The 115,343-nt window shown below is 39.8% G+C and carries 88 protein-coding genes, 1 pseudogene and 1 riboswitch; of the genes and pseudogenes, 51 read left to right on the top strand and 38 right to left on the bottom strand.

The window, feature by feature from the left end; genetic code table 11:
* The first annotated feature begins 436 nt into the window (after positions 1-436).
* The gene (locus HJP15_RS06470) at positions 437-1,867 is read left to right on the top strand and encodes a sensor domain-containing diguanylate cyclase (RefSeq protein ID WP_170173292.1); all 1,431 of its coding nucleotides are present in this window, start codon (positions 437-439) and stop codon (positions 1,865-1,867) included.
* Between the two features lie 14 nt (positions 1,868-1,881).
* Here HJP15_RS06470 and ylqF read toward each other — a convergent pair whose 3' ends face one another.
* Complete coding sequence (gene ylqF, locus HJP15_RS06465; RefSeq protein ID WP_170173291.1) at positions 1,882-2,826, bottom strand: ribosome biogenesis GTPase YlqF; 945 nt, start codon at positions 2,824-2,826, stop codon at positions 1,882-1,884.
* 90 nt (positions 2,827-2,916) lie between these two features.
* Between ylqF and HJP15_RS06460 the strand changes: the two genes are divergently transcribed.
* Positions 2,917-3,453, top strand: coding sequence for a YaeQ family protein (locus HJP15_RS06460; RefSeq protein WP_054205869.1), 537 nt, complete (start codon positions 2,917-2,919; stop codon positions 3,451-3,453).
* A gap of 22 nt (positions 3,454-3,475) precedes the next feature.
* The gene (locus HJP15_RS06455; protein ID WP_054454354.1) at positions 3,476-4,072 is read left to right on the top strand and encodes an alpha/beta fold hydrolase; all 597 of its coding nucleotides are present in this window, start codon (positions 3,476-3,478) and stop codon (positions 4,070-4,072) included.
* Here the strand turns inward: HJP15_RS06455 and HJP15_RS06450 are convergent.
* The gene (locus HJP15_RS06450) at positions 4,069-4,278 is read right to left on the bottom strand and encodes a hypothetical protein (RefSeq protein WP_054205867.1); all 210 of its coding nucleotides are present in this window, start codon (positions 4,276-4,278) and stop codon (positions 4,069-4,071) included. The two genes, HJP15_RS06455 and HJP15_RS06450, sit on opposite strands and share 4 nt — an antisense overlap.
* A 357-nt stretch (positions 4,279-4,635) precedes the next feature.
* Between HJP15_RS06450 and HJP15_RS06445 the strand changes: the two genes are divergently transcribed.
* On the top strand, positions 4,636-5,109 hold the full coding sequence (locus tag HJP15_RS06445; RefSeq protein ID WP_054454351.1) for a Dps family protein: 474 nt from the start codon (positions 4,636-4,638) through the stop codon (positions 5,107-5,109).
* Positions 5,110-5,334: 225 nt separating this feature from the next.
* Here the strand turns inward: HJP15_RS06445 and HJP15_RS06440 are convergent, their stop codons facing one another.
* Positions 5,335-8,274, bottom strand: coding sequence for a TonB-dependent receptor domain-containing protein (locus tag HJP15_RS06440; RefSeq protein WP_170173290.1), 2,940 nt, complete (start codon positions 8,272-8,274; stop codon positions 5,335-5,337).
* A gap of 241 nt (positions 8,275-8,515) precedes the next feature.
* Between HJP15_RS06440 and HJP15_RS06435 the strand changes: the two genes are divergently transcribed.
* On the top strand, positions 8,516-9,262 hold the full coding sequence (locus HJP15_RS06435) for a LytR/AlgR family response regulator transcription factor (protein ID WP_170173289.1): 747 nt from the start codon (positions 8,516-8,518) through the stop codon (positions 9,260-9,262).
* Here the strand turns inward: HJP15_RS06435 and HJP15_RS06430 are convergent, their stop codons facing one another.
* The 5 genes from HJP15_RS06430 to HJP15_RS06410 form a co-directional block, all read right to left on the bottom strand.
* Positions 9,263-9,661 (bottom strand): hypothetical protein, encoded by a 399-nt coding sequence (locus HJP15_RS06430; RefSeq protein WP_170173288.1) that lies wholly within the window; start codon positions 9,659-9,661, stop codon positions 9,263-9,265. It abuts the gene before it with no gap.
* Positions 9,662-9,681: 20 nt separating this feature from the next.
* A complete protein-coding gene (locus HJP15_RS06425) occupies positions 9,682-11,760 on the bottom strand; it encodes a prolyl oligopeptidase family serine peptidase (protein ID WP_170173287.1) in 2,079 nt (692 codons plus the stop codon).
* A gap of 102 nt (positions 11,761-11,862) precedes the next feature.
* Positions 11,863-12,429, bottom strand: a complete 567-nt coding sequence (locus HJP15_RS06420; protein ID WP_054205862.1) for a hypothetical protein — start codon at positions 12,427-12,429, stop codon at positions 11,863-11,865.
* Between the two features lie 118 nt (positions 12,430-12,547).
* A riboswitch (cyclic di-GMP riboswitch) is annotated at positions 12,548-12,640 on the bottom strand.
* A gap of 185 nt (positions 12,641-12,825) precedes the next feature.
* A complete protein-coding gene (locus HJP15_RS06415) occupies positions 12,826-15,999 on the bottom strand; it encodes an efflux RND transporter permease subunit (RefSeq protein ID WP_054205861.1) in 3,174 nt (1,057 codons plus the stop codon).
* A gap of 15 nt (positions 16,000-16,014) precedes the next feature.
* Positions 16,015-17,193, bottom strand: coding sequence for an efflux RND transporter periplasmic adaptor subunit (locus tag HJP15_RS06410; protein ID WP_170173286.1), 1,179 nt, complete (start codon positions 17,191-17,193; stop codon positions 16,015-16,017).
* Between the two features lie 291 nt (positions 17,194-17,484).
* Here HJP15_RS06410 and HJP15_RS06405 point away from each other — a divergent pair, with 291 nt between their 5' ends.
* From HJP15_RS06405 to HJP15_RS06375, 7 genes are all read left to right on the top strand, one after another.
* Positions 17,485-20,001 (top strand): zinc-dependent metalloprotease, encoded by a 2,517-nt coding sequence (locus HJP15_RS06405; RefSeq protein WP_170173285.1) that lies wholly within the window; start codon positions 17,485-17,487, stop codon positions 19,999-20,001.
* A gap of 148 nt (positions 20,002-20,149) precedes the next feature.
* The gene (locus HJP15_RS06400) at positions 20,150-22,426 is read left to right on the top strand and encodes a DUF5916 domain-containing protein (protein WP_170173284.1); all 2,277 of its coding nucleotides are present in this window, start codon (positions 20,150-20,152) and stop codon (positions 22,424-22,426) included.
* A 218-nt stretch (positions 22,427-22,644) separates the two neighbouring features.
* The gene (locus HJP15_RS06395; protein WP_054205857.1) at positions 22,645-23,901 is read left to right on the top strand and encodes an HlyD family secretion protein; all 1,257 of its coding nucleotides are present in this window, start codon (positions 22,645-22,647) and stop codon (positions 23,899-23,901) included.
* Positions 23,902-23,911: 10 nt separating this feature from the next.
* A complete protein-coding gene (locus HJP15_RS06390) occupies positions 23,912-24,604 on the top strand; it encodes an ABC transporter ATP-binding protein (RefSeq protein WP_054205856.1) in 693 nt (230 codons plus the stop codon).
* Positions 24,601-27,105 (top strand): ABC transporter permease, encoded by a 2,505-nt coding sequence (locus HJP15_RS06385; RefSeq protein ID WP_170173283.1) that lies wholly within the window; start codon positions 24,601-24,603, stop codon positions 27,103-27,105. Before HJP15_RS06390 ends, HJP15_RS06385 begins: the two co-directional genes overlap by 4 nt.
* Positions 27,106-27,117: 12 nt before the next feature.
* Positions 27,118-28,467, top strand: coding sequence for a sigma-54-dependent transcriptional regulator (locus tag HJP15_RS06380; RefSeq protein ID WP_249365804.1), 1,350 nt, complete (start codon positions 27,118-27,120; stop codon positions 28,465-28,467).
* Complete coding sequence (locus HJP15_RS06375; RefSeq protein ID WP_170173282.1) at positions 28,460-29,704, top strand: sensor histidine kinase; 1,245 nt, start codon at positions 28,460-28,462, stop codon at positions 29,702-29,704. The genes HJP15_RS06380 and HJP15_RS06375 overlap by 8 nt, the downstream gene beginning before the upstream one ends.
* A 16-nt stretch (positions 29,705-29,720) precedes the next feature.
* On the opposite strand, the gene HJP15_RS06370 is transcribed toward HJP15_RS06375, so the two are convergent.
* From HJP15_RS06370 to HJP15_RS06355, 4 genes are all read right to left on the bottom strand, one after another.
* Positions 29,721-30,509 (bottom strand): PhzF family phenazine biosynthesis protein, encoded by a 789-nt coding sequence (locus HJP15_RS06370; RefSeq protein ID WP_054205853.1) that lies wholly within the window; start codon positions 30,507-30,509, stop codon positions 29,721-29,723.
* Between the two features lie 24 nt (positions 30,510-30,533).
* Positions 30,534-31,019 (bottom strand): pilin, encoded by a 486-nt coding sequence (locus tag HJP15_RS06365; RefSeq protein ID WP_054205852.1) that lies wholly within the window; start codon positions 31,017-31,019, stop codon positions 30,534-30,536.
* On the bottom strand, positions 31,016-31,843 hold the full coding sequence (locus tag HJP15_RS06360) for a hypothetical protein (RefSeq protein WP_054454332.1): 828 nt from the start codon (positions 31,841-31,843) through the stop codon (positions 31,016-31,018). Before HJP15_RS06360 ends, HJP15_RS06365 begins: the two co-directional genes overlap by 4 nt.
* A gap of 85 nt (positions 31,844-31,928) precedes the next feature.
* Positions 31,929-32,543, bottom strand: coding sequence for a PQ-loop domain-containing transporter (locus HJP15_RS06355; RefSeq protein WP_054205850.1), 615 nt, complete (start codon positions 32,541-32,543; stop codon positions 31,929-31,931).
* A gap of 299 nt (positions 32,544-32,842) precedes the next feature.
* On the opposite strand from HJP15_RS06355, the gene HJP15_RS06350 reads away from it, so the two are divergent.
* Positions 32,843-33,979, top strand: a complete 1,137-nt coding sequence (locus HJP15_RS06350) for a PepSY-associated TM helix domain-containing protein (RefSeq protein ID WP_054454328.1) — start codon at positions 32,843-32,845, stop codon at positions 33,977-33,979.
* A 44-nt stretch (positions 33,980-34,023) separates the two neighbouring features.
* On the opposite strand, the gene HJP15_RS06345 is transcribed toward HJP15_RS06350, so the two are convergent.
* The 5 genes from HJP15_RS06345 to HJP15_RS06325 all read right to left on the bottom strand — a co-directional run bounded on the left by HJP15_RS06345 (position 34,024) and on the right by HJP15_RS06325 (position 40,321).
* Positions 34,024-36,867: a TolB family protein gene (locus HJP15_RS06345; protein ID WP_170173352.1), complete on the bottom strand. Its 2,844-nt coding sequence runs from the start codon at positions 36,865-36,867 to the stop codon at positions 34,024-34,026.
* A gap of 95 nt (positions 36,868-36,962) precedes the next feature.
* Positions 36,963-37,208 (bottom strand): hypothetical protein, encoded by a 246-nt coding sequence (locus tag HJP15_RS06340; protein ID WP_157601505.1) that lies wholly within the window; start codon positions 37,206-37,208, stop codon positions 36,963-36,965.
* 95 nt (positions 37,209-37,303) lie between these two features.
* Positions 37,304-38,839: a PH domain-containing protein gene (locus tag HJP15_RS06335; RefSeq protein WP_082355665.1), complete on the bottom strand. Its 1,536-nt coding sequence runs from the start codon at positions 38,837-38,839 to the stop codon at positions 37,304-37,306.
* Positions 38,832-39,404 carry a PH domain-containing protein gene (locus tag HJP15_RS06330; protein ID WP_170173281.1) on the bottom strand — a complete coding sequence of 191 codons (573 nt, stop codon included), beginning with the start codon at positions 39,402-39,404 and terminating at the stop codon, positions 38,832-38,834. The genes HJP15_RS06335 and HJP15_RS06330 overlap by 8 nt, the downstream gene beginning before the upstream one ends.
* Positions 39,405-39,469: 65 nt before the next feature.
* On the bottom strand, positions 39,470-40,321 hold the full coding sequence (locus HJP15_RS06325; protein ID WP_170173280.1) for a D-hexose-6-phosphate mutarotase: 852 nt from the start codon (positions 40,319-40,321) through the stop codon (positions 39,470-39,472).
* A gap of 336 nt (positions 40,322-40,657) precedes the next feature.
* Between HJP15_RS06325 and HJP15_RS06320 the strand changes: the two genes are divergently transcribed.
* The 7 genes and pseudogenes from HJP15_RS06320 to HJP15_RS06290 all read left to right on the top strand — a co-directional run.
* On the top strand, positions 40,658-41,161 hold the full coding sequence (locus HJP15_RS06320) for a MarR family winged helix-turn-helix transcriptional regulator (RefSeq protein ID WP_054205843.1): 504 nt from the start codon (positions 40,658-40,660) through the stop codon (positions 41,159-41,161).
* Between the two features lie 97 nt (positions 41,162-41,258).
* Positions 41,259-42,557 carry a porin family protein gene (locus tag HJP15_RS06315; protein ID WP_170173279.1) on the top strand — a complete coding sequence of 433 codons (1,299 nt, stop codon included), beginning with the start codon at positions 41,259-41,261 and terminating at the stop codon, positions 42,555-42,557.
* A gap of 195 nt (positions 42,558-42,752) precedes the next feature.
* Positions 42,753-43,220 (top strand): RNA polymerase sigma factor, encoded by a 468-nt coding sequence (locus tag HJP15_RS06310; RefSeq protein ID WP_054205841.1) that lies wholly within the window; start codon positions 42,753-42,755, stop codon positions 43,218-43,220.
* 11 nt (positions 43,221-43,231) lie between these two features.
* Positions 43,232-44,182, top strand: a complete 951-nt coding sequence (locus HJP15_RS06305) for a FecR family protein (protein WP_231659060.1) — start codon at positions 43,232-43,234, stop codon at positions 44,180-44,182.
* A gap of 91 nt (positions 44,183-44,273) precedes the next feature.
* Positions 44,274-46,901, top strand: coding sequence for a TonB-dependent receptor (locus HJP15_RS06300; protein WP_170173278.1), 2,628 nt, complete (start codon positions 44,274-44,276; stop codon positions 46,899-46,901).
* Between the two features lie 91 nt (positions 46,902-46,992).
* A complete protein-coding gene (locus HJP15_RS06295; RefSeq protein ID WP_054205839.1) occupies positions 46,993-47,580 on the top strand; it encodes a biliverdin-producing heme oxygenase in 588 nt (195 codons plus the stop codon).
* Positions 47,577-47,960, top strand: a pseudogene (locus HJP15_RS06290) (YbaN family protein); the annotation flags it as partial. The gene HJP15_RS06295 and the pseudogene HJP15_RS06290, both read left to right, overlap by 4 nt.
* A gap of 181 nt (positions 47,961-48,141) precedes the next feature.
* Here the strand turns inward: HJP15_RS06290 and HJP15_RS06285 are convergent.
* Complete coding sequence (locus tag HJP15_RS06285) at positions 48,142-48,900, bottom strand: transporter substrate-binding domain-containing protein (RefSeq protein WP_170173276.1); 759 nt, start codon at positions 48,898-48,900, stop codon at positions 48,142-48,144.
* 182 nt (positions 48,901-49,082) lie between these two features.
* Here HJP15_RS06285 and HJP15_RS06280 point away from each other — a divergent pair, with 182 nt between their 5' ends.
* The 8 genes from HJP15_RS06280 to HJP15_RS06245 all read left to right on the top strand — a co-directional run bounded on the left by HJP15_RS06280 (position 49,083) and on the right by HJP15_RS06245 (position 57,687).
* Positions 49,083-49,715: a PepSY-associated TM helix domain-containing protein gene (locus HJP15_RS06280; RefSeq protein WP_170173275.1), complete on the top strand. Its 633-nt coding sequence runs from the start codon at positions 49,083-49,085 to the stop codon at positions 49,713-49,715.
* A complete protein-coding gene (locus tag HJP15_RS06275) occupies positions 49,715-50,224 on the top strand; it encodes a DUF2271 domain-containing protein (RefSeq protein ID WP_054205836.1) in 510 nt (169 codons plus the stop codon). Before HJP15_RS06280 ends, HJP15_RS06275 begins: the two co-directional genes overlap by 1 nt.
* Before the next feature lie 43 nt (positions 50,225-50,267).
* Positions 50,268-51,110 carry a DUF4198 domain-containing protein gene (locus tag HJP15_RS06270; protein ID WP_054454313.1) on the top strand — a complete coding sequence of 281 codons (843 nt, stop codon included), beginning with the start codon at positions 50,268-50,270 and terminating at the stop codon, positions 51,108-51,110.
* A 441-nt stretch (positions 51,111-51,551) separates the two neighbouring features.
* Complete coding sequence (locus HJP15_RS06265) at positions 51,552-53,957, top strand: PKD domain-containing protein (protein WP_170173274.1); 2,406 nt, start codon at positions 51,552-51,554, stop codon at positions 53,955-53,957.
* 229 nt (positions 53,958-54,186) lie between these two features.
* Positions 54,187-55,077 carry a DUF4097 family beta strand repeat-containing protein gene (locus HJP15_RS06260; protein WP_170173273.1) on the top strand — a complete coding sequence of 297 codons (891 nt, stop codon included), beginning with the start codon at positions 54,187-54,189 and terminating at the stop codon, positions 55,075-55,077.
* A gap of 434 nt (positions 55,078-55,511) precedes the next feature.
* Positions 55,512-56,630, top strand: coding sequence for a serine hydrolase domain-containing protein (locus HJP15_RS06255; RefSeq protein ID WP_170173272.1), 1,119 nt, complete (start codon positions 55,512-55,514; stop codon positions 56,628-56,630).
* A gap of 251 nt (positions 56,631-56,881) precedes the next feature.
* A complete protein-coding gene (gene nudB, locus HJP15_RS06250; RefSeq protein ID WP_054454306.1) occupies positions 56,882-57,325 on the top strand; it encodes a dihydroneopterin triphosphate diphosphatase in 444 nt (147 codons plus the stop codon).
* Positions 57,326-57,441: 116 nt separating this feature from the next.
* On the top strand, positions 57,442-57,687 hold the full coding sequence (locus HJP15_RS06245; protein ID WP_054205830.1) for a DUF3297 family protein: 246 nt from the start codon (positions 57,442-57,444) through the stop codon (positions 57,685-57,687).
* Between the two features lie 77 nt (positions 57,688-57,764).
* Here HJP15_RS06245 and HJP15_RS06240 read toward each other — a convergent pair whose 3' ends face one another.
* A complete protein-coding gene (locus tag HJP15_RS06240) occupies positions 57,765-58,199 on the bottom strand; it encodes a fatty acid desaturase (RefSeq protein ID WP_349304612.1) in 435 nt (144 codons plus the stop codon).
* Between the two features lie 248 nt (positions 58,200-58,447).
* Between HJP15_RS06240 and HJP15_RS06235 the strand changes: the two genes are divergently transcribed.
* On the top strand, positions 58,448-59,245 hold the full coding sequence (locus HJP15_RS06235; RefSeq protein ID WP_054205829.1) for a response regulator: 798 nt from the start codon (positions 58,448-58,450) through the stop codon (positions 59,243-59,245).
* Between the two features lie 108 nt (positions 59,246-59,353).
* Here the strand turns inward: HJP15_RS06235 and folE2 are convergent, their stop codons facing one another.
* The 4 genes from folE2 to HJP15_RS06215 are packed head-to-tail and all read right to left on the bottom strand — an operon-like array spanning position 59,354 to position 62,529.
* The gene (folE2, locus tag HJP15_RS06230; protein WP_054205828.1) at positions 59,354-60,268 is read right to left on the bottom strand and encodes a GTP cyclohydrolase FolE2; all 915 of its coding nucleotides are present in this window, start codon (positions 60,266-60,268) and stop codon (positions 59,354-59,356) included.
* A 20-nt stretch (positions 60,269-60,288) separates the two neighbouring features.
* Positions 60,289-61,617: a dihydroorotase gene (locus tag HJP15_RS06225; RefSeq protein WP_054205827.1), complete on the bottom strand. Its 1,329-nt coding sequence runs from the start codon at positions 61,615-61,617 to the stop codon at positions 60,289-60,291.
* Entirely contained in the window at positions 61,614-62,042 is a 429-nt protein-coding gene (locus HJP15_RS06220; RefSeq protein ID WP_054205826.1) for a MerC domain-containing protein, read from the bottom strand. Before HJP15_RS06220 ends, HJP15_RS06225 begins: the two co-directional genes overlap by 4 nt.
* Before the next feature lie 10 nt (positions 62,043-62,052).
* A complete protein-coding gene (locus HJP15_RS06215; RefSeq protein ID WP_054205896.1) occupies positions 62,053-62,529 on the bottom strand; it encodes a Fur family transcriptional regulator in 477 nt (158 codons plus the stop codon).
* A gap of 178 nt (positions 62,530-62,707) precedes the next feature.
* On the opposite strand from HJP15_RS06215, the gene HJP15_RS06210 reads away from it, so the two are divergent.
* From HJP15_RS06210 to HJP15_RS06195, 4 genes are all read left to right on the top strand, one after another.
* On the top strand, positions 62,708-65,122 hold the full coding sequence (locus tag HJP15_RS06210; RefSeq protein ID WP_170173271.1) for a TonB-dependent receptor: 2,415 nt from the start codon (positions 62,708-62,710) through the stop codon (positions 65,120-65,122).
* Between the two features lie 32 nt (positions 65,123-65,154).
* Complete coding sequence (locus HJP15_RS06205; RefSeq protein ID WP_170173270.1) at positions 65,155-66,552, top strand: 5-methyltetrahydrofolate--homocysteine methyltransferase; 1,398 nt, start codon at positions 65,155-65,157, stop codon at positions 66,550-66,552.
* Between the two features lie 203 nt (positions 66,553-66,755).
* The gene (locus tag HJP15_RS06200) at positions 66,756-67,778 is read left to right on the top strand and encodes an AraC family transcriptional regulator (protein WP_170173269.1); all 1,023 of its coding nucleotides are present in this window, start codon (positions 66,756-66,758) and stop codon (positions 67,776-67,778) included.
* Positions 67,779-67,865: 87 nt separating this feature from the next.
* Positions 67,866-68,999, top strand: a complete 1,134-nt coding sequence (locus HJP15_RS06195; protein ID WP_170173268.1) for a nuclear transport factor 2 family protein — start codon at positions 67,866-67,868, stop codon at positions 68,997-68,999.
* Positions 69,000-69,066: 67 nt separating this feature from the next.
* Here the strand turns inward: HJP15_RS06195 and HJP15_RS06190 are convergent, their stop codons facing one another.
* Entirely contained in the window at positions 69,067-70,371 is a 1,305-nt protein-coding gene (locus tag HJP15_RS06190; RefSeq protein WP_170173267.1) for a DEAD/DEAH box helicase, read from the bottom strand.
* A 158-nt stretch (positions 70,372-70,529) separates the two neighbouring features.
* Positions 70,530-71,234: a hypothetical protein gene (locus tag HJP15_RS06185; protein WP_249365803.1), complete on the bottom strand. Its 705-nt coding sequence runs from the start codon at positions 71,232-71,234 to the stop codon at positions 70,530-70,532.
* A gap of 104 nt (positions 71,235-71,338) precedes the next feature.
* Between HJP15_RS06185 and HJP15_RS06180 the strand changes: the two genes are divergently transcribed.
* The gene (locus HJP15_RS06180) at positions 71,339-71,851 is read left to right on the top strand and encodes a hypothetical protein (protein WP_169326684.1); all 513 of its coding nucleotides are present in this window, start codon (positions 71,339-71,341) and stop codon (positions 71,849-71,851) included.
* Positions 71,852-72,112: 261 nt separating this feature from the next.
* Here HJP15_RS06180 and HJP15_RS06175 read toward each other — a convergent pair whose 3' ends face one another.
* The 8 genes from HJP15_RS06175 to HJP15_RS06140 all read right to left on the bottom strand — a co-directional run bounded on the left by HJP15_RS06175 (position 72,113) and on the right by HJP15_RS06140 (position 86,502).
* On the bottom strand, positions 72,113-73,147 hold the full coding sequence (locus tag HJP15_RS06175; protein WP_212760641.1) for a virulence RhuM family protein: 1,035 nt from the start codon (positions 73,145-73,147) through the stop codon (positions 72,113-72,115).
* Positions 73,148-73,180: 33 nt separating this feature from the next.
* The gene (locus HJP15_RS06170; protein WP_170173266.1) at positions 73,181-76,852 is read right to left on the bottom strand and encodes a DEAD/DEAH box helicase family protein; all 3,672 of its coding nucleotides are present in this window, start codon (positions 76,850-76,852) and stop codon (positions 73,181-73,183) included.
* Positions 76,853-76,900: 48 nt separating this feature from the next.
* Positions 76,901-78,106 (bottom strand): restriction endonuclease subunit S, encoded by a 1,206-nt coding sequence (locus HJP15_RS22295; protein WP_170173265.1) that lies wholly within the window; start codon positions 78,104-78,106, stop codon positions 76,901-76,903.
* Positions 78,103-79,878: a type I restriction-modification system subunit M gene (locus HJP15_RS06160; RefSeq protein WP_170173264.1), complete on the bottom strand. Its 1,776-nt coding sequence runs from the start codon at positions 79,876-79,878 to the stop codon at positions 78,103-78,105. The genes HJP15_RS22295 and HJP15_RS06160 overlap by 4 nt, the downstream gene beginning before the upstream one ends.
* A 754-nt stretch (positions 79,879-80,632) precedes the next feature.
* The gene (gene glmS, locus HJP15_RS06155) at positions 80,633-82,453 is read right to left on the bottom strand and encodes a glutamine--fructose-6-phosphate transaminase (isomerizing) (protein WP_170173263.1); all 1,821 of its coding nucleotides are present in this window, start codon (positions 82,451-82,453) and stop codon (positions 80,633-80,635) included.
* Positions 82,454-82,576: 123 nt separating this feature from the next.
* A complete protein-coding gene (locus tag HJP15_RS06150; protein WP_054205815.1) occupies positions 82,577-83,347 on the bottom strand; it encodes a DeoR/GlpR family DNA-binding transcription regulator in 771 nt (256 codons plus the stop codon).
* A gap of 116 nt (positions 83,348-83,463) precedes the next feature.
* On the bottom strand, positions 83,464-84,105 hold the full coding sequence (locus tag HJP15_RS06145) for a helix-turn-helix domain-containing protein (protein WP_212760640.1): 642 nt from the start codon (positions 84,103-84,105) through the stop codon (positions 83,464-83,466).
* A gap of 339 nt (positions 84,106-84,444) precedes the next feature.
* Positions 84,445-86,502 carry a winged helix-turn-helix domain-containing protein gene (locus HJP15_RS06140; RefSeq protein WP_170173261.1) on the bottom strand — a complete coding sequence of 686 codons (2,058 nt, stop codon included), beginning with the start codon at positions 86,500-86,502 and terminating at the stop codon, positions 84,445-84,447.
* 211 nt (positions 86,503-86,713) lie between these two features.
* Here HJP15_RS06140 and HJP15_RS06135 point away from each other — a divergent pair, with 211 nt between their 5' ends.
* The 11 genes from HJP15_RS06135 to HJP15_RS06085 all read left to right on the top strand — a co-directional run bounded on the left by HJP15_RS06135 (position 86,714) and on the right by HJP15_RS06085 (position 99,476).
* Positions 86,714-86,908, top strand: coding sequence for a hypothetical protein (locus HJP15_RS06135; protein WP_170173260.1), 195 nt, complete (start codon positions 86,714-86,716; stop codon positions 86,906-86,908).
* The gene (locus HJP15_RS06130) at positions 86,908-88,029 is read left to right on the top strand and encodes a hypothetical protein (protein ID WP_170173259.1); all 1,122 of its coding nucleotides are present in this window, start codon (positions 86,908-86,910) and stop codon (positions 88,027-88,029) included. The genes HJP15_RS06135 and HJP15_RS06130 overlap by 1 nt, the downstream gene beginning before the upstream one ends.
* An 83-nt stretch (positions 88,030-88,112) precedes the next feature.
* On the top strand, positions 88,113-88,301 hold the full coding sequence (locus tag HJP15_RS06125) for a hypothetical protein (protein ID WP_170173258.1): 189 nt from the start codon (positions 88,113-88,115) through the stop codon (positions 88,299-88,301).
* 59 nt (positions 88,302-88,360) lie between these two features.
* The gene (locus tag HJP15_RS06120; RefSeq protein WP_170173257.1) at positions 88,361-89,395 is read left to right on the top strand and encodes a radical SAM protein; all 1,035 of its coding nucleotides are present in this window, start codon (positions 88,361-88,363) and stop codon (positions 89,393-89,395) included.
* Positions 89,396-89,398: 3 nt separating this feature from the next.
* Positions 89,399-90,094 carry a hypothetical protein gene (locus tag HJP15_RS06115; RefSeq protein ID WP_170173256.1) on the top strand — a complete coding sequence of 232 codons (696 nt, stop codon included), beginning with the start codon at positions 89,399-89,401 and terminating at the stop codon, positions 90,092-90,094.
* Between the two features lie 10 nt (positions 90,095-90,104).
* Complete coding sequence (locus tag HJP15_RS06110) at positions 90,105-92,219, top strand: peptidase domain-containing ABC transporter (RefSeq protein ID WP_170173255.1); 2,115 nt, start codon at positions 90,105-90,107, stop codon at positions 92,217-92,219.
* A 36-nt stretch (positions 92,220-92,255) separates the two neighbouring features.
* Positions 92,256-93,482, top strand: a complete 1,227-nt coding sequence (locus HJP15_RS06105; protein ID WP_170173254.1) for an efflux RND transporter periplasmic adaptor subunit — start codon at positions 92,256-92,258, stop codon at positions 93,480-93,482.
* A gap of 8 nt (positions 93,483-93,490) precedes the next feature.
* A complete protein-coding gene (locus tag HJP15_RS06100; protein WP_054454281.1) occupies positions 93,491-94,195 on the top strand; it encodes an ABC transporter ATP-binding protein in 705 nt (234 codons plus the stop codon).
* A complete protein-coding gene (locus tag HJP15_RS06095; protein WP_170173253.1) occupies positions 94,189-96,582 on the top strand; it encodes an ABC transporter permease in 2,394 nt (797 codons plus the stop codon). The genes HJP15_RS06100 and HJP15_RS06095 overlap by 7 nt, the downstream gene beginning before the upstream one ends.
* Positions 96,575-98,944 carry a S9 family peptidase gene (locus HJP15_RS06090; RefSeq protein ID WP_170173252.1) on the top strand — a complete coding sequence of 790 codons (2,370 nt, stop codon included), beginning with the start codon at positions 96,575-96,577 and terminating at the stop codon, positions 98,942-98,944. Before HJP15_RS06095 ends, HJP15_RS06090 begins: the two co-directional genes overlap by 8 nt.
* Position 98,945: 1 nt before the next feature.
* Positions 98,946-99,476: a sugar O-acetyltransferase gene (locus HJP15_RS06085; protein WP_170173251.1), complete on the top strand. Its 531-nt coding sequence runs from the start codon at positions 98,946-98,948 to the stop codon at positions 99,474-99,476.
* A gap of 325 nt (positions 99,477-99,801) precedes the next feature.
* Here HJP15_RS06085 and HJP15_RS06080 read toward each other — a convergent pair whose 3' ends face one another.
* The 5 genes from HJP15_RS06080 to HJP15_RS06060 form a co-directional block, all read right to left on the bottom strand.
* Positions 99,802-100,146, bottom strand: coding sequence for an ABC transporter permease (locus HJP15_RS06080; RefSeq protein ID WP_349304611.1), 345 nt, complete (start codon positions 100,144-100,146; stop codon positions 99,802-99,804).
* Positions 100,073-102,199, bottom strand: coding sequence for an ABC transporter permease (locus tag HJP15_RS06075; RefSeq protein ID WP_170173249.1), 2,127 nt, complete (start codon positions 102,197-102,199; stop codon positions 100,073-100,075). The genes HJP15_RS06080 and HJP15_RS06075 overlap by 74 nt, the downstream gene beginning before the upstream one ends.
* A 93-nt stretch (positions 102,200-102,292) precedes the next feature.
* Entirely contained in the window at positions 102,293-104,689 is a 2,397-nt protein-coding gene (locus tag HJP15_RS06070) for an ABC transporter permease (RefSeq protein ID WP_170173248.1), read from the bottom strand.
* A 1-nt stretch (position 104,690) separates the two neighbouring features.
* Positions 104,691-105,395 (bottom strand): ABC transporter ATP-binding protein, encoded by a 705-nt coding sequence (locus HJP15_RS06065; protein ID WP_170173247.1) that lies wholly within the window; start codon positions 105,393-105,395, stop codon positions 104,691-104,693.
* Positions 105,396-105,406: 11 nt separating this feature from the next.
* On the bottom strand, positions 105,407-106,660 hold the full coding sequence (locus HJP15_RS06060) for an efflux RND transporter periplasmic adaptor subunit (protein WP_170173246.1): 1,254 nt from the start codon (positions 106,658-106,660) through the stop codon (positions 105,407-105,409).
* A gap of 227 nt (positions 106,661-106,887) precedes the next feature.
* Here HJP15_RS06060 and HJP15_RS06055 point away from each other — a divergent pair, with 227 nt between their 5' ends.
* From HJP15_RS06055 to HJP15_RS06030, 6 genes are all read left to right on the top strand, one after another.
* A complete protein-coding gene (locus HJP15_RS06055; protein ID WP_170173245.1) occupies positions 106,888-108,294 on the top strand; it encodes a sigma-54-dependent transcriptional regulator in 1,407 nt (468 codons plus the stop codon).
* Positions 108,295-108,296: 2 nt separating this feature from the next.
* The gene (locus tag HJP15_RS06050; protein WP_170173244.1) at positions 108,297-109,616 is read left to right on the top strand and encodes a sensor histidine kinase; all 1,320 of its coding nucleotides are present in this window, start codon (positions 108,297-108,299) and stop codon (positions 109,614-109,616) included.
* Positions 109,617-109,882: 266 nt separating this feature from the next.
* Positions 109,883-112,243 carry a TonB-dependent receptor gene (locus tag HJP15_RS06045; protein WP_170173243.1) on the top strand — a complete coding sequence of 787 codons (2,361 nt, stop codon included), beginning with the start codon at positions 109,883-109,885 and terminating at the stop codon, positions 112,241-112,243.
* 773 nt (positions 112,244-113,016) lie between these two features.
* Positions 113,017-113,286 carry a hypothetical protein gene (locus tag HJP15_RS06040; RefSeq protein WP_170173242.1) on the top strand — a complete coding sequence of 90 codons (270 nt, stop codon included), beginning with the start codon at positions 113,017-113,019 and terminating at the stop codon, positions 113,284-113,286.
* A complete protein-coding gene (locus tag HJP15_RS06035; RefSeq protein WP_170173241.1) occupies positions 113,283-114,860 on the top strand; it encodes a PepSY-associated TM helix domain-containing protein in 1,578 nt (525 codons plus the stop codon). Before HJP15_RS06040 ends, HJP15_RS06035 begins: the two co-directional genes overlap by 4 nt.
* Before the next feature lie 140 nt (positions 114,861-115,000).
* The gene (locus HJP15_RS06030) at positions 115,001-115,147 is read left to right on the top strand and encodes a hypothetical protein (protein ID WP_170173240.1); all 147 of its coding nucleotides are present in this window, start codon (positions 115,001-115,003) and stop codon (positions 115,145-115,147) included.
* Positions 115,148-115,343 lie beyond the last annotated feature (196 nt).

Genomic DNA, 115,343 nt, shown 5'->3' with positions numbered 1-115,343 from the left:
GAATAAACTGATTTGTTTCTCGACCCTGAAACACGTGTGGCGCACGTAAACAGCTAAGGTTATCTGTCACTAACCGCAACGCCCCTTGATGTTGGTAACAGATAACCGCCCTACTATTTTACTTGCTACATTGCTCATATCGGTGACGGTAGATATGATACTAAAAAAGCCCTAACGGGCTTTTTTTATGCCTGTTAATTAATAGCTTATTATCACAAAAGGTCGACACGCCCTAATAGCTTATTCAGCTTTGAATAATAAAATAAGCAAAATTATTTCTCGTTCTTCACTCCAATACTAAAATGGAGTAAACTCTGCCGCTATTGTTATTCATGGCGCTTATTACATTGAATAAATGAATTATTTAATTCGCTAAAATAGTCATATTCTAAATAGAATTAGTATGATTATCGACTCTAAGGTATGGATGCTTTTTATGTTACTGATGCGCAAAAAATACAATACCATCTTGCTCGGCTTCCTACTTTGCGGCTTTATACTTACCAGTTGGTTAAGTTTTAACCTCGCCCATAACTCAATTAGTAAAGAGACAGTCAACCCACTCTCCCTGACTCAAGATACTGTCTACTCTGAAATACAAGAAGATTTAATGCAGCCCATTTACGCTGCTAAAAATATGGCTAACAATACTTTTTTAAGGCGCTGGGCAGTCCAAGGGGAATCTAAACCTGAACTCTTAATTGAATACCTTAAGTACATAAAACAAGATATAAATATCGACATCAGCTTTTTTGCATCAAGCCAATCTGGGGTTTTTTATCATGATGGTGATGGTGTTATCAGTGGCTCTGAAAATTTCACTCAGCAACAATGGTTTATTGCCGCCATTAACTCCCCCCATGATTACGTTATTAACATTGATCAACATCATTTCACTCCCTCAAAATATACTTTGTTTATAAATTACAAAGTGGTTGATGCACACGAAAATATAATTGGTATTGCAGGCGTTGGGATCACACTTTCAAAACTAAAAAAAATCATTACCCAGTATCAGCGTCACTATCATCGTAAAATCTATTTTATTGATGAGCAAGGCTCTATTACACTCCAAGCGAGCTCTGAGCCGACAAAACTCAACAACATACATCAAAATGATGAGTTATTACCTTATCTAGATAATATATTTTTAAAGCAACAAACTGCATTTGAATTTGAATACAATTCACAGCCAGCCATTTTACATAGCCGCTGGGTGGAGCAATTAGGATGGTATTTAATTATAGAGCACCATGACAAAGGTACGTCGTCATTGGTAAGCCAAGAGATACTCTCCAGCTTATTACTAAGTGGGTCCCTCATTTTACTCGTGCTATGTTACGCCCATCGCACATTTGATAAGTATCAGCGACAAATAGAAGCGATAGCATCCTTTGACAAGCTTTCTAACGCACTAAATCGCCAAGCTTTTGATCCATTATTGACTCAACACGTCATACAAGCCCAACAAAAACAACAACGCCTAAGTTTAATACTGCTAGATATTGACCACTTTAAACATATTAATGATAGTTACGGACATTTAGCAGGAGATAAAATAATTCAGCAAGTTGCCCTTACTTGTCAACAAGTAGCGCAAGGTAATGATGTGGTTTGTCGGTGGGGTGGTGAAGAGTTTATTGTACTCCTACCGCACAGTGATCTCGCTAAAGCACAGCACACAGCTGAGCAAATAAAACACCAGCTAAAAAACATGGTTCAAGTACAAGAAATTGCAGTGACAGCCAGCTTTGGTGTAGCGCAATATCAAATAAAGGAATCTGACGAGTCTTTTATTTCTCGTGCTGATAACGCCCTACTCCAAGCTAAAAGACTAGGGCGAAACCGTATTACGTTAGCAAGCTAACGCTTAACAACTAGTTAACGGCGATTTTTACGCGCACGCGCTCGACGTTGTTTTTTCTCTTCTTCTTTAGCCGCTTTTTTAGCTTCAGCTGCTGCACGCAAGCCTGCAACCATTATTTCTTCTTCTTCACGCATGGCTGGCGTTTCCATAGTGATACGACCAATAATGCCATCTCGTAATTCATTAATTAGAATTTCAGACATCTTATAAGTATCTATTTGATTACCACCACGAATACAACCACGCTTTTTGCCAGCCATTTCAACAAATTCCCAATCACTCTCTGGTAATTCATCAATTTTATAGCGTGCTTTTAAAAGTGCCGGGTAAGCACGTAACAAGTACTCAGCCGTATAACTTGCCACTTCTTCATACTCAATCGCGGTATCACGAATAGCGCCAGTTGCGCCCAAACGGTAGCCCGAGTTTTCGTTTTCTACTTTTGGCCACAGCATACCGGGTGTGTCGTAAAGCATAATGCCATCTTCAAGCTTAATACGTTGCTGGGCTTTAGTAACCGCAGGCTCGTTACCTGTTTTTGCTACAACTCGACCTGCTAACACATTGATCAAGGTAGACTTACCAACGTTAGGTATACCCATAATCATGGCTTTAATTTGCTTATCAGCACCCACTTTATGCGGTACTAACTTTTTACACAGCTCGTTAATACGATGAACTTCAGCCGCTTTATCGTTACCAAACGCAATAGCCTTTACGCCATTTTCCTGCTCAAAATAATCCTTCCAAATTTGCGTCATTTTAGGATCTGCTAAATCGGCTTTGTTCAATATTTTGATAACCGGCTTGCCTTCACGCAACGTCGCCACCATCGGGTTTTCACTGCTGTAAGGAATGCGCGCATCAAGCACTTCAATGATCACATCCATTTGTGGCATTATTTCTTTAATTTCATTACGGGCTTTATTCATATGCCCAGGGAACCACTGGATAGCCATTTTAAACTCCTACAGATAATTTAGTGCTATTTTAACTGGCTCGGCGAGTAATTGCGCTATACTGGCGCAAATTTTTTCAAATAAACTGTTATGGCTCTTAAATCTACGATTATTAAAGCGCAATTATCGCTTAGCGATATGGACCGCCACCTTTACCAAGATTTTAATTTAACCTTGGCGCAACACCCTTCTGAAAACGATCAACGCTTGATGGTTCGCTTGCTTGCGTACGCACTTAATGCGTGTGATGGCCTTGAATTTACCAAGGGGCTATCGGCTGACGATGAGCCAGAAGTGTGGCATAAAAACTACAGTGACGAGATTGAGCTGTGGATTGAGCTCGGTTTACCTGATGAAAAACGCCTTAAAAAAGCCTGTAATAAAGCTAAAAAAGTGGTGCTGTATACATATGGTGAAAATAACCAAGCAATTTGGTGGCAAAAACACCAACCTAAGTTGTATGATTTTAAAAATTTAAGTATTTTTAGTTTAGATTTTACTGCCACGCAGGCGCTTGCAGCATTAGTTGATCGTAATATTTCGCTGACAATGACTGTTCAAGATGGCGAAGTATGGGTAAGTACCGATAATACAAATATCGAGATAAAACCACAGCAATTAATGTAAGCATTATTAAATAAGGGCGTATATGGCAATTCAACAAGTTGTAGTATTACATGGTTTGTACATGTCAGGCTTTGTAATGCGCCCGCTGTGCTCTCGTTTAAAAAAGTCAGGCCTAGATATTCTTAACCTGTCTTATAATACGCTCAGCCCTGATCGCGATGCTATTTTTGCTCAAATTGATACTTTTATAGATAATAAAAATACGGCACTGGTGTGCCATTCAATGGGTGGGTTAGTGGCGCGCGCTTATCTTGAAGCAAATTCGCACCAAAGCCAAAATGTGAAGAAGGTAATTACGCTGGGAACCCCGCATAAAGGCAGCCATATTGCAGAGCAAATGCAGCAAAAAGGGTTTGAAGCATTTTTAAAAAACAGCGTTGAGTTTTTACTCTCTAAAAATGGTGATTGGCCGTTTAATGCTAAACTTTATAGTATTGCTGGCGATCTGCCTATTGGGTTAATGCCGCTTATTGCTAAGGGCAGCCAATCAGATGGTACTGTATTGCTTGATGAAACTAAGCTCAATGGCATGGCAGAACATAAGGTGTTTCACTTAAGTCACACCGGTATGATCTACTCACGCCAAGTAATGAAATACATTGTTGGGTTGCTCATTTAATCTTCTGCACTCGCTGCTACTTTGTAAGCAACAAATGCGATAATCCCTAAAATCAACGGTGTTGGTGCTGCGATATAACCAAATGTATCAAAATTAGCAAAGCTAGCACCCGCTAAGTGGCCTACCACCCCGACAACAAATGCCAGTAAAGCGATACCTACAACAACCAGTTCCATTTTGCTTTCTTTTTGTGTTTTAGCCTGCATGTGAAATCTCCTAGTAATTAATCTAGTTTGATTATGCGCCGACTGTAAATGCCGATTTTGACCTAAATCAAACTATTTACCTGCCTTATTACTCAGCAATATAAAGCTTGTTCTAGATCATCTTTTTGAGTTTATTTTAACCAATAAACGACTATTTAACTCCTGGGGTAGTTTTTCTTAAATAAGCCCCCAGTTCATTAATTAGGGTCGCTTTTATTGAATTTTCAATCAGCGCCACATTAATAGGTAAAAACTATCAACATTATCGATTTTAACCATTTTACAGATTACAAAAAATGGCTGATACTCTTTATCAACAGCTCGAAAGTATCTTATTAATTTGTTCAGGAGAAAAATATGTCACAGGTAAATGCTATTGGCCTTAACAGTGCAAAAAGTGAAGATATCGTAACGTCACTTAATACACTGCTAAGTAGTTACCAAATTCAGTATATGAATGCGCGTGGTTTTCACTGGAATATTAAAGGTCGTAATTTCTTTGAACTACATGTGAAATTTGAAGAAATTTATAATCTATTACTTTTAAAAGTAGACGAAATTGCAGAGCGTATTTTAACGCTTGATGGCGCACCACTTCATGCGTTTTCTGACTACCTTAAAATTAGTGAAATTAAAGAAGCTAAAAACATCAGTGATGGAGTAGCCGCGGTAGAAAACCTGCTAGCAGGTTACAGCACACTGATTAAAATGCAGCGCGATATATTAATCCAAGCTGGTGATGCTGGCGATGAAGGGACAGCGTCACTAATGGGCGATTACATTACCGAGCAAGAGAAACTTGTTTGGATGTTAAAAGCTTACTTAAATTAAGCCTTTTGCGGATAGATAAAAGCCCTCGTTAGAGGGCTCAAGTAGGGATAAATCGTTAAATAATAAGCGATTCAATTTGTATACTACCCTTTAACTAAATAACAACAACGCCACTGTTACCAGTGGCGTTTTTTTAGGTTTAAACGGCAAGCGTGTACGTAACCACTTATTCATAAATAACAAAAAGCCTCACAATAGTGAGGCTCAGATTGATTATAAAGCTAACTAAAACTTACTTCTAAAACCAATATAGTAGGTTTGTCCTATTGGATCATATGTCCCTGCACTGGTTTCAGTTCCGGTGCTTGAACCACTTACACCAGAAATAATACGCGGCGGCTCTTTATCAAATAAATTGTTTGCCCCCATATATAATTCTAGGGAATCATTTATATGATAGCTTGCTTGTATATCATGATATGTAACCGAGCCAACACCCACTGATCCTGCTGGGATATTATCGAAGCCATTTAAAAATTGGTCGTCAAAATCAGCAGCTCCGGTATAAGTCATGCTCCAGTTAAAATCAAAATCATTAATTTTATAACCCAAATTCCAGTTTGCTTTATGCTCTGATGCGCCAACTTCACCAGCAAACGTATCTTTATCAGCGCCTGGTAATGGGATTGAATAGCCATCGATTAAATATGTATACGCTAATCGAGTACGGAACGAGCCAGGCCCAATATCAGTCGCGTAAGTTAGTGTTAAATCAACACCTTCAGTACCTAAACCACCACTATTTGATACGCCACTATCAATAAACTCTAATGAACCAGCACTGTTATTACCCGCCGCAGAACTACGACGTGTAATAAAGTTACAGAAACTTTCATCGCCGCCATAGCATTGTGAAAGAATAAACTGACGTGGTGTAGCTACTATTGCATCATCGATTTCGATATCAAAATAGTCAATAGTAATATCCAGACCAGAAATTAAGTCCTCAGGAGTAAACACAACACCCACTGTAACAGAATTACCAACCTCTTCTTTTAATTCTGGATTACCACGGTTAAAGCCACTAATACCTTGAAGGTCAGATTGGTTAAGTGTAAATACCCCATTTTGCGCTATATTATTTGCTACACCTGCATCAGCTCGACATGCGGCTTCGGCAGCACCACCACCGCTCCCCCCAACTCCTACACATGGATCAGTTAAACCACTAGGAAATGTTTGTGAAGGCGGCGAAAACAATTCATTAATGTTTGGAGCCCGTGTTGAACGAGCTCGTGTGGCACGTACACGAAGACCATCAATAACAGCCCAATCAAGTCCCACGTTCCAACTTTCTGTATTACCGACAGTTGAATAGTCAGAAAGTCGAATAGCTGCATTCATGGTTACTGTTTCAAGTAATGGTATATTTGCTTCCAGGTAATACTCTGTAACATCAAATGCTCCTTCTGTAGCTGGAATTGCATTGCCCGCATTTAACCCAGCCTGCTGAAGCGCATCAAACTCACTACGTGAAAATTCTTCGCGGTATTCAAAACCCGCTGCAATTCCTACCATGCCTGCTGGTAATTCATATAAATCACCAGTGATATTTCCCCCTATAATTTCTTGTTCGACTGAAGTTGATAGCATGCTTGGTGCGCGTACAAAATCAATCGCGCTTTGCGACAATGAATTAAAACCAAAAATATTTACCGGGGCGCAATTAAAGCCCCGCGCAGTGGCATCGATACAAATTGCCTCATTGGTAATACCATCTCCATCCAAATCAAAACGATCATTAACCGCCTCTAAACCTCGGCGAAAACTTTGCACATTAACTAAGCCACTTGATACTTGCGACTCTTTTGTTTTTCCGTAAACATAATAGGTATCGTAAAACCAGCTATCGTTAATTTCACCTTCAAAACCGATTGCTAACCTAAATGTATCTCGCTCAGCTTTTGCCCCACGATTGCCAATATCACTTAGGCGCTTAGCAAAGAAAATATCTTTAAAGCCATCACCGTCGGTGTCTGTTGCTGCGTTATAAATATCATCTGGCACATAGGCATTGCGTAATACTTCATCTTGAACTAAAAATTCAATAGGCACTCTACCATTGGCATAAATATCATCTGAAGCAAATGGGAATGGTTCTAGCTCTGAGTTAGTTGTGCTTGACGCATAAGTTCCTTCAAAAAAGAAGCTATGCTTATCTGATAACTCATAGCTGCCATTGGAGGCAAATAAATAACGCTCTGTAGGAATTGCGATGGTACGTACGCCATTTCGGTTAAAACCATCAGGTCCTATGGTGTCGTTACCATTCGTGCTAAAGCCATTTTGTAAATTATTACTCGGGTCATAAGTAAAACGAGAATCTCCAGCATCAAAACGACCTTGCGGCGGGAATGATGAGAAGAACGGACGAACAGCTTCAAAAATATCACTCGCTTGGCCTGTTTCTCTATTCTCAAAGGCAATTTGAGCAATCTGATCCACGGATGAACGCTCACGATCTCGAGAAAAAACAGCACCTTGATCTGAGTAGCCTAAATGAAACATAGCATTGCCTCTACCATCATTGCTACTTAAGCCCGAAGTAAATGAAAATTGCCGAGACTGATCATCCCCCTCTTTTGACTCACCAAATTGACCTTCAAACTCAATGCCTTCAAAATCATCTTTTAGTACAAAATTAACAACACCGGCTACTGCATCAGAGCCATAAACAGATGATGCACCACCGGTCATGATTTCGACTCGTTCGATAAATTGGCTCGGAATGCTGTTTAAATCAACCGCAGAGCTTCCTGGAACACCAGACACATAGCGTCGACCATTGACTAAAACTAAGGTTCGTTCTGATCCTAAATTTCGTAAATCAACCGTCGCCACGCCTGCACTTGATGTATTAAAATTTGAATTTGTGCGACTTATTGCCGGAGAACCGAAAGCTGGGTTTTCAAGTAGTAAGTCTTGAATGTTTAATGAGCCTGAAGAGTCAATCGCAGCACTATCAACAACTTGAATAGGCGCTGAAGACATCGCTTCAGCAGAACGAATACGTGAACCAGTCACCTGGATACGCTCAACAGATTTAACATCATCTTCAGCTGCTGCAAGGTTTAAAGACAATCCTGCTAATAGCGAACCACTAAGCGCTAAGCTTAATGCTGAAAACGTAAATGTTCGATTTTGCATCTTTCTTTTTTTGTTCATATTAATTCCCCTGAATTATCGTTTTTCTAAGTAACGAAAATGTTACTAAGCGATAACACTAAGGAAATAAAAAAATTCACTCTATCGTTATTACGTCAATCGCATAGTTGGTGGTGCAACAGGCGGGTTTGATGTGATCGAGCAATAAAACACATACAACAAAATTAACATTTTAAATTTAATATGAATGAAATTAGGATAATTCAGGTCTTCTTTGTTAAATATATAATGAGAATATCAAATGTTTACTGCTTACTTTAATGCCTTAACACTCGTTAACGATGAAGAATTCAATGCTCTGCTTGATATACAGCTTGATGGCAATAGGCATTTTTATTCCCATACATCAACAACCTTAGAGCAATTAGAGAAACTTGATACAAGCCAATTTAATGTCATATTGCTGCAACTATCCGAGGCACCACAACCGACCCTACTGATCCAACTTGTTGACCTGAGTAAAAACGCTAAATTAGTTATTATTGCTGACGATCCAAAGCTCGCGACTTTAGCTTTTGAGATAGGTGCCGTCGATTTTATTACTACACATAGCACTATTTCACGGCTAAATAAGTGTTTTGAAAAACTTATCCATCTATGCCCTTTAGCAAGTGCGATGGAGCAAGCACATCAACTTACAAAACCATTACTAAATTCACACCTAATAGTTAAAGATGTTGGGAAAGTGAGACTCATTGAAATAGACGACATTATTTGGATTAATGGCGCAGGAAATTATGTCGAGCTGCATTTTTGGCAACAAGATGCCGCTGTATTACACCGTGAAACGATGAAAAATATTGAGCAACAGCTCGCCCCTGCGGGGTTTATCAGAGTTCATCGTTCAACACTGGTAAAGCAAGCTGTTATTTCTGAGCTGACAGCTACCGATAGTGGTGACTATAAGCTAAAACTAAAAAATGGCGTGCAACTCAATCTCTCAAGACGTTATAAAAATAGCTTAGCGACGATATTACAAACCGCTTAATTAAAGCCAGTTTTTTACATAAATATGCTCTGGATATTGCTGCGTATATTGTTGCAAGCTAGCGTGATACCGTACATCCATACCACTTTCACGCCAAATGTTCTCAAGCAGGCTTTGAGCTATTAAGTTTGGTTGAATATAATCAACTTGCTTATAGCCTCGCGCTTTTACACCATGAAAATACGCCTGGGCGACCTCCAAGCTATCGGCCGTTACTAATTCAAAGTCTGCTAAATTAATGACGGCATGCTCTATTGAATTAAGTGGTAACTTGGCTAGGTCATCAAACACTTCTTTAGTGAACGCAATCACACCTTCACGATTAAAGCATCCACTGATTTTAATATAAATCATTGGAGGTTCAATGGAGTATTGCCAATTACCATGCGCGCCAAACATTTTAGTACCTCATATGGTAGTTAAATTTTAGCTAAGCTAATAAAAAATGCCATTTCCAGCGCTTTTTCTTCTAAGCTTTTAAAGCGTCCAGATGCACCACCATGGCCTGCATCCATATCCGTTTTAAATACTAAAATATTATCATCTGTTTTGTATTCTCGCATTTTAGCCACCCACTTCATTGGCTCCCAGTATTGAACCTGAGAATCATGCAATCCTGTCGTGACCAATATGTTTGGGTATGCTTGTGCCTTTATATTGTCATACGGTGAGTATTTATCAATCACATTATAATAGTCAAGGTCATTTGGATTTCCCCATTCATCGTATTCGTTGGTGGTCAAAGGGATTGATTCGTCAAGCATAGTTGTCAGCACATCTAAAAATGGCACGTGGCAACCAACCCCTAAGTAAAGCTCTGGTGCTTGATTAACGACGGCTCCCATTAATAAACCACCTGCACTACCACCTGAGGCAAAAACCTTATCTTGTGCTCCATAACCTTGAGCTACCAATGCGTTAGTTGCATCAACAAAGTCATTAAAACTATTTTGCTTATGCTCTTTTTTACCTTGTTCATACCAATCTCGCCCCAGCATTTCGCTGCCACGCACATGGGCTATTGCATATACAAATCCACGATCTAGCAAACTAAGTGAAGTGCTCGAAAAGCTAGGATCTATGGTGTAACCATACGCACCATAACCATATTGAAAAAGTGGATTGGTTCCATCTTTATTAAATGTGTCTTTACGATACGCTAGAGATATGGGTACTTTTACGCCATCACGTGCTGTTATCATTAATCGTTCTGAGGCGTAATTTTCAGGATCGAAGTCACCTAAAACTTGCTGTTGTTTTAATAAGGCCTTTTTACCGTTATTTAAATCGACTTCATACAGCGAACCCGGTGTTGTCAGGCTTGAATAATAAATACGTGCCACGTGCGAATCATGCTCTGGGTTCATTGCTATAGCGGCATAGTAACAAGGGTCATCAAATTCTAACGTCATTCGTTGCTGTTGTTTATTAATAACAATAAAACGCGTTTGTCCTTGCTCGCGCTCAGTCAGCACTAAAAAATCGTTAAATATTTCAACACCTTCTAAAAGTACCTCTGCACGATGGGGCGTGTGCTCAAGCCACTGCATCTTATCCGCAATAGTGGTGGCGGTTGCCGTCATTAAACGAAAGTTTTTTGCCTGCCAATTAGTAACAATATAAAATGTGTCATCAAGTTTATCGATATCAAATTCATGACTTTCTTCACGCGGCATCAACTGAGCAAATTCGCCCCAAGGCTGATTAGCATCTAACACCCACATATCATTAGTTTCAGTGGTCGCTAAATCAATAATAATTAAGCTTTCATCGCGGCTTTTACCTAACCCCATAAAAAAGCTGCGATCTTGTTCTTCATACACTAATACGTCGTCAGATTGTGGTGTACCTAATACATGGCGATAAACCTGATACCCCAACAGGGTTTTAAGATCTTTTTTAACATAAAAAACAGTTTTATTGTCGTTCGCCCAAACAACTTGGCCTTCGGTGTTTTCTAATACATCCTCAAGCAAACCATCGCTATCAATTTTTTTAAATTTAACCACATAAATACGACGACCATCGGTATCTTCAGAGTAAGCAAGTAGTTGTTCATTTGGGCTAATCGCCACCTCGCCTAACTCGTAAAATTCAAAACCTTCAGCAAGTAGGTTTACATCTAATAGCAATTGTTTATCTGCCGTAGTCATTGAACGACTACGGTAATGGCGAGAGTATTCGTCATCGCCACGTACTTCACTGTGGTACCAATACTCGCCATCTTTTACCGGGTAGGTATTGTCATCTTTAACAATTCGCCCTTTTAGCTCCTCAAACAATTGTGTTTGAAAAGGCTTAATTTTTGCGAGTTGCTGATCGCAATAATTATTTTCGGCTTCTAAATGTTTAAGTATCGCAGGCTCAGAGCGATCATCATCACGCATCCAATAGTAATCATCAATTCGTGTTTTTTGATGTGTTGTTAAAGTATGCGGCTGCTTATGTGCAACCGGCGCATTTGAAAGTACAGACAACGATAAGTTTGATTGAGCCACAGAAAAACCAATAAAAAATTTTGAGAATCTGAGTCTACCATAATTTTTAAATGCGCATAAAAAAGCCCACTCAATGAGTGGGCCAAAAAATGCCAAATAGCATTAGGGGGAAACTTGCTGCCAAGCTAAATTCCAACTTTGGCCAACACCAGGCTCATAAAGTGGGTTATTTTCTTCTTTAACTTTGCAAAATTGACTGAAAGGCCAAGGCTTACATTTATAAATTAAACCTGTTTTTGGCTGTAATACTTTAACGCCGGCATTATAGTCATTACTTTTTTCTGGGTAAACATAATCATATGCTGGTTTGTCTGTTTTTATGTCATCGCACTTTGCAATGCAATGAAACGTTATTTCAGCACGTTCAATTCCACACCCCTCAAGGGCGTAAATTTGATTTGACCGATAGGCAACGATTAGCCCTTGTTCGGTCATTTTACCTGCTTCAACTAGCGGTATATGTGTATTAATGTATTCGGCAATAAAACGCGGCCAACTGTGTGGCTCACCCTGCTCAGCGCTGGTGATTTGGTAGTTAAATGATAAACCGACTAGCTCTCCTTGCATGTCAAAAAAGGTTACCGTCACCCTATCACCCACAAATAATTGGGTATGGTGATTTAAGCAACCAATTGGCATCCATTTTCCGCAAGCCAATGACGTATGCATAAACAAAGCAACACCTTAAGAATCACTAATAGGTACTATCCATCATTTGACGGATAAAATAAATACTTTTTTATTACTTTTAGGACAAATGGCACACAGTGAGGGTGTAATAACGCCGTGCGACGGCCCCGCTATCTTAGTTTTAGCACGCTAAAACCTTAGACCGGAAACTTTGCGTCCTAACCTTTCGATTAGTTTGCCAATACAGGTGGATTATAAAGTGAGCTGCAGCACAAATCAAACAAAAGAATGTAATCGAAATAAAAAACCAACCCTTAACACCTACAAAAATTAAAAACCGACTGTTAAAGGTGGTCTGAGTATCGATTTAAAAAGCAAAAAGCCAGTGCGTAATGCACTGGCTTTTATAACTCATTAGATTTGAGTTGTTTTTCTTTAGGCAAGTTGTTTCCTACGTGAAAATAGGCCTTTTATTTTTCTAAATAGGCCTCTAAATACGCCACCTACGTCACTCATTATAATGTACAAACACGGTACTAATAAGAGTGTAATCAGGGTTGCAAACATAACAGCAAAACCAAGAGCAACCGCCATTGGTATTACGAATTTAGCCTGTAAACTGGTTTCAAACATAATCGGTAATACACCAGCAAACGTAGTAATTGAAGTAAGTAAAATAGGCCTAAAGCGCGCACAACCCGCTTCAATTACAGCATCTTTAATACTCACTCCAGCACGACGCGCTTGGTTTACAAAGTCAGTCATAACCAATGAATCATTGATCACAACACCTGCGGCAGCAATTAAGCCAAAACCTGACATTAAGCTAATATCTAAACCAAACCAGTAATGACCCCAAATTGCTCCCGTTAAACTAAACGGAATAACCGACATTACGATAAGAGGCTGTGCGTAACTTTTTAGTGGAACCGCTAACAAAATATAAACTAAAAACATGCCTCCAATAAAGAACATGATCTGCTCATTAGCTTGTGCTTGTTGTTCTTCTATGGCACCACCTAGCTCAGACTTAACACTTGGGTATTCTTCTTTAAGCTGCGGTAGTAGGTTTTCTTTCACTTGCTTAACCACTTCGTTTGGCTCTATCACTTCTTCGTCGATGCTGCCATATATGTATACTGTACGGTAACCACCTTCTCGGCGAATATAGCTGATACCTGGCTTTTCTGTAAGCTCAACCACATCACCAAGTAATACTTCTCGGCCTTGCGGAGTTGTGATCACTGCATGCTTAAGCGATGAAAAAGCTTCACGAGTGAGTTTTGGGTAACGCACCATTACACGTACTTCTTCACCACCGCGAATAACACGCTGCGCTTCACCACCATAAAAACTCGCCCCAACTTGATTAGCAATCGATGCTAAATCCAAGCCTAAATCATAGGCAACTGGCTTTAAGCTCATTTGCACTTCTTTGCTCGCAGGGTCAATGGTTGAGCTGATATCAAACAATCCCTCTTGTTGTTGCAATAATTGAATAAAGCGACGCCCAGCTTCATTAAGAGTGTTGATATCAGAACCAAATAATAGATAACCAAACTCACCATCACCACCGCCACCATTAACGTCATCTTGGATTGTGAGTGATTTTACACCGGCAATATTTGGCATAGCATCACGCCAGCGACGTGAAAGCTCAAACGCATTGTATGGGCGTAAATCTTCTTCAACCAACGGTGCAAGTAACTGGGCTTCAGTACGACCTTGATTAAATACTAATACGTCACGAACAATCTTTTGGCCAAACTCACGCTCAGTTTGTTTATCAACTTCAAGTACCATGGCTTCGATTTCACGAATAGCAGTAATCGTTTGAATATCAGAAGCGTTATCGTTCATCTCTAGGTTAATTTGTGGAAAATCGTGCGGTACTTTTGGTGTAGGAACCATGCGTACTTGGTTTGATGAAATTAATCCAAAGGTAAAAATTAACATCCCGATAAAACCAAACAGTACCACCCAACGCCACTCAACACAGCGCACAACAAAGCGCTTATAAGGGCCATTTACAAAACCAAAAAAGCGATTATTAAAACGCGCTCGCCAACCATTCGGATCGATAGGCGGAAAGTTCGTGTGTGCAATATGCGCTGGCAATATTAGCTTTGATTCGATCAAACTAAATATTAAACATAAAATCACAATGACGGCGATACCATAAAAGAAAGCACTCTCAGGACCACTTGATAACGTAAACGGGGCAAATACTGCAATGGTTGTTAAAACGCCAAAAGTTGCAGGGGTCGCCACACGTTTTGCGCCGTTGACTACATTAACTACACCACCACCTTTTTTCTCTATTTCAGTGTAGGCACTTTCACCGATGACAATGGCGTCGTCCACCACAATCCCTAGCACCATTATAAAGGCAAAGAGTGAAATAATATTTATGGTCACACCAAATAATGGCATCATCATCATCGCGCCAAGGAAGCAAACTGGCAAACCAATCATTACCCATAACGCCAATTTAAAGCGCAAAAATATTGATAACATAATCGCGACCAATACCGCTCCTTGCAATAAATTGGATAGCATCATGTCTAGGCGGGCATTTAGGTAGTAGGTCATATCCATTAACGGTTCTAGTCGAACACCTAATGGAAGATTTTTATTTTTTTGATCAATATACGCTTTTACAGACTCTGCAACTGGGATCATATTTTGATCTTCGGTTGCCTTTACTGATAAGTAAACTGCATTTTCACCGTTAAACTTAAAGTAACGTTCGCCTTCAGTAAATTGGTCTTTTATTACTGCAATATCTTGCAGTAATACTTTAGCACCATTTTCACCTATTTTAACGGGGATCTGACGGAACTCTTCACCTGAATAAAATTGGTTTTCAACTCGTACTGAAATAACACCCGAGTCTGTTTTTAACTGCCCAGCTGAAAAATTAGCTGAATAACGACGTATCGCACCTGCGACGTCAGTTAACGTTAAATTATACTGGCGCAATGTGTCAGGTTCGATTTCAATCGCAATTTCATCAAGCGGTACATCATTAACAACCAACGACACATTTGATAACTGCAGTAATTCGCTTTCAATACGATTGGCAATCGGCTTAAGCTCGCTCAATGGTAAGTCAGCAACTAAAGTCATACCAATCACATCTTGGCGGAATTCTATTTGACTTATGGTGACCGGTTCCATTCCTGCAGGAAAAGTTGCAATACCATCTACGCGCAACTTAACTTTATCAAGCACTTCACTTAATTCAGCATCAGTATTTATTTCTAATTGCGCGCTACCGCCATTACGAAATGAGCGATAGACACCTTTTTTGATTTCGGTAATATCCTTTAAAGACTCTTCAATCTTAATTAAGATACTTTCTTCCATTTCCTGAGGTGACGCCCCCGGGTAATTAGCATTAATAGAAATATAATTGATTTCAACGTTTGGGAACATCTGGCGTTGCATCGTAAAAAAGCTTATAACACCCATCAAAATGATAAAAAACATCATTAAATTTGCGGCAACGGAGTTATTCGCAAAGTAGGCAATTATACCTGTTTGCTTCTCTTTGCTTACAGGATCAACACTTGGTTGATCTGAGCTGGGTAATTCAGTGTTATTCATAACGCAGTCACCCTTTTATAATTTTTCTGTGGCTGCACTATCTAGCGCATCACTTTTTTTAACGTCTGGAACACCCGCAACTTTTACTGCCATACCCTTTTGTGGGTACTCAGGTAAAGTAACAACAAGTTGATCATCCGCTTCTAATCCATCGCTGATATAAAAGTATTCACCCTCTTCGCGAATTACTTTCACTGTACGTGACTCTAATTGCTGCTCTTCATTTACAATCCATACAGTTTGATTATTAACCAGCTCTTGCGGTAAACGATAAATATTCTGCAACATCGTCCCTGCAAAATTTACTTGTACATAACTGCCAAATTTAATTGCTGGTTGTTTATTTGTAAGGCCATATGGGTCATCAATACGCACCACTAAACTACTCATACGCGTTGCGTTATCAATCACACCAAGATCTCGATCTATTACTGCTTGGCGAGTAAAACCATGTAAACCTGTTTTAATCACTGTTGCTGTAATACCTTTTACGCGCTCAGGTAAAAATACATTATCAAAACCAGCGATAGGAATGATGATTTCTGCTTGTTCGATATTATTTAATTCTCCAATTTGAGAACCCATATTAATATATTGACCAACACCAATATCACGGCTAACAATAAGTGCGTCATAAGGGGCTGTTACATCACAATTATCTAAATCACGTTCCGCTCGCTTTAAACGAGCTTGAGCTGATTTAACAGATGCTTGGGCACTTAATACTTGTGGTTCACGTAAAAATAATGCGGTACGCACTTTACCAGGGAAACGCTTTGCTTCATCGCCAGCAACCTGAGCTTGCGCCTGCTCTTCAATTAGTTTCGATTGCGCTTGGGCCAGCTCTGCTTCAGCCTGTAATAAGGCTGCTTCGTAGTTATCTTTTTCGATACTAAACAATGTTTCACCGCGGGCAACTATGCCACCTGCAACAAAGTTTGGATGCCAACTCACCACTTCACCCGACACTTGTGCAGAAAGGCGTGTGCTTTCAAGTGGCTTAACTTCGCCATAGCTATTAATAACCACTTGGTGATTGTTAGCCGAGACAGGCTCAACTTTTACAGTGGGTCGTGTATCTACGATTTCTTTCTTATCTGGCTCTTGTGCGATTGCATTTATTCCCACAAAGCCGACAATACCTATGCCTAGTGCGACAAAAGGAAGTATCCATTTCAATATACCTGTACGCATTATTATTATTCCCCTTAAAATTTCACTGACAGTATAATAACAGAGCTAAATGAAACATTAACGTGACATTTGTAAGCAACTGTTACAATTTATGTACCAAAACAGGAACGCTTATATTTTACTCTGTTTATCTTTTAGAAATCATTTTTTGAACATTTTGTTACAATAAAATAAACATTAAAATCAACACATTACATTGAACGCAACAGCATTCATCGCGGTTCTCTTTTTTCATTAATTTTATTCGGTACTATTACCTAAATTTTTTACAAGCTGTAATGAAATATAAAAATGAAATTAACTACACTCACATTAGCACTGAGCTTAGCATTAGCAACCAGCGGCCACACATTAGCTGCCGATAAAAAAGATGACAAAAAAAGTAAAACTATTGCTGAATTAATTAAAAACAAAACTGAATTCGCTGGTATTTTTAGCTTATACCAAGACGAAAAAACTGGCGATCACTTAATGGTGATTAACGAGTCGCAACTTGATACGCCATTTGTGTATTTCGCACATACTGTTGATGGCGTGACTGATGCTGGACATTTTCGCGGCGCATACCGTGAAACCAAGCTAATTGAATTTAGAAAGTACTTTGACCGTATTGATATTATTAGTAAAACACCGCGCTACCAGTTTGATGAAAACAGCGCAATTGCAAAAGCAGCCGATGCCAATATCAGTGAAGCGGTACTCGCTAGTATTAAAATTGAAAAACAAGAAGAAGGCAAAATCGCTTTTAATGTAGATAAGCTTTTTCTAAGCGAAGCGCTACATAAAGTATCGCCATGGCCAAACCCAAACGACAAAAACGCTAAAAAACGTTTTAAAGTCGGCAAATTAAGTGATAAAAAATCGCGCATTATAAAACAACGCCCTTATGCTAATAACTTAGATGTTGTTGTAGATTATGTATTTGAAAATGCTAACCCAAGTGTTCGTGGCTCAAGCGCCGTTAGCGACCCTCGCAATGTATCTGTAAAAGTACAACATTCATTTGTAGCTTTACCTGACAATAACTATCAACCGCGTATTGATGATGCTCGCATTGGTTACTTTACTAACCAATTTGATCAAATGACTTCGCCAGATTGGGCACCGTATAAAGATGTGATAAAACGCTGGGATTTACAGAAAAAAGATCCAAGCGCCGCATTATCAGAGCCAGTAAAACCGATCACATGGTGGATTGAAAATACCACACCAGTTGAATGGCGTGACACCATTGCAAAGGCAACGCTTGCATGGAATACATCGTTTGAAAAAGCGGGAATTAAAAATGCCATCGTAGTAAAAATACAACCAGATGATGCTGATTGGGATGCGGGCGATATAAATTATAACGTACTACGTTGGACTTCATCACCTAAGCCTCCATTTGGTGGTTACGGCCCTGCACTTGCAAACCCGTTAACCGGCGAAATCCTCGGCTCAGACATCATGCTTGAGTTTGTGTTTATGAAAAACCGCTGGATTTACGACACGCTCTTTACTCAAGGCACTATGAACCACAGTAATGAACATGCAAATACCGGTGAACTAAACTGCTCTCTTGGTCATGAAATTCAACAAAATATGATGCTTGCAAATAGCCTATCAACAGGTGCCAGCATTGAAGATAAAGAAATTTTGCGCCAGGGTCTTACACAGTTAGTTTTACATGAAGTCGGCCACACACTGGGCCTTAACCACAACATGAAGTCATCTATATTGTGGAATGAAAAAGACGTACATGACAAAACAAAAACGCAAGGGATCGTGACGGGTTCTGTTATGGATTATGCCCCAGCTAATATCGCACCAATTGGCATGACACAAGGTGACATTTTCCAAACTAAGCCTGGTCCTTACGATGATTGGGCCATAGAATTTGGTTACAGCCAAGCTAAACCAGACAATACTGCTGAACAACAACGTCTAGAAGCCATCTTAGCCCGCTCAACAGAACACAAACTTGCCTTTGGTAATGATGCTGATGATATGCGTGCGCCAGGTCGCCATATTGACCCACGCGTTATGATTGGTGATATGTCGTCTAATCCTGCAGCATATGGCGCAGACAGAATGGCACTAATCAATAAGCTGTTTACTGAACTTAAAGATAAAGCCCGTATTGAAGGTGAATCGCATCAACAACTGCTAATCTCGGCAAACAGCTTGTTTGGTCAATACAGAACACAAGCTAATGTGATTTCTCGTCAAATTGGTGGTGTGTATGTAGAGCGTGCTGTAGTAGGTGGGAATGAGGCGGTTGCACCTTATACACCAGTGCCACTTGAACGCCAACAGCAAGCGATGCAAATTTTAGCTAAAAACGTATTTGCACCGGACGTGCTAACTAGCATGAAGCCACTTTATAGCTACATGCAACAGCAGCGTCGTGGTTTTAATCATTACGGTAAAAATGAAGATCCTAAACCGCATAAAATGATTTTAGGCATGCAAAAATCAGTGTTATCGCAGCTGCTACACCCTGCTGTAATGCAGCGTATTTCAGACACCGCACTTTATGGTAACCAATACAGCCTTAGTCAATTTATGGAAGAGTTATCAGCCAGCATTTTTGTCGATAGTAAACGAGCGAACTCAATCAGCCACAATTTACAAATTGAATATGTAAATCAGCTAATTGCTATTGCCGGACTGGGCAAGACAAGCAAGCACGATAACCTAGCTAAAACAGCCGCACTTTATCAACTAACCCAAATTGCTGATCTCAGCACTGCGTGGGGAGCAGATACGGCAACTAAAGCACATAAAAAGTATATAGACCGCTTAATTAGTAAAGCACTAGAAGCATAAGTCGTTAGACCGTACTTTTATTATATGATCGTCTTGATCAATATAATAAAGTACGGTCTTTTTATAACACCAAATTATTGATATTTATGCGTAAATTAACCTAACAACATTACTTTCACTTACGCGCCAGTAAATACTCGGTAATTAAATGACAGGAATAGTTATGACTGGTTTGTCTCGGTTCCCCCAAACTTGGTTGCAAAAAAATAAAATTCATTTTAGCCTCGCCCCCTTAGCACTCGCCTGCTCTATTAGCCTTTTTTCTCAACACACTAGCGCAATGGAAGTTGACGGCCAATTAAATGAAGTGCAGTGGCAAACAGCGCACACATTAGTATTAGATAAAACAATTAGACCTTTTAGTCTTGCGGCTGCGCCAGTTGCCTCTGAAGTGAAATACTTTACGAGTGAAGAAGGCATTCACGTTGCAGTCATTGCTCAGCAACCTAAAACACAGCAAACAGCCATGCGTACAGCCCGCGATAGCAATCTTGAAAGTGACTATATTGAACTCATCATTGATTTTGACAACAGTAAAAATACCGCTTATGGCTTTATTCTTGGCAACGGCGGCTCAATGCGTGATGGCATTTGGCAAAACAATAATAGCTTTAAAAGCGACTGGGACGGTACGTGGTTTGGTAAAACCACACAAACTGATAACAGCTGGACTGCTGAATATTTAATCCCTTGGTCAGTTGCCCCCATGGCACAAGCAAGCAGCGCACAACGTCAGCTTGGCCTTTTTGTCCGTCGTCACGACGTCAAATCTGACAGTAGCTACAGCCAAGTGCCTACATCTCGTGAGCAACCTGATTTTATCCGCGAGTTTGGTACTGTTAGCGTTGATAATTTTGCCAGTTCATCACTGGAAATATTCGGCTCCGCAATGTATCAACGAGATATGTTGAACAGCAAAAATAGCAGCAATCTGAGTCTTGATATATTTTGGCGACCAGATGCGAGCCAGCAATTAAGCGTGGCGCTAAACCCTGATTTTGGCCAAGTTGAATCTGATAACCTCGTCGTTAACTTTTCACCATTTGAAACATTCTTTGCCGAACGTCGCTCTTTCTTCACTGAAAACCAGTCACTGTTCGACTTGCAAGGTAATGCAGGGTTGCGATTAGTGCATACACGGCGCATTGGTGTTGATGGCGATATTGATGCTGCAGTAAAATACACCCGCAATGGTCAAAACATAGATTTTGGCGCCATGATGGTTATCGAAGACGATACTCACAGCGGTTTAGACGCAAGTCGTTTTGCTACAGCCAGAGGTCAATATAAGTTCACAAAAGCACAAGTTGGTTATTTAGCCACTTACGCAGATAGAGCCAGCGAAGGGCGAGAAGCGCAAGTACATACTATTGATTTTAGAACAGATGTCAGTGACAGCATACAAATACAGGGTCAGTTCAGCGGCAGTTTTATTGATAATAAACACACACAAGAGCCTGACACACAAGGCCAAGGCGCATGGTTTAATGTGGTGCATAAATTTAATGATAACTGGCAGCAACGACTTAATTTAACGCGCTACACTGATGATTATGACGTTAACGATCTAGGCTTTTTATCGCGCAATGATTTACAGCGTATTTACTACTCTAATGAGCGTTATTTTACAGACTTTAGTGCCGATGATTCATTAAAGCAGCGCCGTGTTGAACTTGCTGCGCGAGTTGATTACAACAGCCAAGGCGATCATCTAAAAAGCTTTATATTTCTCAGCGGTAATGAAGAATACAAAGATACCTCATTTTTGTTTTGGCGCGCTGAATATATCACCTCAGGTAAAGATGACCGTACTAGTCGTGGCAATGGTATATTCAATACCGAGTCAGGTTACGAATTTTTTACTGAATATAACTTTGGTAATCAAAACAAGTTTCGCCACCATATTGGTTTAGGGTATGAAGACACTTTTTCTGACGGCCAAGCCACCAGCTTACATTACCATCCCAGTTATTACTTCACTGATAATTATCGTATATCGTGGAGCTTGTGGGCTGAACAGGAAAAAGACAGTTTACTGTGGATAGATAATCAACTGGCTCGCTATAACTTTAAAGAGCTTAATAACAGCATTGATTTTGATGCCACTATTGATGATAAACAAGAACTAAGAGTACGCTTTCAGTGGATCAGTGCCACAGGTACAGATGGCCAAGCACAGCGTATTAATAGTAACGGCGACTTATACGCTAGCAATGCGGTAGCCAATGACTTCTCGCGCTCTACCACTCGCCTGCAAATTCGCTATCGTTATGAACTGTCGCCACTATCAAATATATTTTTAGTCTACAGCCGAGGCGGACGTTCGGTGAATGACTTAAATCAGGCTAACTTGGAGTTATTTAGTGAAGGTTGGGGAGAGCGCACTGGCGATAATTTTGTCGCAAAAATCCGCTACCGCTTTTAAGCCTACTTAACTGACACTCTGATTACTCACCCCAAGCCTGTTAACTAAGCCTGGGGTGAGTAACGCGTATTCAAAACCGAACACAGCCGTGTTCGATATCGAACACACATCTACTAAAAAACACCACAAAAACAACCAAGCCATTGAAATATAAATAAATTTAATTTTGGCATCAAACTTTCATTAACTACAGTATCAACCAAGATGATGAGTAGATCATGAATATCAATATTGACCAAAAAACAAAACCGAACACATTAAAAGTTGTGCTAATTATTGCAGCGCTTGTGGCTGTCACATGTATCGGTTATTTCACTATTAAACCGACCACACCACAGCTTAGCGCTAACACGCTCAATGTAGTTACTGTACAGCAAGGCGATATTGATATTATGACGCCAGTGTATGGTCAATACGCATCGCGCTATGAGCGCCTGATCAGCGCACCAGCAACAGGGCAAGTGGGTGAGATTTATTTACGAGCAGGTGCTGATGTAGAAGCAACAACTATTATCGCGAAGTTAGTTAATCCTGATTTACAACAGCAATTGTTTGAATCACAGGCCAAACTTGAGCGTATGCATTCTGAATTTGCCTCATTTAAATTTCAAAAACAAAACGAGCAATTAACCTTCCAAGCCGAATTGGCTGATATTGATAGTCAGATACAAGGGGCTAAGTTAGATGTTGACGTAAACCAGCGCCTATCGGATCAAGGTATTGCTGCCAAAATTGATTTAGAGCGTGCCATTCTTAAACACAATCAACTTAAGAAACGCCTAGAATTTGCAAATTACCGCTTTGAAAAACAAAAAGAAATGCACAAGTTAGAACTTGAGCAACAGAAAATTCTATTAACACAGCAACAAAAACAAGTCGATTTAGTCAGCAACAAAGTTGCGGCATTAACTATCACCGCAGGGATTGCAGGCACCCTACAACGTTTAGATATTGAACTTGGAGAGCGGGTAAACCAAGGGCAAGCAATGGCGCGCGTTGGTTCAAAAACACAATTAATGGCAAGACTGAATATCCCACAACGTATTGCTGAGCGTATCCAACTTGGTGCTACGGTTGAATTAAAGCATCCCAATGGCACGCTAAAAGGCACAGTTAAACAGCTGGCATCTGTAGTCGAAAATGGCTTTATTGTAGCCGAAGTACATCTGAGCGAACCATTACCTTCAAACCTACGCCCAGCACAACCAGTCAATGCATTGGTATTCGTTGAGCGCAAAGAGAATGCATTATATGTGAGCCAGCAACCCGGTTTAAAACCACTTGGCGCACAACGACTATACAAACAAATTCCCAACCAACCACAACTACAACAACAGCAAATCACCTTTGGCGAATTAACAGGCTCTGAGCTGTTAATTACCACCGGGGCTATTGCGGGTGAAAAAATTATCACAAATGATTTAAGCCAATGGCATACTTACACCCACTTGGCCCTAGACACTTCAAAACTTTAAGGAAAACCTCATGACAGCACTCGTAACAATTAACAATATCAATAAAGTGTACAGTAAAGGCCAAGTAAAAACACATGCCCTACAAGATGTATCTTTAACTATCAATAAAGGTGAATTCATCGCTATCTCAGGGGCTTCAGGTTGTGGAAAGTCAACCTTGCTCAGTATTTTAGGCCTGCTAGATACGCCAACTGATGGCCATTATCAATTAGCCAATATTGATACACATAGCCTTAAAGTTGATCAACGCTCTAGCGTACGTAACAAGCATATTGGCTATGTATTTCAGTCATTCAATTTAATTGATAGCCTAACTGTATTTGAAAACGTGGCATTGCCATTGGAGCACCGCGGCACATCTAGCAAAGAAATAAAAACCGCAGTGGAGAAACAGCTAGCGGCGGTAAACATGAGTGCACGCTTAGATCATAAACCAAACCAGTTATCTGGCGGACAACAGCAGCGCGTTGCAATCGCTCGCGCATTAGTAGGCAACCCTGACTTACTGCTAGTAGATGAACCAACCGGTAACTTAGATAGCCAAAACGGCGATGCTGTAATGCAACTGTTACTTGATTTAAACAAGCAAGGTGCCACCGTTGTTATGGTGACGCATGATGAACGTTACAGCCAAATGGCACAGCGTCAAATCCGTTTATTTGATGGTAAAGTATTGGTTGAACATCAGGAGGCCGTTGCATGAGTTTTTATCTACGCGCATTACGTCACGGTGTTTTACGGCTATTTACATTGCCACGCTTGTCACTGCCAATTCTACTTACGTTAAGTTTAACGTTGGCAGCGGTGCTTGCTGTTGTCGCCATGAGTAGCCATCTTATTTTTAAACCTTTACCTGATATAAAAGACGAAAACAGCCTGTATGTCATTAACCGTACCATGGCGGTTTCACAAGACATGCGTGTTTCTATGTTTACTGCTAAGCGCTTGGCACTATTAGCTGAGCAATACAAAGGATACGGCCAGTTTGCTGCATACCAAGCTGACGAAAGTGCGGTAAAAGTGCATGAAACGAATTACCCAGTGTCACGTTTTGATGCCAGTAATAACTTTATGACCATGGTCGGAGGAACCCTGCTACTAGGTGAACAACCAAACAAAGTAAATACTCAAAACTCTGTGTGGATCTCTGAGAGTTTATGGCAAAGCGCATTTCAAAAAAACGTAAATGCAATAGGTCAAACATTACAAATAGACGCCACATCGGTGCAAATTCGCGGAGTGGTCAGTGACTTTTCATCGTTTAATTCCGATAACGATGAAAAATATACTCAACAAGTTTGGCGTTATTATGATTTAGCCGAAAAAGCAGCAATGCCTACACAAATGACGATAGATGGCAGCCTGCAGCCCCTATTTCGCCAAACCGAACGTGCATTTACGGCCGATGACATGGAGAGTTTTTGGCAGCAGTATTATCTTGACCAAGGTGAACAGCTTGGCCCTATGAAACAAATGTTTGAGAGCATGGCTCCAGAAAGCACGGCAACCTTATATCGCGATAACCTGATGGAAGATCAGCAAACCATGCTGTTGTTTTTATTAGCAACTGTGGTCATCTTACTCGTAATGGCAAGCCTCAACCTACTAAACCTATTTATTGCCCATTACCAACAACGCGAACAAGAATTTGCCACACAGTTATGTATGGGCGCATCACGCAACAAATTATTAGTAATGAGCTTTTTAGAAAACCTGAGCACCTTTTTACTCGCCGCAGTATTAGGTTTGTTAGGTGCCGCTTGGCTGATTAGGCTATTACCTATCATCAGCGGTGGTAATATCGCGATGCTTGAACTAGTGCAAATTGATGCAATAACTATTGCTGTTGCGGTTGCAATTGTGCTGACGATAAATTTATTTTTTGCATTTTTATCAACCCGTCAGTTTGATCAAACACAACTAATTAGCAACCTTAATAACGGTAATAAGGGTGTCAATGCAGGTAAAGTGACCCGTCTTAGTCAAGTGTTATTTATTGCACAGTTAAGCTCCGCTGCGGTTATTTTAACGGGCACCGCTATGCTGGCAAATACCGCCTACGATAAGCTAAATATTCACTTAGGTTTTGAGCCAGGAAATACACTAATAGCCAATGTACGTCTACAAAGTAACGATGATCCGATTTTAGACAGTGCTGAAATTGAGGAAAAAGTAGCGCAAGTCGCACAAGATCCTGAGGCCGCAGAGCAAAAAACTAAGCAACGCTATCAGGGGGCGCTCGAAATAAAAAATCAACTTGAGCAAGCAATCCTCCAAGTGCAGCCAAATATCACCCCACTACAAAGCCAAGGCGAACCCTTTAGTTTTAATACCGTCATAAATATGACTGAGGATGAGCAAACACAAGAGCGCTTTACCTATATGACGATTAATATTGCGTCTGATTATTTACAGACCTATAAGCTCAATTTGCTAGCAGGGCAGAATATGACTCAAACGCAGTATCTAAATTTAGAGCCTGTGGCATTGATCAACGAAACCTTTGCCAAGCAATTGTCCACAGATGGCACGATTGAATCGGTAATAGGTAAAAAAGTTTCTAATCGTCAAGTTATTGGAGTAATCGCAGACAATTACACCATGATGGCAAAAGATCAGGGCTATCCAACTATGCTTTACAGTTATTCGCACGATAATGCTAATTTTGGGATCAATATTGCTATGCAGCTACCACCAGGGCAGAGCTTTGACAAACATGCCATTATGCAAGCGATTCAATATGCTCACCCACAAGTGATTGAAGTAGATGCACGCACACTTGATGAGCGCTGGGCAGAACAAACAATGCCGCAGCGCGTACAGTTTTATTTTATCAGTGCGTTATCTCTATTAACTTTGCTACTTGCAGCCGTAGGTAGTAATGGTATGGCGATGAGCTTTACAGAATTAAAACGCTTTGAACTTGCAATACGCATGGCAACCGGCGCAAGCCGTATTAACCTAATGAAGCGAACATTAAAAAGCTTTAATGGCTTACTACTGAGTGCGCTAGCTATTGCTATTACCCTCGCCTGCGGTCTTTATTTAGCGCTACAAAAAGCAATTCCTATGTTGCCAGCATTTTCTTGGCAAGCACTAACAATATTCACTAGTTTATTGATTGCTATCGTCTTTATTGCCATTGTTTTGGTAGTATGGCGTATTATTAATGCTGACCCTATGCGCGCGCTTAGGGAGCAGTAAACTTTTAAGGAGATGGCAGCATACGCTGCCATTACAACCACAATGACCCCACACACTATTTTAGTTGTTGATGACGACGATGACATTCGCTTTGCCCTATCACTACTTTTAGAGCAGGCAGGCTATCGTGTGGTTGAAGCTGATGGACCAAGCCAATGCATGCAATTGCTCTGTCGGTTAACGCCTGCGCTGGTGTTACTGGACATGAACTTCACCCGTGATACTACTTCAGGAAAGGAAGGTCTTGCACTACTAGAGCAAATCACGCCATTGGATATTCCCGTTATGCTAATGACTGCATGGGCAAATATTGAACTTGCAGTAACCGGGTTACAAACTGGCGCTAAAGATTTTATTGAAAAACCATGGCGAAAAGAAAAATTACTCAGCCAAATAGCTAATCACATTAAGCCTATTACTACGCAGCCGACACAAAGTGATTGGATAGCATACTCCAGCGCGATGCAATCGCTCAATACCCTAATAACACAGCTTGCACCAACCGATGCTAACTTATTAATTTTAGGAGAAAACGGCACGGGTAAATCACAACTAGCCAAGCGTATCCACCAATTAAGCGCACGCAGTGAAGCCCCCTTTGTGAGCCTAAATATGGGTGCTGTTGCAGAGTCTTTATTTGAAAGTGAGCTATTCGGTCATCATAAAGGCGCGTTTACCGACGCTAAGCAAGACCGCACTGGTGCGTTTAGCCGCGCCAAAAATGGCACCTTATTTATGGATGAAATAGGCACTTTACCGTTTCATTTACAGCCTAAATTATTGCAAGTACTCGAAACCGGTGAATTTACACCGCTGGGCGCAAACAACAGTGAGCAGGTTAACGTACGCCTAATTGCAGCAACCAATCAAGACTTAGCCAGCGCGATTACAAACGGGCAATTTCGCCAAGATTTATATTATCGCTTAAACACCTTTGTGATCACGCTCCCAGCTCTGCGTGAACGAATAGACGATATATTGCCACTCGCCGCACATTTTATTAATCAGTTTGCTGGTAAATATAACAAGTCGCCTTGCACATTATCCCAAAGCGTTGAAGAGCTGCTATGCAACCATAGCTGGCCCGGTAATATTCGTGAGCTAAGCCATGTAATAGAACGCGCTATGTTGATTTGCACGCAGAGTGTCATCGAATTAGCCCATATAATGCTGGATAGCCAAACAAGTAAAAGCCAATTAATTCCACAACTCACACTTGAAGAGCTTGAAAAACAAAGAATCACTGACGTACTACAACAGCATAACCAACAAATAACTGCGGCGGCAAAAAGTTTAGGTATTTCACGTAATGCGCTGTACCGACGGATGGAAAAATACCAACTGGAGGGGTTTGATGAGTAACTTTAAAGTGAGCCATAAAGCCAAGGTAATTAGCACGTTCACTGGTATTTTTTGCGCTATTATTGTGCCAAGTACAGGCTGGATTTACCAATTCAGCCAAGACGTACTGCTAACTACCACTTTGGCTATTTGCCTTAGTTATCTGCTTATTATGTGTATCTACAGGCTATTTAACGCTTATTTTTCGCCTGTTGCTCAGCTGCAAGCCTACATTGATGCAAAACAGCAAGGGCAAAGTAACCTTAGCTTAGGTTACAAAGATCCAAGCTCACCATGGACGGCTCTCGGTGCACAAATTGAAACGCTATTTAACAAGCCTGCACCACAATCAACGCATTTGATCGACGGGCTATTTCAACACTGGCCCCACCCAGTAGCCCTATTTAACGAGCAAGAGCAGCTTATTTTCTTCAATCATCCGATGTATCAGCAACTTAAAACGCCGCTACTACGGGGTATGAGTATGGCTGAATGCGGTTTTACAGTTAAAGATAAACAATGTAGTCATGCTAAATTAAATCAAAATTGGCAAGTGCAACGTATTGCGCTCAATGATACAAAACAAACACTTATTACCGCCAGTTATATTGGTAATCAACTGCAAGATGCAAAACGTCAATCCCAAGCTGATTTAATTCGTATTTTATCGCATGAGTTAAATAACTCGCTGACCCCCATGGCATCTATGACAGATACACTACTAAGCACAGAAACACTAAATGAAAAACAAACAAGACAAGTATTAACGCGAGTAAAATCACGCAGTGAATCACTGCTGCAGTTTATAAAAGCCTACTCAGAATTAAGCCGCTTGCCTGCAGCAAAGCCACACTACTTTGATTTAAAAGCCTTAGCCACACTCAACGCAGCCGAGCAAAATATCCAACTTAATTTTGCGGGCGAGTCGCAATGCTTTGCTGATAAGCTACTTATTGAGCAACTGTTAATTAATGTATTTAAAAATACATTTGAGGCCACTCACAGTCCTGCATGTATAACCTTACGTTGCTTTCACCAAGCCGGTATACAAATACTGCAACTGACCGACAACGGCCCAGGCTTTGCTAATCTAGAGCACGCAATCCAGCCTTTATACACCACTAAAAAAACCGGCAACGGGCTTGGACTCGCGCTATGTAACGACATAATACAAAAGCACAACGGCCAGCTACAGTTAGCAAATACCGAACATGGCGCGCAAATCACCATTAAACTTCCACAAGGCAGCACCAAATAGCAGTTATAAATAGCAGTTATAAATAAATCGTGCCTTGCATATAGCGTACAGCCCGCCCTGTTAAAGTCACTGTATGATCACCTACATCACATTGCATATGTCCACCCCGGCTTGAAGCTTGATACGCGCTGAGTGACTTTTTACCTAATTGCTGCGCCCAGTAAGGCGCAAGACCCGTATGAATTGAGCCAGTTACAAAGTCTTCATCGCCACCACTTGCAGGCCAAAAATAACGTGAGATAAAATCATATTCTGAACTTTTAGCCGTCGCAACTACATCTAACGGATATAAGGTTTTGAGCAAACTAGAGTCTGTTTTAAGGTGAACGACATCTTCCTCATTTTCATAAATAACAAAGTAAGCCTGCTGATTTTTCAACACCTTAATTGGTTGTATAGACAAGCCATCAAACAACTCTGAAGGTATATTCTCAGCCTCACTCGGTGCTTGCTTCGGGAAGGTCATAGCAAAGCTAGCATCATCATTTTTATTGATAATTAGCTCACCTACCGCAGGTGCATGAAACGTTACTTGCTTTACATCATGCTGTTCACACAACACAAAAGCGGCGGCAAGTGTGGCATGGCCGCAAAAATCAATTTCCATTAATGGTGAAAACCAACGTATTGCAAAGCTTCCATCGGCTTGTTTGCACGTAAACGCGGTTTCAGACACATTATTCTCAGCGCCTATTTGTAGCATAAGCTCATCACTGAGCCACGCTTCAACATCGATTACCGCAGCATAGTTACCTTTAAATAATTCACTGGTGAATGCATCAATTTGATGAATCGTTAATTGCATCTGCTTTCCTAATTAATGAGGTATTTATAACTTAATGTTTAAACACGAAGAGGGCAAAATATCTTTAGGGACTGTGGTTTTATTCTCCCCTATCGCTTGCATACCAGTAACAGGTTTATCAAACCCACACAGCCAAGCAATCGGGCTTGTTGGGCTCCCCATCACAACCGCAGGACGAAATGTAAGTACCGTATTTTGTAAAGGCGCAGAAGCTTTGTTACCTAAGCTAATATGAATGGCGCCGCCATCTACGCTGATCCCAGTAACGCGATTACCAATTAAAAATTCACTCGCGGGTACGCCTGCCTGTTCATTATTTGCAGGAAATCGCCCTTGCTCTAAATAAAAAGCAGTGACGTCTTCGCGAATTGCAGCCGCCATTGCCAAGGGGTCAACCAATTCACTGCGTTGTAAGTATTTACTATATTGCGGCAATGCAATAGACGCCAAAATACCTATAATAGCCACAACGACCATTAACTCAATGAGTGTAAATCCTTTATGCCTCATACTATTTCTCCAATAATAAAAATAGGTTTGTACGCTTGTTGTAAAAACAAATAAATAACTAAAACCAAAATGGCGCTAAATAGGTAAATAAGTTTGTTGATCTGTTTTTTTGCTGCATCATTTAATAACCGTAATTTTTGCTCAACTAAATATGCAAACTCGTCGCCCAGAGCAAGGCCATGTAACTGGCAGCTTTGTAGGTGCATTATTTCAGGTAAGGTCGCCTTGTTTTTCGAGTCTTGCTCAAAAAAGCCAAAAATTGCCATCAGTATGGCGTATTGCTGCTTGATCTGCTTTGGTATGATGACACCAAACATCCCTGTAAATGGCTCTGTAGACGCTAAGTTGCAGGCATCGCGAAGTTTAAGAATAGTGATACACACAATGGTAAATAACATAGCCAACAACACAATAGCAACATACCAATACTGCGCGTATTGATTTAAAGAATGTGGCAAATTGATATTATGAGTGCCGAGTATTTCTATAAACGCGGGGATCACAAACACTTGATAAATAGCGCTAATAACAATGAAAATACCGAATAAAACCGCTAAATAGCCGAGTTTATTTTTATAATCAAATGAAGGCGATGTAATGATGCTCGGCAGCTTTGCATAGCACGTTGAAAGTTGTTTTTGCTGACTCGGATTTGGATTATCGACCAGCTGCTTAGCCAACTTTGTTGCAAGCTGGCTTTGCGGTTGACCCTGTTTATAAATATTTAAGTGCGTCGCGGAGCGTAATTGATTTTGCTCCGAGTCACTAATTTCATTTGCAGATGAATATATTCGGCATAAATAACCGAGCTGATCCCAATTCATTCTCTATCCTTGTTTCATTGAAGATAGGATAATTTGCCATACAATCAGCTGGTTTGGAATTAATTGTTGACTATTCAAACACATTTTAGATTATTGCAGGGCGCATTTTATAGTATTGAATACAGCCCAGTTGTGCGGCATTAGTAAGTAGTATCATCACAAATGTTAAGATATGCGAAGTGCTTGGTACAACCATCGCCAATTCTGCAAATAAACCACACACACCCGCTAAAAATTGCAGGCTAAAGTAACGCGCACTTAAGTTACTTATATCGCCACTGCGTAGTGTTTTATAAGTTTGTGGCATTACCCTTACCGAACTCATAATTAGCCCTACAAACGTTAACCACGTCAGCACTTTTGCAATCTCAAGCTCAGGGTTTAGTAAGAGTAAAAATGGTAAAAGTGAGAAGCCAAGCATCGCAGCTAATTGAATTCGCTCCTCTCGCTTTGCGTTATAGCGGGCAAAATAGTACAAAATCAAGCCGCTTAAACCACCAGTCACTACAAACGGTAACACCATGTAATACCGCTCAAAGTATAAATTAAAAGTAATAAAGTAGACACTTTGCGCAACACCAAATGTCATCATCAATAACGATAACCCTGACACACTGCGATTTTTACGTATTTTATTAAGTAACGGTAAAAAACTAAATACTAGAATAAATGATGATAATATCGGCAGATAATGCGCCAAAATAAACCTCGCTCGTTATTAATTGGTTAATAAGTTATCAGACTTTAAACAAAACAAATTAAAATTGTAAATCACTGTTTTTATTTGTTTTATGTAAGGCGCGGCATTGTAATGATCTTCCTCAAACAAGCAACCATTGAACAAAATAAACTCACTCGTCAACTGGCAAGTTACCATTACAGTTCCTGTTATCTCCCGCTGGTTTACTGCTGTAAATGTTAAAAAACAATAACAGCAATTGAAATAACATTGCGAATTGTTATCATGCGTCATTATTTATTGTTGTGATTACTGGGTTTATGAGAAAAACACTGTTTAAAGTTCATAGTTGGTTTGCTCTTTGTGCATTGATCCCACTGATTGTGATCAGCATTACTGGCAGCATATTAGTATTTAAAAGTGAAATAGACGGTTTGCTCATGCCTGACAGCCACTTTGTTGTGCCGTCGTCCTCTGAGCGAAAGCCAATCGATAGCTTAATTACCATTACCGAAAATGCATTCCCACGATTCGTGATCGGGAGCTGGGAAATATTTAGTGATGATACTGCTGATCGGGTTTATTTAGTTGAACGCGGAACGGGGATTTGGCATAAATTTCATTTAAATCAATATACAGGTGACATTCTCTCTCAACCGGTAGGCACTAGTCACTATTTCACTGATTGGTTTTTAGAACTACATTACACTTTTTTACTCAACGACATAAAAGCACTGCCAGGGCAAACGGGCACTGTTTTAGGATTTTTCTTCGCATTGTTTTTACTTGTACTAGGTATTACAGGGTTAATTATTTATCGTAAATTTTGGCAGCGTTTATTCTCAGTGCGCTGGCGTGCAACGTTACAAATAGTGCTGAGTGACATTCACAAAATGACAGGTGTGCTTGGCTCGCCGATTATTTTAATTTTAGCGATCACGGGGGGTTATTTTAACTGGGCTGTGTGGTATCACGAGGTGATTGAACATGCAGAAGAAGAACACTTTGTACTGACCAAAAACCTGCACAGCGATGCCATTAATTTTCAAGCTATTCTTGATGATAGTAAAAAGCAAATGCCAACGTTTAATACCACTTTTTTAGTTATGCCATTAGAGCCTGATGAAAATATTACCTTATTTGGTGAAGTTGATAGCAACAACCCATTAGCCAGTGAATACGCAAATACTGTTACTTACAACAAGTTAACCGGAAAACACATGGCTAACTGGGATATTCGCGAAGTAGCCGTAGGCTGGAAAGTTATTGATAGTTTTAGAAAATTACACTTTGGCTACTTTGCAGGGTTAATCAGTAAAATTCTATGGTGCGTGATTGGTTTAAGCCCTGTATGGCTTGCAGGTACTGGCTTTTACCTATGGTTTAGCCGCAGAAAACGTAAAAAACAATCGCAAAAAAACCGACAGCAAAAGCAACAACACCCATTAAACACATAACGAATAGATAAGCTGAAAGAGGCCTTTAAAAGCCTCTTTCACTATTAAAGAGAATAATAAAACCCTAACCAACCTCTAAGCTCATCTTCAAAGCTGTCACCTTCAACCCTGACTAAACCAAAATCAAAATTAAGATCACTTAGGCCCGCAGGGCCTAAGCCAAAATCGAAAGGGCCTTGCCACTTCAATCCATAGCTTTGTGCGTATACTTGGCTATCCACCTGGTGCTGTTTATAGTAAAGCCATGGCATTCCCTCTTCCAAGCTAATACCGCCGCCATACCCCTGATAACGTTGACCTACAGTGCTATAAAAGGGAAGCTCGGGTGAAAATACAATGTCACTGTGCGTTTTAGCTGAAATCAGCGATGAACTAAAGCCACCTATTACAAGGTGTGTATCATCACGATATTGCTGCTGATAACTAACGTACATTGGTACATCATAGGCTTGTCCAAACACCTTCGCAGCTAAATCATAACCTTGCCAACTCTTTGCTTGTGCTTTGCCAGTGTACCATCGGGCATTAACCTCCTGGCCAATAGCAAATACTTGCTGATCATAATGCCATGATTGCTTCACACCTGCTCGTAACCATTGGCTAGCATTATCTTTAAGGGATTTATCTGCATACTCATAATCGGTGTAGTTATATGCCAACTCCGGCTCTAGCTTAAATTCGCCAAAGCGTAGTGGCAGATTTGCAGACAGATAACCCCCAGTTGCAACATAATGCGCACTTAAGGCTGTTTGATACTGCTTTTCGGCATTAAGGTCATACGAAAATAACTCGGCATTAATTTTAACGGGGAGGGCACTGTATCGCACTTGCCCAAACGCCCCTTTAAGTGCAGAGTCATGTAGATCAATACTGTATCCTGCTTGCCAATCTAACTGCTTAAGTAAGTCACTGCCTTTTACACTTAGACTAAATAACGATGCTGACGCTGAGTTATATTGCTCCCCCAGTGCTAAAGTGGCTTTTTGTTGCCAAATATCATAATTAGTTTGCTCACCTATCGGCTGCATATAAACTTTAGCATCAGGCAAAGTATGCTCATCAACAACCAACTTTGGGGCTATACTATTTGGCGCAAAATCAGTGACCAGCTCTGCATTATCACCGACTCTTAGTTGCATCACATCGGGGCCATCGCTGCCAATAGAAAAATACAGCACTGAGTCATCCAGCATAGCAAGTGGGTTAGCAACAGCCTGCTGCCCTTGAGTTAATTTGTGTAAGCTTTCATCGGCTAAATTGTAGCGATAAATATCTGTAGCACCATTTAATCCAGCAACAAAAAGTACCGAAGTTCCATCACTGCTCCAACTCGGCTGAGAAAGATATTGATAACCTACGGGCATGGGCACCGCGACCGTTTTAGCACCATGCAAATCTTGTATATACAACTGCCAATTATGATTAAACTCGGTTTTTATAAACGCTAACTGCTGCTGATCTGGACTAAGGACTGGATAGTCATAAACAACTGCTAAATCTTTCTCAAATAATGCGTGACTTACACCTGTTTGGACATCAAATCGAACTAATTCAGAATAGCCACCACGCACTTGCTCTGCATAGAGTGTTTGGCCATTATCAGTAATACTAAAACGTCTAATACCTGCCAAGTTAGTCAGTTTCTCAATGTCACCGGTTTGCGTATTCCAGCTAAAAATATCTGCAACTCGGTTGTTAGCGCCCTCCTCCTCAGTACTAAAAGCGCCAAAATAAATTACCTCATCATTTAACCATTGTGGATTTTGAATACCCGCATGATTAATCTGGTTAAGAATGTGCTTTTGCTTACGCTTAAATACACTTGGCGCAGTATCTATAATATCGTTTGGATCGTCAGCTAATAGCGCTTGCTGCTGCTTATTAAACCTCTTTGATGCCTCTTCGTTATCTTGCGTGCTATAAACTTTAAGTTGAGTTTTACCATCACGGTCGCGTTCAACCACAGCTAACTGTTGATTGTTTGGTGATAATGCAGGGTTACTCGCGTATAAATCTAGTTCAAGCCACAGCTTACTTGTAAGCGCCTGTTCTTCTTGCTCTTTGCTCATAGCTTGAAAAGTATATTCAGCAACAAAACGTCGATAAAGTTTGCTCGGTGAATCACCAAAAACGCCCGTAAACGCCTCTTCAAATTCACGGTTTTTAACGCCTTGCATCCGCGTCCATACTGCATCGAGCGTTTGCTGCGAATAATTAATCTCGAGCCAATTCAAATAGCGCACACCCATTAAATACGCCATTGAGCCAGCCATAAAGCCACCTTCAGTGCTACTTAACTGTCCATAAGTTGGTAATGCGCCTTGCTGTGCAAACTCAATCAGGATTGCTTCGCTATAATTATCAAAGAGCCGCCCGCGCCCGGTCATTTTAGATTCAAGCAAAGTTGCATACCCTTCAGCTGCCCAACGCGGTATTTCGCTATGCGCGATATCATATACATCCCATATATCGCGCAATTCTTGGCGCCAATGACTTCGCGTTGGCTGCGCTAAATGAACTAAATGAATATATTCATGCAAAACAAGAAGCTGTTGCCAACCACTGCTATTTGAAATAACGGTATCTGACTGCGGGGGGGTGGTAAAAAGCGCCATCAATGGTTTATTAGATACTGGTAATGCAAAACCATTGGCGGCATTAAGAGGATCAAACACCACCACATCGACGGTTTCGTCAAGCGCCCGGTTTTGTTGTTTGAGTACTTTACTACGAACAATTTCGAGTTCATTGGCTGCTGAGCGAGCCCAATCAGCACTTTCGGGGCTAAAGTGAACATTAAAATGCTCAGTATGAATAGTTTGCCATTGCACAGCGGCCTGTGCGTTAGTAGCAACTAATAGCGCTGCGGCAAGTAAGGTCTTTTTCATCATGATCCCTGAATCTTTATATTGGCGTTATTATGGCCATAACCAAGATAAAAAGAGAGCATTAAAATGTAAGAAAGCGTGTGCTACTTTTACAACTAATCAAGCTCCAGCGGTCGCACTAAACTGACCAGCATACTGACGATAAAAATTGAGATAACAAACACAAATACGGTACGTAATACCCCTAATCCTGCGCTATACATGGCTAAAGTGATCAAGCCTCCAATAACGAACACGCCACAACGGGCACATAATTGTGATTTTTTACTCTCGCAACGCACATTACACATTAGTACCAGCACACAGCAAAAAGCAATTAAACAAAGCGTTAATGCCATCATAACCTCCAATGAATGAGATAAGGTGGCATTAAGTATAGTGAGAATTAAAAATAGATCAATGCAATTGATAACTATTTGCAATTGGATTTATTTAACTACATCCAACTGCGTTGATCTGATTCAGCTTGAAATAAAGTAAAGTCAATTATCTCATTTGCTACATCTGCCTTGAGGTATGGCATTGAAACAGTGCCTGCCGCAAGTTGTATATACATGCTTTTCAAGCCGCTTTTACGCATAAAATAAGTGCTTACACTATACGTACTTTGTGCTTTGTATAATTCAAACACACGGTATTGAACACCGATCATACCACTGCGAAATACACCGTAATAGCGACCTTTATATTGATAGAAATAGTAGCCATAACGCTTATAAGATAAATAAACTAACATGCTGAGTAGGGTAAAACTAAGCGCACTATAAAAGGGGTTTATTACTTCATTAAAGTAACCAAATATAGCAAAGATCAAACTCGGCAAAAATGCATATAAGAATAGATTTTTAATCAATAACGCCTTTTCGACTCCTTTAAAATTCAACGTTTTAAAATCAAATCCCTCGGTATTAATCCAAGGATGCACCCATTGGCAAGCTTGCTTTACCTGCTCCAGTGTTAGCACCGGCATGACTAAGCTTTGCTTACTCTTAGCGCCCGCAGTAAACCCACCGCTGGTTGCTTGCAAGCATTGCACTGTATAGCGCTTTAATAAACGTGCGACAAGGTTTTGTTTAATAAGCATAGATTGAACTTTATCAAGACTCACTGATAACTGGTGACGCTCTAATAGCCCAGATATACGCTTAAATTTTCCACCATGAAAGTACAGCTCATAATTATAAAAGCGGATCAACGACATTAACACCGACAGTAATACTGCGATTAGCACAATAAATACGAATAATGAAAAAACAGCGAGTGCAGCTGCATTTACCAGCATGCCTACTTCTTGTTGATAAAAAGACTCAAGACGGTTAATGACTGCTTTTTCTAAAAACTCAAATACAACATTCATAAAAGGCGCAAGCGCTGCCAGTGCTAAAATCGCCATGTTCGACATCAGACCAAACTTTGCGACTTCTTTATTGCTTAATGTAAGGCACTGGTGTGGTTCACTTGCATCTAAATCATCCGCCTCTGGCGCAGTGGCATCTGGTTGTTGCGTTTGTTTGTAAGCCAGTACACGCTCACGCATCTGCTCTGCATAATTAACGGTAACGCCAGGCAAAACGGCCTCTTGGCTGGTACTCCCTGCGGCATCAAAAATGCAATTAACTAAGCCTAGCGGTTTAAAATAAAATGGTTCAGCGATATTAACGTTTTGTACGCGCAAAAAATTAAGAGTCAGGCGCTCTTTTTTAAATACACCTTTGTTGAGTAAGATTTCGTGATCATCAGAAATGCAATATCGAAAATTTATATAATAAGCAAACGAATAAACGAGTAATCCTACAACAGCCACCGCTCCCGCTATTTGACCCCAAAACAATTTGTCCTGTACCTGTGTGACAAATACAATGCCAATAGGCAAAAGGTTAAATATACCGTCTTTTACAAAACGAAAAGCAAAGTGCAGCACAAAATAAACCAGCGCCCAAGGCGATACTCGCTGCCATTTTAGATTACCCATTTGACTGCTCATTACCAGTGTCGATAACTTTTTCAATCACTAAATCTTCACTTTCGGTCGCTTGCCTGTCTTCGGTGTATTTTTGGATAAACTGACGGATATCTTTACAATCATCATGGCTTAACCCGCTAATATTTAAATCAGCGCTCATGCCACCTGCACTGTATAAACGTAAACTCGCAAGCCCTAGCCTTAGCTCCAACGGGCCCCTGTGAATTTCTGTGTGCTGTATGCGAGAAAGCGGTAAAATTGTTACTTGCTGCCAAATAACCCCTTTTTGATAAGCAATATCATGAGTACGTACTGCCACGCCCCTCAATCGCACACTTATCACATTGTAAGCTAACGAGATCAGTAAAATAATCGGTAAGCCAATCAATAAAGGCGTTTGTGCAAAATTAGAAAAATCGTCATTAAACACACATACACCAGCCAATACAGCCATAACTGGTACATAAAAAAGCAACCAACTAAGTTGTGTATAAAGTAATGCTTTGTCTGCAAGGGGTTTAAAGTCAATAATATGGTGTTTTGGTAAAGTATCTAGCTGATGGTTTTCGAACACAGTGGTTAAATCCTTAAAAAGCCAACCCACATAGTGAGTTGGCTTAAATGAGGTGAGTAAATAGACTATACCCAGCTAATTGTCGTAGCTAGGGTATGACTTTCACCGGGCGCAACAACCGCGCTGTCATTCATTACATTTGCGGCTTCTAAACAAAGCATTGTGTGATACTCATCGTCAGCAAAATTAGATAAGCGCTTTGATTTATCAATCCATGGATTCCACAATACACAAGAGCTTGAGTTCTCACGGCCGACTTCAATAATGCCATCTGGCGTGATAATACGCTGTGTTTCTGATGCTTGGGTATAAACCATATCTGTTTCACGAGCAAAACCAACTAGTTCATTTTGATCAAATGGCCCTTCGTCAAACTCTATATACTTCGAACCTTGCAAGCCATCAACCTTAGTATCAACAATTGAAGGGGTGGGGAAATAAGTGTGTAATGCTTGGGTAAAGGTAATGGTTTCGCTGCTCAAATTTGTAGTCGTCAAACGCACTTCAAGTTTTGACGTTAAGATAAACTCAACTTTTAATTTAGATTTATGCGGCCAATAAGTTTCATCCACCTGTGCCATTGGTAAAGTTAAGCTCACTTTAATTTCATCATCTTGCTCAGCCACTTCATCCGCACGCCAAAGACTAGTGCGCGCAACACCATGAATCGGCCATTCTGGGTTAGGGTTTACGCCAAACCATGGCCAACAAATTGGAATGCCACCTCTAATGCCTTTACCTTCTTGGTAATCTTCCTCACTCGACACCCAAATTAATGGCTTTTTGCCGCTAGGTGTAAATTCAGTGAGTTGCGCACCTTGCAAGAAGATTTTAGCACTGCAAAACTCGCTTTCTACATTGATATATTCTAAGCCTGAATCAGTTTGTTCTATGCTTACAGATGGAGATAACTTCATAATACGTCCCATAAAAATGAAAAGCCTGTCACACCTTACCCAATACCTAACCAGTTAGTAAATATTATTTAGTGAGTTTTTATGTCAAATTTACAATTTCTCACTCTGTCACTCTCTTTTAGCAAGATGAGTACTCTAAACAATTAATTAAAATGCATTGAAATGAAGTAATTTTGATTTCAACTCAAATTAAATAAAAAGCAATCACAGGCCAGTGTAAAGCTATTAATACGCCATTAATCACCTACATCTATTTGAACTCTATTTATTAGATGTGTAATATTTATTGATTGCGCTCGTACCTTGGCCGTAAATCACCTTCTAATGAGATAAAAAATGCAAAAATATGACGAGTTACTAGTTTCTTTACGCAAAGTGATCCGTGCGATTGACCTTCATTCTAAACAATTAAATAAAACATCAGGCCTCACCGGACCACAATTATTGATCATGACTGAAGTGGCGCAAACAGATGGCATTACGGCAAGTCGCATCGCTCAAAATGTAAATTTAAGCCCTGCCACGGTTACCAATATTTTAGATCGCTTAGAAAACCGAGATTTAGTCAGCCGTGTACGTAGTCAGCTAGATAAGCGCAGAGTAAGCCTCTACCTTACCGAAAGTGGTGAAACTATTTTGCAAGCCGCACCGCAACCGCTACAAGAGCATTTTATTGAGCAGTTTTCCGCACTTGAAGAATGGGAGCAAAGTCAGCTACTCTCATCAATGCAACGAATTGCAACCATGATGGACGCCCAAAGTCTAGATGCAGCCCCCCTGTTAGAAGTTGGAATAATAACTCGCCCAGCTGAAGGTAAGAGCTCAACTCAAACTAGTTAAAACAGCAACTTAAGATTATTCGATAAATTGAGATATTTGGGTTAAATTAAGAAATAGTTTATTCTATATATACTCATTTCGAATTTAGCGATTTATCATGCTTAAACTCTCACAGTTAGCCCTCGCGACCATGCTAGGCGCAACAACTAGCACTGCAAATGCATCTGATATCGATGCCATGCAAGCTCAGCTTAATCTGTTACAACAACAAATGCAGCAATTACAACAGCAACTTGCTGCTGAAAAAGCGAAACAAGCAAAGGTTAATCAACAGCTTGAAGAGCAAAATTCAACCATCGCCAAGCAAGCTGAGAACAACACCGAAGCAGCCCAATCAGGTGTTAAATTTGGCGGCGCAATTCGTACTAATTACAGCCATACATCGTACAGTGATGGAAATAAAAATCGCGGCGGCGATTTTGACTTTGATATTTTCCGTTTAAATGTATCTGGCGAGGTTGGCGGTGTATTAATTGGCGGTGAAATTCGCTTTTTTGATTATATGACCGCAATTAAATCTGCATGGGCTGGTTATCAATTTGCTGATGATTGGCAAGTACAAGCTGGTATTACCAAAGTCCCATTTGGTAATGACCCTTATAACTCACATAACTACTTTTTTAGTACCAATTACTACATTGGTTTAGAAGACGATCATGATTTAGGCGTTATATTTAAACGCCAAGTCGCAGACAATTGGCAGCTTGACTTAGGTTTTTTCAAAAATGATGAACTTGGTGGGGTTGATGGTTATGTTGAAGATCGTAGTCACCGCTATTCATATGATATTGTAGGGAGCCGTCCTGTTGACGAGGGCATTTACGCACAGCCAACAAAAGAGCTTGGTGAATACAATACCTTTACAGGCCGCTATGCCTATTATTTTGACCATGGCGAAGGCATGACCACCGAAGTGGGTCTCTCAGCTCTAGCGGGTGGTTTACATGACGGCCAAGATCGCGCGGGCAGCTACAACGCTTGGGCGTTACACCTTAATAGCACCATTAATAAGTGGAATATTCAGCTACAACATGGCGAATACGACTATAACCTAGATGAAACCAACCGCATTGCTGTTGGTTCGTATGCGTTTTATGACTCGATTGCCGCCAGCGCAACCACGAGCACATTCAACGTAGCGTATAGCGTGCCTGTTCAATGGGGACCGGTCAGTAACCTGCAATTTTATAATGATTACGGCATTATTTACAACAAGTCTGATGAGAGTGCAAACACCTGGATGAATGTAACGGGTGTATCTGTCGCCGCTGGTGGCTTATTTACTTACTTTGATTTAGTGCACGCACGTAATCAGCCATTTGTTGGTGGTTCTAGTGCTGGCGACAGCGATGAAACAGAACGCCGCTTTAATATCAATATTGGTTACTATTTCTAAACCTCACTTTACTTAAACACCCAGTATGTATGCATACATACTGGGTGCTCACTTAACTTTTTTTAATACGTTATAAACTACAACTATAAGCCCTTTGCTTTGTGTGTACTCGAACACGCAAACGATAACAATTGTCATTACTGATATAAACTGCTAGCATCCACCTCCTTTTTTAGAAACAAAAACAGGTGTGAATTGGAACGATATTACGCTGAGGTCTTAAGCTTTATTTCTCGTTCAGTAGGCTGTCGAGATAAAGCGGAGAACATAGTTCAAGAGGCTTACACTCGCCTACTCAGCAACCGTACTAATAAACAAAGCCAAGACGATAACCATCAACGGGCGTTATTTTTTACTACCGCCAAAAATATTGTTATTGATCACTATAGACGTAGCAAAAAATTTGCAGAACCTGTTGAGATTGAACTGATCGCACCTACTGATTTTGAGCCTGAAGCAAAATTAGCCAGCCAGCAACAACTCAATTTACTTTATACTTGTATTGATCAGCTGCCACTTAAAACTAAACAAGCATTTGTGCTTTATAAATTTAAAAATTTGAGTTATCAACAAGTCGCTGATCAAATGGGTATTTCTGTCAGTATGGTCGAAAAACATTTGGCAATCGCCATGCTGGCATGTCGCGATACACTAAAAAAATAATTACGAGAAAAATGAAAATGGATCGTCATCAAACACAGTTGCAACTTCAGCAGCAAGCAAACGCTTGGCTTGAACAACAAAAAACTGGGCTTAGTAAAAACCAACAGCACGCATTTTTAACATGGCTTAATACCAACCCCGAGCATCTGGCGGCATATCAACAAAGCCAGCAAGTAGATCAGTTATTAACACAATTTTCTGATAGTGATATTACACAACTTAATATATCAACCACCAAGCGTGTATCGCCATTGTGGGCAATTGCTGCGTGTGTGGCATTATTTATGGTCAGCATAACTAGTTATCAATTTTGGCCGCAAAATGACACCAGTGCACATTACAGCGCACAGTATCAATCAGCCCGAAGTGAGCAATTTGATGTTGCGCTACCTGATGGTTCGCAATTAAGCCTTGATGCGCAAACTCACCTGACATTAGCTTTCGATGCTAATCAACGGGTAAATAACCTCATCCAAGGCCGCGCGTTATTTGATGTTGCCAGCGATCCACAACGCCCTTTTATTGTCATCGCTGATAACACAAAAATAACCGTACTTGGGACACGCTTTAGTGTTGATAAAAAACAAAATAGCACACGAATCAGTGTCGAACACGGGCGTGTCAAAGTGCAAAACAAGCAACATTTAATTGAGTTAGTACAAGGCCAGCAAGTACTATTTAATGAGCAAGGTATGGCTGTACAAAACGTAAACCCACATCTTGTTGCTGCGTGGCGTGATGGGCGCTTAATATTTAATAACGCACCTTTAGATGAAGTGTTTGCTGAGTTTAATCGTTATCATGATACTCATTTTGAATTTACTGATAGCACGGTAAGCAATATGATGTTGTCGGGGACTTTTAGCGCAACAGATCTCGATAACTTTTTAAATTTACTCCCTCACGTTTTACCTGTTGAAATTAAAAATACTAATAATCATATAGTTATTAGTAAAATTTAATTAATTTTATATTTTTATAACTTTTTATTGAGGGATTCTCATTATCATTCGTTTTCATATAAACCAATTTGTTTTATATGGAACGATTACAATGCCAAAATACCAGCCTTACCATGCTAAGTTAACCCCGCTTGCCTTCGCATTGGGACTTGCTTTGAGCCTACCAACAATGGCTCAAAGCTCATCAACTATTGTAACCTTCAATATTGCGCAGCAGCCATTAAGTCAGGCACTCAATCAATTAGCAAAGCAAGCAGATATGAGCCTAATTGCTGATGCCGCTATTTTGCGAAATTTACAAGCACCTGCAGTGTATGGCCAAAGAACAATTCATGATGCGTTATCACATGCATTGAAAAATACAGGCATTAACGCGCAAATTATAGATAACACCATTATCATCAAAGCCGATATCGCGGCTGATACATCATCTCAAACACCTGATTTAAGTAAGACCCAGATCAATGAAAAAACGACAATAACAGACGATCAAAATATTGAAGTAATCGTGATCAATGGCGATAAAATAAACCTCAATCGCCATGAGCTTGACCGTAACAAAGGGAGCTCTAATTCAGACATATTTTCAACATTTACCGGTATTGATGCTAATAATTTACGCAATGAAGCTGGCGCATTAGATATAGGTATTCGTGGTGTGCAAGGCGAAGGTCGGGTACCCATTTTTATTGATGGTAGCTTGCAATCAACCCATACCAATCGCGGCTATATGGGCACTTCAGATCGCACTTATATCGATTCAGACCTGATCAGCACTGTTGCCGTAGAGAAAGGCTCGGCCATTAAAGGCGCTGCATTTAGTGCTGGTGCTATTGGCGGAACGGTTAATATTACCACCTTAAATACGAGTGATATTCTAAAGCCTAACGCCGATGCTGGCGCATTAATAAAGCTCAAAACATACAACAATAATCACACACCAACCGTCAGTGATGATGCCAACCAGCAGCTGTATTATCAGGTCCGTAACCACAATAGCGCCAGTGATTTTGATAATGGCGGTATTCTACTCGCGGGTGCATTTAAAACGGATCAATTAAATGCAGTGCTTGCCTATAGTGATAAAAAAACTGGTAACTACTTTGCTGGTAAGCACGGTTATGAAAATTTTGTTGAAACGTATCAGTGGGGGCAAAGATTGCCACCAGTAAATCAAAATGGTGAAGTAGTAAACACCAGTTTTGAAAGTGAGTCTTATCTTGCAAAAATACAATATGCTTTTAACGACGAACATAATATTGAGCTAAATACACGTCATCACCAACAAGAAGCGGGTGAAATGCTTGCATCATACTGGTTCAAACAACGCGAAGGGGATTTCTGGATACTGCCTGATGGTGAATATGGCACTATCCCTGTTGGCATCGAAACTATGCCACAGTGGCAGCCGGGGTCTGCACTCGTAAATAGCGCAAACTTACTCTATCGTTTTTTGCCAACTAACAATCCATTAATTGATTTGAAAGTCAATGTATGGACAACCAACGCAAAATTACGACAATATAACGCCTTGGCCAGTAATTTGGGCCCTAATGCACTGCAATACTTTCATGAATACAGTAACCAGCGCCATGGCTTAGGTGCTTATAATACCTCTGCTTTTAATGTCATTTCAGTGCCAACTACATTGATGTATGGCGTTTCTTTACAAAACGAAATCCTTAAACCTAAAGAAGGGTCCCTAAAGTACTTTTACGGAGATAAAACCACCTCTCGTGATGGCAAACAAACAATCCGTAGCTTATTCGTGAATGCACAGTTTGATTTAGATCCAATTGAGTTAACCGTGAACCTTAACCACCATGACTCACAGACTAAAGATAACCAAAGTGAACTGGCGCTAAATTTCGATCCAAAAACAGATTTTACAGCGCAGCTTTATTACAGCTTATTTGATAATACAGCACTAAAAGCGAAGTACAGCAAAGCGTACCGCATGCCAAACATATACGAAACGACCGTTTCAAATGAAGTGTTTTCATATTCGCCTGACTACCCTGTCACGCCCGAAAACAGCAACACGTTTGAGCTAGGAATTGAAAGCCACTTTAGTGACACGTTAATTAAGGGTGATAGCCTAACGCTATCAGCTAACTATTTTGATACCCGAATTGAAAACATGTTGGCAACAGCGCAATTGCCAAACAAAGATCCTAATGCTCAACCATGGCAAGTAAAATATACCTTTACCAACTACGACAGTTTTGAATTACCGGGTATTGAACTTAACCTTAATTATAAAAGTGATTTATTTTACAGTACTATTTCATACACCAATTACACAAATATCAAAATATGTTCAGCGCTCATTGCAGGTATTGAAGGGGTTAATAACTGTAACAATCAAGGTTTTTCGGGCAGCTTAACGCCTCTTCGTATTCCACCAAAAAGAAACATCGTCGCCACGATTGGTACGTCATTTATCAATAATCGCTTCGATATCGGCTTTACTTATAAAGGGCACTCCGAAAAACACCACCCAGCTGGATTCTTAAGTGGAACTGGCGCAAAAGCTATCAGCAAAATTCCTGCTAGCTACCAGCTTGATTTTTTTGCTAATTATAAATTTAACAACACATTTAGTGGCTATACCACTATCACTAATCTAACTGATAGATACACGGTGTCATCAGGCTCAATTGTTGCTATGCCTGAGCCAGGACGCACCATCACAATCGGCCTCGAGATCAAGCTATAACCCAATGATGGCGGCTAGTTAGCCGCCACTTTGTACTTCACATTTCCAAATAAATATTTATAAACCGTCAATCCCATTAAGGAATCAAACAATGACAGCAGTAAGCGCTCCATCTAGGGCACTAAAACTTCGCCAACACACCGCTGATTTACATGACAATATCGACAAAAGTATTATGGAAAAAGACCCATTCGCTAGCGTAGATAACTACGTGCAGTTTTTATCATTGCAATATCACTTTTTAAAAGATGTAGCGGCTTTATATGAACACAGTGAATTAAGTGAACATATTGATGACTTGGTAGCACGTCGTCGCTTAAGTTTATTAGAGCAAGACTTTATTGATTTAAGGCGTAAATTGCCAACTATTACACTCAATCCTTTAGTTGATAACACTACAGATTTGGCAACCGCACTTGGTTGGTTATATGTTGTTGAAGGCTCAAAAGTAGGCGCAGCAATGTTAGGAAAACAAGTGCAAGTTCGTCTACAATATAACGGAGACTTTGCTGCTCGCTACTTAGCAGGACCAGGTGCTGGGCGTGGTAGTGCGTGGCGTCATCTAGTACAATTAATAGATAACATTGAGCTAAGCGATAAACAAGAGCAGGCACTTATCAACGGTGCTCGTCAAGCGTTCAGCCGCTTTCAACTATATCAGGCACACGTCTATTCATGAGCTTAAAGGTAACGTTAGTCGCGTATAAAAATGCTGGATACCAACTTCTCGGCTTAGCCCTAGTTGGGCTGGGGATCATTGGGATTGTTTTACCCGTTATGCCCACCACTATTTTCTTTATCTTGGCGCTGGCTTGCTTTACACGCTCATCACCTAAACTTACGGCATGGTTACTTAATCATCCAAGATATGGCGCAACACTGCGCCATTGGCAAGAACATAAAGTTGTGCCTATAAAGGCCAAATGGTCTGCAGGTATTGGCATGTTGTGTGGCTTCGTCTTATTGGCTATGTCATCACCATCGGGTTGGGTTCTCTACATGGTTGCCGTAATTGAGTCGTCAGTCATGATTTACTTATTGTCTCGACCATCCCGCCCAAGTCAACCCAAAGAAAAACAAATATCACAACAACAAGTTAAAATATTAGCCGCTTCAATTGCAATGCTAATTCATGCTGTCGTATTAACTGTTTTTATACATCAAGCAACTTTAGTGTAATTTTATAGTAAACCCACATCGGCACTGCATAGTTAGCTTGGCATGCTTCTTCAGTGCCGCTTTATTGTTCGCTAGCAGCCTGTGCCAAATATTGCCAAAATAACTCTACCTGCTGCGTGTTTTCCTGATAAAACACTTTATTAATTGGTAGATACAATTTTATTTCCATCATGTTGTGTTTAGTTATTGTCAGTTGCTCAGTTAAATTCAATTTTTGGATGTAATGCTGAGCAACCTCACGCTCAAAAATGTACCCATCTAACTTATCTACAGCGACCAATTGCAAGCCACGTTCAAGCGTGAGCTGTGAATCAGCAAGTAAGCCCGCTTGTTGGAATGACTCATATGATAAATAGCCAAAAGGTGCTGATAACCCAAAACGCATATTAGCTCGATATAATAATTCGTTAAGTCCCTGCTTATTTACCAAAGGAGTGACTAAATGATCCCGATCAAATACACCGCCTTTTTTAACAATCAGCGGGTAGCTAGCTTTGACTAAATAGGCTGCAACAGGTGGAAATTGATACTCGCGCGCGCGCTCATCCGTGCGCGCCATTGAAAATAAGCCTTGGGACTTATTTTGGCTTACATTTTGCTGACATTTTAACCATGAGCTACGTTGGTATTGTACTTTTAAATTGGCGTGTTTAGCGGCGGCATTAATATTATCAATAATACTGCCTGTGGGTCTTTTCTCCATATTTTGCCCTAAAACATAAGGCGAAAAATCTTTTGCCTCTAGGCATAGCTGCATCAATGGTTTGGCGGCCACTGCAGGTATAAATAAAGCACATGCTACTAGTAAATAATACTTCATCACTAAGCCTCTAGAATATTATCTCTATCATTATAACATCTTACTTCCTTGGATTTGATAAGCCTCTAGATGGATTTTTAATCACTATCCTAGTAAACAGTGTAAAGTTCGTAAATAATGTTGTGATAGCTAATGCAAATCATTACCATGTAGATAATATTGCCTTAACTACTTAATTATTTATGCCGTTAATAAATAAACGAACCTTATACAGCACTAGCCGTGCGTTACATATTTATCTATCTACAGCGTTGCTATTTTTACTTATTCTATTTTGTGTCAGCGGCATTGTGCTTAACCATGTTGATTGGCTCGAAGGCGATAAAAGTAATGGGCAATTAAATACGCCAATTCCCACGGATTTACTCGACAAAGCACAGCAAAATTTAACAACCTTACCTGCTTTATACCCTGAGATAGAAGCCTATCTAGCAGCGCAATATGGGTTAACAAAAGTGAAGAGTATCGAGTGGGAAAAAGAAGATGCATTAGTCATGCTCGACTACCCTCTCCCCGCAGGTTTTGCCTTTGCTGAGCTCGACTTTACCAGTGGCGAATTGAACTTAGAATACCAAACGGGTGGAATTTTAAGCCTAATAGGTGATTTACACAAAGGTCGCCACACCGGCGAGGCGTGGAGCTGGGTTATTGATATCTCAGCGGTATTGATGATCTTATTTTCCATCACTGGAATGATTATTTTATTTCAAAATAGAAAAAAACGCTTAGTAGGAATATGGCTAACAGTGCTTGGGGTCGCAACACCTGCCGTCATTTATTTATGCTGGGTACCGCAACTAAAAGGAGTGTCTTAATGCAAAAACTTAACACCTTAATTAGCGCCGTAATCTTATTTACAGCGGCTTTGTTTCTACCTCATGTTACTGCTGCGCAGGCTGAGCTTGAAATTGAAATAACTCTACCTGATTTAGACGTACAGCCATACCACCGCCCTTATGTGGCTGTTTGGTTAGAAACCCCTGAACGAAAGCATGTAACAACACTCGCATTGTGGGTAGAAAAAGCAGAATGGTTTAAAGATTTACGTCAATGGTGGCGTAAAGCTGGTAAAAGCGACGCCAACTTTGACGGCATAACAGGCGCTACAAAACGCCCCGGCACTTACACCATTAATTGGCACGGCAAAGATTTGGCTAACAATGCAGTTAAACCAGGTAAATACTTGCTAAACCTAGAAGTTGTTCGTGAAGAAGGCGGCCGTGATTATACCCGCGTTGCAATCGATCTAACAAAAGATGGCAAAATAACCATTGATGGTACTAATGAATATTCACAAAGTTTCGTCACTATTATTGCTAAGTAATACGTAAGCAAAGCAGCTACAACAATTTAAATAAGGAAAGATTATGAAAATCAATTTACTTAAAAGCGCACTAATTGGTGCACTTACCTTCACTGCTCTTGCATCAAGCTACGCCAGCGCACATGCACAATGGTTAGTGCCATCGCACACCTCTTTATCAGGCGATAAAGCGCATTACGTAATGGTAGATGCGAGTATTTCAAATGAAATTTTTGCACCAGATAAAGCATATCGTCCAAAAGAAAAAGGCGCTGAATATGACGATAACTTAATTATGGCGATTGGCCCTGACGGTAAACCTGTTAGTGACAAAATTCGTGCTTATTACCTAAAGCGCAAAAACTCAGCAGCTGTGAAGCTTGATGGCGAAGGGACTTACCACATTGCCATGACTCAAAAACCACGCTTAATGACATTCTATAAGAATAAAGATGGCGACCGTCGTCGTGTATTTGCTGGTAAAGACAGCAAGGATATTCCAGCCGATGCAACCGATATCAAAACAACGAAAGCAATCTCTACCGTTGATACCTTTGTAAGTCGTAACGGCACATCAAAACCTGCTCTGCTCGGTAAAGGTTTAGAGATAAGTGGTCCAACGCACCCTAATGATTTATTTGTTGGTGAACAAGCGCGTTTTCAACTATTAAAAGCAGGAAAACCTGCGGCTAACGTAGAACTCGCAATCTTAAAAGGCGATACACGCTATCGTAACGAACGTAATGAAGTAAAAATAACCACCGATAAAGAGGGATTTTTTAGCACAACGTGGCAACACCCTGGCTTATACCTAATTGAAGCCAGTATCAGTGAAGAATCGACTGAAAAAGGCATTGATAGCGTACGCTATTCGTTATTCACGACACTTGATGTAGCGCCAGAGTAACCTCTTTTTATAACGCAAAAAATAAGGTCAAGCTGTTTGCTTGGCCTTTTATTTGCTGTGCTCGCACCAACAATTTTCTATATTTATACACCGAACCATAAAACTAAACCTTTTGATTTTAAATCAAAAAACACTAATCAACGCCAAATCATTTATTCCTAAAAAAAACAACAATTACTATAACCTAGTTGTGTTAAGTTTTTTGTGACGAAAAAAAATACAGTTAATTAACGCAATCCACTTGCTTACTTGTATTTTTAGGTACATATTAAATACCAGTTTTGAATAATTACTTTAAACTATATTTAACGGATATAAATAGTATGGAAATTGGATTTCATTCCTGCATGAACAATGTAATTACTTACTCCATAATAATTATATCCACCCCACATCCTTAAAATAAATTTACACAACAATATTACCGATAAGGAAATTGATATGACGTGGAAGATCTTAATTCCGTGTGCTTTGGCATTTACACTCACTGCATGTGGCGGCGGCTCCGATTCACCTACAGGCAATACAAACCCAGGTAAAACAGCACCAACAAACACCAAACCAACCGCCATGATTAATGCCCCGGCAGGTGAAATGCGTGTAAATACAACACTCATATTTAGCGGCACAAACAGTAGCGACCCTGAGAACGATACTTTAACTTACCAATGGCGCTTAACCAGTGTTGACGAACAAACTGAGTTTGCCATTGCTGTAAACAATCAAAGTAAAGTCGAAATATCCGTAACTGAAGCACAAAGCTATAAGCTCACTTTAATCGTCAGTGATGGCAAGCTTTCGAGCACACCGGTTGATAAATTAATTGAAATTAAAACCGCTCCCACGCAATTAATAGCCAAAGCAGGACAGCCTCAAACAGTAAAACAAGGTGATGTAGTTTTATTAGATGGCGCACTAAGCAGCACCTCAAACGGTGTGATCAATCAATACAAATGGCAATTTAATACCAAACCACTTAGCAGTAGTGCAACAATAGAAAACAATAATAGCGTTAAAAGTCAATTCATTGCAGATAAAAGTGGGAGTTATGCAGTAAAGCTAACAATTACTAATTCATTAGGCGAAACAGCAAGTAATGAGGTATTGATACAAAGCGAACCGCTTGATGATAATTCAGCTCCTCAAGCTGTTATTAAAGTGCAAAATAAAACCATCGCACCTAACAGCATAGCCACACTTGATGGCACGCAAAGTAGCGACCCTGATCAAGGTGATACCCTGAGCTATTTATGGGCCATTACCTCACAACCTGCCAATAGCAACCCAGCACTAACGGATAACTTAACCCACACAGCTGGATTCTCTTCCTCAGTACTTGGCCAGTACACGCTTTCATTAACAGTTAAAGATCAACACGGTGAAGCAAGTACAGCCTCAGTAACGTTAGCGGTAGAGGCGACTAATCAAGCCCCAATTGCGCAGCTTGTAGCTGAAAGAAGCATCATGTTAAATGACTTAGTCACGCTACAGTGCGCGCAGTGTAACGATCCTGAAGGGCAACCTTTAAGCTACCTTTGGAAATTACAAGGCAAACCAGAAAACAGTATCGCGCAACTAATCCAGCACACAACAGCAACACCTTCGCTTAGCGCTGATATTGAAGGTGATTATGTGATCACATTAATCGTATCAGATGGACAACTTAGCTCTGAGCAAGCTACAACCGTGTTACACGCGCAAGCTAATGAAAAACCAACAGCCATTATTAGTGATGTACCATCTATTTTAGTCGATGAGGAAATTCAACTTGATGGCTCACAAAGTACAGACCCTGAAGGCAAAGACCTTACCTATGAGTGGGAAATTGTATCACCGATAGGTCGTGCTACACTTTCTAACACCGATGTTGCTAAGCCTTTATTTAAAGCATCAATGGCGGGAGAGTTTGTTGTTTCGCTACGTACCAACGATGGCGCTAAATACTCTGACACGCAAACTATTACCATCACTGTTAATCAAAATGCGCCGCCAGTGCTTATTTTTGAAGGACTGCAAACCCGCATAGCTGTTGTTGGCAACCCCGTTACGTTTGATGTTAGCCAAAGTTACGATCCAGAAGGTACCGCGCTTAATTTTACTTGGGTACTTATTAAGCCTGATGGTTCAAATGCAGCTTTAACAACTACAGATCAAAGCACCACACAATTTACACCTGATATTGCTGGCATCTACAGCAGCGCTATTGTTATTGAGGATGCTGATGGTAATTCGAAAAATATGCTTTTCATCACCTCAGCAACAGACACAGCAATACTTACAGGTACTGTAAAAGGGCAAATTACTGATACCCAAAAAATAGGTATAGCTAATGCTAAGTTGCTAATTAATGGAGTAGAGCATACAACGGATGCAAGCGGCGTGTTTGATACAGTAACTGCGTTAGAAGAAGGCGCAAAAACCACAATTACAATTGCAGATGAAAGGTTAGCAAGCGGCGAATATAAGTCGGTAGCAATTACACAAAATGACTTTACCTTAAATTTAGGCCAATCAAGCTTACCGATAGTGCAAGATGTTGAAGTATCTGTATTCGTATGCCCAGAGTTTACTGGTCCTGATACAGTAAATTTACGCTTTAAAATGGTTGATACTATTTTAACTTCAAGCAGCTTTGAGTTTCAGTTTGACGAAACAAAATCTTTGGTATTGCCAAAAAGTAATGGCACCTACCTAGATGCCACCTTGAATATTGCACTTCCTAGCAGCGCAATTTATGAGGTAACGGTCACTGAGGATACTGTGAGTAATACAACTGGTGCAAACACAACTATTTACTACTCTCAAGCCACTCCAAACCTAGCAATAATAAGTATTTGTAATATCTAAAATAATCATCTAAGCCACTTTAACCTTTGTTGAAGTGGCTTATAAGCCTTCTCTATCGACCCCACAATATTAATAACCACTCGAATTTAGTCCATTTGACCAATTATTCGTTATGCTTATCAGCAATGAAAAATTAAAACTAATAAAAACAGCTTGTTAAACTTTGGCTTTATTTTTGCTATTAAAATCATAAGCTGTAAATCTAATTAAAAAAATGAGAACCAATATAATGATCAACAAACGTCTGTCTTCGCTAACTAAAGCCCTTCCTATTACCGCTAGCCTATTATTGCTCAGTGGCTGTATTGTGCATATTTCAACCTCAGGCTCCAATGTACAACAGCAACAACAACTCTCACTGTCAGCAGCGCAGTTACAGCAACTTTCTATTGATGCTGAATCGGGGTCATTGCAAATAATTGGCTCAAGCACCGCCACTGAAATCACCGTAGATGCGACTATTTATACAGCAAAGATAGATGACGCTTACACACTCACTCTAGAACAAGTAGGCAACAAAGCAGTATTAATTGCAAAAGACTACAACCCAACAGGCATGGTTGTATACCAAGGTAATTCGCCAAGTATCGATTTAGTTGTGACTGTACCAAGTGCATTTAACCTTGATATAGATGATGACTCTGGCGATATTAATATAGCTAGTGTGCAAGGCAATATCGAAATAGACGATGACTCAGGCAGCATCACTATTAATCAAGGGCACAATGTTACGATTGATGATGATTCTGGGGATCTCGATTTGCAGAATATCACCGGTAATATTGAAATCAGTGACGACTCAGGCAGCATCAATATTCGAGATGTACGTGGTAACCTGGTTATCGAAGATGACTCTGGCGATATCACCCTGACCAACATCACCGGCAGTGTCGATATTGACGATAACTCTGGCAGTATTAATGCCAAAACTCTAGGCAATTACATCACAATTGAAGATGAATCTGGCGACATTTATGTTGAACACGTTAATGGCCTAGTCACGATTGAAGACGGCTCAGGCAGTATTCGCGTCAATGACAGTAAAGGCCTAACTATTATTGAAGCTGGCTCAGGCGATTTAAGCATTGATAATATCAACGGCCCAGTAAAACTAAATTAATACTAAGTTTTTATAGCCGGTGCTTCGAATATTACAAAACGAAGAATTGGCTAACTTTAGCCTATAATTACCTGTTTTTAGATTTTAATATTACCCACTAATGCCCAGCATACGATTGCTTCCGCCCTTATTGCACCCAGTATCACTTTTTCAGAATACGGATTGGCATGATGTCTAAGGCAGCCTCAGCACAACCCTATTTATAGCCCCTTAGAATAAAACCACCCCTAATCATTTTGAGGTTGAAGATTGAAGAAGAAACAAATATTCTTTGGATGTTTTTCCTACTTTTTTATTACACATTAACAAGTAGCAATTACTTTATATCGCTTTACCTCTTAATGCATAGAATCAAAATACTCGCCTTTGTGCTGATAGATCGTTCAATTTTAATTAATTGAGTAAATAATAAAAATATAATATTAAGGAATAATATGATTAAAAGAACAGTTGTTCACTTAGCTTTATTGGTATCTTCAAATAGCGTATTCGCTCAAACTCAACCTTCATATGCTGAACAAATAGACGCACTTTTTAGTGATATATCTGACAATATCCCTGGTTGTACCGTTGGCGCTATTAAACAAGGAGAGCTCATACATCAAGCTGGATATGGGTCAGCAAACCTTGAACTAAATGTACCTTTAGATGGCAATCATATTCATCGTATCGCCTCTGTATCAAAACAATTCACAGCGATGGCCGTATTACTTTTGGCTGATGAAGGAAAAATAAAATTAGAGGACGACATTCGTGAACACTTGCCCGAATTACGTGATTATAAAAACAAAGTAACAATTAACTCGATGCTTGGGCATTTCTCGGGCATGGGTGATTACGACTTTGTGGATGACCTAACAGATGAAAAGGCAATGGATTTACGCTCTTCCGCGGGAGGGCCATTTAGGCTTGGCAATCAAGATTACCTGAGTATTAAAGAGTTTTACGATTATGTAAAAACAGTGCCATTAAGAAGAGCACCCGATCAACAATGGGAATATAGCAACTACGCGTATTTTTTACTTTCGATGCTGGTCGAAAAAGTTTCAGGGGAATCATTAAGAACATATTCCGATAAACGTATATTTAAACCTCTTGGTATGAAGCATACCTTTTTTAGTGATGATAGCACTGAGATAGTCGCTAATAGAGCCAGTGGGTACAGTAAAAACAAAAGTGGTGAATACTTTACAAATATGACCAATTTATTTTGGGTCGGCGATGGTGGCTTACATACAAATATTGAGGATATGCTGCTATGGGATCACTATTTTTATAGCCCTACTTTAGGCAAACAGCCGCATGCTTTACTTAAGCATTTTAATACGCCTAATAGCCAACATTTAACAAGAGGCTCTTTGTATGCAAACGGGCAAGGGGTTGAAGAAAAAGACGACGGTAAAGTTTTTTCCCACGGCGGTGGCTGGCTAGGTGTAGCAACGCACTATCAACGCATCCCTGACAAGCAACTCTCCGCAATAGTTTTTTGCAACGATGACACGCTTAACCCTACTGAATATAGTAAAAAGATTATAGAAATTATTTCTAATTAACCATTAAATGAAGCACAAGCGACCTAAAGTTAAGACCTTATGTCGCTTGTTTAACCAACTCTCAGGGCTTATTCTGCGCTTCCTACCCAAGCCCTCGAATAGCAGCTCAAAGTAATCAATGCGCTGAATTCTACATACTGGGTGGTTTAAGCACTTAGTTAAGAGCCACACCAAACAAGTGACACTTCACGCTAGTTTCTTAGTTTTTACTGCGCTAAACTAGCGATAACTAAGTAGAATGAGCGTTTATTTTGTCAGCAAACTTACCACTTCGTCAGCCCTTTTCTGTGCTGGTGGTTATTTATAAAAACAATAAAGACTGTTTATTGATTCAACGCACTGACGACGCTAATTTTTGGCAATCAGTCACAGGTGGCATCGATGAAGGCGAAAGCCCTACAACAACCGCCTACCGCGAATTACTTGAAGAAACCGGCATTGATGCACGGTCATTAGGTTTAACCATTCGCAATCACCAAAAGACCAACCAATATACTATCCGCGAAAACTGGCGTCATCGTTATCATGCCAACGCGCTTATTAATACCGAGCATGTGTTTAGTGTTTGCGTCCCAGATGATATCGTCATCATACTCGATCCTAAAGAACACACTGACTACGAATGGCTACCGCAACAACAAGCCGCAAACAAAGCATGGTCACCGAGCAACCGCGACGAGATATTGGCTCTATAAGCTCCTATCTCTTAGCTATTTTAGCGGTAATCGTTCATATTTATCACAGCCACTATTGAGCCTAAAGCGTGTATTGCCTACAATAGCGCACAATCTATTCTTTGCAGATCACAATTATGACTGACACAAATAAACCTGAACTACCTGATCAACTTTCGATCAACCCTCGTAGCCCACATTATGTGGAAGCCGTTTTTGATCACGACATTGGTATTCGCCACAATGGCAAAGAGCGCTCAGACGTTGAAGAATACTGCATCAGCGAAGGCTGGATCAAAGTGGCAGCACCAAAAGCGTTAGATCGCCGCGGCCAACCACTTTTAATTAAAGTAAAAGGCACTGTTGAAGCGTTTTATCGTTAATACCTAACGGTAAACAAAAGCTCAACGTTGCAGCTTACGATGAATATTAACGTATCCGTCGTAAGCACAACACCATATTAGCGATCTATTCGTACTAACTCGTCACGTTGTGCTAAATGCTGCGGCAATACTAAACCCCACACCAAACCGATCGCGAACAACCCTTTTAACACCCACCAGCCAATATCCAATTGCCCTTTTTCTAAAGCAAAATTTGCAGAGCCAGGAAATGCATGATGATTGTTATGATAACTTTCGCCCATAGTTAATAATGCAGCAAAAGGCACGTTATAGCCTTGAACATATGCTTGCTCAACATGCCAATCCCTTTGCCCATGATTATGTGCAAAATAACCAATTAACCAATGCCCAACCACAGATACACTCACTCTAAGGCATACACCCCACACCACCCAAGAGACACCGCCCAGCCAAAATAATAGCAGCGCTAAAGGGAGTTGTTGCAGCATCCATGTTCTTTGCATCCATAAATACACGCGACTATTGGCCACACTCGATTCAATATTAAAGCTTGGTGGATCGGCAAGTTTTATATCGCAAAAGAGCAAAAAAAGACTACAGACTAACCTTCACACTCTGCCATTGGCCTTTCATAGGCCTTTTTACTCTTTGTTTTACATGCTTTTTAATACTTTTAGTTACAAAAATGCAAAGTTTTGTCCTGCTAGGGCATATTGTTGATCTATAATACCGATCTAAGCAAAAGCTTTCGTATAACAACAACACTGAAGAGATATAAATGAGTGATTTAACCGCAATAGCCAATTTATCAATACTGTTAGTTGAGCCTTCCGATGTGCAACAAAAGTTGATAATAAAATCACTGACTCAGAGCGGTGTAACTCAAGTTGAAACAGCTAACACACAAGCCCAAGCTTTAGCGTTGCTTGATAGCTATCAGCCTGATTTAGTGATCAGTAGCATGTATTTTTCTGACGGCACCGCTGATTCACTTTTACAGAAAATACGCTCAACACCACAAACTGAGCATCAAGCGTTTATGTTGGTATCAAGCGAGCGCAACAAAAAATATTTAGAGCAACTAAGGCAATCTGGGGTATTAGCTATTCTACCCAAGCCATTTAGCGCCGAAGCAATTACCCGTGCGCTTAAAGCAACATTAGATATTATTAGTGAAGAAGAAGTTGAATTAGAGCATTTTGATGTCACTTTGCTGCGCGTGCTTGTTGTTGATGATAGCCGTTTTGCGCGTAAGCATATTATAAGGGTGCTTGCAGGTATGGGGATCCCTGCACCTGTTGAAGCAGAAGATGGAAAAAAAGCTGTAGAACTGCTTAATGAACAGTCGTTCGATTTAATTGTAACCGACTACAACATGCCTGAAATGGATGGCAAAGAACTGACCGAAACAGTAAGAAGCTCAGCAACCTATTCGCATATTCCGGTTCTAATGGTAAGTTCGGAAGCCAACGAAACTCATTTAGCAAACATTGCCCAAGCGGGTGTAGATGCCATTTGTGACAAGCCATTTGAACCCGCAACAGTAAGAGAGCTGCTGTTTAAAATTATGTCTTAATATACCCATAGCATTAAATTAATGACCTGTTATTACAGTTTAATAACAGGGAAATAACTCATACGGTTAGTGAGTCATTTCACCTATAAAACTCTCCATTTTGGGTCTTTAAAGCTTTTCGTAACCATGTGAAGATTTATGATCAATAACCACCGCATTATGAGCATGTAAACTTTCTTGATGCTCAACCTTAAACCAATAGTCGATGACTTGCCCATTATTTTCTAGCGCTAGTTTTAAACGTCTTGCTGCGTCTTCACAGAACATGAGGTTTTCAGCATTTAATTTTGCAAACGCTTGTTCGTCTTCGCGTTTTACTGCGGTTTGCACAGGTGTGCCTATCACTTCTTCTAAGTTTTTAATCAACGTTTCAAGGTTCGGCAACGCATTATTTTGCAGGCGTAATTTTAAATAGGCATATGAACGCTGACTATGTGGTGTTGCAACTGAACCTTGCTGCGAGGTAACCCAATCTAAAAGCTGCTCTTTAGATATAAGATCCTGACTAAACTGTGAAGTAATGGCATCACTCATTGCCTGCCTTGATAAAGCCGCAGAACAAGGACATGTACTTGAATAAGGAATGGTCAGTGACAACTCCATATTCATTTGTTCATTAATGTATTCACAACGAATACTCACAGGATAAGTTTGATAACCAAATTGATCACTGAGCAACGCAGGTTTGCGAATTGTTAATTCAAACGCTAATTGCAGTCGTGCAGCAAGGCTTAATCCTTGTTGAGACTCGACTAGCTCTTTTAAAAGAGCAGCCAACACACCTACACTTAATTGCTCTCGCGCCAAAATATCTTTTACCCTTAGATACAACCGCGACATATGTATGCCTTTCGCGTCAGCTTTATCTAAACTTACAAATACATCCGCTTTTGCTGCAATTGATGAGCTGGGTTGTTCAATAATATTTAAAGGAATGGCAATGCCTTCCATACCAACCCATTTTAATGGTAAGGCTGCCCCGGCGCGCTGCCCAGATGCAATATCAGGTAATTGTAATTTCATATTTTAACTACTATTCACTTTTAACGATTAAATAACAAAGGCATTGCAATGCCAGTCGTGTCTATTAGCTGCTGGCCATCAAATACTTGTTTACCATTAACCCACGTGGCCATAATTTTTGCCGGGAATCGATGACCGTCAAAGGGGGTCCATTCACAGTGGTAGCGGGTGCTTGTATGATTGACTAAGGTTTGCTGATTTGTATCAACTAAAACCAGATCGGCAAAATAGCCTTCACGAATAAAACCACGATCTATTATGTGGTAACGCAATGCAGGATTATGGGCTGTTTTTTCAACGACCTGCTCTAGTGTTAAGCGCTGTTGCTCTACGTGTTCAAGCAAAGTTAATAATGCATGTTCAACCAAAGGCAGGCCTGCTGGTGCTTGACTATAAGGAACCTGTTTTTCACTCCAAGTATGTGGAGCATGATCGGTTGCAATAATATCAATTTGACCATTTATAACTGCATTGAGTAGGGCATCGCGGTCGCTTTTTGCTTTGATTGCTGGATTACATTTAATCAAATTACCTTGCTTTGCATAATCCTCTGCACTGAACCACAAATGATGAACACAGGCCTCAGCAGTTATATGTTTATTACGAATATCACCCGCTGAAAACAAGCTAAGCTCTTTTTCTGTGGTGATATGCAATACATGTAATTGCGACTGATACTTTTTAGCCAATGCAACAGCATAAGATGATGAGGCATAGCAAGCCTGCGTATCTCGGATAATAGGGTGATCGTGTATGTCTAAGGTTTTCCCCTGCAACTTACCAAGGTTTTTTTCAATAACACGACCATCTTCACAGTGGGTCACAATTAAAATTGGGCTCTCTTTAAAAATTGCATCTAACGCATCAGGGTGCTCAACAAGTAAATCCCCTGTGGATGCCCCCATAAAAACTTTTACGCCACAATGGCGAGTTGGATCAAGCCTTTTAATTTGCTCTAAATTATTTTCAGTAGCACCTAAATAAAAGCTATAGTTTGCCAATGAGCTGTCGCGACCTAGCGCAAACTTATGCTCCAGTGCCTCAATCGTGGTCGTTGACGGGCTTACATTTGGCATTTCCATAAAACTAGTGATGCCACCTGCAACGGCTGCGCGCGATTCACTGCCAATATTGCCTTTATGAGTTAAACCAGGTTCGCGAAAGTGCACCTGATCATCAATCATTCCAGGTAATAAATAACACCCATTTGCTGCAACTACATGGTCATTCGCTTGTGCGGGTATATCCGCCGCTATTTTATCGATACGCCCACCAACAATGCGCACATCAAGAACCTGCGACTTACCCTCATTGACTACACAGGCATGTTTAATTAATGTGGCTTTCAATTTACTTGCTCTGACATGCTAGCTGAACACGGACAGTCTTCATTATTTTTGGCTATACACTGACGAAAATTAAACCAATGGGCAACAGCAATAAAAGCCGCACCTAATAGCGTAAACCCTTTCTCGCCTAACTCACCGAATAACGCCTCACCAGCGGTCACTGCGAGTACCATTAAAATCACACCAACAAGCCCTGACACCATATAGCGAAAACGTTTATGCTTTTTACAACCTAAACTTAATGCAAGTATGCTTGTAGGTATTACAGCTGCCAATATCCATAAATGGAACTGTTCATTATCAAGTTGTAAGGCAGCAAAGCTAGGTAAAAGTGTTAGTAAAATAGGTGTGGCAAAACAATGAACTGTGCATACCATTGAAAGACCTATAGCAAGCTTATCCATTACACTTTGTGTCGATTTCATTCTATTTCCTCTAATTGGACTGCGGCAATTTTGGCTTGCATTGGCAACATAATCCCGAAATCTCTAACTGCGAACCCGCCGGCGAAAAACCTGTAAGCTCCAAATGTTCAAACAAAGCCTTCACCTTGTCATTATCATCATTCATCTCGGTCACTTTGTTACATGAAGCACAAATTAAAAACATAGATAACTGATGCTGGCATCCATCATTGGCATGACTGCATGCCATAAATTTATTCTCTGATTTTAATCTATGTACCAAGTTGACCGATTCTAAAACATCTAAAATCCGATAAACTGACATAGCCAAAATCGGCACATCCATCACCTTATTGAATTGGTCAGTAAGTTCATAAGCCGACAAAGGCTTATTTGCATGGAGTAAAATTTCGAGTACCTGCTGACGTTTTTCAGTCAGTTTTTTTCCTGATGTTTCGCACTTAATATTTGCAAAACGAATCGCTTTTTTAACTTGCCGTTGATTCACTTTGACCACACTAACTCAGGCTTACTCAACTCAAACTTTGCCATTCCTTGCCCCTTATCATGATTCCATTTCGTGTAAACCTGTTCCATTTGCGCCAAACATTAATTAATTTTTCTATTGATACAATATAACATTTCAAGCACAATTGATATAGTATAACATTCACTAAGGTAGTCAAATGAAACGAAGATCTCAATTAGCTGTGTTGATAGCGGCTTTATTACCCGCAAGTGTGCTTGCAAAATCCATTGAAGGCGTTGTGTTAAACAAGCAAGGTAACGTTGTTGCCAACGCAACAGTAGAAGTTGAAGGCTCAGACATAAAAGTTACAACGGATGCAAACGGCAAATTTGTAATAACGGGCTTAAAAGACGGTTTAAAAGAACTTCACGTTGTTGCCCCAGGTTATGCTCACCTTCATCGCGATATCATGCTCAATACCAGTGATAGCCAATCGGTTGCTTTTAATTTAGAGCGCTCACCAATTGAAGTTATTGACATTGAAGCAACCCCAATTCATATGTCAGCAATGGAATCTGCCTCTCCGGTGAGTGTTTTATCCGGTGAAAAATTAAGACGCGAACAAGCCGCAACACTCGGTGACAGCTTGGAAAGACTGCCAGGTGTTAATACTAATTTTCACGCCAAAGTCGCCAGCACCCCAATTATTCGAGGCTTAAGTGGACCTCGAGTTCTGATCACTCAAAATGGCCTTGATGTGAGTGATGTATCAAGAGTGGGTCCAGACCATTCAGTTGCTTCAGAGGCGTCAACTGCACAACAAATAGAGGTATTACGCGGCCCTGCAACGTTATTTTACGGCAGCGGTGCAATTGGCGGGGTAGTCAATGTGGTAGATAATCGCGTACCAACAGACAGTTCAACTCGTGGTGAATGGAATGTAGAGCACAACTCGGTTGATGACCAAACCGTTGCTTCTTTTAATGCCACCACAGGCACTGATTCGTTTGCTTTTTATGCTGATGCATTTTGGCGAGAAGCGAATGACTATGAAATACCCGTCGCTGCTGAATTAGCACATGACGATCATGACCATGCAGAACACCATAGTGATTATGTTGTAAAAAACAGCAACGAAGAGTCTGACGGCTTTACTGTTGGCGCCAGCTATTTATTCGATCAAGGCTTTATTGGTTTAGCCATCGAGCAATTTAATCGTCAATACGGCATTCCGGGTCACTCTCACGGTGGTGAAGACGAGCACAGTGATGAAGAAGAAAGCGTATTTGCCGATTTAGAACAAACTAAAGTGCAACTATTAGGTGAATACAACCTAGATAGTAAATGGCTTAATAAAATCAACCTACGTGCAGGTTTTACTGATTACGAACACGCAGAAATTGAACATGGCTCAGTTGGTACCACATTTAAAAATGAAACCAACGAATTACGCGTAGACATTTTGCATAATCAATTTAATGAGTGGAATGGCGGCATTAGCTTTCATTACAAACAAAGTGATGTTGAAGCACAAGGCTCAGAAGCGTTTACCCCTCCTTCACAAACACAAAGCTATGCCATTGCACTAATGGAAGAAAGACACTTTGGTGATTTTTTAGTGCAATTAGGTGGCCGCGCCGAACGCGTAACTATCGATGCAGATAACGTATTACTACCTAGTATTGATGCCCACGCGCACGACGACGTAGGTGGACATGACGACCATGATCACGGCCATGATGAACACAGCAACGCAACTCGCGTATTTGACGCAAAGCATGAATTTACCCCTGTTAGCTTATCTGCTGGCGTAGTCTGGGACTTTGCTCCTAGCTATAATTTAGGCTTGTCATTGTCGCGTTCAGAGCGTGCACCATCAGCATCAGAGTTATTGTCGTTCGGCCCTCATATTGGTACTGCAACCTATGAAGTCGGCGCATTGTTTGATATTCATGAAGACGGCCATTTAGGCTTATCTGATCACACCATTGATTTAGAAACCGCCAATAATATTGACCTAACCTTTCGTAAAACCCAAGGCGATATAGGCTTCATTTTTAATGCCTTCTATAACCAAGTAGACAACTATTATTATCAAGTTGAAACTGGCTTATACGCTGAAAGTGGCCACGACCACGGGAATGACCATGATCACGGTGACGAGCATGATCATTCATCTGAATTACCTGTTTATTTATTCAAGACGGACGATGTAACTTTACACGGTTTTGAAGCGCAAGTTGCATGGCAGTTAACCAACGAGTTCAAGCTTGAGCTATTTTCAGATTACGTGCGCGCTCGCCTTGACTCAGGTGGAAATCTACCGCGTACGCCGCCACTGCGTTTCGGTACAGAGTTTAGCTACCAAACCGAAAAACTCAGTGCTCACATTCATGCCACTCGCTACCAAGAGCAAGACCGTACCGCTCCTGAAGAAACTGCTACCGATGGTTACACCTTGGTCAATGCCAGTATTTCTTATGATTTGTCGGTACTCAATCAAGACCTTTCTTTGTACCTACGAGGCACAAATTTAACAAACACAGAAGCCCGTGTGCATAGCTCATTCTTAAAGAATATTGCGCCACGCCCAGGCCGTAGCTTTGCATTAGGCATTCGTGGCTATTTCTAAGCCATAAAAATTATAAATTAAAGGAAACTAACATGACCAAACTATTCAAACTAAAACTTATTGCACTTGCAATTAGCAGTACATTAATTACAGCCTGCGGCGATGCAGAAACCAACATTGTTGAAAAAGATCCAATTGCAGTGCCTGATGACGGCCATGATCACGGTGATGGTGGCGACCACGGCGATGGCTATACAATCGACTCATTAGGAAGACTCGCTGTACTTGCCGCTGATAGCAACGCAGCCAGCTTTTTTGACTTAGACGACAATAAACTGCTTGAAACATTCACCCTAACACATGATTCAAATACGCTGTCAGTGTCTCCTGATTTTCGTTATGCACTTATTGCAAGTCGCAGCCAAGATTACCTTGGCTTTATTGATGGTGGCTTATGGCGTGAAGATCACGGTGCACACCTACATGACTACGAACAAAGCCCTGTACTTAGCAGTTATGAACTAACCAGCGGCAGCCGCCCTACCCACCTCGTTAATCACGATGGTAAATTAGCTATATTTTATGATGGTGATACAGACTCAGGCACAACCGCCTCAGTAGCGGTTCTAACCGACAACGATATTACAAACGCAACAGCGGCATTACCAAGCATTAGCTACAATATAAATATGCACGGTGTAGCGCAGCCACGCGGCGAGCACGTATTATCAACAATTCGTCGCGATGATGCACAGAGTACATCAAACGCTAAGATTCTGCCTGATCAAGTCGGTGTTTACCACCTTCACGATGGCGAATACGAACTAGAGCAAACACTTGAACTTACTTGCCCAGATTTACACGGTGCAGCACAAAACCACGACACCATCGCATTTGGTTGTAGTGACGGCGTGCTATTAGCGCATCAACATAATGACGAGTACGAAGCTGTAAAAGTGGCCAACATTGATGCTGTAGGCGATCTACGAATTGGTCGATTATACGGCCACGAAAAAAGCGATACATTTATTGGTATAGCTTCGGGTCATGGCGGCGGCGCTGCTGTACTGTTAAGTATCAACCCAAGCGACGCTGAAATGGAAGCGTTAGAATGGCAACTAGCCGATGGCGCAAGTGCGGTATCTTACTCTTTCTCAGCCAATGGCGAGCACTTTTTAGTACTAGACAGCCTAGGCTTTTTAAATGTACTTGAGGCACATGCGCACGACGGTCACACGCACTGGGAACTAGCAGGTCAAGTTGATATCACTGAACAAGACGTAACAACCATGCCTGAGGGTATGAAGTTTAGTATGACAGTAGCACAAAACGGTCACTTTGCTTACGTTGCAGACCCAATTGCTCAACACGTTGTAAAAGTGCACTTAGAAGACCTAGAAGTGGAAGGTGAACTAGAGCTTACATTCCCACCAGCGGCTATTACTTGGTTAGGTATTGCACAAGAGGAAGAACACGCTCACGAACACTAGGTTTATGAGCGTACATAACATCGTGAATGCTGATAGAACGCCTATAGTATGAGACGCTAATACCGAACAATACTGTAAATTGTTCGGTATTTTTACTTATTTAATAAAGCGCTTTATTAATCTAAAAATTAGGTATAGCAATAGATTTGCGATTCAAAGGTTAATTTGGGATAGTTAACGCAAATTAATGGACTTAACTTTTTATGAACGCTTATTCATACCTATTGTTTTTCTTTTCATCATTAGGCGCATTCAACGGCGTTATATTGGCGCTATGGCTATTTGTACGTAGAAATAAACAACCTTCAGACATATGGCTAGCTACCCTGCTGCTACTAATCAGTGTTCGTATTGCTAAATCAGTCGCCTTTTATTTTATACCCACACTCGATAAAAGTATTTTACAAATAGGGCTGACCGCATGCTGCCTACTTGGCCCCTGCTTAGTTGTCTACACCTATACGAAATCAACATCAGCCACTGAAAATAACCTCCCTAGCAGGCTACTAATTTTTCTAGCGGGGGTTATTTTGACTATTGGGATGGTTTATCCCTACAGTGCAAATCTTGAATTATGGCAATACTGGCTATACCGAGGCTCAAGCTATCTATGGTTTGTCTGCCTTATAATCGCAAGCTACCTTTATTATTCTCGCTTTCAAGAAGTAGCCAGTAATTGGAAGCAGCTTCTTTCTGAGCAAACATTTATCACTATCGTTGGGTGTAGCTTAATTTGGCTGGCGTACTTTACTGCCTCATATACATCTTATATTATGGGAGCGATCAGTTTTTCGGTCGTCTTATATTTATCGTTAATAATACTGTTAAAACCACCTTCGCCTTCATCGAATAAAGTAGATAAATACGCCAATAATAAATTGTCTAAAGAGCAGGCAGAACAGTACTCTATTTTGCTAAATCAATTGATGGCTAAAGATCAGCTGTATATCGATCCACAGTTAACTTTGCCTCGCTTGGCTAAACGGTTGTCAACATCGCATACTGTTTTATCGCAATTGCTCAATAAGCACTATCAAATGAACTTTAAACAATACGTCAATAGTTTGCGCGTGGCATGTGCAAAAGAGCTATTGCTTGCACGCCCAAACACCAGTATTGATGATATTGCAGAGCAAAGCGGTTTTAGCGCACCATCCACATTTTATAATGCGTTTAAACAACAAACTGGATTGACTCCAAATAAGTTTAGAACTCTCAATTTATAATTCGAGACTCCTAAAATATAAACTAATTCATTGTTTTAAATATAGTTAGCTTAAATTGAAGGCACAATCAATTAAGAGCTTATAACTGTGAAAACAATCATTAAAATTTTTACATTACTACTGATAATCACTCAGTTTTCAACCTTAGCGAATAACTCTAAGCAACAGCAAGCAGTGCAAGAGGTCATTCAAAAATACATAAACGGTACAAGCAATGCAGATCCAACTTTAATAACTTCAGCATTTCACCCTAAAGCAAGCCTAATTCTGAGTCATCCTAATAAACCCTTTTGGCAAGTTACGGCAAAGGAATTTGCAAGTTGGTTTAAAACAAAAAAAGTAACGCGAACAGGTGCCATTCTTTCAATAACAGTTGATAACGATATAGCCACGGCTCGTGCAAAAATAACGACCGCCTCACCCGTAAAACAATACATCGATCAGTTCTTACTAAAACGCTTTTCTGATGGCTGGAAAATTGTTAGTAAAACAGCCAACCAACTGGATATTACGCAATCAGAACAGGTTTTAGCTGCGATGGATAAACGTGTGTTATTTATAGTATCGAGCGCCGACTTTCATGGCGACTCAGCCCTAGCTACTGGCACTAGCTTTTCTGAATTAGTAGAAGCTTATGACGTATTCATAAATGCAGGGTATCAGGTTGATGTTGTAAGTAGCAAAGGGGGTACCTTACCACTAGCCTATATTAATACTTCAGATAAAACACATCGCCAATACATTTATAATCAAGATTTTATGTACAAGTTAGCGTACACATTAGCACCTGAACAAGTCGACCCTGAAAAGTATTTAGCTGTTCACTATGTTGGTGGCGGTAATGCGATGTATCAGGTCGCGGAAAACAAAAACATTCAAGCAATTTCTATGCATGTTTACGAACAAAATAAAGGGATAATTTCGGCTGTTTGCCATGGCACCGCAGGTATCGTTAATCTCAAACTGGCTAGTGGCGAGTACTTAGTCGCAGGGCGTAAAATTACAGGCTACCCAACAGCCTTTGAAAAAACAGACGCCGCTTATTATCAACAATTTCCCTTTGCGATAGACAACCTCATTAAACAACGCGGTGGAATATTCAATTATGGGCAACGAAACCAATCATTTATTGAAGTTGACGGACGGATTATTACCGGTACAAATTATCAATCTTCACGAGAAGTAGCCCAAGCGATGGTTAAACAACTAAATAACATGTAATTTAACTTTAAACATGTTTTTAACTTCCCAATAAAAAAGCCGACGTATGTCGGCTTTTTTGTGTCTATTAATTGCGCCCTCTCCAGCCACTCCATACATCATCTATATCATCGGTTTTATTTTTTTTCTTTTTCTTACCTGTGCCTTCAGGTTTTGCCATTGGCTTATCATTTTTAAGCGCCTGTGCTGCATCAAGGTTGGCTTGGTTTACGGCAAAGCCTGTAACCTCTTCGCGCTCTAAACGTAGCTTGTTTTTCTTCTCGATGATTCTAAAGTGATGAAAGTCTTCATAATCAATTAGTGATAACGCTAAACCTACTTCACCAGCACGGCCACTTCGGCCAATACGGTGCATGTAATCAGCGGGGCTGCGTGGTAGGTTAAAGTTTATTACCACTGGCAGCTTTTCAATATCTAAACCACGGGCGGCAATATCGGTTGCAATCAGTACTTCAATTTCGCCATTTTTAAACTTTTCGATTACCCGAGAACGCTCGCTTTGGCCTTTATCACCATGGAATACTTGCGCATTCACGCCGCGCTTTTCAAGTTTGCTGGCTAAGTGCTCACAATCTTTTTTGGCGTTCACAAAAATCAGCGCTTGGCGCCATTTGTGAGTTTTAATTAAATGCGCTAAAACCGTGGTTTTTTCGCCTTTGTTAACACTAAACACGCGCTGTACAAGTGTGCTCTCTTCTTTGTTTTGTACTTGTATTTCAACTGGATTATTTAGCAGCTCTTGCGTTAATTGTGTTACTTGCTCAGGAAAGGTCGCTGAGAACAACATAGTTTGCTTTTTAACTGGCATTAATGCCAATAGCTCAGCAAGTTCTTCGGTAAAGCCAAGGCTTAGCATACGGTCGGCTTCATCAAGCACAAGGGTATTTAATTTATCGAGCTTAATCGCATTGCTTGAGATTAAATCGAGCAAGCGACCTGGTGTTGCCACAATAATATCAGCGCCACCACGAAGTGCCTGCATTTGGGTATTAACCGACACACCACCAAACACCGCCACCGTTTTAATCGCGCCATTAAAATTTGCAGAATACGACTTAACACTATCGGCCACTTGCGTAGCAAGCTCACGAGTCGGCACTAAAATAAGCCCTGTTACAAAGTTACCCTTACTTGCAGTACTTTTAGCGCCCTGCTCTAGGAAAGCTTTTTGCAACATAGGTAATGCAAACGTTGCTGTTTTACCTGAGCCGGTATTCGCCCCAGCAATTAAGTCACTTCCCGCCAAGATACTTGGAATTGCTTTTGCCTGAATCGACGTAGGTTGCGTGTATTCAAGATCAGACAATCGAGCAATTAGCTCTGGAATAAGGCCAAGTTCGTTGAAATTACTAGGGTTTGCGGCTGAGGTCATAAAAAGTGCGGCTCATTACTAAAAATAGCCTGCAATTTTAGCGTATTTATTGCCCGTTAAGTAGGGATAAGTGATTTTAATGTGTTTTAGGTAATGGCACGTGTGGTGGTGTGCGCTACGAATACCGCGAAAATTAATCTATTCATGCGCAGGCTTAACTAAGCCTGCGTTTTTATCAATGGGGTATCTTGGCTTTTTAAGAACTCAACGGCCTTAGCTTGATATTCTTTAATAAAAGATTCTGAGGTTAATTTTTCTACCGTTGATAAAGCAGACTGCGCATATCCAACAACTTTACTAAAAGAGCGAGGGTGCTCTTTTCGCATTTGTTGTGCTTCCTTAACACCAAGTTCAAAAAATGCTGTTATATCGATTTTATCACTTGAAGAAAAACCTCTGTTCTGGAAGTTGATCCCTTCAAGAGAGCCCTTTACATCCATAACATCCCCCCAAAATGCTCCTCTGAGGCTTTCTGTGTTACCGCTTGCTCTTTGTGTATCCGACTCAAGTTTTCTCACCGCATCGACTATCCCTTTGAATTCATTGATCGACATATTACTAAAGTCAAAGCCTTCAGGATTAAGCAGCGCACTATAGGGTGAGCTTTTTTGTGCTCCTCCGGTAAATGCAGCAATCGCTTCTGCTTCTGGTTCTACCTCTTTTTTAGCATCTGCCACTTGCTGCTGAGGAGCTATCGGCGCTTTGGGTTGATTTGTAGTAGTCAGACTTACCGCTTGATGAATATTAAAATTAATAGTCATAAAAGTTCCTTTTTTAGTTGTTCTGCATTCAAGTATTTCTGTATCGGCTGACTTACTTATTAGTTTAGGACCTACTTTAGGTAATTCATTAAAACGTGACATTTCAGCGCCCCTTTTTCAGGAACAAAATATTACTGTAACATTCTCTTCGGCATGCAAAGTGTCACTATCTATATTGGAAATTATCTAAAACTCAAAGGACTAAGATGAAACTTACACATTTACTCAACGCTATTATCCTCACTGCTTTAACCGCGACTAGCACTTTAGCTATGGCTACAGTAGAAAGTGAATTAACAAAACGAGCCGAGGCAGTGGCAAAAGCCGAAGGTATAACAATGGCTGAATTACTTGATCGCTCTGAATTGGGTGAGCTGGATGTCAACCAAAGAGCCGCTGAGTTAAATCCACAATGGGCGAGTTCACGCTGTGAAACATATAAATACACCAAATATGCCAGCGTTAAGATAGATGAAGAAGCTACACTAGCGCGATTTTCAAGTTTTGGAGGTGGATGTAACTCATTCTTTTTCACTATCGAAAAAAATTACGATGGTCATGATATGGAGCTCGTTTTATATCGTGACAATCGAATTATTGACTCTGGCACCCATATTGGCCAATATTTAAGTAGTGGTAGTTATATACTAAAACTCAGAAATAATGGTGGCGGTAATGGTACGCGTGGTGGTGTGCGCTACGAATACCGCGAAAATTAATCTATTCATGCGCAGGCTTAACTAAGCCTGCGTTATTAACGCATTTATTGCCCGTTAAGTAGGGATTAGTGATTTTATTGATGCGTTAAAGGGGCATCAATGGCTTGAAATTGATATAACTGGAATTCACTCATAGCAAAAATCACAAAAAATAATAATGCATCGAGGCTAGCGAAAAAGGCTTTTTAAGGCAAATAAACTACTCTCATATACCTGAATAAGTTCGACATCTTGTTATTATTGTTCTGCTAATTGCTACTATTACTTTTTGTTGATGGCGCGCAAAGCGGCGATACTGTCTTGTAGCCCTTGATCTTCTTTTAAAGCACGACGCTTTATTTCATAGTTTTCGTAAGCCTGTCTAGCTTTAATATCTGCCTGTTGTTTCGAAATATGACCCCTACCTTGCAATACATCTCGATCATTAAACTCAAGAAAACTATCGAGTTTTTCATCCCAATCATTTAAAAATACTTGCTTACGACGTAGTGCTTGATCTTCAGCAAAATCGAGCCACATAGTAACAATTCGATTTAACTCGCTCACTTCTTCTTGGGTCAAATAATTTTTAGCTATGGTCACATCGCCTTTACGTACTTCATCACCTTTAAAAACGGTTAATCCTGCATTAGGTTTATCGGCATCTACGCGTGTAACAATAAGCTCAGCTGCGGTCATACCGGTTGTGGCATAGTGTAATTTGTTTTGAATACTTTGAAAAAAATGTGTTGTTTCTTTATTGCTGGGCTCGTAATCTGCGGCCATCGCAAATATTTCACGCACCCGTAAATACACTCTACGTTCACTGGTGCGAATATCACGAATGCGTTCGAGCATTTCATCAAAATAGTCTGGCACTAAGGAGTTATCAACGGCTGGGTTCTTTAACCTTTCATCGTCCATTGCAAACCCCTTAATAAGGTACTCTTGCAAGGTTTGCGTGGCCCAGCGTCTAAATTGATTACCTCTATTTGACCTAACTCGGTAACCAATGGCAATAATCATAGCAAGGTTATAGTGCAGCTTGTTGCGCTCCACAGATCGACCGCCTTCCATTTGAACTTGTAAGTAATGCTTACAAGTTAAATTTTGTTCAAGTTCGCCTTCATCAAAAATGGCTTTAATATGCTGAGTAATAGCCTGAGGTGTTACTTGATACAGCTCTGAAATTGAAGCTTGTGTTAACCACAAAGTATCTGATTCAAAACGGCACTCAACCCTTGCTTTACCATCTTCAGAGGTGAAAAAAAGAAACTCACCATTCGGCGCTTTTTCATCCGATATTAATTCAGTCATTTTTTATCCGTTATGTTCAAATAAATAATCAAATTACGCACTCTTATTTTCTTCAACCACTGCATTAGCGTTTACTTTGCGGATAACACCAAACAGTTCTACTACCTTATCTTCATCAAAGAAACCGTAGGCACTCTCGCCGTGTTGATCGGTAAAGGGTGGTTCAAATATTTGTGCCATATCTAGCACGCCGTTATCTACCAAATAATTAATAACTTGGTTAACAAATTGAATTTGCTCTGTGTTGTAAACTCCTTCATCTAAAAATTCGCTAAAGGCTTCTTTTGCAGCATTCAAATCAAGGCCAACTAATTCACGTATAAACGCCCCTAAAGGCTTTTCATTAAGGATTTTTTCACGATAGGCATCAACGTCTGCCATGCCACTTGCATCAAGTAAAAGACCGTCCAGCACATCTAAATCAGCTTGAGTGATCGCTTTGTTGCGTTTAAGTTTTTGAATGGTCAATTGGTCTTGGTGATCTTGAATATACAGCTCGATTTTTTTACGGTACTGCGCTAAATCAACCGTTGGGCTTGCATAAACGGCGGTTACATCGTGTACGCCTTGCACTTCGTCTTCAAAATTGGTGTAAACCACTTCTTTTTTGTCTTTGTCGAGGGCAAACATTAAGTTGCGTAAACGTCTTCTTACCTCTTCTAAAATCACTAAATTTATATCTTGCCAAAACTCTATGGTTTGAATGTCTTGAATAAGCTCAAGGTGTGCCTGTATCGCCGGAATATTACTAGCCTTTCCTTCTAGCATTTGGGCAAACTCCATCACGCGAATACGGTTTTGATCGGGTATCCTACCTTTTTCAAGCAGCGCCAATTGCATGGTCAAAATAATATTGTCAAACCGATTAGATAAGTTATTAAGTTGCTCATCGGCATTAAAAGGCTCAGCTTCTGTCGGCAAACTAGATATATGGCTTTCTATTTCAGTAAACTTACTATCGTCGATATTATTCCAGTGGTCACGCTCTAAAAACGGCTCAACTGATTGACGCTTTGGCCTAACAATAAAGTTATCTAAGTTCATGCCAACAACTAAATGATGCAGCATATCCAGTTGATAATTATTTAAGTCACTCAGGCGCTCACAATATTCAGGTTGCTCAGCCTGAAATTTCTCATCTTGTAAGCAATGATTTAACAGCGTGCTTAGCTTCACCCGTTTTTCAAAAACTTGCTGGCTCACAGGCGTTGAACCACCTACCGGTACGCCTTTAGGGTTTGCACCAAAATATTCAAAGTTTTGGCAATAATCAAACACTTTAAAAGTGGTTTTATGATTCTCTTTTTCAGGGCCTGGGCCGAATAAGTTTTCACACAAACGTGTGCCACGGCCAATCATTTGGGTAAATTTAACTTTAGAGCGTATCACTTTAAAAAATACAAGATTAACCACTTCCGGCACATCAATACCGGTGTCTAGCATATCTACCGAAATCGCAATACGGCACGTTGGGTTTTTAGGGTCAAAGTCTTTGCGCTCGTTTTCATCACCACTAAACTCGTCAATTAAACTTTGCGCATACGTTTCTTTAAAGGTAATAACACGGGCTAGTTTTCCTGCCCATTTTTGATAACTCCGGTTAAACATTTTTTCTAAAAATAGTGCGTGGTCGTTATTGGCCGCAAAAATGATCGTTTTACCTATTACATCACCACCTTCAACATGAATACCGCCATCTTTATCTTTACTCATTAACTGAGCAAACATTTTTTCGGCGGTATCTTCGTTAAATAAAAACTTATTTACTTCTGACGGTAGTACTTCGTCTCTGTCTTCAAGTTCGGCTTTGTCTTCCCATTCTTTTTGTTCTTGGGCCGACAGCTCTTTGTATTTAATGCCTTCGCGAATAAACTTGGTTGCTACCGATATTTTAGTGGGCGGTACAAGGTATTTTTCAGCGTAAGCACTGGCGTCTTCATAGGCGTAGGTAGGCATGCCTTTATTTAAATCGAAAATGCCATAGGTGTCTTTTTCTACTTCGTCTTTTGGTGTGGCGGTAAGCCCTACAAGGTAGCCATCAAAATATTCAAATATTTGGCGGTATTTAGCGTAAACCGAGCGATGCGCTTCATCTACAATAATAAGATCAAAATGGCCAACACCAAAAGGGCGTTCATCTGCGGCTCTATCAAGTAAGTTTTTCATGGTTGGGTAGGTTGAAAAATACAGCCTACTGTTAATGTTGTCTTTGCTTTGGCTTGAATCTAAAACGGAGCAACTAATACGCGGCAACAACTTAACAAAGTTCTTTTTTGCTTGGGTGAGTAGCGCGTTACGATCAGCCAAAAATAAAACGTTTTTAATCCAGTCATGCTTTAGTAATAAGTCCACTAAACTGATCACGGTACGGGTTTTGCCTGTACCCGTTGCCATTACCAATAAGGCTTTGCGCTGATGCTCATTTTCAAAGTCATCTAAAATATGGGTAATGGCGGCTTTTTGATAATAGCGGTTGGTAATGTCGTTACTAATTTCAGCCGTAAAGCTCTTTTTTTGCCCTACGCTTTCACTCGCACTAAAAAAAGAGGCTCTGTCATGCCTGCGTTTTATTAACAGCTCAAGCTCTGCTTTGCTATAAAACCCTTGTACAGGCCTTGGGATATAACCGCCATGTACGGCTTGCTCACTCGATTGAAAATCATCCCAAAGGCGTGTTTCATAACCATTGGTGTAAAAAATAATAGGGCGAACACCGCACTGTTTTTCCAAACAATCGGCATAGAGCTTGGCTTGTTGTTGGCCGTTTTCAGGGTTTAGGGTGGTTTTTTTTGCCTCTACCACAGCGAGCGCCGTGCCATCGTCGCCCCATAATACGTAATCAACAAAGCCATTACTTTTTGGGTTAGCTTTTGAAATGGGCATACCGCTTACTGGGTATTCTCTATCGCGCTTGTTTTTAAGCTGCCAGCCTGCTTCAAGTAATAGGCCATCAATTAAATAATTACGGGTTTCTACTTCATTGTAGTTATGCGGGTCAGCTTGCTCATTGGCGGCTTGTTTGGCTTGTTCAATTTGCGCTAATAGTGCTTGGTTAGCGGCTTTAAGTTGTTCGTTTTCTTTAAGCGTTGCTAAGTATTCTTCCCGCTTAACTTTATCGTTCTCGGCAAGCTGTTGCTCTAACTCTTTAACTCGCTTAATGCTACTAACCGCTTTGGTGACTAAAGTAGAATCAATGGCTACTTTTTGCGGGATTATCGCTTCATCAAACGGTTGTACCACAAATTTATCGCGTTCAAGGTTTGGCGTATACGTACGAATAAACCAATACAACACATGGTGTAATTCTTTAACGGCTTGTAGTGCATCACGTTGTGGCAAACTGGTTTTGCTGTGTACCGCTTCGTTACCTACTTTAATAATCAGTTTAAGCTTTGGGAATAAGTTACTGGTGAGGTTTTCTTTAAACCCTTTGTCATGGATCAGCGACATTAAGGTCACATCATGGCGCGGGCGGGTTAGCCAGTTATCAATGTCAAATACGGTTTCAACCATTAACTCCAAGGCATTACGGGCGTAGAAACCTGCGATACGTGGATCGGTTTTAATGTTGCTTTCCGCATTTTTGGCACGCGTTTTAATCTCGGCACAACGGCTAGAAAACAGATCACCGCCGTTAATGGCACTATCCATAAACGCAAAGTTGCTACTGCCTTGAGTATTTTTTGAATCAACCGTATCTGACATTGAATTTCCTTTTTAGATCACAGCTTTTCAGGTAAAAGATACCATTCGTTATAGGTTTAGCTCGCCTTTAAAGGCTTTTTGCATGAGGGAATTAAACAGACTATCCAGCTCATTGATGTATTCTTTTTGTTCTTTTCGTTGCTGACGTAATACCTTCAAAGCAACAAGGTAGTTTTTTTGCAATTCTTCTGTAGGAATTGGAACTTGAATTGAGTGCAGAATCTTCTTATTCAAATTCGGCATTGTAGCCCCCAAAGACTGCTCTTCTAGCCAAGTTTTCATCGAGCTACAAGACATCACAGAATTTAAGAACACGGGCTGAACTAACGGAGAAGTTATACGAATATACAAACTACCAGTGCCACAGAACCAACCTTGGGAGCGTTCATCAATCAATGCAGTTCTCCCCATCTCACCGCGCCGCCCCATGACAATGTCACCAGCCTTAAGGTGATAGTTAGGTAATGTTTCAAACTTTTCTGGTGTTAGAGTCAAATTCATATCAGGTATGATTTGACCTTTAACAATATGAGTAGGATTGATCAGCGGAATTCCATCAGCAATATAATCTTCTTTATGAAGCTGCGAACCAAATGGACCTATTTGTACTTTAGCAAGGCAATCGAGAGATGCCGTTTCCCACCCCTTAGGATTGGTGATCGGATCACCAAACATCTCAATAAACACCGACTGGGCGAGGCTGTTTAGCTCTTGCTCCAAAAGCTTACAGTCTTTACGCAGTTGGTCAGCTTTTTCTAATACCGCCGCGATTTTCTTTTGGATGTCGAGTGGGGGAAGTGGGATTTTTAATCCCCTGAGAACTTTAAGTGAAACAAATTTCTGAGTACCGCCCTTGCTCTCCTTACCAATTTGTCGTGTTACAAAGTCACTGTTTAATACATAAAAAAGATATTTATTAGAAATTAAGGACTCTTCTTTAAACTTAAAAATAGCTACATTTTTAACGCTAAAATCACGCTCTTTTTTCACAATGACAGGGTTACCTACAGTACCAATCATTCCATACAGAATATCACCGTCAGCAACCGCACTTCTCTTTTCAATGGCGTCATAATCTGCTTTTGAAATAAAACTTATTTTTTCAAAACTCAGTCCATTTTCAGTAAGGTTTTTTGACGTAATTAAAGGGTAACCTCTTTCAATATATTTAGGTGATTCGTGAGTGCCGTCTCTGACATCACAAATATCACCCAATACAGGATAGCCCCAACCAATCACTGCATTTAAACTCACAACAACTTCTCCAATTCAGCCACACTCTTAACCATTTTATTCTGCAAGGTTTTAATTCGTTTAAGAATGTCCTTTGGTGCATCGTAGTGTACTTCGTCATACATCACCTCTTTGTAGCGGCTTATGCTTAGGTCATACGCACTTTCTTGAGTGAGCACATATTCCGCACCGTCATCACCCACACGGGTTGAGTAGTTTGTTTCTTTATACTCTTTTGGCTTTTTACCTGCTTTTACGGCTATAACTGCGGCTTCTTTTGCTGCTTGCTCATCCTTAACACGAAGATCAATCAGTTTTTCCCACACTTCATCGGCTTTTATGTCAGCTAATGACACCATAAAGCTTTGCTCACTCTTTTTACGCGTGTATTCAGAACTTGCAGTATTTGGGGTATTGTCGGCATTGGTTAAGGTTTTAAAACGGCTGATAATATCGGCAATATTGCTTTGCTCGTGGGTGGGTATTTCCCCGTCTTTAACGAGCTTAGCGCGTTTATCATCAAGTGAAAAACCATCGGCTTGCATGTCATAAAACCATACATTGTCGGTGCCGCCGCTATTGGTTTTAGTGAAGATTAAAATAGCGGTACTTACCCCTGCATAAGGTTTAAATACACCCGATGGCAGTGAAATAACCGCCTCTAACTTTTGCTCGTTAATGATTTTTTCACGAATCGACTTATGCGCTTTGGTTGAGCCAAACAATACGCCGTCTGGCACTATAACCGCCGCACGGCCACCCACTTTAAGCATACGTAAAATAAGCGCTAAAAATAGCAGCTCTGATTTTTCAGTAGGACCTTTGGTTTTAACTTCAACTTGAGTCTCAACGCCGTTTTCATCAATTTCTGTTTTAAATTTAGGGGCGGTTTTTTTAACTATCGGGTTTTTACCTAAAGCGCGCAGTAAATCGGGTGCGACTATGTCAAAGTCGACTGCGCCTTTAAACGGCGGGTTGGCTAATATTAAGCTGTACGCTTCTGAAATATTGGCATCGCCTTGGTCTTGCAAGCTATCACGGTAATGCACGCTGGGGTTTTCAATACCGTGTAATAACATGTTCATCGCACCAATGCGAAGCATGTGTTTGTCAAAATCAAAACCGCTGAACATGTCGTTGTTAAAGTGTTTACGGTTGGCTGGTTTATTAATCTCTTTTGAATGATGCTTTTCTACGTATTCAATCGCGGCCATTAAAAAGCCACAAGTGCCTGATGACGGGTCGCAAATGGTGTCGCCCACTTGAGGCTGCATTAACTCAACCATCATTTCAATGATGTTACGTGGGGTACGGAACTGCCCGTTAACACCCGATTGTTGCAACTTGCTTAACAGGTATTCGTATAAGTCGCCTTTGGTATCTTTGTCGTCCATATTAATGGCACTTAACAGTTGTACCACTTGGTCGAGTAATTTGGCCGACGGGATCATGAAAATAGCGTCTTTCATGTGCTCGGCAAAGCTGCCTTCGTTTTGTAAGGCTTTAATTTTGGGGAATACTTGGTTTTGCACGATATCCATCATGATATCGGGATCTTTATCTTTAAAGTTATTCCAACGCAGTGTTTGCTCATCGGCTGCAAACGTTGGGTTCTTTAGTGGTAACTTTGTTGCTTGACTGCGGCGCTCTGCGGTACGTTGTAATTCGTCTAAACGGCGAATAAACAGCAGGTAGGATATTTGCTCGATAACAGAGATTGGGTTGGCGACACCGCCAGTCCAAAACATTTCCCAAACTTGGTCGACTTGATTACGAATTTTACCTGTTAGCATGGAGAGTCTCTTTAATAATAGCTAGCAAATCACTGGGCTAACATAAACTTATGATAATTAGGTTTATATTACTGCATAGCCAGCGCTTAAACACTTATTTTTTTAAGAGGATTTTTGACTGTTTTTTAAACTGCCATTTCAACGGCTTGAGGTAGAACTTATATTCGAGGATTTCAGACTCATTTACATTAATTACGGTAATTTTAGAGGTAAATATATCGGCTTTTCTTATTTGGGAGGAATGGTCTTTTATGATTGGGGCTTGTTGTAACCAATCAAACGTTATTGTATTGCGACAGCACATATCGTTTTACCCGCAAGCTACTAAAAAGTAACCAATTTAGCTAAGTTATATGGTTGAACAACGCATGTAATCTTTAATGAGCGCTACGTAGCACTTCAGTAACTATAATGGCGAAGTGTATACATTTTATAAAAAATTATACATAAGCTAGATTATGTGCATAGTTTTTCTGTTTATTTATACATTTCCTTTGCTGATTTTTCATTACTCACTGAAAATAAACAATTGATAAATCATTAATAAATAAAACCGTTCATGAGTGTGCGGCAACGATTTAATATTGAAGCGTATAACGTGAAGCATGGAGATAAACATTCGCGGCTAAAGCTCGCTCCTACGCATACCTGGGAGTGATCACTAAAATCAATGCGACAAAACCATAAATTGAGCTCAATAAAAAAGCGCACTAAGCGCTTTTTTGATATTAATAAAAATTATAACCTATTGATTTTACTCAACAGTAACCGATTTAGCTAGGTTGCGTGGTTGGTCTACGTCAGTGCCTTTAATTACTGCTACGTAGTACGACAGCAACTGTAGTGGGATTGTATATACCACAGGGGCAATCACGTCATCTACGTGGTTTACGTTGATAACACGCATTGTATCGTCTGATGCGAAGGCTGAGTCTTTATCAGCGAATACATAGATAATACCGCCGCGAGCACGTACTTCTTCTACGTTTGATTTAAGCTTTTCAAGCAATTCGTTGTTTGGTGCTACAACAATAATAGGCATGTCGGCATCAATTAGTGCTAATGGGCCGTGCTTAAGCTCGCCGGCTGCGTATGCTTCAGCGTGAATGTATGAGATCTCTTTAAGTTTAAGCGCGCCTTCCATTGCAATTGGGTATTGTGAACCACGGCCTAAAAACAGTGAGTGGTGCTTGTCGGCAAACTCTTCAGCTAAGTCTGCAATGCCATCAGCGAGTAATAATGCTTCTTCTAATTTGTTTGGTAAGGCTTTAATCGCGTTCACAATAGTGCTTTGATCCAAGCCTTTTTCTTGCGCTATAGATGCAGTAAGCATTAACAAACCAACAAGCTGTGTAGTAAATGCTTTAGTAGAGGCTACGCCAATTTCAGCGCCCGCTTTGGTCATAAAGGCGAGATCTGATTCACGTACAAGTGATGAGCCCGGTACGTTACAAATGGTCATTGAAGCCATGTAACCTTGCTGTTTAGCTAAACGAAGTGCCGCTAGCGTATCGGCTGTTTCACCTGATTGTGAAATTGTCACTAGTAGGCTATTTTCATGCACGAAAGACTCACGATAGCGGAACTCAGAGGCAATCTCTACATTACAGCTTACGCCTGCAAATTGCTCAAGCCAGTAGCGGGCAACCATACCTGAATGATAAGACGTACCACAGGCAATAATTTGTACGTGTTTAACGTCTTTAAAAATTTGCTGTGCGCTGTCGCCAAAGGCATCAATGGCAACGCGGTCGTCGTTTAAGCGCCCTTCTAGTGTATTACGTACAGCAAGTGGCTGTTCGTAAATTTCTTTAAGCATGTAGTGACGGTATTCACCTTTGCCTGACGCATCTTGGGTGATGTTTGACTCAATCACTTCACGTTCAACGGCGTTGCCGTCTACATCAAAAATTTCCACGGTGTCACGCGTAATACGCGCTACATCGCCTTCTTCAAGGTAAATAAAGCTGCGTGTTACTGGTAATAATGCTAACTGGTCAGAGGCAATAAAGTTTTCGCCAAGGCCTAAGCCTATTACAAGTGGGCTGCCTGAACGCGCTACGATAATTTCGTTATCGTTGGCTTTATCAAATACCACTGTACCAAATGCGCCATCAAACTGTTTTACAGCGGCTTGAACTGCTGCAAGCAAGGTTGTGTGTTGCTGGCGAAGTTGATGAATTAAGTGCACCATTACTTCTGTGTCGGTGTCTGATAAAAACTCGTAACCGTCGCCTTTAAGCGCTTCACGCAAGCTTGCGTGGTTTTCAATAATACCGTTATGTACTAAGGCAATTTCGCTATTTGAAATGTGCGGATGCGCATTTGCTTCAGTCACGCTGCCGTGAGTAGCCCAACGTGTATGCGCGATGCCGGTAGTGCCTTTAACGCCCGCTTCATTAAGTGCGTTTTCAAGGTTTACTACTTTACCAACCGCTTTTACGGTATTTAGCGTATTGCCGTTTAAAAGTGCCACGCCAGCTGAGTCGTACCCGCGGTACTCTAGACGTTTTAAACCTTCAACTAAAATTTTATTTACTGGGCGTTCTGCAACTGCCCCAACGATTCCACACATAGTATTCTCCATTTTTGCACGTTACCCAATGTATTCACCTTGGGTTGTATGTGTTGTTAAATATTAAATGCCCATAATTGGTGTTGTCGGCCTATTATGAGCTGAAATTATTACCTTTTCAGGTCAATTTACCTCAGCGCAGATCAACTGCACGCCACATGCTTCAATTGCTTGGCGAGTATCAAGCGCCAAGTTGCTATCGGTAATTAAAGTTGTAACGCGTTGCCAAGGTAGTTCTAAATTAGGAATTCGACGACCTATTTTTTCAGACTCAACTAGCACGATTACCTCTCGAGCCGCCTCAGCCATTACTTGGCTAAGCCCTACTAACTCGTTAAAGGTGGTAGTGCCTCTTTCAACATCGATGCCATCGGCACCAATAAAAAGCTGATCAAAATCATACGAGCGCAAAACGTTTTCAGCTACTTGCCCCTGAAAGGATTCTGAATGAGGGTCCCAGGTGCCACCGGTCATCAAAAGTGTTGGTTCATTTTCTAAAGAAAGCAAACGGTTAGCTACGTTTATTGCATTGGTCATCACCACTAAACCACGTTTTTTAGCAAGTTCAGGGATCATCGCTGCTGTAGTACGGCCGCTATCTATAATAATGCGGTTGTGATCTTTTATAAGGTTACTAGCCGCTTGTGCAATTGCCATTTTGCGAAGTGAATCGCTTTTCTCATCGCTATTTGCAACTATCTCTTGAGGTAGTGCAATTGCACCACCGTAGCGGCGTAATAATAGTCCACTTTTTTCAAGCGCTGTTAGGTCTTTACGAATCGTTACTTCAGAGGTTTGAAATTGTTCAGCCAATGCTTCAACAGCAACTTCTCCTAGCTCATTTACTTGGCTAAGTATTGTATGGCGACGTTGCTGAGTGTTTCGTTTGGTCATAAAGTAATTTATTAAGTTTCGTTTCGAAAGTTACAAGATTTTAAACGAAACTAATAAAATGGCAAGGTGTAGATCAAAAAAAGCGCAAAATGCGCTTTTAATTGGTCAGGGAAATTCTATTGAGGATTTAGCAATTCTCCACTCAAAATACATTTAACAATGGCATGCTGTCGGTTTGTACTGTTTGTCTTTCTAATACAATTTGTTAAATGGAAATCAACGGTTCTTTGGCTAATGCTGAGTATTTGACTGATCTCCCAAGAAGTCTTTCCAATAGAAGCCCAACGAATACATTCTTTTTCACGTCGCGTAATTTTTACAGCCTCAAGACTTGTTGAGCGTCGGTAAGCTTCAAATATTTCAACTAAAAAAATTCGCCAGTAATCCCCTAGCATTTTCACTTTACGAGGTTCAGTGCCTAAATTTGACAATTCTAACACTAGACAAGCAAATTTATTCTTCTGTAAACCCGTAGGAATTATTAATACCGACTCATAGCTGCCAATTAACTCACTTAGCTGAATTGCTCTTGTTTCATTTAAGCAATAATGAAGCAACCCCTTACAGGAATTAATATCATTTAAAAAAGAATCATCAAATTCACCGAAATAATGAGTATCAAACTTAAATAAATCGGAGAGATCAAAAATAATAAACCCTGCTTGAACATAGCTATAATTATTTTTTATATCTTCAAAAAAACCATTAAAGCCATGTATTGAGTTTATAAGCTCAATTCTTGAATGTAGTTCATTCATATTTATCATATGCAGAACTCGATTTAGACTTATCTTTTTTACAGAGTATAGGAAATACATCACAAGAAGAACTTGGCGAGTCATTACCAATAATTTGAGTGTCAATACCTACATACGAGTCAGCGGGATATATTACTGTTAAGAAAGTAAAAATAGCTGTATAGATAAATGATGTTTTATATATGTTATTCATCGTGGTGTAGCCCCTAATTTATATTGTAGTTATGTAGTTATGTAGTTATGTAGTTATATTGTTGACATTAAATTTGAGCTACACGGTAGATTTTATCAATAACAATGAGATAACTTTTCTATAACTTTACAAAAACAAACTTTAACCTACTGAATATCAATGGAAATAATTTCACTAGTTCTACTACCTAAACTTTCAACGACAATTACACCATTCACTTTGTCCACATAAAACCCTGGTCTAATCACACTAAAATCAAACGTTTTTGACTTTAGGCTAGAAGCATCAACATCATGTAAGTCTATTTCATAGAAGGTCGTATTTATCAAATTATGATTACTCCATAATACTTTACCGTTTATTACAGCCCAATTCGTGTTTGTCTCAGTGGACATGCTTACCGGCATTGGAGTCATCGTTTCTGTATGCTCATCAAAGCGTGATAACCTCCCCGTATTATCACCTAATACATATCCCCCTTCAAATTGGCGAATAAAGCGGTAACCTTTAAAGATAAGGTTTTTATTTTTTTCTTCAATAACATACTCAAATACTTGCCATTCACCATTACTTTTTCGCGTATATAGAATGGATTTTTCATTTAATGAAAGAGTAACATCGCCAATCAACTCATCAGCTTTAGAGAGGTAGGTCAGGCTATTATCAAACGTATTAAGAATTGTTATGCGGTCTTGAAGCTTCAATAACACATATTGTCCAGACTGGAAGGAGCCGAGCAACTCTAGTGGTTTTTCAGTGCTCATTAGTGTTATTTTTTTCGTAACCTTGCTTTTTTCATAAAAAATTAAGGAGCTAACACCTTTCTCTTTTATTACCGTCCAGATTTTGTTACCTAAAGGTTGATAGGCAATAATGCTACTATCTTGCTCAGGTTGTTTCTTTTGAATCATTTCAACATTTTTAAAATCACTTAATGGCAGCTTTTTCTCTATCAGAGTATTGATAATATCATTATCTCTGATAGCTAATAGTGTATTAGGGGTTACTCGTTCTAATGCGATCAGGCCTTTGTTTTTATCGATAATAATATTTGAATGACCTGTTTTAACATTTATTTTAGCTAGTTTTTTATCATCTAATAAAATGATATGCTCATCATCAAGCCAATGAACATCATAGATAGTTGTATTTTGATCATGGTGAAAAAGAGTTCTGCCAGTCTTTAAATCGTGTACTCGAATAGAATTACGCTTACTACCCAAATAAATTCGCAGTACAACCAACTTACCAGAGTCTGGAGAAATATCCGCACGACTATCATGAAATCCTTTTTGAGGAACAGAAGTAATCTCTTCAAGCAAGCCTTTTTCAGAGTTGAATTTATAGATAAGTAATGCACTTTGCTGATCTTTTTGCCCAGAAAAATAAATTACGTCATTTTCATTTTTGTCGATAAACACATCTGTGATAAAATAAAAATCGGCTACTAACGTACCTATTCCATGCGCTTTATTTGTTAGATCTATCTGCTTTAATAAAGCAATACCACCTAAATTATCGGAAAAATACAAGCGCTCCCCATCATTAGAGAAAACCAAACCTGTAGGCAGGGTTGTATTATCTACAAGCACCTCTATAGTCTCTGTTTTCTGGTCTTTTAAATAAATATGATAATTCTTTTCATGACTTAATTTACTAGTGAATGCAATGTATCGACCTTCACTGGAGGCTGCAAAGGCTTTTTTGTCTGAGACGACAGTATTTACCACCCTAGCAGTAACTGAAACTTCATCGACATTGTATTTAAATAAAAGATAAGCTAACGAAAGAAAAAGAATCGCTATTGCAATAAGGTAAAAATAGACCTTAGCTTTTTTAACATTCTTATGCTCTGTTTTTTCTATACTTTCTTGTTTTTCTTCTATAGGGTAAGGAATTGTTGAAACAGGACAAATTAATTTATAGCCGCGCTTAGAAAGAGATTGAAGATATTTAGGATCCTTATGATCGTCATTCAAAACTATGCGTATTTTACTAATAATACGCCGTACAGCTGCATCTGACACACAACGACCTTGCCATAGATTTTCATGTAATTCATCCATTGAAATATACCGCTCATGATGCTCAATAAAATACATCAATACGGCAAAAACTTTTGGCTCTAGTACAATCGATTGCTCGTTTATTTGAAGAGACATTTCCTCAGTGTCCAAACAGTACTCACCAAACTTAATCAACATAACGTTTCGCCACTTACTAACCTTAACAGTCCCTTAACATGCATTATATTAACGTACTGCAACAACAATTACTACAAGGTTTTAAGTTGTTGATTTAAATAAAAGTTTTATTTTAGTTACGTATATATCATCGCTTAATCATTGCAAAAAAAAAACGACCTTATACCCTAAATTTGTAATTCAAACACTATGAGCTAATAAGGTACAAGCAATGCAAAACAACATAAAAAATGAAAAACATGCCATCGCTGCCCGCAGAACAAATGATGGATTAATCGAAATTACAAGCCTTGAATTGCTTGATGCGTTTGTTGGAGGATTCATAAGCCCTGAAGAAGTTTATTGTCACGTGAATGATAATGATGAGAAATCTACAACCACGACAAGCCAAGAAGGCATCAGTTAATGAATACTGCAACTTGTAACTATTACAAACCTAAGTTAAAGCGATTAACTGAAAAAAGAGATCTAATCTCTTTACCGAACCTTGAAGACTGGTGTGAAGAAATGTGCCTTGCGTTTGATAGGAATGTTCTTAATCAAAACTCAAGTACCAACAAAACCCTACATTGGTTGTTTAATGCATATCCCCTTGTTTTAGCTTACCAAGGAAAAACACAAGAAAGCGAATTGTTTTTACACAGAGTAATAGCTTATTGGTCGGATAAATTTTTGCAGGATGAAAATAATCAAAACCTCATAAACTTAATCGATCCCACAATCAACTTATTACGCCTTTATAAGCTGACAAACCAACACTCAGCATTTAAAAAGCTTATGAGTGGAACGGCAATTATCGACAATACGAGCAAAGCAAAGCTAGGGTCTATAAGTGTAAACAAAGAAATATTAGGTGAGAAATGGAATTCATTGTATGTAGCTACACTCGATGAAACTTTAAAATATTACCTCTTAAAATCAAAATATAATGAAGCTCTTAAACTTAAAGAAACGATACCGCAATATTACAGGGGAAAAAATGTATACATAGAAGCTGAAATTGTAGCCCTAATCAGCTTAGAAAAATTTGAAGACGCAATACAACTTTGCTGGCGTCAAATAAATAAAAGTACGTGTATAAAAAGTGGCGTATATAGCTATCGTTTATATGAAGCTTTCAAAGCTATGGGGCTAGAAACTAAAGCTGAAACAGTAATGAAACACTTAATTTCAAATATGGAAAAGACCCCCTTAGATTCTTTGTCTAAACTAAGTTTCTCTTCATGTATTATCGAGGAGAAAAAGTTATCTGTTGAATCTCCACTAGTAAAAAAAACACTGAATCAATATAGAAATATCCAAGATGAATTTAATTACGGGATGACTCTTTGTAATTTGCAATCCAATCACCCAACTAATCACAATAAAGAAAAACTACTTAGAATGTATGAAAAAACCGAATATAAAATATTAAAGAATAGAATTGAAACTTTATTTAACATCAAAAACAAAATAAAACCGACCTCGAACGTTTGGCTACCTAAAATATCAAACTATTTAAATGATTTTATTTTAAAAACCTCGTAGTTATTACAGTTACCTATTTCTTTTTTTTAACTCACACTCACTTTACCCCATTAAGGGGAAACAAAAATTTAAAGGAAAATAAAATGAGCAATAAATTTGAAAATATAGAAAGTGAAGAAATTAAATTAAATGAATTAGGTGAAATTGAACTAAGTGAAGAACTTACAGATGCTGTTGCAGGCGGTTTTTCTCCAGAAGAAGAAGACGAAGAAGGAAATGTGGGCTGCGGTAACACTGTAAATGGCAGTTGTGGTTCTCAACAAGAGCTGTAACTATCACGCAGACTACTTCCCATTAAAGTAGTCTGCGCAATCAAAGCAAAGGGGGTAATATGACAAATTCATCCAATCAGATTAAAGGTTTTGCTAGGCAGCAACTCGTAAATAGCCTTAGCAATAAAAAACTTCAGCTTATCATTTTTCCAACAGAACAATGTAACTTTCGCTGTGTATATTGCTATGAAGATTTTGAAATAGGGAAAATGCCTCGCTGGTTGATTGACGCAACTAAAATATTAATCAGTAATAAAATGCCTAATTTAGAATATTTATCTCTAAGCTGGTTTGGTGGTGAACCCTTATTAGCAAAAGATATACTTTTTGAAATTGCTGAATATAGTCAGTCATTGGCCAAAGAGTATAACTGTAAAGTATCTGGTGATTTAACCACCAACGGCTTTCTCCTAGACATCAAAACATTAACAAAACTTGTTGAGTTAAAACAAAATAGTTTTCAAATTTCTATCGATGGTGATAAAGAATCACATGACACAACACGCTTAACACGTAATGGAAGAGGTAGTTTTGACCGCATCTGGAGTCGACTTTTAGATGCTTCAGCTACAGATCTAGATTTCAATATAACACTACGAATACACATTACAGACTTAAATCATGAAAGTGTATTGAAGTTTTGTAAACGTTTCGATGAAACACTCAAAGGTGATGCTAGATTTAGACTTTTCTTTAAAGAGATATCAAATCTTGGTGGCGATAATCAAGTAGCCATTCAGGATTTGACAGCAAAAAGAACAGCAAAAGAATTAGCAAAAGATTTAACAAACCGCTACTCCAAAAAAAGTAAAAAACTAGATAGTATGGGTCATTATATTTGCTATGCAGGAAAACCTAATTCACTAGGAATTAGAGCCAATGGTAATATCAATAAGTGTACCGTTGCTTTAGATGATGATCGTAATAATATTGGTAAAATTAATCCTGATGGCACACTAACATTGAACAATGAAAAATTTAGTACCTGGATAAAAGGCTTTACGACTCTTGATAGCTGGCAAATGGGTTGCCCGCTAAGCTATATGAATAACAATAGTGTTGTTGGTGACATTGCTATTAAAAAAGTTAGCTAGCTTATGTCTATTGTTAATATGTTTAGAAAAGAAGCCCTTAGAAATCAGTACAAGTCTAGTGATATAGGGAAGTCGCTTATAAAACAGCCTAAAATTATAAATAATTCTATTTCAGCTTTAATCGCAATTTTCGTATTTAGCTTTTTAGTTATTAATGTTCTAACTTTATCAACAAAAAGAAGTCTTGACGCCAAGGTCTCATCTGAACACTATACCCCGCTTATTTATAATGAAGTAGTGGTTATAAATAAGCACTTTGCGATAGATGGTGAGAGCGTTAAAAAAAATCAACAGCTACTTACTATCTCTAAGTTTGATAGTAATAGTAAGTTAGAAAAAGAGGTTATTCGATCTCCTTCCGATGGTTTGTTTTTTCATTCTTTAATCGAAAAAAATATAATACAACCATTTGAACCTCTTGGTTACCTTTTAAGTACCACTTCAGAAAATGAGTTATCTTTTTGGATTTCTAGTAATAAAAATATGAGTATTAATGTAAATGACCATGTTACTTTAATTGTCAGCAATGATGAATTAAAAGGCATAGTTACAATGGTTATTGGTAGTAATAAAAATAATAAAGAACAAAAAATACATTTAAAATTAGAAGCTAACAATTATTCAAAACTGTCACCTAACGCAGATATAAAAATACTACTCACTCAGCAATCAGAAAAAGTCCTTAACTTAATTAAATAGTGAAATTTAAATGCGTCTCACAGACTACATTGACTTTAAACCATCAAAACTACCTCATTTCTTACAAAGTGAAGTAGCTGAATGTGGTATCACATGTATAGCTATGATTGCTTTTTATCATGGTTATAAAGTAAACATGCTTGCTATGCGACAACGTTACCCCGTTGGTACTCAAGGAATAACAGTTAAGCACATTTTAAAAATTGCAGATGATATTGGGTTATCCGGGCGAGTATTAAAATTAGAGCTTGGACAGCTATCTAAGCTAAGGGGACCTGCAATATTGCATTGGAATTTTAATCACTTTGTTACGCTTGCTTCAGTAAATAGAACTGGCATTGTTATCCATGATCCCGCAAAAGGAAAAGTTAAACTAGATTGGCAACAAGTCTCTGAAGCATTTACCGGGATTGCAATTGAGTTAACCCCAACATCAGCATTTACCGTGGCTGATGAACGAGTAAGAATGCCGCTCAAAGCATTTATTGGCAATATTGAAGGGCTCACATCCTCATTATTTAAGATATTTGTTGTAGCCTTGATTTTACAATGCTTCCTCTTAATATCCCCCTACTATATTAGAATTGTAATTGATCATGGTATCCCTCTTTCAGATGGCGGGATATTAATATGGCTGTTAGTTGCTTTTATAGTCGTTAATTTACTAACAACTTTTAGTAATATTATTCGCTCAGCCGCCATTTTATATTTAGACAAAAATTTGGGGTTTCAAGTAAAAGCGAACATCCAGAGACACCTATTACATTTACCCCTTTCGTTTTTTGAATCTCGCCATGTTGGCGATATTAAATCTAGGTTTGAAGCATTTAATGAAGTCCAAAGAATGATAAGTCGTGGTTTTATTTCTGCCATTGTCGAAGGCTTGCTAGGCATAACAACTTTAATCATTATGTATACTTACTCACCAGCTCTTGCTTTAGTATCTTTATCATTTCTCTTATTCACATTATTGCTTAGGTTATATTTAACCAACAAAGAAAATAAGCATTTAGAGCAAGTTTTATCTAAGCAAGCAAAAGAAAACAGCCATTTTTTAGAAACTATCAGAGCAATTATGCCCATAAAATGCTATGTAAAAGAAAGTACCCGACTTTCTTCATGGCTCAATTTATTTGCAGATACTACAAATGAAAATATTAAACGTGAAAAGGTCACGATTACTGCAGAAATTAGCCAAGATTTAGTAAGTAAAATAGAGTATCTAATTGTTATATTTATTGGCGCGACATTAATAATAAATAAAGAATTTACTATAGGGATGTTTATTGCTTTCCTCGCTTATAGGCAACAATTTTCGAGCAGCACACAAACTCTGGTAGATCATATATTTAAGTTCAAGTTAGCCTCAACTTATTTACGGAGAATGTCTGATATAGTGATGCAAAACCAAGAGCAAGAAAATACCTCTCTGACAATAACCAAAGAACAAGCAAAAGGCTACATTGAAGTACGCGACCTGCATTTTCGATATTCAACATCCTCTCCTTGGTTATTTAAAGGAATAAACTTTAAAATTGATGCCGGAGAATCGGTGGCTATCATAGGTCGCTCTGGGTTGGGTAAATCATCGCTCCTAAAATTAATGACTGGATTAATCAAAGCAGAGCAAGGTGATTACTTGTTAGATGGGCACTCTATAAAAATGCTTGGCATGAGAAACTTTCGCTCAATGTGTGCGACGGTAATGCAGAATGATCAATTACTAAATGGCTCCTTAATTGAAAATATATGCTTCTTTGAGCCAAAACCTGATCTAGATAAAATCACAGAAGCCATTAAAGGTGCTGCTATATGGCATGAGATTCAAAGCATGCCTATGGGTTTACATACTCAAGTTGGCGATTTAGGTAGCTCATTGTCAGGTGGCCAAAAACAAAGATTGCTTTTGGCAAGAGCGCTTTACAGTCAACCAATCATTTTATTTTTAGACGAAGCAACAAGCCACCTTGATGCTGCTACTGAATTGCAAGTAAATAAATATTTAAAATCAAAGAAAATAACTAGGGTCAGTGTTGCTCATAGGCAAGAGACAATACAAGCCGCAGATAGAATAATTGACTTAGAAGAATTAATTAAGACCCAAACGTTAGCCCAAGCTGTGTGATTAAATACCACGGTAAGAATAACAAAAGGAAGAGCTATGAAATTTACATCCAAACTAATCTATCAAGGGTTGATAGGTTTATCTGTCGTTATGCTTATCTCTGGCTGGCAATTAGGCTTTGCAGATAATACCGAAGTTATATCAAAAGACTCTGTCACTATTGCAAAGGTTGAGCGTGGTGATTTTTCAATTAAAGTTGATGGCTACGGGTCATTGCAATCAATCAATAAACGACTCCTCACTGCAACTAGCAATGCTGTGGTTGACGAAATAAAACTCAAAGCAGGTGCTGTGGTTAACCATGACACGGTGATCCTCACTTTAAATAACCCCGAACTAGAAAGTAAGCTGCGCTTGGCATTAGCAAAACTTAAAAATGCCAAAACCCAAAAGCGGCAAACCGTATTACTACAACAGCGTGAGATGCTAAATAACGAATCAAGCGTATCTGAGCTAAAAGCACAATCTGAAATAGCCATGCTGCAAGTTGAAGCAGAGCGCACATTGGCTAAATCAGGCATTGTTTCCGGGATCAGCGCCAAGAAAAATGAGCTGGAAGCCAAACAGTTAATAAAGCGTATTGAGCTTGAGGAATCAAAACTTGATAAGTTAACACTGATGCAAAAAGAAGCCCTATCGATTCAAGATGACTTAATAGCCCAGGCACAGGACGAATTTGATGTCGCAAAATTAATGGTAGAGCAACTTTCTGTTAAAGCGGGGATGAGTGGTGTTATTCAGCGCTTACCTTTAAGTTTAGGACAAAGCGTCACTGCGGGTTCTGAACTGGCGCTAATAGGTAGCCTTTCTCCTTTGGTTGGTGAAATAAAAGTGCCGCAAATTCAAGCTCATTTAATTCAAATAGGTATGACGGCCCAAATTAGTACGTTGAATGATCAAGTACGCGGTCAAGTGGTGCGTGTAGATCCTGTGATCAGCGACGGTGCTGTGCAAATTGATATTGAACTTGAAACATCAGAATCAGACACCATGAAGCCCATGCAACAAGTAGATGCGACTATTTTTGCCAATGTACAAAAAAATGTGAATTATATTAAGCAACCAACCGGTGCAAGCGAAGGCAGCTATGGCTCATTGTTTAAACTCACACTGGATAACAAAGCAGTTAAAGTTGACGTGCAATACGGCAAAGCATCTGGCCAACTGATCCAAGTGTTGTCAGGGCTAGAGCCTGGCGAACAGGTTATTATTTCTACATTAGATATCCCCGCAGAAACAACAACAATAAAAATTGCTGGTTAAGGAAAAACATGAATACTGAAATTTTAAGAGTTAATAACTTAAGTAAGTCTTTTGCGAACGGTGAGCAAGTAAGTCAAATTTTAAAAGGAATTAGCTTTACCGTATACGACGGCGAGTTTATCTCTATTTCTGGGCCTTCAGGTTGTGGTAAATCAACACTGCTTAACATTATGGGCCTGCTTGACACTCCTCAAAGCGGTGAATATTACATTGACGGTTTATTGGTCTCTGATATGGACTCAAACCAACGTGCGAAAGTACGCGGTAATCGCATTGGTTTTGTGTTTCAATCGTTTAACTTAATTGACGAAATGACCGTACTTGAAAATGTTGCGCTGCCACTAAAATACCGTGGTGATTCTTTGTCAACACGCCACGCAAGAGCGTTAGATTGCCTAGAAAAGGTGGGTTTGGCTGATAAAGCTGATTTACACCCAAATCAAATTTCTGGTGGTCAGCAACAACGCGTATCAATTGCACGCGCACTAGCTGGTGATTCTGGCATCATGCTGGTCGACGAGCCGACAGGTAACTTGGACTCAAAAAATGGCGATGCAATCATGGCGTTAATAAAAGACCTAAATCAGCAAGGTACAACGATTGTATTGGTTACCCATGATCCGCGTTATGCCGACATGGCTACGCGGAGTATTCAGCTAAAAGATGGCACTGTGGTTACTGCAAATGTAGAACAGGTTGCTCAGTCATGTTAAAAACGGCCTACAATACCTTTAAACGTGCCAAACAATATTATTTTACTACTGTATTTACACTGGCATTAACGCTCTCTATGGTGCTTAGTTCATTTAGCTTGGTTGATCTAGTGTTTTTCTCACCGCTGCCTTATCAACAAAGCGATAACTTATATTTACTTGAAGGCACCATTAACTCTAAAGGCTATTCAGGGCCTGCGAGTAACTCAAAAGTAATGAGCTACATTCAGCACGAAAACACTGTTTTTACTGATGTCGCTACTTATCATAAGTGGACTGATTATAAGCTACTAGATAAACCCAGTAGACCCGCAATAGATGTCATTCTCGCTTCACATAATTTATTTGATTTACTCGGCGTAAAACCAAAACTTGGTCGGTTATTTAACAAATCAGAAGCGCTCGGCACTCAGCAAATGTCGGTCGTATTAGGTTATCGTGCTTGGCAAACTCACTATAAAAGTGACCCTAATATTGTTGGTAAAAAAATACAACTTAATCAACGCCGCTTCACGGTTATTGGCGTCGCTCCCGATAACCTTGTACTACCTGATTACAGCAAGATAAATAACGCAATTTGGTTACCAATTGATGCTGACGAAGCCTTCAACCCTAAAACATCTAACGGTTTTATGGGCGCATATAAGAATGTTGTTAGATTTAAATCTGCAACATCAGAGCAGGAAATTAATAAGCAATTAAGTAATTTATCACTCAAAGGTGCGCAGTTGCACGCGCCTAATATTTTAAAAGACTTTACTGTGGATGCACGTGTTACTGCATTTAATGATGCACTTAGGGGTGACAGCGGTAAAATTGTACTCATGCTGCTCTTAGGTGTGTGCTTATTAATGCTCATTGCACTTATCAACCTGTCTAGCATGCAGCTTGCAAAAGCTATTACACGTATCAAACCGCTTGCAATCAGCTTTGCATTCGGAGCAAGTAAAAAACAGCTCATTATTGAAACACTCAAACATAATATTTTACTTATTAGTATTGCAGTATTACTTGCTTTAACACTTACTCAAATCGGCTTTATCGTTATTCAAAACCTAGCAGCTGACGCCATTCAACGTTTAGACACGCTTTCTCTTAGCTTTAATACTTTGTTATTTTCGGCATTTTTAATTATTAGTATTGCCTCACTTTATTCATTTATAGAACTTAGTGTAGTGAAAGAGCAAAACTTAATGAGCAGCCTACAAAGCAGCGGTAAAGGAACGGGTAAACAAATGAGTTCTGCCACCAGCCACTTACTTGTTGGTTTGCAAATTTTGTTTTCGTTTTTAGTATTAACCACCGCCAGTCACGTCGTGCTCGTTACACTATCTGAAGCACTTAGAGATAACGGCATTAACACTAAAGGCAAGTACTCACTAACCGTTAATTACAGCAATATTGATAAATCCAGCGAACGCATTAATTTACACAAAGCAATTAACCAGAGGTTGCTAGCGCTTAATAATGTAAGCAGCTTAGCTGTGTCATCCGAAATGAGGCTGCCAAAAACGGTTAATGTCAATCAAATATATAACGAAGCTGGACAGTATATTGCCCAAGCACGTAATAGCTTAGTAACTGCCAATTACTTTACTGAACTTAACTTAACGATAACGGGTAAAGGCTTTGCCAAAGGGGATGAACAACTCGAAAACCCACCGATCATTATCAATCAGCGCCTTGCAGATTTACTTAATAAAAACAGTAATGAAGTACTAAACAGTAAAGTGAGTTTTGATAATAAAAAGTATTACTCAATCATAGGTATTGTCAGCAACACCTATGTACCGGGCAGCCCTGAAAGTGAAGACTTTGAAGTTTTTACACCTAAAGATTACCCTGGTTGGCAACAATTTACGTATTTAATTACTGTTACAGATGAAAATAATGCAATTGCCCATATTCAACAAGCAGTATTAGAAGTAGATCAACGATTAGACATTAATAACATCGCTTCTTTAACAAGTATGTTTGATGAAAAAAGGCAACGTCACTTAAATGCAGCATGGCTGGCTATTGTGTTGGCATCAACATCGCTGCTGATGGTGTGTATTGGCATAAACGGTATTGTTAGCTATTTGGTTAAAGTACGCAGATATAGCTTAGGCGTCAAACTTTCTATGGGGGCTGACAATTATAGGTTACTAAAAGAAAGCTTATTAGAACTCATGCAACCCATAACAATGAGCTTAGTGTTAGCCTTTTCGTTGGCATTTTTAATTATAGGCTATTGTATGTCATTACCTGGGGTTGACCTGCCTATAGACTGGTGGTTAACAACGGTAATTTGGCTGGGTTTATTAGCGATATCAGTACTTGCCAGCTTTTTTCCGATCAACCAAACGTTACGACAAGATCCAATAAAGGCACTACGAAATGAGTAAACTTAATCTTATTATAGCGTTATGGTTCATTGCCTCATCATCCGTTGAAGCTATTGAAATAGATAATAGTAAGTGGGCTAATCTCATAGAGTCTACAGGGCAAGAAACTATTTCATTATCACCAAATGGAGAGCTGGTTTTATTTTTACACCAAATTGAATACCCATCTATTGAATATTTATCTCAACAGCGCGTCGCATTAGCAGGTCTGGATTTTTATACTGATTTATCGAGCAGAGTTGATACTGAACAATATAGCCGCGCAACTTTATTTAATCTTGCAACAAACGCTAGAGAAGAAATTAAGACTGTAGAAGGAGTGATTGTCGATTTTAATTGGTCTCCTGACGCTAAAAAAGTCGCATTTTTAATTCAGCTGGGTGCCAATACAAACCTATGGTTGTACGATATAAATAACAATGTATCTAACAAACTAACAGATCTCAATTTTTCCACAAGTCTTGGCGGAAGACATCTGCGATGGCTACCTGATGGCCAAAGTATTGTCGTCAAGCAGCGAAATTTGCCAATAAAGACATCTAAATATATACGTAAAAAACCCAATTTGTTGTCATCTGAGCTGCAAAAAGAGCAAGGGCGGACCCATCAAAGCTTATTAATAAATGACGAGATGAAGAATCAGTTTATATCTATCAATCAAACCAAATTAGTGAAGATAGACCTCAATGGTAAAGTTTCTACATTAACTAAAAGTGGCTTATTTAATGATTTTTCCGTCTCTCCTGATGGTAAGTATTTACTGTATTCCATGCCACCGATTGAGTTGTCATCTTATTTACCTTATAAAAAATGGGGGAGCGCTTATAATATCGTTAGTATAGAAGAGCCAACCACCACATACAGCTTACCCAACTTAAACGATAAAATTAATCTACCTAAATCTAAAGATAGCGTACCTATTGGCGCTAGGTTAGTTAAATGGCTACCATCAGAAGACTCAACTGTGACTTGGGTCGAAGCGAGTGATAGAGGGGATATGTCTTTAGCTCAAACTTACCATGATCACATCTACAAACTAGTAAGTCCATTTGACGAGAATAAAAAACTGGTGCATCAAGTAAAATGGAGAGTTCACGATGTATTATGGGGCGTTTCAGGAATAGGTGTACTTCAGGAATGGCGCTATGATAGCAAACAGGCAAGAACTACTTTAATCAACGCCGAAACTTCTGTGAATTATTTAATCCATCAAAGAGATTATCGTGATAAGTTCAACGACTTTGGTGATCCACAGACTCTCCGTACGCCTGAAGGATATGAAGTTTTAGTTGAACAAGATAATTATTTATTTTTCTTTTCCTCAGGACAAAGTAAAGAAGGTATAAAGCCAATAGCTCAATCTTTTAATACATCGAATCACGTTGTTGAAACTATATTTTTAAGCAATACTGACAATATAGAAATGCCCCTAAGAATCGCTAATGACACCTTAATAATAGAAAAGCAAAATAATACAAGCGCACCTCAATACTACGCATTAACGAATAAAGGTTTCAAAAAACAGATTTCACTTTTATCAAGCGAAAATAGAAATAATTTTGTTAACCAGCCACTTACTATCAATTACAACAGAAGCGATGGATTAAATCTGGTTGGAACGCTGCATTTACCTAACAATTATAAAAGGAATAAATCAGATAAAATCCCTGCTATTTTATGGATTTACCCCGATGAATTTAAAAACAAAAAACTGAGCCAGCAAAATACAGTACGCACGAATTTATTTAGAGAGTTTGATCCGCTAAGTCCCTTGGTATTTCTTCATGACGGTTTTGCCGTTTTCGAATCTCCCTCAATGCCAATCACTTCATTTAATGGCGGAGAACCTAACGATGACTTCATTAATCAGATTCGTTTAAATGCCGAAGCTGCCGTCAATGCTTTAGAAGATACAGGCTCTATTGATATTCAAAGATTAGTTGTTATGGGGCATTCTTATGGAGCCTTTACTGTGGCTAACTTACTCGCGCATACAGATCTATTCAAAGCTGGTATTGCTCGAAGTGGTGCTTACAATAGGACTCTTACCCCTTTTGGATTTCAGGGTGAAAAACGTAATCTATGGCAAGCAAAGGAAACATATATTAATATATCCCCTCTAATTTATGCGGACAAAATAAATGAGCCTTTATTGTTAGTTCATGGTGAAAGCGATAAAAACTCGGGCACTTACCCAATGCAATCAATGAGAATGTATCAGGCACTAATTGCTAATAAAAAGACGACTCAGCTAATTATGCTTCCGTATGAAGGACATACATATCAAGCTAAAGAAAACCTATCTTACTTGCTCGTCCACCAGTCTGAATGGGTAAAGAAATGGCTAAATACGTCTGAATAATATGCTAAAACTATTTAATCCACGCCAAAAAGAGTTGCTTGAGCAACGCAAAACAGCTCATGAAATCTGCCGCTTGTTTGCCAAAAGCCCCAGCAAAGGCAACTTAAAGCGCATTAAGGGTTTGTTTGCTATGTGTGGTGAAGGCGTGATTATTGAGGCGAGCTTCCACTTAGATTACGGCTCGCAAGTGCAAATAGGTGATCGTACTTTTATAAACATTAATTGCACTGTGTTAGATGCACCAATTGTTGAGGGGGTCATTACCATTGGCAGTGATTGTTTAATTGGCCCAAATGTTCAGCTATTAGCGGTGTCTCATGCAGTTGAGCCTAAACAAAGGCTACAAAAAGAAAACTTTGCAGCGCCAATAACGATAGGCAATAACGTGTGGATTGGCGCAGGGGTTATAGTCTTGGCGGGCATCACCATCGGCGATAACGCTGTAGTAGGCGCAGGGTCTGTCGTCACCAAAAATATTGCCGAAAATACAGTAGTTGCAGGTAATCCAGCAGCTAAAATCAGAGATATTTAAAAACATTGATCGTAGGCAGTCCATTTATAGCGACACAACATAAACAGCCAAATTCACCTTTTCGCGCTCAAGCACGCCCTACAGGTAGGTCGTCATTTATGGCGACACAACATATACAGCCAAATTCACCTTTACGTGCTAAAGCACTCCCTACAGGAAGGTCGTCATTTATGGCGACACAACATAAACAACTACATTCACCTTTACGCGCTAAAGCACGTCCTACAGGTAGGTCGTGCTTTATGGCGACAATAATATAAAAGGCCTCTCGGTAAACGAAAGGCCTTAGTTAGAAGATTGTAACTAATTTTATATAACGACTTATCTATTCATAGCGTAAAGTAAGCGATGGCCGTGCGCTCGCGGCTTTGAAAGCAATAGTTGCTACCGTAAGCCAAGTTATTACAGCCACAACCAATGTAGCCACAGCATAAACCCAAATAGGTTGCCCTATGCGGTCATTAAAACTATTTAGCCAATTATCTGTTAACCAATAAGCGAGCGGTATACTTACTACTAAGCTCAGTGACACAAGTTTTAAATAAGACAAACTCAACCCTGTTACTAATTGCATGATGGGTGCGCCCAACACCTTTTTAATGGCCAAATCTTTTTGTTGCGAGAGTACCGTTTGAGAAACTAATACCGCAAGGCTTATAAGGGTTAGCACCGTACTTCAAAATTAATAACCATTGTGATAACGTAATTATGCGACGCTCATTTTTGTAATTTTTTGCATAATCATCTGCAAGCGCGCTTATTTCTATATCAAGGATTGAAAAGCGCGATTTTAATACATCCGCAATTTGCGTTTTTAAATCTGTATGTGAAGCTGCGTCAGTTACTTTAATGACTATATTGCCATTCGGAATGTAACTACGTGCAAGATTAAAAGAAAGGGGTATCATTTCCTGCTTAGCTGAACCTACCTTAACATCTGCGACAACGCCGACAATAGTCGCATTTAAATTTGAATCAGCATTGGTAAGCGTCATGCCGATCACGTCCTGCAATGATTTGTAACCCGCTAAATGAACCATCGACTCAGTAACAATTAACGCCACTTGCTCAGAGCCATCAGGCATTTTTTGATACCAATCACTTTGAAATTCTTCACTAAAGCCTCTGCCTGCTAACAAGTGAAGGCCTAATGCTTCAACAACATTAAAGCTCGTTACAACGGAAGGCGCGACACCTTCAATTACCTGACCATTTGGCCAAGTTAATTGAACTCCTCCTCGTACTTGCTCTGTAATATTAATGTCGGTTGCAGTAACTGAATCAACGCCTGGTAAATCAGCAATTGCTGATATTAGTTGTGTTTTATCTTTTTCAAATAGTTGTGTGGCTGGTACATTTTTAACTATGAGTCTATTTTTAGTTTGATAACCCACATCCATGTTAGCAACAAACTCCAGCTGTAACTGGGCAATTATAAAGACGATAAAGATCAATATCGCCAAGCCTGCTTGAAAACTCAGTACTCCCTTCACTAGCAAACTTAAATGGTACTGATAATGTGTTCTTACTAATAATTTCACATCAACATTCGCAACAACTACCCCTGCATATACACCATTGAGTAATCCTATTACTAAGGTAACTAAAACAGCCATCAGCACCATACTCTTGCTGAGTACGAACAATATATGTGTCTCGACTAACTGATTAAAGTAACCATAAGTCAGCTCAACAAATGCCAAAGACAACACCACCGCACAACCTGTCATCAAAATAGATTCATAGATAAATAAACGAAAAAGTTGACCTCGGCTTGCCCCTATTGCCTTTTTAATCGCAATTTGTTTTGCAGCTCTACCAACACTGACTAAATTAAAGTTGATAAAATTACAGGTTATTTGCAAAAAAAGAATGAAAATCAGCCCGCACGCAATGGTAACTGCGAGGATCGACCCAGGCGCTTTCATTTCATAAGTTGAGCGACCTTTTAAATAAATATCAGTGATATTAATCAATTTATATTGTACCGTTTTGTGCTCTTCTGACTTTGTTTTTAAATATTCTTTAAATAACTTAGTTTCAAGTTCAGCAATATCTGTATTTACAGCTGTTTTTATATAAACGTAACCATGGGGTTGCTTTTCAATTGTGTTAGGGAAGGCTGTTAGCACACTGAACTGAAAATGAGTATGCGTTGGTAAGTCCTTAAATACCGCGCCAATTATATAGGCTTGATTTTTTGTCGTTAACCGTCTTCCAATTACATTGGCGTTAGCAAATAGTCTGATCGCTTCTGATTCACTGATAGCAAGTTGATTAGGCGTGTTCAAAACCAGATCTAAATTGCCAAAAATAATGTCTAGGTTAATAAATCGATCTAAATTATTTGACGCAAAATAGACATCTTTTAACTTAACATTGGTTTCGCCATTATATGCGTCTAAATTAAAATGGTGATCAACATATCCCATAAACTCGGCAGGTATTAAACTAAATATTTCTTCAATGTCGCTATCATTTTTAAGTGCTAGTGCCACAGCTAAATCGCGCATCGGCATAAGCGTGTCAAAGCCAAAGCTTTTATAATCTACATGTGCCCTATATACCCGCTGTTTATCCGGTTGGTTACTATCATAAGAAAGCTCATGTTTTACAAATAGAGCCAACAAGATAACAGCTGCTAACCCAGCGCTATAACTAATAAAATGGAGCCAAAATAATCGAGTCGCTTTTGTTCTTATTGAAATAATTAATTGTTCCAAAGTGGTCATCCTTTTCAACTAGCTTTGCGCTGCCAAAATTTAACTCGATACTTTGGCAGCGTTAACATTTTTGTCTAAAACATCACTTTTTTATTATTCATAGCGTAAAGTAAGCGATGGCCGTGCGCTCGCGGCTTTGAAGGCAATAGTTGCTACCGTAAGCCAAGTTATTACTGCCACAACCAATGCAGCCACGCCATACACCCAAAAAGCTTGCTCAACACGCTCATTAAAGTTCGCGAGCCAGTCACCCACCAGCCAATAAGTTAGCGGGTATGCGATTGCTACACTGCCAAGCACTAAAATTAAAAACTCTTTTGCCAGTAGATTCATAATACTGATGCGTGATGCGCCAAGCACTTTGCGTACAGCGACTTCTTTTTGGCGACGAATCGTGGCAAATGAAGCTAAACCAAAAGTACCTAAGCAAGTTAAGAACACTGCAAGGCCAGTAAATATAAGTACGACAAGAGAAACACGCTCATCACCTTTTAATACCGCTTTATAGTTTTCAGCTAGTAGGTTTATTTTTGGCTCATAAATATTAGACACTTCAGCTAAAGCTGTAATCACTGCTTGTTTTATAGCAGGGAGGTTTTGCACGTTCACGGTTAAAATTACTTCAGATACTGGTGTTAAATAGTTATAACCACATAAAAACATAATGTTAGAATTCGCATCTTGTGCATTACCAACCTTTACATCTTTTACAACACCAACAACTTGCATATCCACATTACGCCCTGTGTCTTTAATTTTTTGTCCAACAATATCAGCCACATTGCTATAACCAGCCTGCTTGGCAACGGTTTCTGTAATAATTGTACCTACTGTTGTAACCCCGTTTGCTCGCGTCGCCCAGTCTGAGGAAAACTCACGGCTAAAGTCTCTACCAGCAATAAGCGTAAGGCCTAGCCCTTTTACAACATCAAAACCAGAACCTATCACAGGGGTTATTCCACCTGAAAATTCACCATTGGGCCAAGTAGGCTGTAATGTATTATTAATTGAAACGGTTAAACGAGTATCAATAATCGTTGCTTGCTCTACACCATCTATAGCCGTCAAGCGATTAATTAGTGCGCTAGGCTGCTGCGTAAATACCGATTGCACCGGCAACTCTGAAACCACTAAGCGTTGCTGCGTTTGATAGCCTAAAGGAAGACTTTGTAAGTGAGATAATTGTTTTAACAACGTAACCGATGCAATGATCAAACCGATTGCTAATGAAGCTTGCAAGGTCAATAAACATTTACGTACCCAAATGGCCGTATTACCGCGTTGTAAATCGCCACTTAACACTCGTTTTGCGCTAAATGATGAGATAAACAATGCCGGGTACAAACCTGCAAGTATGCCTACAGCAATAACAACAGCCATAATGCCCAAACCAAAGGCTGAAAAATAACTCACTATCAGTTCACGATCGACCAGCTGGTTAAAACTTGGCAATAACAGCTCCACTAACACACAGGCAATAATCATCGACAATAGAGCAACCAAAGTAGACTCAGCTAAAAACTGTGTTACTAACTGCAGCTTACTTGCGCCAAGTGCTTTGCGCACCCCTACTTCTTTGGCGCGCTTTGCAGACTGTGCCACCGTCATATTGATAAAGTTAAAGCCAGCAATCAAAATAAGTAACACGCTCAACCCTGCACAAATCGTTACAACTTGCTTTGCGCCGCCTGCTTTCATTTCAAATGGCGATTTTGCTGTTAAATGTAAGTCTAGTAATGGGTGTAACTCAATGGCAACTTGACCCGCCATTTGCCCATTGAAGTACTGTTTAGACAGTGTATCAGCGAGTGCTTTTGGATCTGCTTGCGGCGCCAAGCGCATATAAACATAACTGCTATTAACCATCAGGTTATTTGGATCATGTTTTACATATACGAGGTTTTTAAATGCAAAGTGAGTATTGCTTGGTAAATCTGCAAACACCGCCCGTACAGTATATTGCCCTTGTTCGTGCTGTAGCGTGTTACCAATAACATTTATTGTACCGAAAATTCGCAGTGCTTCAGATTCACTTAGAGCCAAGCTCTCAGGTGTACTCATTGCATTTTTTAAATCCCCTGCCAATGTGTTTATATTGATAAAGTTCTCAATATTTGGCGTTGCCCCATACAAGTCATTAAGTTTAAAACCCTGATCCCGGTACTGCACGTCAACCATAGCTTCTCGAGTCAGCGATACCATCGTCAAACCAAACACTTCTTCTACTTGGCTATATTCAGTGGCTTTTGCCGCTTGAGAATAATTGAAAATAGGAATAACTGATAACCCTAACTTTGAGTAATCTTGGCCTACACGGTAAACACGTTCAGCGTGAGGTTGCTGACTATCGTATGACAACTCGTTTTGTGCAAACAGTGCAACCAAAATAGCCGCGCCAAGGCCAATACTTAAACCGACTAAGTTTAAAATAAAATGCTGTTTTTGCTGTTTAAATGCCCGTAGGGCAGTTACCAAGTAATTAATAAGCATATTAAGCAACCTCAACAGCGGCTTGCTGTACTAGATTTGCTTTATCAAGCATCACTTGGCCATCAAGCAAGCGCACTAAACGGTCTGCGTAGTTTCCCTCTTTGTCAGAGTGCGTAACCATAATAACCGTGGTGCCTTCTTGATTTAGCTCACGTAGCATGGCCATCACCTCATCGCCATTTTTAGAATCTAAGTTACCGGTTGGCTCATCGGCTAAAATTAGCTTAGGGTTAATAACCAAAGCGCGCGCGACTGCAACACGCTGCTGCTGACCGCCCGATAACTGCTGAGGTAAATGCTCGCCACGGTGGTCTATTCCCACTCGTTTTAAAATTGCATCAACACGTTGCTTACGCTCACTTTTACTCACTTTTTGGTACTGTAAAGGCAGCTCAACATTTTCAAATACAGTTAGCTCATCAATTAAGTTGAAGCTCTGAAATACAAAACCAATCGAAGCTTTACGTAGCTCTGCCAATTGCTTCTCGCTGTAACCTGCAATGTCAGTACCTGCAAAGTCAAAGCCACCACTTGTTGGCGAGTCCAGCATGCCTAAAATTGATAACAACGTTGATTTACCACACCCAGACGGGCCCATTATCGCTAAAAAGTCACCTTCGTTTACTATTAGGTTAATGTTGCTTAGCGCTGTTGTTTCAACATCTTGAGTACGAAATACACGGCTTAAATTAGTTAATTTGATCATTGTTGTTATCCTTAAAATTGTAGTTGTTGTGCTTTTTCGAAGTTGCTGTAGCTTGAGGTGATCACCTGATCCCCCGCATTTAGCCCTTCGAGCACTTCAAAATAATGTTGATTCTTTTTGCCTAAACGAATATCACGGCGCACCGCTCTATCACTACCTTGCTCAATTACGTATGCCCAGTTACCACCGGAGTTAGTAAAAAATGCACCTCGATTAAGTAGTAAGGCATTGTTTTTGTTGTTGCCAAGCATTAACTCAAGATCAATGCTCTGGCCACGTTTAATACTTTTTGTCGCACTGGGTAAATCAACCTCGATTTGAAATTGTGACTGCTGTACGCGGCTATCAATTTTGCTCACCTTCGCGGTAATCTCGCCATCATCAAGCTCAATCATCACTGCCATATCGCGCTGAACTTGATTTAAATAAAACTCATCAAGACGCACCACTAATTTATATTCGTTAGGAATATCAATTTGACCGAGTCGTGCGCCGCTACTTTTTGACTCACCAATTTCTACATCAAGCTCGCTTAAATAGCCTGACACGGGCGCTTTTACCAATAAGTTGTCGAGGTTTCGACGGGCAAACTGGAGGTTTTTCTCTAGCATTTTAGCGCTATCTGAAAGCTGAGCCACTTGCACCTCTCGTATTGAATTTTCTTGTTTTTGGCGCTCTAGGGTGAGCTCTTTACGGGCTTGGTAATAATTTAAATCTTCTTCAAGCTCTGCTAATTGCTCTTGCGCCAACACCCCGCTTTTAACCAAGGGCTTAGTTTGTTTTAAGCGGCGTGTTAAATGAGTGATTTTTAATTCGATTTCTAATAGGTCACGGCGTAAATTTAAGCGGCTGGTTTCCATCGTCATTTGTGTATTACGTAAAAAGTTAAGCTGCTCTGTTACTTGTGCCTCACGGCTCATAACATCCAGCTGTAAGTTAGTATTGCTTAAGCGCACCAGTGGCTGGCCTTTTTCTACAAACTCTCCTTGCTCTATCAAACGCTCTTCAACTTGACCGCCAGCGATAGTATCGAGGTAAATACTGGTTTTTGGTACGACTTGACCGCGTAAGCTTAAGGCATCTTTAAAGGCACCTTGTTTAACCGTGCTAACCGTTAAACTGCTGCGCTCGATATTTTGGCTACGGCCTGTATCACTGCTTTGCGTAAAACCGTATGCAGCCGCTGCAACACCTAAAGTAAGTGCTGCAAAAGTAAATTTTTTTAAATATTTTTGCGTAAATGAGCGTTCTATTTTTTTGTCCATGTCGGCTACCTTGATACAGGTTTAATTAATCTAATTACCCATAGGTATAACAAAGTGCATGCCAACTTTTATTTTTATTAAATTACAATGACTTAAATTTAAATTTTGCCCAGCGGATACTCTAAGTGTCCGCTAATAGAACACTTAGTAACTTATTAAGCGTCCATTTATGGACACTGTTCCGTTTTTGTTTTAGGCTAAATAAAACCTTATAAAAAATAATAATTATGAAACAGTCAGGTTCGATTTTAATTGTTGACGATAACCCCGATATTCTCATTGCGGCGCGTTTATTATTAAAGCAACACTATCAACGCGTTAAAACTACTGATAACCCATTTGATATTGCTGGCATTATTAACGAACAGCGCAATAGCGATCAGCCCATTGACGTTATTTTATTAGATATGAACTTTAGCCAAGATTCCATTAGCGGCAAGGAAGGCTTTTATTGGCTAAAAAAAATCATCGAACAAGACGCCAACATCGTGGTGTTACTGATGACCGCCTACAGTGATATTCAACTTGCTGTTGATGCCATTAAAGCGGGTGCCTCTGATTTTATTGCTAAACCATGGCAAAACGAGCAACTACTCGGTGCAGTCGCCGCTGCGTTCTCACACGCTAAAGACAAACAACAAGTCGGTAAGCTCACTCGTCAAAAGCACGGCCTAAACCAAGCACTAAATACGCCTTCGTTTGAATTTTTAGGACAAAGCACAGCAATGCAGCAGGTATTTAATACCATTGAAAAAGCCGCAAAAACCGACGCAAATATATTGATCACCGGCGAAAGTGGCACAGGTAAAGAACTCACCGCTCACGCAATTCATCAAGCAAGTATGCGTAGCGAACACACCTTTTTGAGCTTAGATATGGGCGCAGTGGTGCAAAACCTATTTGAAAGTGAGTTATTCGGCCATAAAAAAGGCGCGTTTACTGACGCTAAAGCTGATCGAATTGGTAAATTTGAACTTGCCCAAGGCGGCAGTTTATTTTTAGATGAGTTAGGTAACTTACCTCTTGAACATCAAGCTAAGTTACTCGCCGCATTGCAAAACCGCCAAGTAACTCCGATCGGCGGCAGTAAAACAATTGATATTGATATTCGCCTCATTTGCGCCACTAACGACAACCTTGAGCAAGCGGTCGCTGAAGGTCGTTTTCGTCAAGACTTACTGTATCGTATTAATACCGTTGAAATTAGATTACCTGCCTTACGTGAGCGCAGTGATGACATTCCATTACTTGCTGATTACTACCTCAATCATTTTGCACAAAAATATAAACGCAACTTAACCATAACCACGCATGATATGGCATCGCTTTGCCATTACTCATGGCCGGGTAATGTACGTGAGCTCGCCCACGCCATAGAGCGTGCGGTAATATTAAGCGAAGGCGAAAATCTTGATGTGAGTTCAGTGGTTGGCAATATTACAAGTAACGTCAACAGCACTAATAACCCAATTGAAAATAATAATGCGTACGATACTTTTGATTTAGATATACTCGAACAACGCACAGTGCGCGCAGCCCTTACTCACTATCAAGGTAATGTGAGCCACGCAGCTAAAGCGCTTGGTTTAACCCGCGGTGCGATGTATCGCCGCCTTGAAAAGTATGGCTTATAAATATGCGCCCTTATTTTTTACTCGGCTTTAACCTAGCCGCATTAACCAGCTGCAGTGCACTATTATGCTACCTGTTTATTAATAAAGGCTTTTCGGCAACGCTGCTATCAGTTGTCTTAATAAGTATTGCGCTGATCGGCCATCTATTTACACTATTTACTCGCCAGCAAAAACAAGCCGAAATGGTTATTCGCGCACTCGCTAATGGCGATAGTACCTTAGGCCTTAGCCAGTATCATCCAATGCGTAAGCAGTTCGATCAAGTCAAAGAGCAAATGCAAACCGCACGCTTTAATGCCGAGCAACAAGCACAGTTTTTACAAGCATTATTAATTCATGTCGACTTGGCTGTATTAGTCTCTGATGACAGCGGCCAAGTTATTGAGTCAAACCCTGCTGTAAATAAGCTTTTAGGCAAAAGCTTTAAGCACTTAACTGAATTAGGCGCGGTGGGTGAGCTACTTTTACAAGCCGACCAAAACGTACGTAGCACCCTACACTGGCAAATAGGTGAACAACACGATACATTGTCAATTCAACTAAGTATCGCCGAAATTCAGGGTAAAGTTCGCCGTGTTGTCAGCATACAATCGATTCATGATCAATTGCAGTTAAAAGAACAGCAAGCCTATAAGCGCTTAACTAAAGTACTAACGCACGAAATAGCAAATTCTATCACGCCACTTTCATCTCTGGCTAATACGTGTACAACCTTATTACCGCAAGAACTGTGTTTTGATGATATTGAAGATAAGCAAGACTTACAGCTTGCACTAAGCACGTTAGCGTCACGTACTGGGCATTTAGGCGAATTTATAGCACGTTTTCGTCAAGTTAGTAGCTTACCCAAACCTAATTTAGCACCATACAATTTAGCTAATATACTTGAACAAATAGTCGCGCTGCACCAACAGCAAGCACTCAGCCAAGGCACAACTTTTGAGCTTGCGATTCGTAGCCAGCAACTGGTGATGCTCGATAATAGCCAAATAGAGCAAGTGCTGGTTAACTTAGTAAAAAATGCACTTGAAGTACTTGCTATGGATCAGCAACAAAACGCACAGCACTCAAACAAAACACCCATAATTCAACTCACCCTCGCGCAAAATAGCGCCCAACAGCTTTACATTGAAATCAGTGATAACGGCCCAGGTATTGCTGAACACGTTATAGATATGATTTTTGTGCCCTTCTTTACCACCAAGCAACAAGGTTCTGGTATTGGCCTAAGCCTATCAAGGCAGATTATGCTCAACCACGGCGGTGATTTAGTTTATGTGCAAAAGCCACAAGGCGCATGCTTTAGGTGTGTGTTTGGATGATAGGCCGTCATTTATGGCGGTAATTCATTTATGACGGTAATTAGAATTTATACTTTTCGCTAAAACACAACTTACTACCACATTTCTCTCATCTTGCCACAGCTCATCACTATACGTGTACTAATTTTATAGTGTGATTCTTGCCCAATATGGTTATTCCTTCTTTACAAAACCCGAATAAAAGGCAATGCAAATGATAGTGATTTGCAAAACCGCATGTTACCATTGTGAACACAAGATGAAATGTTGTAAAAAAGAAGGGCTCTATGAAACGCTCGTTAGTTTCTGTTGCATTAAACATGGCTCTATTGCCAGCAGTAATACTCTCTCATACTACTCATGCCGAACAAGTGACACCTGATAGCGATAAAAAAATCGAAACTATTATGGTAACAGGCCAAAAAATAGCCCGCTCTTTACAAGAAACAACAACCAGTGTAGCGGTCTTAACGCCTGAACAACTTGAGCAACAACAGATAAACAGCTTTGATGATGTAATGATTAATATTGCAAATACGCATAGTGACAATAATCGCAGCTTTAGCATTCGCGGTATTGATGGCTTTAATGTTTCAGGCGGTGGTAATAGCTTTTTAGCCAGTATTTATGTTGATGGTGCGCCCCTACCTGCTGACTTAGTTAGAGCCGGTGCTTTTTCAACTTGGGACGCGCAACAAATTGAAGTTTTACGCGGTCCGCAATCAACACTACAAGGCAGAAATGCATTAGCGGGTGCTGTAATTTTAAATACACAAAACCCAACCTATGACTGGCAAGGCAAGTATAAACTTACCGTAGGATCCCATGGCCACCAGGATGTAGGTGTTGCTATTGGAGGTGGTATTGTTGATGAGCAACTTGCATTTCGCTTTAGTGCAGAAGAAACCAGCGATGACGGCACCGTAAAAAATACATTTGATAATTCAGATGCCAGTGCCTCTGATGAACACACATACCGCCTTAAGTTTTTATATGAACCCACAAATTTAGAAGGGTTCTCTGCCCAATTAAGTCTAATGAATGCTGAGCGATCGTACGGTACAACTACACTGGCAATTGCCGAAGGTCAAAACCCTTTTGAAAATCGCGTAACCGTTTTTAATGATCCCCGTAGACGAAAAACCAGCTCTGATCTTGCCTCTTTAACGTTGCAATACGATATTGACGATCATTTATCGATTGCGTCTTATACTACCTATTCAACTGTAGACACTTCCTTTGTCTGGGACTCTGATTATGTGGCTAAAAGGGGTATAGAGCCAACAGTCGATACTGGCAGCACTCGCAGTAATGACTCTAATATTGATACGTTAAGTCAGGAACTTCGCTTAACGTTTGATTATGATAGCTTTAGCGGTGTGTTAGGTGGTTACTATTTTAACGCCGACAGCGAGAGTACTAGCACCGGCTTAAATCATTATCAGTTATCCAGGTTTGGTTTATCTAGCGATGGCTTGCAAGCGCAGTTTAAATTGCCAAAAAATATTGCTGACTTAGTTTACAGCCAATACGATGCATTTAACCCTGCAACAACAGAAATTTATACGCAGCTAAGCAGCGAAGTAACCAGTTATGCACTGTTTGCCGATGGTGTATGGCATTTAAATAATCAATGGGATTTACTTGCCGGTATCCGCTTCGATAAAGAAAAACAAAGCAACGCTAATGACGCTAAGTACACTATTTTAAATCAAGACAAAATGCCTAATCCAGCCAATTACGCAGGCACTCCTCTTGAAGGTATTACCCCCCTTATTACGGGTATAAACAATAAGCTGTTGGCCTTTGCTGCACAAGCATCAAAAACAGCGCCAATGGTAGACGCATCATTTAACACTCTATTACCTAAAATTGGTGCCAGCTATCACATTAATGATAATGCGACAGCGAGTTTCACTTACCAAAAAGGCTACCGTTCTGGTGGCGTAGGTGTAAACCAAGCAACTAGTAAAATTTTTGAATATGATGCTGAATATACAGACAATTATGAACTTTCATACCGCTCAACTTGGCTTGATAATAAGTTAACGGTAAATGCTAATCTGTTCTACATTGATTGGAAAGATCAACAAGTTGATGTGCAGCTATCTACAAATACCTATGATAGAGAAACAAAAAATGCCGGAAGCTCAAAAGTCCAAGGCTTTGAGCTAGAGCTGAATTATTTAGTAAGCAACAACCTGACGGCATATGCGGCCATTGGCTACTCTGGCACTGAGTTTACTAATTTTAAAATAAGCATCCCGGTTGCTGATGGCTTTAAAGAAACCGATTTATCTTGGCGTCGCTTTATGGCTCCACAAAGAACCCATAATTTAGGTTTAACCTATCAAGCTGATAATGGCTTTTTTACCAACCTAAACCTTAATTATGCAAGCAATGCACCTACTGCTATCAACCCTGAACGTAATGGCGATAAGCCAGGTGACCCTTATTATGATCTACACAATGATGCACGTACTTTAGTGAACTTACAAATCGGCTATGAGTGGGAATCTGTAGGCGTTTACCTCATTGGCAAAAACCTGCTGGATGAAGAATATTTCACTTCAAACGGAGTCAGAAATCCTGATTTAGGAAAACCAAGAGAGTTTGCACTTAATATTCGTGGTGTATTTGATTTGTAAGTAAGAATTACCTAGGCCTTGTATACCCAAGCCACCTCAAGATGCAGAATTCAGCGTTTCACAGGGGCTTAATATCAAGGCGTTACTTTGCAATAATGGCAATCCCTTTTAAGAAGTAACAACGATGAGAGTGAGTCCCTGTGAAGCGCCCTGCGGGTTGGTTTTAAAGCGATTTATACTACGTTATTGATTTTAACAATAGAACCACTATTACTTGCAATCAATGCCTTGCCTAAATCGCTTTAAATTCCAACTGAAACTCACATCTTGAGGTCGCTTGGGTATAAATGCATGATTAAGCGCTTCACAGGGTCAGAACCTAGGCGCTTTGCAGAAAGTAAGCCTCTGCAAAGCGCCTGATAGTTGGTTTAAAAAGATGTCAGTTCAGCTGGCGTCTTTTTGTCGTTTAAACAATATAAAAATAATATTTAAAGGAATAGAAATGAGCTACTTTTTTTTGCTACCAGCTTATTGGCTGTGTGGCATTTTGTTATATGGGGCAAGCCCTAGGCAAAAATTTATAAACCCCAATCAGCGTGTACCGCCAAAATGGTTAACCTTGTTGTTTACGACCGGTTTATTAATTTTAACTGTATCGCTGATGCTTATTGCTAATACAGGCATTTTTATTGCGCTTCTTTACGTATTCATTTTATTTATGTTTTTTATTCCTGCTCCTGTTTTTTTACTCTCGCACAGACCTAAATGGGCTTGGCCAAGCGTTGGTTTTTTTTGCTGCCTCGCGGCGGTATTTCACTTATTAGGAGCAACTCATGTGGCATAAAACATTTGCCGGAATGTTAAGTGGCTTAATTGTAATGATACTGGTGCCAAGCATCATTAGCTTAATATTCCCTCAATTAGTCGGGCTTATTTTAGCGCTTGGATTGGTATTCGCTTTATCAGCATGGGCTGGCGTGATGACTTGGTGCTATGGTGCAAATACAAATAAACAAGCATGGTTAAGAGCTGCTAAGGCGGCCATTCTAACCATTATTATCTTCATTGGCGTATTTTTAACTGCTACGGGGCCAACAGTATGAATAAAGAGACCTTAAAAAACCTTACACATGCTCATGCGTGGCTTGGGTTAATTATCTCTGGCGTATTAATGATTGTATTTGTGTGCGGCTCAATTTCGTTTTTCCGCCATAATATTACACAGTGGGATAGCCAGTATCATGCTCCTGCGGCCGCTTCGGGTGAAGTGGTGCCTGTATCGACAATTCTAGATAATATTGCAGCTCAAAATTTTGCTATTCCTGCCCATCATAATTTATTAATTGCACTACCATCAGCAAAGCAACCTTATTATTACACCGCGTTCGAAACTGAAACTGCGGATGGTCATCATGTTGACCACCAGCTAAATTTTGATGCTGTTACAGGGCAGCAGCTACCATTTGATCTTGATACCTTTTATTTGAGTGACATGCTCTATAATTTACATATCAGCTTATTACTCCCTTATGGCACTGAAATAGTGGGTGTAATTACCTTGCTCTTTTTTGTGATGGTGATGTCTGGTTTATGTATGGTATTGAAAAAAATGATCAGTCATTTTTATCAATACCGTACAAATCGTAATAAAGATACTTACCTTGATGGGCATACTTTAATTGGTGTTTCATCACTGCCATTTACCTTTGTTTTTGCACTAACTGGGGTTATGTTTAATTTAAGTATTGTGCTACAAGCAGGTTTTGGTTTTGCTGTTTTTAAAGGTGATATACCTGCTTTAATACAAACGGCAGGCTTTTTTCAATTCCCTCAAGTGGAATATTCTGGCAATGCTGTAAACAATAGCCAAGTTGATGTCATCCTCAAAAAAACCCAAACACAGTACCCAAACCAAGCTATTAAAATAATAAACATTTATGGTGCAGGAGACGAAAGTGGCGAGGTAGAAGTTAGGCTACATGAGCAAAACAGTTTAGTGCCCACAACATACCTTACTTATAAGCTTAAAGATGCCTCGTTTATTGATGAGTATAATTCAAAGCAAGCGCCTACAGCAGCCACTTACACTGTACTAAGTAATCTACATTTTGGCGAGTTTGGTGGGATCACGCTTAAGTTTGTGTACTTTATTTTAGGGTTTAGTTGTTGTTATTTAATTTTATCCGGCAACCTTATTTGGCTAGAAAAGCGAGAAAATAACCGCCAACAAAGTAAACGAGGATTAGCTTTTGTAAAAGCCATGACCTTAGCTCTTTCAACAGGAACATTAATCGCCGTAGCCTGCAGCTTTATTGGCGCACGGCTTACTCCTATTAGCTGGGATCGAACCGAACTACTGCCTACCTTGTTCTTTTGTGCTATTGGAGTCAGTTTATTACATGCAATATTTAATAGTATGCAGCGCCAGCGCGTTCGTTTAGCGATGGTACAACAGTTATTTGTTGCAGCATTACTATTTACAATTTGCCCTATTTACGACCTTATAAATACTATTTTTGGACACACCACGCACAGTTACCAATTATTAGATGTGGTTTTAGTCAATGCGATGTTGTTAGTTGTAGCGGGGTTTTGTTTTACTTTAGCGCAATATAAACGCCGAGGTTTGGTGAAAAACAGTGCATTTGACGATACGCCAAAACCAATTTTGGAATAACTCAACCACATAATAAAATGGCGTACTGTTTAGTACGCCATTACATTGTAGGTCGTCATTTATGGCGACAATCCAAAGTATAACCCTACAGCAAACACCTTTTCGCGCTAAAGCACGCCCTACATTGTAGGTCGTCATTTATGGCGACAATCCAAAGTATAACCCTACAGCAAACACCTTTTCGCGCTAAAGCAGCCCTACATTGTAGGTCGTCATTTATGGCGGCAATCCAAAGTATAACCCTACAGCAAACACCTTTACGCGCTAAAGCACGTCCTACATTGTAGGTCGTCATTTATGGCGACAATCCAAAGTATAACCCTACAGTAAACACCTTTACGCGCTAAAGCACGCCCTACATTGTAGGTCGTCATTTATGGCGACAATCCAAAGTATAACCCTACAGCAAACACCTTTTCGCGCTAAAGCACGCCCTACATTGTAGGTCGTCATTTATGGCGACAATCCAAAGTATAACCCTAC

It is taken from the genome of Pseudoalteromonas sp. NEC-BIFX-2020_002 (genome assembly GCF_013002825.1).
In the GTDB taxonomy this organism is placed as follows: domain Bacteria; phylum Pseudomonadota; class Gammaproteobacteria; order Enterobacterales; family Alteromonadaceae; genus Pseudoalteromonas; species Pseudoalteromonas neustonica.
The sequence above is the reverse complement of the archived record's forward strand: the minus strand, read 5'-3'. Positions and strand labels throughout refer to the sequence as shown.

Bases quoted from the DNA above. Each gene is read 5' to 3' on its own strand.
- HJP15_RS06470 (WP_170173292.1), top strand. From the start codon at position 437: ATGTTACTGATGCGCAAAAAATACAATACCATCTTGCTCGGCTTCCTA.
- ylqF (WP_170173291.1), bottom strand. From the start codon at position 2,826: ATGGCTATCCAGTGGTTCCCTGGGCATATGAATAAAGCCCGTAATGAA.
- HJP15_RS06460 (WP_054205869.1), top strand. From the start codon at position 2,917: ATGGCTCTTAAATCTACGATTATTAAAGCGCAATTATCGCTTAGCGAT.
- HJP15_RS06455 (WP_054454354.1), top strand. From the start codon at position 3,476: ATGGCAATTCAACAAGTTGTAGTATTACATGGTTTGTACATGTCAGGC.
- HJP15_RS06450 (WP_054205867.1), bottom strand. From the start codon at position 4,278: ATGCAGGCTAAAACACAAAAAGAAAGCAAAATGGAACTGGTTGTTGTA.
- HJP15_RS06445 (WP_054454351.1), top strand. From the start codon at position 4,636: ATGTCACAGGTAAATGCTATTGGCCTTAACAGTGCAAAAAGTGAAGAT.
- HJP15_RS06440 (WP_170173290.1), bottom strand. From the start codon at position 8,274: ATGAACAAAAAAAGAAAGATGCAAAATCGAACATTTACGTTTTCAGCA.
- HJP15_RS06435 (WP_170173289.1), top strand. From the start codon at position 8,516: ATGTTTACTGCTTACTTTAATGCCTTAACACTCGTTAACGATGAAGAA.
- HJP15_RS06430 (WP_170173288.1), bottom strand. From the start codon at position 9,661: ATGTTTGGCGCGCATGGTAATTGGCAATACTCCATTGAACCTCCAATG.
- HJP15_RS06420 (WP_054205862.1), bottom strand. From the start codon at position 12,429: ATGCATACGTCATTGGCTTGCGGAAAATGGATGCCAATTGGTTGCTTA.
- HJP15_RS06415 (WP_054205861.1), bottom strand. From the start codon at position 15,999: ATGAATAACACTGAATTACCCAGCTCAGATCAACCAAGTGTTGATCCT.
- HJP15_RS06410 (WP_170173286.1), bottom strand. From the start codon at position 17,193: ATGCGTACAGGTATATTGAAATGGATACTTCCTTTTGTCGCACTAGGC.
- HJP15_RS06405 (WP_170173285.1), top strand. From the start codon at position 17,485: ATGAAATTAACTACACTCACATTAGCACTGAGCTTAGCATTAGCAACC.
- HJP15_RS06400 (WP_170173284.1), top strand. From the start codon at position 20,150: ATGACAGGAATAGTTATGACTGGTTTGTCTCGGTTCCCCCAAACTTGG.
- HJP15_RS06395 (WP_054205857.1), top strand. From the start codon at position 22,645: ATGAATATCAATATTGACCAAAAAACAAAACCGAACACATTAAAAGTT.
- HJP15_RS06390 (WP_054205856.1), top strand. From the start codon at position 23,912: ATGACAGCACTCGTAACAATTAACAATATCAATAAAGTGTACAGTAAA.
- HJP15_RS06385 (WP_170173283.1), top strand. From the start codon at position 24,601: ATGAGTTTTTATCTACGCGCATTACGTCACGGTGTTTTACGGCTATTT.
- HJP15_RS06380 (WP_249365804.1), top strand. From the start codon at position 27,118: ATGGCAGCATACGCTGCCATTACAACCACAATGACCCCACACACTATT.
- HJP15_RS06375 (WP_170173282.1), top strand. From the start codon at position 28,460: ATGAGTAACTTTAAAGTGAGCCATAAAGCCAAGGTAATTAGCACGTTC.
- HJP15_RS06370 (WP_054205853.1), bottom strand. From the start codon at position 30,509: ATGCAATTAACGATTCATCAAATTGATGCATTCACCAGTGAATTATTT.
- HJP15_RS06365 (WP_054205852.1), bottom strand. From the start codon at position 31,019: ATGAGGCATAAAGGATTTACACTCATTGAGTTAATGGTCGTTGTGGCT.
- HJP15_RS06360 (WP_054454332.1), bottom strand. From the start codon at position 31,843: ATGAATTGGGATCAGCTCGGTTATTTATGCCGAATATATTCATCTGCA.
- HJP15_RS06350 (WP_054454328.1), top strand. From the start codon at position 32,843: ATGAGAAAAACACTGTTTAAAGTTCATAGTTGGTTTGCTCTTTGTGCA.
- HJP15_RS06345 (WP_170173352.1), bottom strand. From the start codon at position 36,867: ATGAAAAAGACCTTACTTGCCGCAGCGCTATTAGTTGCTACTAACGCA.
- HJP15_RS06340 (WP_157601505.1), bottom strand. From the start codon at position 37,208: ATGATGGCATTAACGCTTTGTTTAATTGCTTTTTGCTGTGTGCTGGTA.
- HJP15_RS06335 (WP_082355665.1), bottom strand. From the start codon at position 38,839: ATGGGTAATCTAAAATGGCAGCGAGTATCGCCTTGGGCGCTGGTTTAT.
- HJP15_RS06325 (WP_170173280.1), bottom strand. From the start codon at position 40,321: ATGAAGTTATCTCCATCTGTAAGCATAGAACAAACTGATTCAGGCTTA.
- HJP15_RS06320 (WP_054205843.1), top strand. From the start codon at position 40,658: ATGCAAAAATATGACGAGTTACTAGTTTCTTTACGCAAAGTGATCCGT.
- HJP15_RS06315 (WP_170173279.1), top strand. From the start codon at position 41,259: ATGCTTAAACTCTCACAGTTAGCCCTCGCGACCATGCTAGGCGCAACA.
- HJP15_RS06305 (WP_231659060.1), top strand. From the start codon at position 43,232: ATGAAAATGGATCGTCATCAAACACAGTTGCAACTTCAGCAGCAAGCA.
- HJP15_RS06300 (WP_170173278.1), top strand. From the start codon at position 44,274: ATGCCAAAATACCAGCCTTACCATGCTAAGTTAACCCCGCTTGCCTTC.
- HJP15_RS06295 (WP_054205839.1), top strand. From the start codon at position 46,993: ATGACAGCAGTAAGCGCTCCATCTAGGGCACTAAAACTTCGCCAACAC.
- HJP15_RS06285 (WP_170173276.1), bottom strand. From the start codon at position 48,900: ATGAAGTATTATTTACTAGTAGCATGTGCTTTATTTATACCTGCAGTG.
- HJP15_RS06280 (WP_170173275.1), top strand. From the start codon at position 49,083: ATGCCGTTAATAAATAAACGAACCTTATACAGCACTAGCCGTGCGTTA.
- HJP15_RS06275 (WP_054205836.1), top strand. From the start codon at position 49,715: ATGCAAAAACTTAACACCTTAATTAGCGCCGTAATCTTATTTACAGCG.
- HJP15_RS06270 (WP_054454313.1), top strand. From the start codon at position 50,268: ATGAAAATCAATTTACTTAAAAGCGCACTAATTGGTGCACTTACCTTC.
- HJP15_RS06265 (WP_170173274.1), top strand. From the start codon at position 51,552: ATGACGTGGAAGATCTTAATTCCGTGTGCTTTGGCATTTACACTCACT.
- HJP15_RS06260 (WP_170173273.1), top strand. From the start codon at position 54,187: ATGATCAACAAACGTCTGTCTTCGCTAACTAAAGCCCTTCCTATTACC.
- HJP15_RS06255 (WP_170173272.1), top strand. From the start codon at position 55,512: ATGATTAAAAGAACAGTTGTTCACTTAGCTTTATTGGTATCTTCAAAT.
- HJP15_RS06245 (WP_054205830.1), top strand. From the start codon at position 57,442: ATGACTGACACAAATAAACCTGAACTACCTGATCAACTTTCGATCAAC.
- HJP15_RS06235 (WP_054205829.1), top strand. From the start codon at position 58,448: ATGAGTGATTTAACCGCAATAGCCAATTTATCAATACTGTTAGTTGAG.
- folE2 (WP_054205828.1), bottom strand. From the start codon at position 60,268: ATGAAATTACAATTACCTGATATTGCATCTGGGCAGCGCGCCGGGGCA.
- HJP15_RS06220 (WP_054205826.1), bottom strand. From the start codon at position 62,042: ATGAAATCGACACAAAGTGTAATGGATAAGCTTGCTATAGGTCTTTCA.
- HJP15_RS06210 (WP_170173271.1), top strand. From the start codon at position 62,708: ATGAAACGAAGATCTCAATTAGCTGTGTTGATAGCGGCTTTATTACCC.
- HJP15_RS06205 (WP_170173270.1), top strand. From the start codon at position 65,155: ATGACCAAACTATTCAAACTAAAACTTATTGCACTTGCAATTAGCAGT.
- HJP15_RS06200 (WP_170173269.1), top strand. From the start codon at position 66,756: ATGAACGCTTATTCATACCTATTGTTTTTCTTTTCATCATTAGGCGCA.
- HJP15_RS06190 (WP_170173267.1), bottom strand. From the start codon at position 70,371: ATGACCTCAGCCGCAAACCCTAGTAATTTCAACGAACTTGGCCTTATT.
- HJP15_RS06185 (WP_249365803.1), bottom strand. From the start codon at position 71,234: ATGTCACGTTTTAATGAATTACCTAAAGTAGGTCCTAAACTAATAAGT.
- HJP15_RS06180 (WP_169326684.1), top strand. From the start codon at position 71,339: ATGAAACTTACACATTTACTCAACGCTATTATCCTCACTGCTTTAACC.
- HJP15_RS06175 (WP_212760641.1), bottom strand. From the start codon at position 73,147: ATGACTGAATTAATATCGGATGAAAAAGCGCCGAATGGTGAGTTTCTT.
- HJP15_RS06170 (WP_170173266.1), bottom strand. From the start codon at position 76,852: ATGTCAGATACGGTTGATTCAAAAAATACTCAAGGCAGTAGCAACTTT.
- HJP15_RS06160 (WP_170173264.1), bottom strand. From the start codon at position 79,878: ATGCTAACAGGTAAAATTCGTAATCAAGTCGACCAAGTTTGGGAAATG.
- glmS (WP_170173263.1), bottom strand. From the start codon at position 82,453: ATGTGTGGAATCGTTGGGGCAGTTGCAGAACGCCCAGTAAATAAAATT.
- HJP15_RS06150 (WP_054205815.1), bottom strand. From the start codon at position 83,347: ATGACCAAACGAAACACTCAGCAACGTCGCCATACAATACTTAGCCAA.
- HJP15_RS06145 (WP_212760640.1), bottom strand. From the start codon at position 84,105: ATGAATGAACTACATTCAAGAATTGAGCTTATAAACTCAATACATGGC.
- HJP15_RS06140 (WP_170173261.1), bottom strand. From the start codon at position 86,502: ATGTTGATTAAGTTTGGTGAGTACTGTTTGGACACTGAGGAAATGTCT.
- HJP15_RS06135 (WP_170173260.1), top strand. From the start codon at position 86,714: ATGCAAAACAACATAAAAAATGAAAAACATGCCATCGCTGCCCGCAGA.
- HJP15_RS06130 (WP_170173259.1), top strand. From the start codon at position 86,908: ATGAATACTGCAACTTGTAACTATTACAAACCTAAGTTAAAGCGATTA.
- HJP15_RS06125 (WP_170173258.1), top strand. From the start codon at position 88,113: ATGAGCAATAAATTTGAAAATATAGAAAGTGAAGAAATTAAATTAAAT.
- HJP15_RS06120 (WP_170173257.1), top strand. From the start codon at position 88,361: ATGACAAATTCATCCAATCAGATTAAAGGTTTTGCTAGGCAGCAACTC.
- HJP15_RS06115 (WP_170173256.1), top strand. From the start codon at position 89,399: ATGTCTATTGTTAATATGTTTAGAAAAGAAGCCCTTAGAAATCAGTAC.
- HJP15_RS06110 (WP_170173255.1), top strand. From the start codon at position 90,105: ATGCGTCTCACAGACTACATTGACTTTAAACCATCAAAACTACCTCAT.
- HJP15_RS06105 (WP_170173254.1), top strand. From the start codon at position 92,256: ATGAAATTTACATCCAAACTAATCTATCAAGGGTTGATAGGTTTATCT.
- HJP15_RS06100 (WP_054454281.1), top strand. From the start codon at position 93,491: ATGAATACTGAAATTTTAAGAGTTAATAACTTAAGTAAGTCTTTTGCG.
- HJP15_RS06095 (WP_170173253.1), top strand. From the start codon at position 94,189: ATGTTAAAAACGGCCTACAATACCTTTAAACGTGCCAAACAATATTAT.
- HJP15_RS06090 (WP_170173252.1), top strand. From the start codon at position 96,575: ATGAGTAAACTTAATCTTATTATAGCGTTATGGTTCATTGCCTCATCA.
- HJP15_RS06085 (WP_170173251.1), top strand. From the start codon at position 98,946: ATGCTAAAACTATTTAATCCACGCCAAAAAGAGTTGCTTGAGCAACGC.
- HJP15_RS06070 (WP_170173248.1), bottom strand. From the start codon at position 104,689: ATGCTTATTAATTACTTGGTAACTGCCCTACGGGCATTTAAACAGCAA.
- HJP15_RS06065 (WP_170173247.1), bottom strand. From the start codon at position 105,395: ATGATCAAATTAACTAATTTAAGCCGTGTATTTCGTACTCAAGATGTT.
- HJP15_RS06060 (WP_170173246.1), bottom strand. From the start codon at position 106,660: ATGGACAAAAAAATAGAACGCTCATTTACGCAAAAATATTTAAAAAAA.
- HJP15_RS06055 (WP_170173245.1), top strand. From the start codon at position 106,888: ATGAAACAGTCAGGTTCGATTTTAATTGTTGACGATAACCCCGATATT.
- HJP15_RS06050 (WP_170173244.1), top strand. From the start codon at position 108,297: ATGCGCCCTTATTTTTTACTCGGCTTTAACCTAGCCGCATTAACCAGC.
- HJP15_RS06045 (WP_170173243.1), top strand. From the start codon at position 109,883: ATGAAACGCTCGTTAGTTTCTGTTGCATTAAACATGGCTCTATTGCCA.
- HJP15_RS06040 (WP_170173242.1), top strand. From the start codon at position 113,017: ATGTGGCATAAAACATTTGCCGGAATGTTAAGTGGCTTAATTGTAATG.
- HJP15_RS06035 (WP_170173241.1), top strand. From the start codon at position 113,283: ATGAATAAAGAGACCTTAAAAAACCTTACACATGCTCATGCGTGGCTT.
- HJP15_RS06030 (WP_170173240.1), top strand. From the start codon at position 115,001: ATGGCGACAATCCAAAGTATAACCCTACAGCAAACACCTTTTCGCGCT.